Here is a 115,343-nt window from a genome sequence, read left to right on the forward strand (position 1 = left end):
GTAGCCCGACCAGCGCCGGACGCGGGGGGGGGGCCCCCGGGGGGCCCCCGGGGGGGGGGGGGGGCGCCGGGGCGCCGGCCCGCCCCGCGGCGCGGTCCCCGCCGCCCCGCCGCCTCTCGGCCTGAGGGGTCCGCTATGCGGCCGCCGCGAACGCCGAACCGGCTGCGACGGACAATCCGTCCGCTGCGGCATCCACGGTGACGGTGCCGCCGTCGGCCAGCGCACCCGTCACGAACAGGTCCGCGATGCGGTCGTCGACCTCGCGCTGGATGAGCCGGCGCAGCGGGCGCGCGCCGTACTCGGGCTCGTAGCCGTGCTCGGCCAGCCACGCCACGGCGCCGTCGGTGACGATGAGGTCGACCTCGCGCCTGGCCAGACGCGACTCGGATGCCCCCAGCAGCAGGCGGACGATGCGCTCGAGCTGCGGCTTCTCGAGCTTGCGGAACAGCACGATCTCGTCGATGCGGTTGAGGAACTCGGGTCGCATCGCCTCGCGGAGCTTGCCGAACACGCGATCGCGCAGATCCTTCTCCGATCCGAAGCCGGTCGGACCGCCCCCGTCGGGGAGGAATCCGATGGCGCCGCCGCGCGAGGCGAGGAACTCCGAGCCGAGGTTGGACGTCATGACGATCACGGTGTTGCGGAAGTCGATCGTGCGGCCCTGCCCGTCGGTGAGGCGCCCGTCGTCGAGCACCTGCAGGAGCAAGTTGAACACGTCGGGGTGCGCCTTCTCGATCTCGTCGAACAGCACGATCGAGTACGGGTTGCGCCGCACGCGCTCGGTGAGCTGGCCGGCCTCGTCGTAGCCGACGTATCCGGGAGGAGCGCCGACCAGCCGCGACACCGTGTGCCGCTCGCCGAACTCGCTCATGTCGAAGCGGATGACGGCGCCCTCGTCGTCGAAGAGACTCGCCGCGAGCGCCTTGGCGAGCTCCGTCTTGCCGACGCCCGTCGGGCCGAGGAAGAGGAACGACCCGACCGGGCGCCGGGCGTCGCCCATGCCCGTGCGGTTGCGTCGCACCGCCTTGGCGACGGCGGTCACCGCGTCGTCCTGGCCGATCACACGGCCGTGCAGCTCGTCCTCGAGCGCCGCGAGGCGCTCCCGCTCGGTCTCGGTGAGGCGGTTCACCGGAATGCCGGTCGCACGGCTGATCACCGCGGCGATCTCCGGCTCGTCGACGATCGCGTCCGCGCGGGTCGCGGCGCCGGCAGCGGTCGCCCGCTCGATCCGCCCCTGCACGTCGCCGATCTCGTCGCGGATGCGCGACGCCTCCTCGTAGTGCTCGGCCGAGACGGCGGCGTTCTTGTCCGCCTCGAGGGTCGCCAGCCGCTCGATCAGACCGCTCACGTCGACCTGGGCGCCCAAGCGCAGCCGCAGCCGCGCACCGGCCTGGTCGATGAGGTCGATCGCCTTGTCGGGCAGGACGCGCTCGGTGAGATAGCGGTCGCTGAGCTCGACGGCGGCCCGCAGCGCCTCGTCGGTGTACACGATGCCGTGGTGCTCCTCGTACGCGGACTTGAGGCCCCGCAGGATGAGCACGGCGTCCTCGATCGAGGGCTCGCCCACCTTCACCGGCTGGAACCGGCGCTCCAGCGCCGGGTCCTTCTCGATGAGGCGGTACTCCTTGAGCGTGGTCGCACCGACGAGGTGCAGGTCGCCGCGCGCGAGCCGTGGCTTGAGGATGTTCCCCGCGTCCATGCCGCCGTCACCGGCGCCGCCCGCACCGACGACGGTGTGCACCTCGTCGATGAAGACGATCAGCTCGCCCTTGCGGGCGGCGATCTCGTCCATCGTCTTGGTGAGGCGCTCCTCGAAGTCGCCGCGGTAGCGCGTGCCCGCGAGCATCGCGGGCAGGTCGAGCGAGACCACGCGCCGGCCGAGCAGCTGCTCCGGCACCGCGCCGTCGACGATGGCCTGGGCGAGTCCCTCCACGATGGCGGTCTTGCCCACGCCGGCCTCGCCGACGAGCACGGGGTTGTTCTTGGTGCGGCGGCTCAGGATCTCGATCGTCTGCTCGATCTCGTCGGCCCGCCCGATCACCGGGTCGAGTTCGCCGGCCGCGGCGCGAGCCGTCAGGTCGGTGCCGTACGCGGCGAGCATGGGGGTGCCGGATGCCGCGGCATCCGTCTCGTCATCGCCGTCGGGTGCCGCGGACGGCGACACCGTCTCGCGGGCGCCCTGCGTGAGCGCCTCGGCGGTCACGCCGGCCCGTGCCAGCACCTGACCGGCAGGGGTGTCCTGCGCCAGCACCAGCGCGAAGAAGAGGTGCTCGGGGTCGACGTACGTCGAGCCGGATGAGCGCGCCACCTGGAAGGCGTGGAACAGGGCGCGCTGCACCGACGAGGTGACGACGGCCCCGTCGACGTCGGCAGCCGCCGACGCCGCGGGGAGGCGGTCCTCCGCGGCGCGCACGATCGCCGCGACGTCGGCGCCGATGCGACGGACCGCGTCCCGGGCCGGGGGCTCGGAGACGAGGACGCGCAGCACGTGGAGGGCGTCCAGCTCGTGCTGTCCGCGCTCGAGCGCGTACCTGCCGGCGCGCTGGAGGAGCTCCTGCGTGCGGGCGCCGAGGTACCGGCTGAGATCGATGGAGCGCTCTGCGCGCGCACGCTCCCCCGCGAGGTAGCGTGCCAGGAACTCGTCGAACGAGCTCTCCTCGCCGCCGGCCTGTGGGGTGAAGTCTTCGGGCATTCCGTCTCTCCTGAACTTGAGTGGACGAGTATCAAGTCTTGAACTTGATACCTGCGATGTCAACTTCAACGCGAGCTCGGGCGCGGGCTATTCCCGGCGGTGACGGCTCAGTCTCGCCCGCCGGGCGGGCCGAGGATCAGCAGCACCACGAAGAGCGCGATCACCGCGAGCGCGATGAGCGCACCGAGAACCCACGGCCGCCGCAGGAACCAGCGCATCAGCCGGTCGAACCAGCTCGCGTCCCGCGGGTCATCGGTCTCCTCCAGCCGCCACGCTCCTGCCAGCTGTCCGGTGCGCTGCAGCCACAGCTCGGTCGGGATCGTCGCATAGGGGATCACGGCACTGACGAGTGCGACGGCGGTCGGGGCGACCCGCCACCGGTTGTTCAGCGCGACGAGGACGACCGTCGCCGCGTACGACAGGAAGATGAAGCCGTGGATGCCGCCGCCGATGGTGACGCCCGGCGCCCACCCCGTGGCGGCACGGGCGATGAGTCCGGCGATGAGGAGGGTCCAGGAGACGGCTTCCGCGATGGCGAGGAAGCGGAACAGCGAATGCGGGTTGCGAAACACACCTTCAGCGTAGCTGAAACTCCTTCAGGTTCCCTGAAGCCGTGTGGGGCGGTCCAACCCGTAGGGCTCCTCATGGAGTCCCTCGAGCGCGGTGGCGAGTTCCGGCGCGCCCTCCGCGAGGGCGGCGTCGAGACTGGCCAGTCGCTCCTCGGCTGCCCGAAGCACCGCGCCGCCACGGTCGGTGACGCGAAGATCGGACGCCGCTCCGGCATGCGCGGTGGCGTCGGCGACGAGTCCGGCGTCCACGAGGGTCTGCACGGCGGTGTGCGCGGACTGCACCGTGATCTGAGAGCGGCGGGCGAGCTCGCTGAAGGAGATGCCCGGGGTCACGTCGATGTGCGCGAGCAGCCCGTACTTCCTGGTGGTGAGCCCGAGGTCGCGCAGCTGGGCGCCGAGGTGCTGGTCCCACACGCTCGCCACCGTCAGCAGCGCGATGACGGGGCTGAACGGACGCTCGGACACGGGCTAAATGCTAGCCCCCGGCGCGTCCGAGCGCCGCTCATCCGCGGCCGGGCGGCCGATCCATCCCACGCGGCGACCGATACCGTGGGACGGTGACGTTCTCGATCGACGGTCTGCGGCGGTGGCCCGACGTCGAGGCTCCCGATCTCCTGGCGGCGGATGCTGCGGACCGGCTGCTCCTCGACGAATCGGCCGCCGCTCGTCGCAGAGCCGACGCCGGCGAGCTCGTCGTCATCGGCGACGGGTACGGCGCCCTCACGCTGGGCGCAGCGGCCGAGGGGGCGCGCGGCGTCCGCGTCCACCAGGACCCGCTCACCGGCGAGCGGGCACTGGCCGCCAACGCCGCGCGCTGCGGCCTGGGTGACGCCTTCTCGTCGCTGCCGCTGGACCCGGAGCTGGTGCGCGACGCGCGGGTCGTGCTGCTGCGCCTGCCGCGCTCCCTCGACGCCCTGCGCGACATCGCCGGGCTGGTCGCGGCGCACGCGGCCCGCGACGTGGAGGTCTACGCGGGCGGGCGGGTGAAGCACATGTCGCTCGCGATGAACGACGTCCTGCGCGAGCGATTCGCACGGCTGGACGTCAGCCACGCCCGCCAGAAGTCGCGGGTGCTCGTCGCCCGTGAGCCCCGCGGCGGCGCAGACCCAGAGCCCCGGATGCAGGTGCACGACGGCCTCGTCGTGTGCGCGTTCGGCGGCGCGTTCGCCGGCCCCTCGATCGACATCGGCACCCGGTTCCTCCTGGAGCATCTCCCCCTCGTAGACGATCGCGCGTCGCCGGCCATCGACTTCGCCTGCGGCACCGGCGTGATCGCCACCGCGCTCGCCCTGCGCAATCCAGGGCTGCGCGTGCTCGCGACGGACCAGTCCGCCGCCGCCGTGGCATCCGCCCTGGCCACGGCGGCCGCGAACTCCGTCGCGGACCGCGTCGAGGTGGTCCGCGACGACATGCTGCGTTCGCGGGCCGACCGCAGCGCTGCCTTCATCGCCCTCAACCCGCCCTTCCATTCCGGCTCAGCGGTGCACGAGGGCATCGCCCCGCTCATGTTCGCCGAGGCCGCCCGCGTGCTCCAGCCGAGCGGGCGGCTGTGGGCGGTGTGGAACTCCGGCCTGCGGTACCGCTCCGCACTCGAGCGCGTCGTGGGCCCGACGACGCAGATCGGCCGGAACGCCAAGTTCACGGTCACCGCGTCGACGCGACGCTGAGGTCTACTCGTCCGGCGACGGCTCGGGCGCGGGCGTCGGGCCGAACAGCACCCACTCGCCGGCCGCGCACTGGTAGAACTGCACCGTCACGGTGTCGATGAAGACATCTCCGTCCGTCGCGCAGGCGTCCGCGTCGGGTTCCGACGTGCCGAGCAGCACCTGGGTGCCGGGCGCACCCTGCTCCCCCTGCTCCCCCTGCTCCCCCTGCTCGCCCTGCTCGCCTTCCTCGCCCTGCTCGCCCTGCGGGCCGGCGGGGCCCTGGGCGCCCTCCGGGCCCTGCTCGCCGCTGAGGTTCTCAGCCGCCGCGTCCCGCAGGTTCGCCACGAAGGACCAGTCCTCCTGGAACAGATACAGGTCCGCGGTCAGGATGTCGATGTACACGTCGCCTTCATACCCCTTGCCCGACTCCGGCGGTCCCGAGCCCGCCCGCACGGCGGAGCCCGCCGGCAGCACGTCGGCGAGCACCTCGTCGTACTCGGGCGTCGCGACGGTGGCGGAAGGCGACGGGGCGGGGTCCGCCGTGTCGACGCTCCTCGCCAGCCACGACCCGAGGAAGGCGGCGAAGAAGGACAGCAGCACGAACGCGAGGCCGAACCAGATCAGCGTTCCGCGCGTCACCGGCGCGGCGGTGGCCGCATCGCCCTTGGATCCCGAGTCCATCTCCACGGCCCACTCCCCATTCCACCGCGTGCGACACCGGTCCGCAGGCTCCCACAGCCCGCGTCGATGTGACCACTGTAGGAACGCGGACGGCCCCGTGTCACGCGTTCGGCTTAATTCGCCTCCGGGCGCGTGCCGGTGCGGAGCGGGCGCCCCGTCAGCGCACCCCGTTGGCCGGCTCGTAACGCTCCGGCACGATCTCGAGCTCACCTTGGCCGGCGGTGAGCGAGCGCAGGTCGAGCACGTATCGGCGCAGTTCGGAGTCTGGGACCGTCGCCCTGATGCGAGCGCGGCCGTCGTCGCTGCGCTCGGTGGAACCGACGCGAGCCCTGCGGCCGGCGAGGTCGGTGAGAACCGGGCCCTGCAGTGTCGCCGGGACGGTGACGGTCACCCTCGAGACCGGCTCCAGCAGCACGGTGCCCGCCTGCGCCAGTGCCGCCTTCACCCCCAGCGATGCCGCCGTGCGGAACGCCATCTCGGACGAGTCGACCGAGTGCGCCTTGCCGTCGTAGAGCTCCACGCGCACGTCGACCACTGGATGCCCCTGCGGCCCTCCCGTCGCCAGCGCGTCACGGGCACCCCTCTCGACGGCGGGGATGTAGGAGCGGGGTACGGCACCGCCCACGACGGAGTCCTGGAACTCGAACCCGCCGCCGGGCGCCAGCGGCGAGACGCGCAACTGCACGACGGCGAACTGCCCGTGACCGCCCGACTGCTTCTTCAGCTTGCCCTCAGCGCTGGCCGTGCCCGCGATCGTCTCCCGGTAGGCGACCGGCGCCGGCGAGGTCTCGACGTGCACGCCCAGCACGCGGGCCAGTCGCTCGACGGCCACCGCGACGTGCGTGTCGCCGAGGCCCCGGAGGACCGTCGCCCCGCCTGCACGATCGACCACGAGCGTCGGGTCGTCCGATACGAGCCGCGCGAGCGCGGTCGTCAGCTTCGCGTCGTCGGACTGCGAGACCGGCTCCAGGCTCACCGCGTACACCGGATGCCGCTCCGGCAGGCGCCTCGGCCGCGCACCGGTGCGCGGCCTGCTCCACAGCAGCGAGCCCGACGGCGTGCCGGCGAGCTTGGCCACCGCGCCCACGTCGCCGGCGCGGAGAGCGTCGGCAGGGAGGTGCTCGGCGCCGCGCAGCCGGAACAGGGCCGGCATCCGCTCGTCCGCACCGGTCGTCGCGTTGTGCAGCCGGTCGCCCGGCCGGAGCACCCCGGAGAGCACCTTGAGCATCGCGACCTGTCCGACGAACGGATCGGCCAGCGTGCGGAAAACATGCACCAGCGGCTCGCCGGCCGCGTCGATCGCGACCGCCTGCTCGGTACCGCCCTCGCCGTCGTCGTCGACGCCGATGCGGATCGACCCGTCTCTCGTCCCCGGCGCGGGAGCGAGCTCGCAGAGCAGATCCAGCACGCGGTCGACGCCGGCCTCCGAGCCGGCGGAGCACAGCAGCACGGGGACGGCCTCGTTCGCGGCGACCTCCTTCGCGAGGGTGCGGCCGAGCTCGCGGGCGGACGGCTCGTCGCCGTCGAGGTACGCCTCCAGCTGGGCGTCGTCGTGCGACACGATCTCCTCGGTCGCATCCTGGTGGAGCCGGTGCTCCTCGTCGGCGATGTCGGCGGGGATGGGCTCCTCCTGATGACGACCGCCCTCGTCGTACACCAGCAGGTGCTCGCCGAGCACGTCGGCGATGGCATGGAAGCCCTGCTCCTCGCCCACGGGAAGCTCCAGCGGCACGAGCCGCGAGCCGAACGTGCTCCGCAGCTCTCCCAGCACGCGGCGGAAGTCGGCGCGCGCCCGGTCCTCCTGCGTCACGACGACGATGCGCGGGACACCGGCCCCCTCGGCGGCCGCCCACGCCGCCTTCGTGCCCGCCGTCACGCCGTCCACGGCGCTGACGGCGACGACGGCGACGTCGGCGACGGACAGCGCGGCGTCGACCGCGCCGATGAAATCAGGATGCCCCGGCGTGTCGGCCAGCGTCAGCGCGGTGCTGCCGCCCTCGGCCGCCCACACCAGGTACGCCAGCGACAGTCCCAGCGACACGCCTCGCGCGGTCTCCTCGGCCTCGAAGTCGCACACGGTGGTGCCCTGCTCGACGCTCCCCATTCTCGGGATCGCACCGGCGCGGTGCAGCAGGGCCTCGGCGAGTGTCGTCTTGCCGGCGCCGCTGGCCCCGATGAGCGCGACGGTGCGATGTGTGACAGGGGACGCGGCATCCACGAAGACCTCCCGCGACGGTGCGGACTCACGACTAGGTCCATCGTGTCGGGGAAGCCGCGACGGCGCCAGATGGCGATCGGTCGAGGGGAGATATGACCGGGGGGCCGACGCGAGAATGTCGGCACCCCCGGTAGCCGCAAGCTCGGGACTCGCGGCCGGGGCACCGGACCGGGGCTCCGGCGTCATCCCCCATTGAAGAGACACCGCACCGGGGTGTCTATTACGCGACTTCGGGGAGTTCGTCGGCGGGTTCGGAGCGATCCTGTGAAACACCTGTACGGCGCGCCTCGCGCGAGGATCGCGAAAAACGCCGTGTCCACTCGGTATGGTGGCACCGGGTCGATCCCCGCACATGTTCGGCCGCGTTACGAAGGCATCCCCAGTGCCGAGCCCCTCCCCAATGGGCGTGTGACAACGCTGCGGGGACGCCCAGGTCCCTCGGACGCTACAGGCTCTATCTGCAGCGTCCGAGGGACCCTCCTATGCGCCGGGGGGTGCGCACGGGGAAGGTCGGCGGCGTAGCCCCAGAGATTCCCCAGTCGGCCGAGGAGAGGTCATATTCCCAGGACCTCGCTCCCCACCCGGCCGCAACACTACCGTGTCCCCCATTCGGGGGACAATGCGCTGCGCGCGAAACGCCCCGGCATCCCCACCCGAGGGTGAGGAACGCCGGGGCGCTCGTGACTGTCCGGAGGCCGGCCGCACGGCGATTCACCCGCCGCGGCCCGGGGGTGATCTAGAAGTCCCAGTCCTCGTCTTCGGTGGCCTCGGCCTTGCCGATGACGTACGACGAGCCCGACCCCGAGAAGAAGTCGTGGTTCTCGTCGGCGTTCGGCGAGAGAGCCGACAGGATCGCCGGGTTCACGTTCGTGACCGTGGCGGGGAACATCGCCTCGTAGCCCAGGTTCATGAGGGCCTTGTTGGCGTTGTAGTGCAGGAACTTCTTGACGTCCTCGGTGAGACCGACGCCGTCGTAGAGGTCCTGCGTGTACTGCACCTCGTTGTCGTAGAGCTCGTACAGCAGCGAGAACGTGTAGTCCTTGATGTCGTTGCGGGTGGCCTCATCGACCTTCTCGAGCCCGCGCTGGAACTTGTAGCCGATGTAGTAGCCGTGCACGGCCTCGTCGCGGATGATGAGGCGGATGAGGTCGGCGGTGTTGGTGAGCTTGGCGCGGCTCGACCAGTGCATCGGCAGGTAGAAGCCCGAGTAGAACAGGAACGACTCCAGCAGGGTCGAGGCGACCTTGCGCTTGAGGGGCTCGTCGCCTCGGTAGTACTCCATGACGATCTGAGCCTTCTTCTGAAGGTTCTCGTTCTCCACCGACCAGCGGAACGCCTCGTCGATCTCCTTCGTCGAGCACAGCGTCGAGAAGATCGACGAGTACGACTTGGCGTGCACCGACTCCATGAACGCGATGTTCGTGTAGACGGCCTCCTCGTGCGGGGTGAGGGCGTCCGGGATCAGCGAAACGGCGCCGACGGTGCCCTGGATCGTGTCGAGCAGGGTGAGCCCGGTGAACACCCGCATGGTGAGGGTCTGCTCCTCGGGGGTGAGCGTGTTCCACGACTGGATGTCGTTGGACAGCGGCACCTTCTCGGGCAGCCAGAAGTTGTTCACGAGGCGGTTCCACACCTCGAGGTCCTTGTCGTCCTGGATACGGTTCCAGTTGATGGCCTGGACGTGATCCAGGAGCTGGAGCTTCTCGCTCATCTTTCCTTCTTCTCCGAAAGTCTCAGGTCGGATCACAACGTGCACGAGACGCACTCGGACATGTCCGTGCCCTCGAGCGCCATCTGCCGCAGACGGATGTAGTAGATCGTCTTGATGCCCTTGCGCCAGGCGTAGATCTGGGCCTTGTTGATGTCGCGCGTCGTGGCGGTGTCCTTGAAGAACAGCGTCAGCGACAGCCCCTGGTCCACGTGCTGGGTGGCGGCGGCGTACGTGTCGATGACCTTCTCGTAGCCGATCTCGTAGGCGTCCTGGTAGTACTCCAGGTTGTCGTTCGTCATGAACGCGGCCGGGTAGTAGACGCGGCCGAGCTTGCCCTCCTTGCGGATCTCGATCTTGGCCGCGATCGGGTGGATCGACGAGGTGGAGTTGTTGATGTACGAGATCGAGCCGGTGGGCGGCACCGCCTGCAGGTTCTGGTTGTAGATGCCGTGCTGCTGGATCGACGCCTTCAGCTCGCGCCAGTCGTCCTGCGTCGGGATGTGGTGACCGGCGAACATGTCCTTCACCTTGTCGGTCGCCGGGACCCATGCCTGGTCGATGTACTTGTCGAAGAACTCGCCGGTCGCGTACTTGGAATCCCAGAAGCCGTCGAACACCTCGCCGCGCTCGATGGCGATCCTGTTCGACGCGCGCAGCGCGTGGAAGAGCACCGAGTAGAAGTAGATGTTCGTGAAGTCGACGCCCTCTTCCGAGCCGTAGTGCACGTGCTCGCGCGCCAGGTAGCCGTGGAGGTTCATCTGCCCGAGGCCGATCGCGTGCGAACGGTCGTTGCCGTCCTCGATCGAGCGGACGGAGCGGATGTGACTCTGGTCGCTGACGGCGGTGAGGGCGCGGATGCTGGTCTCCACCGTCTTGGCCAGGTTGCCGCCGTCCATCGCGAGGGCGATGTTGAGGGAGCCCAGGTTGCAGGAGATGTCCTTGCCGATCTGCGCGTACGAGAGGTCCTCGTTGTAGGTCGTCGGCGTGTTGACCTGGAGGATCTCGGAGCACAGGTTGGACATGTTGATCCGGCCCTTGATCGGGTTGGCCTTGTTCACCGTGTCCTCGAACATGATGTACGGGTAGCCCGACTCGAACTGGATCTCGGCCAGCGTCTGGAAGAACTCGCGGGCGTTGATCTTCGTCTTCTTGATGCGCGGGTCGTCGACCATCTCGCGGTACTTCTCGGTGACCGAGACGTCGCCGAAGGGCTGGCCGTAGACGCGCTCGACGTCGTACGGCGAGAAGAGGTACATGTCCTCGTCGTTCTTGGCAAGCTCGAAGGTGATGTCCGGCACCACGACGCCGAGCGACAGCGTCTTGATGCGGATCTTCTCGTCGGCGTTCTCGCGCTTGGTGTCGAGGAACCGCATGATGTCGGGGTGGTGGGCGTTGAGGTACACCGCGCCGGCACCCTGACGGGCGCCCAGCTGATTGGCGTAGCTGAAGCTGTCTTCGAGGAGCTTCATCACCGGGATGATGCCCGAGGACTGGTTCTCGATCTGCTTGATCGGAGCACCCGACTCGCGGATGTTCGACAGCAGCAGGGCGACGCCGCCGCCCCGCTTGCTCAGCTGGAGGGCGGAGTTGATGCCGCGCGCGATCGACTCCATGTTGTCTTCGATGCGCAGCAGGAAGCACGAGACGAGCTCGCCGCGCTGCGCCTTGCCGGCGTTGAGGAACGTCGGGGTGGCGGGCTGGAACCGGCCGGAGATGATCTCTTCGACCAGGTCGGTGGCCAGCTTCTGGTCGCCGTCGGCCAGCGCCAGCGCCGTCATGACGACGCGGTCCTCGAAGCGCTCGAGGTACCGCTTGCCGTCGAAGGTCTTCAGCGTGTAGCTCGTGTAGTACTTGAAGGCGCCGAGGAACGTCTCGAAGCGGAACTTCTTGCCGTACGCGAAGTCGTTCAGCTGCTGGATGAACTCGAACGGGTACTTCTCGAGCACCGTCGGCTCGTAGTACTCCTTCTCGACCAGGTAGTCCAGGCGCTCCTTGAGGGAGTGGAAGAACACCGTGTTCTGGTTCACGTGCTGCAGGAAGTACTCCCGTGCGGCGCGCTTGTCGGCGTCGAACTGGATCTTCCCGTCGGCGTCGTACAGGTTGAGCATCGCGTTGAGGGCGTGATAGTCCATGCCCTCGAACCGTGCCTGAGTCTTGAAGTCGCTCTGCGTCAGAGTTTCCACCATCGTTCCAATCCCGCGTTCACGCGTTCCACATCTTCAGGCGTGCCGAATACCTCGAGCCGATACAAGTGCGGCACGTGGCACTTGCGGCTGATGATGTCGCCGGCGAGACAGAAGTGCTCGCCGAAGTTGGCGTTCCCCGCAGAGATCACTCCGCGGATGAGGCGCCGGTTGCGCTCGTCGTTGAGGAACCGGATGACCTGCTTCGGAACGGCGCCCTTCTCGACTCCCCTACCCTGGCCTCCGCCATAGGTGGGAGTCACGAGGACGTACGGCTCGTCGACCACGAGCGACGGATCCGTCGTGTGCAGAGGGATCCGGACCGCCCGGGCGCCGAGCTTCTCGATGAAGCGTGCGGTGTTGCCCGACACGCTGGAGAAGTAGACCAGCAGCGGCGCGTCTGTCGCGACGCGCTGCGTCACGACGGACATCGGTCAGCCCAGTCGCGAAGCGAGCTCGTCGATCTTGTCGGGACGGAAGCCCGACCAGTGGTCCTCATCGGTGATGACGACCGGCGCCTGGAGGTAGCCCAGCGCCTTGACCTGCTCGAGGGCCGCGGGGTCCTCCGAGAGGTCGTGGATCTCGTACTCGATCCCCTTGGAATCGAGAGCCCGATAAGTGGCCGTGCACTGCACGCACGCGGGCTTGGTGTAAACCGTGATCGCCATGTCGATTCCGTCTCCTCAGTGCTTCCCCCGGTGGCATCCGGTGCGATTCCCGGTAGTCCCCCCACCGGGAGTCCAATACTACATATGGGTACCGACATCCGATAGCACCACAAGGGCTAGTAGTTACATCCGTGTGATTTTCCACCGTTCTCCCCATGTACAACACAGGTTGTCCACCGATCCATCCACAGCGGACGAAGCCTGGAAAACGCCTGGATCCCCACGCTTTCCCGGCCCGTGCCGCCCGTTCCTCCACAGCGGCGATGCCGCATCGGCGACCGGCATCGGATTCGCCTGTGGAGAGCCGCCTCGGCGTGTCGTCGGCGTGTCGTCGGCCGGGCCGCGCATGACGTAGCGTTTACAGGTGGCCGGCTACCGGGAACTCCTGCGCACTCCCGGGGTCGCCCGTATCATCGCCGCCCAGCTGACGGCACGATTCCCCAACGGGATGATCAGTCTCGTCATCCTGCTGCACATCGAGGGGATCACCGGTTCCTACGGCGCGGCGGGCGTCGTGCTGGCGGCGGTCTCGATCGGACAGGCCCTCGCCGGTCCCGTCACCAGCCGCTGGATGGGCCGCTGGGGCATGCGGCGGGTACTCACACTGACGACCGCGGTCTGCGCGGCATCCCTCTCCGCAATCGCGTTCCTCGTCGTCCCGGTGCCCGTCTACATCGTGCTCGGATTCCTCGCCGGCGCCTCGACCCCGCCGATCGTCGCCGCGGTGCGCACCATCTACGCCAAGATGGTGAACTCGACGCAGCTGACCGCGCTCTACTCGCTGGACGCGTCGCTGCAGGAGGTCATCTGGATCCTCGCCCCGGTGCTCATCACCTTCGTCGCCACGCAGGCCGGCACCGTCGTCGGGCTGGTGCTGGTCGTGGTGATCCTGGTGTCGGGCGGCACGTGGTTCATCCTCTCCCCCGAGGTCGGACGCGTCCGGATCCCGCGCAGCAAGAGGTCGTTCGGCACGGTGCTCACGCGCCCGGCGATCCTCATCGCCACGGTGATCGGCTTCCTCCTCATCGGCTCGTTCGCCGCCGTGGAAGCCGCCGTGGTCGCGACCTTCGATCACGGCGGACTCCAGGCGGGACTGGTGCTGGCGGTCTTCTCGGTCGGCAGCCTGATCGGCGGCTTCGCGTTCGGCCACCTGCCGATGGGGTCCTGGGCGATGGCCCGGCGGCTGACGGTGGTGACGCTCGGGCTCGCCCTGACGGCGCTGTGGCTGAACGTGTGGTGGATCGGAGCCACGCTCTTCGTCGCGGGCATCGGCATCGCTCCGGCGCTCGCCGTGCTCTCGGCGGTCACGACGGCGAGCGTGAAGTTCAGCGACACGGCCGAGGCGTTCGGGTGGGTCGGCACCGGGCAGCTCATCGGCGCGGCGGTGGGCTCGGCGGTGGCGGGGTTCCTCATCGACGGCCCCGGCGGCGTGGCTGCGGCCTACATCGCCGCGGCGGCGTTCTGCGGCCTCGCGCTCACGGTCGCCATCGCCTTCGTCCGTGGCCTCCCCGATCTGCGCGTGCGGGGCGCGAGCCCGATCCCCGACACCGAGCCGGTCAGCACGATCGGCTGACGTCCAGCCTGCGCACCGGCCGCGTCCGCCCTTCCGTCACGTCGGAGGGCTGACGTCACGCGAGACGGCCCAGAAGCTCCAGGACCGCGAGCGCGTAGGCGTCGGCGGGTTCGGGATGCTCGAACACCCGCCGCTCCCCGCCCAGCACGATCTCCACCTCGTGCGTGTCCGGAAGGCGCCGGAGCGCGCGGAAGGCCCCGCGCAGGAGTTCGCGCAGCTGGTGCTCGTGCGGCAGCCACAGCGCGTCCTCGAGGGCGACGGAGTCCAGCGCCCACTCCGTGGTGCCGTTGAAGGCGAGCAGCTTGCCGGTGGCGTACTCCCTCGGCTCGATCGTCATCTCGCTGACGGTGAAGACGTCGGCCTCGAACTCCGGCTCGTTCAGCTGGAACCGGTCGCCGGAACGCGGATGCCAGATGAGGCCGGCATCGCGCAGCGCCACCGCCAGTTCGGTCGAGATCACCAGTCCATTGTGCGCGTGCCGGGCGTCAGGCGGCGACCGCAGACACCGGGCGGGGCTGCTCCGGGCCCGTCTCGGCGCTCGGTGCGTCCGGCGCTTCGCCGTTCCACTCCAGCACGATCCCCCGGCCCGACATCGCCTCGTCGGCGAGCGTGCGGAGGTACTCGCGATCCAGGCTGTCCGGCTCGGGACCGTCGAAGACGAAGCGGAGCGGGATCGAAGGCTGCATCCACACCGAGGTGCGGCCCTGCGCCGGGTCCTCGCCGTTCGGCCACGTGAGCATGAACGACTCCCCGCGACGCAGCTTGGTCGCCGCCAGCACCTTGATGTGCGCCAGCACATGGTCGGGAATCTCGGCGGGACGGGCCTCTGCTCCGTAGTACAGCTGTGCCATCTCTCAATCCTCCTCACGCCGTCGGTGGCATACAGTCCACCATCTGTCAACACCAGTGAATATGTATCACAGCCGTTGTGTAATTCACTAGACGTCATAACCGCCAAGTGAGTATGCTACGGAGACAAAATGACGATGATCGAACGCGTCGCAGGGCGCATCCGGGAAGATCGCTCGATCGCGACCTGGCACGAAGTCGACAGCGGCTTCTGGGTGGGGAACGCCTCCGGCGGATTCCTCGGCTCCATCGAGCGTCTGGGGCGCGCGCGGTACCTCGCGCGCGACGAGTTCAGTCGGCCCCTGGGCGAGTACGTCGGGCTGAGCTACGCGCGGGACGCCGTCGTCGAGCGCCATACGTGACTCGAGCACCGGGGAGGCCCCATGCCGCAGAATGTGATCCGCCACGAGAGCGAGCATCTCTACGCCGCGCAGCCGCGCTCCGCTGCCGGTCAGCGACTGAGCGCGGCGATCCTGCAGCTGCGCGCCGCCGAGCGCCGCCAGTCCGACCGGGCGCTGCGGGCCTCCGGCCTCTCGAGCCTGGACCTCACAGCACTGCGCCTGCTGGTCCAGGGTGTGCGCGACCACCGCGATCTCGGCCCCAAGGACCTCATCACGATGCTCGACACGTCCAGCGCCACAGTGACGAACGTGGTGGAACGCCTCGTGGGACGCGGCTTCGTCACGCGCGTCCAGCACCCGCGCGACCGGCGGGCCCACTTCCTGGTCCCGACGCCCGACGGCGTGCAGCGGGTGGACGAGGTGTTCGCCGCCCACCACTCGGCCATCGTGAAGGTCATCGACGACCTCCCCGACGACGAGTCCGAATGCGCGGCGACCGTCCTCGGCAAGATCGCCGACGCGCTCGAGCAGGTTCGCTGAGTTCGGCTCGTCCGCCGTGCGCCCGCGCTCCTAGGCTGGGCGCATGCCCACTCCCGTGACGCTGCCCCGCCTCTCGTGGGGTCACCACGCGGCCGAGCGCCGCGCCCTCCTCATCCACGGCCTCGGCTCGAACGGCGCGCTGATGTGGCGCTACGGCGTCGCCCTCGCCGACGCGGGATGGCGGGCCGATGCCGTCGACCTGCGCGGTCACGGATCGGCGCCGCGCGTCCTCGACTACACGCTCCCCGCCTACGCGGCCGACGTCGTCGTCGCCCGCGCCGGCGACCGCCCATGGGATCTCGTCATCGGTCACTCGCTCGGCGGCGCGGCGGCCGTGCTCGCCGCCGCGTCCGACCCCGGCTGGACGCGGCAGCTGGTGCTCATCGACCCGGCGATCGCACTGACCGATCGCGACCGCGGCATCGTCCGCGACAGCCAGACCCGCGCCTTCGACGACCCGTCCCAGGCCGCCGTGCGCGCGGAGCACCCCGACTGGCACCCGCAGGACATCGAGCTGAAGGCGCTGTCGGCGCAGCAGGCGAGCCGGTGGGCGGTGGAGCAGACCAGCGCGCAGAACACGCGCTGGGATGTGACCGAGGCGGCTCTGCGCATCGAGGTGCCGACCCACGTCATCGCCTCGGACCCCCGTGTGTACTCGATCTTCCGCGGCAAGCCCGCCGAGGCGGCGGTCGCGGCGAACCGGCACTTCACGGTCTCGGTGGTGGCGGGCGCCGGCCACTCACCCCATCGGGACCTGCCGGAGGCGACGATGGCGGCGCTGCGGGCCGTGATCGGCTGACGCGCCCGCGGACGCGCATCCTCGCGGAAGAATGACGGGATGGCCCCCTTCGATCCCCGCGACATCCTCGACGACGATCTGCTCGAGCGCATCCGCTCGCGCGCTGCGGTGCACGACCGTGAGAACACCTTCCCCCACGACGATCTCGCCGACCTGAAGGACGCCGGGTACCTGTCGATCCTCGTCCCCCGCGAGCTCGGCGGGGCGGGACTCGGCCTGGGCGAGGCATCCGTCCTCCAGCAGCGCCTCGCCGGGGCGGCGCCCGCGACGGCACTCGCGGTGAACATGCACCTCGTCTGGACCGGCGTGGCGAAGGTGCTCGCCGACCGCGGCGTGGACGCCCTGCGCTTCGTGCAGGAGGGAGCGGTGGCCGGCGAGGTGTTCGCGTTCGGGATCAGCGAGGCCGGGAACGACCTCGTGCTGTTCGGCAGCGCGACGGATGCCGCACCCCTCCCCGACGGCGGCTACGCGTTCACCGGCACGAAGATCTTCACCTCGCTCGCACCCGTGTGGACGCAGCTTGGCCTGCACGGCCTGGACACCTCGACGGAGAACGCGCCGCAGATGGTGTACGCATTCGTGCCCCGCTCGGAGGTGCAGACCGGCCGGGTGGTGGTGCGCGACGACTGGGACACGCTGGGCATGCGGGGCACGCAGTCGCGCACGACGGTGCTCCGCGACGCGGTGGCCCCGGCCGACCGGGTGGTGCGCACGCTGCCCCCGGGGCCGAACGCGGATCCGCTCGTCTTCGGCATCTTCAGCGTGTTCGAGCTGCTGCTGGCCTCGGTGTACACCGGCATCGCCCGCCGTGCGCTGGACCTCGCGGTCGACGCCGCGAACCGGCGCACCTCGAAGCGCACCGGCAAGCCGTACAGTCAGGACCCCGACATCCGCCGGCGCATCGCCGACATGGCACTGGCCTACGACGCCCTGCCGCCGCAGCTCGAGTCGCTCGCTCGCGACGTCGACACGCTCGTCGACCACGGACCGCGCTGGTTCTCGCTGCTGGCCGGCGTCAAGCACCGCGCGGTGACGTCCGCGAAGGCGATCGTCGACGACGCCGTGCTCGTGGCGGGCGGCTCGTCGTACTTCGCGGGCCACGAGCTCAGCCGGCTGTACCGCGATGTGCTCGCCGGGCTCTTCCATCCGTCCGACCCCGAGTCCGCGCACTCGGCCGTCGCGACGGCGTGGCTGGGCCCGACCGAGGACTGAGCGAGAGCAGCCGGTCGGCCGCCGTGTACCTCGTCGGGGACGCTGCCGCAACCACCGACGCGTATCGCGCTCGCGTCACCGGGCGCGTGCGAGGATGACCCCATGGCGAGGACCCCGACCCATCTGCTGAGCCCCGCCGACCAGGAGCGGCGGCGCGGCCTGCGCACCATGAAGGGCGTCGCCCTCGGCGCGCTGGTCTTCATGGCGGTGCTGTTCGCATTCTCCTTCGCGTTCCAGCAGGACGTGCCCGCGCTCGCCTACGTCCGGGCCGCCGCCGAGGGCGGCATGGTCGGGGCGCTGGCCGACTGGTTCGCTGTCACCGCCCTGTTCCGCCATCCCCTCGGGATCCCCATCCCGCACACCGCGATCATCCCCAGCCGCAAGGACGAGATCGGCCAGACGCTCGGCGAGTTCGTCGAGACGGAGTTCCTGCGCGCCGACGTGGTGCGCGCCAAGCTCGAGCAGACGGCGATCTCGGCGCGCCTCGGCGAGTGGCTGAGCGAGCCCGCGCATGCCGAGCGCGTGGCGGCAGAGGCATCCGTCATGGCCGCCAGCGTGGTGCGCGCGCTCAGCGACGAGGACGTCGGCGACCTGCTCGAGGAGCTGGCCCGCGAACACCTCATCGCGCCCGAGTGGGGGCCTCCGCTGGGCGGGTGGCTCGGCCGGATCATCGAGGCGGGCGGCCATCACGCGGCGGTCGACCTCGCCGCGGACACGGTCGCGGCGTGGCTGGCGGCCAATCGCGCCGCCTTCGGCGGGCTCGTCTCGCGCCGCCTTCCGTCGTGGGTGCCGTCGGTCGCGCACCGGTTCGTCGACGACACGGTGTACAACGAGGCGGTGAAGCTGACAGCGGCCGTCCGCGCCGACCCGCAGCATCCCGCGCGCGTCGCCATCGACGGCTACCTCGCGCGGCTCGCCGAGAACCTGCAGCACGACCCCGCGACGATCGGGCGCTTCGAAGACGCCAAGCTCGCGGTGTTCGACAGCCCGCGCGTGCGCGAGCTCGCCTCCGAGGCGTGGACCACGGCGAAGGCGGGGCTGCTGGACTCCCTCGCCGACGCCGACAGCGGGCTGCGTCGCCGGGCGGCGGAGGCGCTCGGCGAGATCGGCGTGCGACTGACGACGGATGCCACGCTCCAGCGCCGCGTCGACGTGTGGGTGACCGACGCCGCCGTGTTCCTCGTCGACCGGTACCGCCATGACATCGCCTCGATCATCACCGACACGGTCGAGCGGTGGGACCCCGCCGAGACCACCGAGAAGATCGAGCTCATGGTGGGCCGCGACCTGCAGTACATCCGGCTCAACGGAACCATCGTGGGATCGCTCGCCGGGCTCGCGATCTTCTCGATCGCGCACGCGCTGCTGGGCTGAGGCGCCGCCACGGCCGCGCCGGGCGTCGGCGGATCCGCCGTGTAAACACTCGATGACAGATCCGCCGTGACGGCTGCGCAACGGGTTGGATGGAGGCGTGTCCGACGACCTGCCCAGCCAGCTCCTCTTCACCTACGGCACCCTGCGGCATCCCGACGTGCAGCTCGACACGTTCGGCAGGCTGCTCGACGGCGACGACGACGCGCTGCCGGGCTACACGGTCGACTACGCCGAGATCGCGGACCCGCGGGTCGTGGACCTGTCGGGTCTGACGGTGCACCCGATCGTGCGCGAGACCGGCAATCCCCTCGACAAGGTCGTGGGGCGGGTGCTGCGCGTCACCGACGACGAGATCGACGCGGCCGACGAGTACGAGGTGGCGCTGTACCGGAGGATCTCGGTCGTGCTGGCCAGCGGCCGGTCCGCCTGGGTCTACGTCGGCATCTGACCGGAGCCGGCGGATCGGCGGCGGTTCCCGCGATGCGTGCGGGGGCTGCGCCCGCGCCCGACCGCCCGGTAGCGTCGGAGCGTGACGCTTCCGCATGACGTCCTGTGGCCGCGCGCGGGTGCGTGGCCGCCGATCGACGAGGGCGACTGGGATGCCGCGCTCCTCGGCGTCCCGGCCTTCCGCACGTCGCTGTCCCCCACCGGCGCGCATGCGACCCCCGCCGCGATCCGGGAGGCGCTGCGCCGCTACAGCCCCACCCTGCTCGGACCGCCGCCGGTCGACCTGGACGACCGCCTGCGCATCGCGGACGTCGGCGACATCGACGAGCCCGACGGGCAGGCCGGCGAGGCATCCGTCCGGCTGGCGGTGGCCGCCCTGCGGGAGCGCGCCGACCTCGTGATCGCGCTCGGGGGCGACAACTCGATCACCTACGCGGTGGCGCAGGGCGCGGATGCCGCGGGACTCATCACGATCGACGCGCACTTCGACCTCCGCGACGGCGTCTCGAACGGCTCGCCGGTGCGCCGGCTCGTCGAGGACGGCCTCGACCCGCGCCGCGTCGTGCAGCTCGGGATCGCCGACTTCGCGAACTCGGTCGCCTACGCGCGGCGCGCCGCCGACCTCGGCATCACCGTCGTCACGATGGACGACCTCCGCCGCCGCGGCACGGCCGACGTCGTCTCGGAGGCGCTCCGGGTCGCCGGCGCGGGCGGTGGGCCGGTCCACCTCGACATCGACGTGGACGTGTGCGACCGGTCGGTGGCACCGGGGTGCCCGGCCTCGGTCCCCGGCGGGCTCGCCGCCTGGGAGCTGCGCACCCTCGTGCGCGCCGTCGCCGCGGACGCCCGCGTGCACAGCGCCGACATCGCCGAGGTCGACGCGACGGCAGACGCCCCCGACGGTCGCACCGTGCGGCTGGCGGCGCTGTGCGTCCTGGAGCTCCTCGCGGGGAAGGCGGTCGGGCCATGATCCGTCTGGCGCTGGTGCGGCACGCGAAATCCGACTGGGGCGACCCGGAGCTGGACGATCACGACCGCCCGCTGAACGACCGCGGCCGGAGGGATGCCCCGCGCATGGCCCGCGGGCTCGCGGAGTCCGGATTCCGGCCCGACATCATCCTGTCCAGCACCGCGGTGCGCGCCCGCAGCACGGCGCGCGCGTTCGCCGAGGCGCTGGACGTCCGCGTCTCGCTCGATCCCGAGCTCTACGGAGCCCCGGCCGGCGTGCTGCTGGCGACGGCGGCCGGCAGCCGCGGCAGGTCGGTGCTCGTCGTGGCGCACGACCCCGGGATGAGCGTGCTGGCCGGACGCCTGTCCGGCGACGCCATCGGCCACATGCCCACCTGCGCCGTGGCGACCTTCACGTGGTACGCGGACGATTGGGACGTCGCGTCGTCGCTCGACCCCGACGAGTGGACCTTCGACACGCCCCGCTGAGATCGTCGGCGACCGGAGCCGCCCGGCCCTGCCCGAGCGACTCCGGCCCGTCACGCGACGGTCCGGCCGCCCACCCATGCGGTGTGGACGAGCGGGACGCCGGGCCGATAGGCCAGGTGCACGCGCGTCGGCGCGTCGAGCATCACCAGATCGGCGCGCATGCCGGGTGCGAGCGCGCCGACGTCGTCGCGCCGGAGCGCTCGTGCCCCGCCCGCCGTCGCCGCCCACAGCGCCTCGGCGGGTGTCATCCCCATCTCGCGCACCGCGAGCGCGATCATGAGCGGCATCGAGCTGGTGAAGCTCGAGCCGGGGTTGCAGTCGCTGGCGAGGGCGACGGTGACGCCGGCGTCGATCAGGCGGCGCGCATCGGGGTACGGCTGGCGGGTCGAGAACTCCACCCCCGGCAGGAGCGTGGCCACGGTCCGGGAGCCGGCCAGTGCCGCCACGTCGGCGTCGTCGAGGTAGGTGCAGTGGTCGACGGATGCCGCGCCCGCCGCCACCGCGATGCGCACGCCCTCGCCGGGGCCGAGCTGGTTGCCGTGCACCCGGGGGGCGAGCCCCTGGGCCACCCCCGCGGCGAGGATCCGACGCGACTGGTCCGGCGTGAACGCGCCGCGCTCGCAGAAGACGTCGATCCAGCGGCTGTGCGGGGCGCACGCCCGCAGCATCTCGCCGCACACCAGCTCGACGTAGTCGTCGGGCCGCTCGGCGTACTCGGCCGGCACCACGTGGGCGCCGAGGAACGTGACCTCCGGCGTCACCTCGGCCGCGAGCCGGGCGAGGCGCTCCTCGTCGGCGACCGTGAGCCCGTACCCCGTCTTGACCTCGAACGTCGTCGTGCCCTGGGCGTGCAGCTCGGCCACGAACGCGCGCAGTCGCGCGCGGAGCACCTCGTCACCGGCGGCGCGGGTCGCGGCGACCGTGCGCCGTATGCCGCCCGCCGCATACGGCGTGCCCGTCATCCGCGCCTCGAACTCGTCCGCGCGGTCCCCGGCGAACACCAGATGCGTGTGGCTGTCGACGAACCCCGGGATGAGCGCTCGGCCGCCGGCGTCGATCACCTCGGCATCCCCGGCGCTCGGGGCCTCCGCGCCCGGGCCGACCCACGCGACGCGGTCCCCCTCGATCAGCAGTGCGGAGTCGTGCAGCGTGCCGCACGGATCCCCGTCCCGCTCGACGTTCGTCGTCAGCTCGCCGATGTTCGTGAGCAGCATCGTGGTCACGGCATCCGTCCGTCCTCCTGCTCGCCGGCAGGCTCACGCATCGAGCATCGGCACCTTCAGGCCACGCTCACGGGCGACCTCCTTGGCGCGGTCGTACCCCGCGTCGACGTGGCGCATGACCCCGGTGCCGGGATCGTTGGTGAGCACGCGCTCGAGCTTCTCGGCGGCGAGCGCCGTGCCGTCGGCGACCGTGACCTGGCCGGCATGGATGCTGCGACCGATGCCGACGCCGCCGCCGTGGTGGATCGACACCCACGCCGCGCCGCTGGCCGTGTTGAGCAGCGCGTTCAGCAGGGGCCAGTCGGCGATCGCGTCGGAGCCGTCGGCCATCGCCTCCGTCTCGCGGTACGGGGAGGCGACGGAGCCCGCGTCGAGGTGGTCCCGGCCGATCACGATCGGGCCCGACAGCTCACCCGACGCCACCATCTCGTTGAACCTCAGCCCGGCGAGGTGGCGCTCCTGGTATCCCAGCCAGCAGATGCGCGCGGGCAGCCCCTCGAAGTGCACCGCGTCCCCGGCCTTCTCGAGCCAGCGGACGAGGCCGGCGTTGTCGGGGAACAGCTCCGCCACCGCGCGGTCGGTCTTGCGGATGTCCTCCGGGTCGCCCGAGAGCGCGACCCAGCGGAAAGGACCGCGACCCTCGGCGAACTGCGGCCTGATGTAGGCAGGCACGAAGCCGGGGAACGCGAAGGCGCGGTCGAAGCCGCCCAGCTGCGCCTCGGCGCGGATCGAGTTGCCGTAGTCGAAGACCTCGGCGCCGGCATCCTGGAATCCCACCATCGCCGCGACGTGCTTGGCCATGCTGCCGCGGGCGCGGGCGGTGAAGCCCTCGGGATCGCGGGATGCCTCGGCCTTCCAGTCCTCGAATGCGATGCCGACCGGCAGGTAGGCCAGCGGGTCGTGGGCGCTCGTCTGGTCGGTGACGATGTCGACGGCGACCTCGCCGGCGCGGTGGCGGAGCAGCATGTCGCCGAAGACCTCGGCGGCGTTGCCGACCACTCCGACCGACAGCGCGCGGCCCGCCTCCTTGGCGGCCACCACGCGGGCGACGGCCGCGTCGAGATCGGTCGTGTACTCGTCGAGGTAGCCGTGCTCGACGCGCCGGGCCAGCCGCGACTCGTCCACGTCGACGATGAGCACCGCTCCCCCGTTGAGCGTCACGGCGAGCGGCTGCGCGCCGCCCATGCCGCCCGCGCCGCCGGTGAGGGTCAGCGTGCCCGACAGGTCGTCACGGCCCATGGACCGCGCCACCGCGGCGAACGTCTCGTAGGTGCCCTGCAGGATGCCCTGCGTGCCGATGTAGATCCACGAGCCGGCGGTCATCTGTCCGTACATCGTGAGCCCGAGCGCCTCGAGGCGGCGGAACTCGGGCCACGTCGCCCAGTCGCCGACGAGGTTCGAGTTCGCGATCAGGACGCGGGGCGCCCATTCGTGCGTCCGGAAGACGCCGACGGGCTTGCCCGACTGCACGAGCAGCGTCTCGTCGGGCTCCAGCTCGTCGAGCGTGCGCACGATCGCGTCAAAGGCCTCCCACGAGCGCGCCGCACGGCCGGTTCCGCCGTACACCACGAGATCCTCGGGGTGCTCGGCGACCTCCGGGTCGAGGTTGTTCATGAGCATGCGCTTGGCGGCTTCCGCGCCCCAGCTCTTCGCGGTGCGCTCCGCACCGCGGGGTGCGCGCACTGGCGGGTGCGCGGTGGCCGCGTGCGTGTCGATCGTGGTCATGAGTCGATTCCACACACCGGCCGCGCTCCGGACAACACCCTGCTCCGGCGGCCTGTCTGGCATGACAGACATGCTGGCGCGGCCATCGGTCGGGATCAGCGGGCCGCGTGCGCGAACGCCGCCGTCGCGACCGCCCCCGACGCGACGAGATCGGTCACGGCCTCGATGTCGGGCGAGAGGAACCGGTCGGGTCCCGGGCCGCCGACGACGGTGCGCACCACGTCTCGCACGGCGGCGGTCGCCGCCGCGGGCTCCAGGGGCGCCCGCAGATCGAGAGCCCGGGACGCCGTGAGCACCTCCACCGCCAGGACCCGCGACAGCCCGTCGATCGCGCGGCGGAGCTTCCGGCCGGCCGCCCAGCCCATCGAGACGTGATCCTCCTGCATCGCCGACGACGGGATCGAGTCGACGGATGCCGGCACCGCGAGCCGCTTGAGCTCCGAGACGATGCCCGCCGCGGCGTACTGCGCGATCATGAGCCCGGAGTCCACGCCCACCTCATGCGCGAGGAACGGGGGCAGGCCGTTGCTGCGGGCCGGGTCCAGCGCCCGATCGATGCGCCGCTCGGCGATGGACGCGACATCCGCGACGGCGATCGCCAGGAAGTCCAGCACGTACGCCACCGGCGCGCCGTGGAAGTTGCCGTTGGACTCGACGCGGCCGTCGTCGGTGATCACCGGGTTGTCCACTGCGGCCGAGAGCTCGCGCGCGGCGATCAGCTGCGCGTGGTCGGCCGTGTCGCGGGCGGCGCCGTGCACCTGCGGCGAGCAGCGCAGCGAGTAGGCGTCCTGCACGCGCGTGCAGACGGCCGGGTCGCGGTGCGATGCGACGATCGGCGAGCCGGTCAGCACCGCACGCAGGTTCGCCGCCGACACCGCTTGGCCTGCCTGCGGGCGCAGCGCCTGCAGGTCGGCCGCGAAGACCGCGTCCGTCCCGAGCTGCGACTCCACCGACATGGCAGCGGCGACGTCGGCCGTGTCGAGCAGGACCGAGAGGTCGTGGAGGGCGAGCAGCAGCATCCCGAGCATGCCGTCGGTGCCGTTGATGAGCGCAAGGCCCTCCTTCTCGCGCAGGACGAGCGGGGCGATGGATGCCGCCGCGAGCGCCTCGGCGGCGTCGGCCGCCGTCCCGTCGGCGGTGCGCACGCGTCCCTCGCCCATCGCGGCGAGGGCGACGTGCGACAGCGGCGCGAGATCGCCGGAGCACCCGAGGGATCCGTATTCGCGCACGATCGGCGTGATGCCGGCGTTGAGCATGGCGGCATACGTCTCGACGACCACCGGCCGGACGCCGGTCCGGCCGGTCGCGAGGGTCTGCAGCCGCAGCAGCATCAGCGCGCGGACGACCTCGCGCTCGACCTCGGGCCCGGTGCCCGCGGCGTGGGAGCGGATGAGGCTGGCCTGCAGCTGCATCCGCCGCTCGGGGGCGATGAAGGTCGTCGCCAGCGCACCGAATCCGGTGGAGATGCCGTAGTGCGGCTCGGGGTCGTCGGCGAGGCCCTCGACGAGAGCCCTGGTCGCCGCGACGCGCTCCAGCGCTCCGGGATCGATCTCCACGCGGGCGTCGTGCCGCGCCACCGCGGCGACGTGCTCCCGGGTCAGCGGTGCGGCGCCGACGGTGACCAGCTGCTCGGTCGTAACGGTCATGGTTCGATTGCACACCCCGGGTGTTCCCCGGCACGGCGGGCCGTGGCATCCTGTGTCTGTCATGGCAGACATCCCCGCTCTCCCGCCCGGCCGTCCGCAGGTGCCGGCGGCGGATCAGACCCTGCGGATCCTGTCGTTCCTCGCACGTCAGCGCGGACCGGTGCCCGCACGCACGGTCGCCACGGGGCTCGGGATCCCCCGGTCGAGCGTGTACCACCTGCTCGCGACGCTGCACGAGCATCAGTTCGTCGTGCATCTCCCGGAGGAGCAGCGCTGGGGACTCGGGATCGCCGCGTTCGAGCTCGCCGGCGGGTACTCCCGGCAGCAGCCGCTCGCGCGCCTGGGCCGTCCCGTCCTGGCCGACCTCGTGGATCGAGCCGGCGAGAGCGCCCACCTCGCGGTGATGCACGGGCGGGACGTGCTCTACATCGTCGAGGAGCGGGCGTCCCGACGGCCGGCGCTCGTCACCGACGTCGGCGTGCGCCTGCCCGCGCACCTGACGGCGACCGGGCGCGCGATGCTGGCGGCGCTTCCCCGGGAGCAGGTGCGCGCCCTGTTCCCGGACGCCGCGTCCTTCTCGGACCGCACGGGTCGGGGTCCGGGCCGGCCCGGCGAGCTGCGGGAGCTGCTGAGAGAGGTGCGGTCGCGGGGCTGGGCCTTCGAGGACGGCGAGGTGACCCTCGGGCTCGCCTCGGTCGGGGTCGCCGTCCTCGACCACGTCGGCTGGCCGATCGCGGCGATCGCGGTGACCTACCCGGCCGACGGCGAGCGGGACCCGGCCGCCGTCGCAGCACTGCTGGCCCCCGCGGCCCGGGAGCTCGAGCGCCGCATCCGGGGCACGAGGCCCGCGCCGCTATGACGCGTCCTCGCGTTGCCGCACGATCAGCTCGGGCTCGATGAGGCGGTGCCAGGCGCCGTCGTGCGTCTCGGTGTCGGCGACCAGCAGGTCGAGCACGGCGTCGGCCACTCGCTCGGGCCGCTGCTCGACGCTCGAGAGCTCGAGCGCCTCGGCGACCGGGGTGTTGTCGAATCCGACCACCAGCATGTCGGGGTGCCCGCCGTGCGATGCTGCGAGGTGTGCACCGACGGCGAGGGTGTCGCTCGCGCACACGATGGCGTCGACGGCGCCGGCGGCCAGCCCCTGCTCCGCCACCGCGCGCGCCGCCGACACCGTGTCCACCGCCGTCCATCGGAGGGCCTGAAGATCTTCGCCGCGGCCCATCGCCTCGCGCCAGCCGCGCTCGCGGTCATCGCCGGTCCCCGACCCGCTCGGCCACCCGAGGAACGCCACCCGCGGACCGTGGGTCAGCGCGTGCACGGTGGCGGCACGGGTTCCCGTGGCACCGTCGACGTCGACCCAGGGCCGCTCGGGGTTCCCCATCGCGGCGCCCTCGCCGGGCTCGCCCCACGGACGGCCGAAGGCGACGAACGGGATGCCGTGCTCGGCGAGCCAGTCGGCGCGGGGATCGCCCGCGTAGGTGCCGGTCAGCACGATGCGGTCGATCTCTCCCCCTTCGCGGAGCTGGCGCACGCGCCTCAGCTCCTCCTCGGCGTCGTCGGCCGCGTACACGAGGATGCGAAGCCCGCGCGGAGTGGCCCGCTCGGTGAGGGCGTGGATGAACCGGTCGAGCACGATGCCCGAGATACCACCCGCATACGGGTCGAGGTGAATGCCGATCGTCGCACTGCGCTGGGTGCGAAGCCGTCGAGCGGCCATCGACGGCGCGTAGCCCAATCGGGTGATCGCGGCACGGACGCGCTCCCGCGTCGCCTCCCGCACGATCTCCGGCGTGTTCAGGACATTAGACACGGTCTGCCGCGACACCCCGGCCGCTCGAGCGACGTCCTCGACCGTCGGCGACTTCGCCATCGCACCTCCCGGGCACCCGACTTGAGCGTTCAAATCGTTATCCTACGGCTCCGTCAAACGGGTTGACAGTCGCGGGAGAGCCGTTCTACCGTGACCCTCGACGGCAGACTTTGATCGTTCAAATTAGAACGACCCCACACGGAGTCGACTCCTCGCCGGCCGTCGCGCCTGACTCATCAAAGGAGAGAGACATGACACGGCACATCGCGCGCGCCGCCCTCGGGGCCGGGGCGCTCCTCGTCACCGGGGCACTGGCCCTTGCGGGCTGCGGTTCCGGATTCGACGACTCCGGCGACACCGGCGGCGGCGCCGCCGACGGCGAGCTCACCAGTTCCGACGAAAGCCTCACCATCCTGTTCGGATCGAGCGGTGACGCCGAGACCGACGCGGTGACGGAGGCGGCCGCGGCCTGGTCGGAGCAGTCGGGCATCGACGTCGAGGTGAAGGTCGCCACCGATCAGGCGCAGGAGCTCTCGCAGGGCTTCGCGGCGGGAGACCCGCCGGACCTGTTCTACCTGGCCCCCGAGTTCCTCGCGGGCTACGCCGACAACGGCTCGCTCATCGCGTACGGCGACCTGCTGGAGAACAAGGACGACTTCTACCCGTCGCTCATCGAGAACTTCACGTACGACGACCAGTTCTACTGCGCTCCGAAGGACTTCTCGACGCTCGCCCTCATCATCAACAAAGGACTGTGGGATGCGGCGGGCCTGACCGAGGACGACATCCCGACGACATGGGACGAGCTGGCGACGGTCGCCCAGACGCTCACGAAGGACGGCGTCGTGGGGCTCGGATTCGGCTGGGAGTGGCAGCGCATCGGGACGTTCATGGCGCAGGCCGGCGGCGGCCTCATCGAGGACGGCGAAGTCATCGCCAACAGCCAGGAGAACGTCGACGCCCTCACCTACGTGCAGGAGCAGATGGCGGCGGGCTCGTTCGCGTACGCGCAGGATCTCGGCGCCGGCTGGGGCGGTGAGGCATTCGGAAAGCAGCTGAGCGCGATGACGATCGAGGGCAACTGGATCACCGGTGCCATGACGAACGACTTCCCCGACGTGGAGTACATCGTCGCGGAGCTGCCGGAGGGACCCGCCGGAAAGGGCACCCTGCAGTTCACGAACTGCTGGGGCATGGCGGCCGACAGCCCGAACCAGGAGGCGGCGCTCGACCTCGTGGAGTTCATGACGAGCGCGGAGCAGCAGCTCGCGTTCTCGGAGGCGTTCGGGCCGATGCCTTCGGCGGAGTCCGCTGCGGACCAATGGACCAGCGACAACCCGGAGCTCGCGGCCTTCCTCGCGGGCGCCGACTACGCGCAGGGCTTCCCGACGTACGACGGGTCCGCCGACGTCATCACCGACTTCAACTCCGCGCTCCAGGGACTGAAGGACGGCGATCCGCAGGAGATCCTCGACACGGTCCAGTCGAACTTCGAGGCGATCGTCGGCTGAGGGCGACTGCGATGACCGCCACCGCTTCAGCGTCTCGCCGTGCACGGGGCTCCCGATCGGGGATCCGTCGCGGCGAGACGCTGGCGGGCTGGGTCTTCACCCTGCCCGTCATCGTCATCCTCGGCGTCTTCCTGCTCGTCCCGGTGCTCATGGCGCTGTGGGTCAGCGTCTCCGACTGGAGCGGGCGCGGAAGCCCGTTCTCGGGCAACGTGAGCTTCGTCGGCCTTCAGAACTACGCCAGCGTCGCGACCGGCGAGGGCCTGACCGCGCGCGACTTCGGCACCGCCATGCGCAACAACGCGTGGTATGTGCTCCTCGTCGTGCCGCTGCAGACGGCCCTGTCGCTGTTCCTCGCCCTGCTCGTGAACGGGGCGGTGCTCCGCGGTCGCGGGTTCTTCCGCACGGCTTTCTACTTCCCGTCGGTGACCGCGAGTGTGGCGATCACGGTGCTGTGGCTGTTCCTGTTCAACCCGCGCGGCGTGGTCAACGCCGTGCTCGCCGTCGTGGGCATCGACGGACCCAACTGGTTCGCCGATCCACGAGGCATCTTCCACGTGCTGCTGTCCGGCCTCGGCGTCCGGGAGGGTCCGACGGTGCTGACCGAGAACGGGTTCATCGCCGTCTCCTGGTGGAATTGGATGGCCGGGCCCTCGGTGGCGATGTCGGCCTTCATCCTCATGGCCATCTTCACCACGAGCGGCACGTTCATGCTGCTCTTCCTCGCCGCACTGCAGAACATCGGCCCGGAGATCCAGGAAGCGGCGATGGTGGACGGGGCGAACGCCTGGCAGCGCTTCTGGCAGGTCACACTCCCGCAGCTGCGTCCTGCGCTGTTCACCGTACTGACCCTCGGGCTCATCGGCTGCTGGCAGGTGTTCGACCAGATCTACACGGGCACCCGCGGTGCACCGGCGAAGACCACCCTGACCCCGGCCTATCTGTCGTACGACGCGAGCTTCCTCGACCAGAACTGGGGTCAGGGCGCGGCGATCGCGTTCATCCTCTTCGCGATCATCGTGGTGTTCACGATGCTGCAGCGCTGGGTGCTGCGCGAGCGTCCGGTCTCCCGCCGGCGCGCCCGCCAGTACGAGCTGCCCACGCGTCCGTCGACGGCGACTCCCGCCACAGTCGCCGCCAACCAGGTCCCCAGTCCGCCCGACCGGGCCCGCGCGTCCGACGCCGGCGACCCCGACCGCACGAACGGAGCCGAGCGATGACCGAGACGACCGTCGGCCGGCCGCAGACCGCGGCGCCCGCAGTGCCCCGACCACGAACCCCGCAGCGACGTCGCACCTCCGGCGTGGGTTGGCAGATCCTGCTGTACACCGTGCTCATCGCCATCGCGCTCGTCTACATCTATCCGTTCCTGGTGCAGCTGTCGACGTCGTTCAAGACGGACGCCGAGGCGGCCGCCAACCCCGTGTCGCTCATCCCCCAGGTCTGGTCGACCGCGGCGTACGAGCGTCTCTTCCTGCGCAGCGACTTCCCGGTGTGGTTCGGCAATTCGGCGATCGTGACCATCACCGTCACGATCCTGCGGGTGTTCTTCGTCTCGCTCGCGGGCTACGCCCTGGCCCGACTCGACTTCCGCGGTCGGGGGATCGTGTTCGCGGCCGTCATCGCCGTCATGGCCGTTCCGAGCGTCGTGCTGCTGATCCCCCGGTTCCTCGTCATCAACCAGCTGGGCATCTACGACTCGTACGCGGGCATGATCCTGCCGCTGCTCGTCGACGCCGCGGGCGTGTTCATCATGAAGAACTTCTTCGAGTCGATCCCGGTGTCGGTCGAGGAGCAGGCGCGTATCGACGGGGCGGGCACCTTCCGCATCTTCTGGTCCGTCGTCCTCCCGATGGCCCGGCCCGCGCTGATCACGATCGTCATCCTGTCGTTCCAGGGCTCGTGGAACGAGCTGTCGCACTTCATCGTCTCGACGCAGTCGCCCGAATTGACGACCCTCACCAAGGGCGTCGCCGGGCTCGCGTCGGGCCAGCTGAGCCAGGGCACGCAGTATCCGCTCAAACTGGCGGCCGCACTGATCATGACGATCCCGGTCGCGGTGCTCTTCTTCATCTTCCAGCGGAGGATCATGAACGCCAGCCAAGGAGCCGTCAAGGAATGAGTCACGTCCCGGGCACCACGCCCCCTACTCCCCTGCAGCCGTTGCTCGACGACGCGACGATCGTCTTCCGCGCCCCGACGCAGACGTGGTCGGGTCCTCACGGCGATCTGGGCGTCGCGCCGATCCACGGGCTCTACCACGGCGACGTGCGCCACGTGCGGGCGCTCTCCCTGTCGTGCGAGGACTCGCCCGTGGAGTGGATCTCCGCCGCGCCGGACGGGCCCGACCGGCTCGTGTTCGGAGGGCTCCTCCGAGGCCTGGACGATCCCACCCCGGATCCGAAGGTGCGGATCGCCCGCGATCGCCGGGTCTCATCCGGTCGCGTCACCGAGACGATCACCGTCGCGTCCCGGCTCCCGACGCCCCTGAGGACGACCCTCACTCTCCGGCTCACGCCGGACTTCGCCCCGCTGCACGACGTGAAGGCCGGCATCCCCGCCCCGCGCGTCGCCGACATCGGGAGCCCGTCGACGGATGCCGCCACCGCGGCCTCGACCGCCGGGCAGCGGCTCTCCGTCCACGCCCCGGGAGCAGCCGTCGCCGTCGACGGCGGTGAGGTCGCCGCGAGCTGGCCGGTGGAGGTGCCGCCCGGCGGTCGTGCCGAGGTGACGTGGTCGCTCGAACTGGAGGACGACGCGCTCGTCGTCCGCGAGGCGCCCTCGCCCGCACCGTGGGACGCCGGCGAGCTCGCCGCCGAGGTCGCCGTCCGCGAGCCGCGGCTCGCACGGTGGCTCGAGACGGCGCTCGGCGACCTGGACGCGCTGCGCCTGAGCCTCCCGGAGCACCCCGACGACGACTTCTTCGCCGCCGGTGCCCCCTGGTTCTTCACGCTGTTCGGACGCGACGCCCTGTGGGCGGCCCGCCTCGTGCTCCCCGTCGACGCGGGGATCGCGGCATCCACTCTCCGCGTCCTCGCGAGGCTGCAGGGGAGCAAGGACGATCCCGACACGGCGCAGGAGCCGGGCAAGATCCTCCACGAGCTTCGCGCGACGACGCTCGAGATGCCGGGCGAAGGCATCGTGCTGCCGCCGCTGTACTACGGGAGCGTCGACTCGACGCCGCTGTGGGTGTGCGTGCTCGCCGACGCCTGGCGCGCCGGGATGCCCGACGCCGAGGTCCGCGACCTCCTCCCCGCGCTCGTGCGGGCTCTCCGGTGGATCCTCGACCACGGCGACAGCGACGGCGACGGATTCCTCGACTACGTCGACCGCACGGGCCGAGGGCTCGCCAACCAGGGATGGAAGGACTCCGGCGATTCGATCCAGTGGCGCGACGGCCGCCTCGCGGAGGGCCCGATCGCGCTCTGCGAGGTGCAGGCGTACGCGTACGAGGCGGTGATGTCGGGCGCCGATCTCCTCGACGCCTTCGGCGATGAGGGGCGGGATGCCTCGCCCGACGCGCCGGCGCCGGACGAGCTGCGCGCATGGGCGGCGCGGCTGCGCGAGCGGTTCGCCGCCGCTTTCTGGGTGGAGACGCCGGAGGGGCGCTATCCCGCGATCGCGCTGGACCGCGAGAAGCGCCCGGTCGACACGCTGACGAGCAACATCGGGCACCTCCTCGGGACGGGCCTGCTCGACCCCCAGGAGGAGGAGCACGTCGCGGAGCTGCTCGTGTCGCCCGCGATGGCCAGCGGCTTCGGCATCCGCACCATGTCGACCGGGGCGGCCGGCTATTGGCCGCTGTCGTACCACGGCGGCAGCGTCTGGACCCACGACAGCGCCATCTGCGCGCACGGCATGGCCCGCGCAGGACTCCGGGAGCCCGCCCGCCGGGTGGTCGACGGTCTCTTGGCCGCGGCCGAGGGGTTCGGCTATCGCGTGCCCGAGCTGCACGCCGGTGACGCCTCCGTCGACACGTCACGGCCCACGCCGTACCCGGCCGCCTGTCGCCCCCAGGCGTGGTCGGCCGCCGCGGCGGTCACGTGCCGCGAGGTCCTCCGCGGCTGAGCCCCACGGCCCGGCTACCCGGCGAAGTGCGCCAGGATCCTCGCCACCACCTCCTCCCGCGCCTGGTCGGACTTCAGCTGCTCCAGGCCGAAGCCGAACAGGAGCGTGTCGGGCGTCGCCGTCGCGCTGTGGAACGGTCCCTCGGCGTCGTACCGGAAGAACTCCGCCGCGTTGCCCGGGCTCGACTCCGGTGCCCCGAGCACCTGCCATGCGCCGGTGCCGGTCTCGAAGCCCTCGACCTCGGTCGCGACGCCGCCGACCACGAGGGCCGTGTCGTCGAGCATCAGCCCGGTCTCGCCGGTGAACGGGTCGGTGACATAGCTGACGACGATCTCGACCTCTTGGCCGGCATACGCCGAGAGGTCGAACGACACCGGGATCCACCCGCCCGAGTTGCCCGTGAACGAGTTCCACTCCCCCGTGGCGGTCGTCGGCAGGCACGGGTCGCCCTGCGTGATGTACTCCGCCAGCTGCGGGTGGATGGCCAGGAAGAAGCCCGCCTCGCACTCGGCGGGCACCTCCGTCGAGGTGGCGCCGTTCTCGTCCGCGAGCGTGGTCCAATGGTCGCCGCCGACGACACGGGCCTCGACGATGACGTGGTCGTAGCCGAGCTCCGTGGAGTACGACATCTTCGCGTCGAAGGTCGCCGTCTCGCCCGCTCCGAGCGACGGCACCGTGTAGGTGCGCCCCAGCCGCTGATAGCCGTCGTCGATGTGCGACGCGAACATCGCCCACTCGCCTCCGACCGGGATGAACGGGCCCGAGGGCGCCACGTACTCGGCCGCCGCCCAGCTCTCGAACTGCGGGAACTGCTCGACCGGGAGCACGTCGCTCGTCGCCGTGAGCAGGCCCGCCTCGTCGATCGGGTTGTCCGCGACGGCCGGTCCGCCGAACAGGGCTTCCAGGTCTGTCAGCGGTTCGGCGATGCCGGTGATCCCGTCGGCGGCGACCGGCGTGCGGTCGTAGGCGCCGAGCCAGTACTGCGTGAAGTCGTCGGCCAGAAGCAGGCAGTCCGCGAAGAAGTCCGACGTCACGACGCAGTCCTCATCCGGCGCACCGTCCAGGCCGTAGTAGATGCCGCCCAGCGCGGCGCCGAGCTGGCCGTAGTACCCGACCGTCTCGCCGGCGAGCGCGAGCTTCCCGCCCTCGTTGAGGAAGTCCCGCACCGCGATCGTCAGGTACTGCTGACGCTCGGCGACCGAGAGGTCGGTGACCTCGCCGAACAGGTAGGTCTCGGTGAGGAGGTCCTCCTCGTCCTGCGTCAGCCGGTTGTCGCCGAGGTACCACAGCACGGCGTCGTAGTGGCTGAGCACGCCGAGGTCGTGCGGCACGCCGTCGACGTCGACGTCCCACACGTCGGCGGCGACGCCGTTGGCCTCGAGCGCGGCCACGTGCGCGTCGGCGTACTTCGGCCCGTCCTCCTGTCGCGGCTCGCCGGCGTTGCGGGCGCCGGAGTAGTCCTCGTTGGCGATGACCAGCACCGCGCTGGAACTGTCCTGCACCACGTCGTACGTGAAGTGCGTGCTCTCCACGCGCTCGTTCGCACCCCGACCCCTGGTGTCGCCCGCCGCGGGTCTGGCAGAGAACCACACCTCCACGCTGTCGCCCGGCCCGGCGCCGGTGACGCTGCCGCGGTACTCCGCGTAGTAGTCGGTGTTCTCGTCGCCGTAGCGCTCGCCGCCGCGCCACTCCTCGACCGGGACCGAGACCGCCGGCCCGCCGTCGATCCGGTAGTTCATCTCCATCTTGCGGAGGTCGCGCTTGGCCCACACCGCGACCGTCTGCGGGTCGCCGTACGAGACCGAGAACGTGTCGACGCGGAAGTCCTCGGCGTCGCGTCCGACCACCGAGACGGGGTCGTCCGGGTCCTTCGCCGACTCGGCGACCGCCAGCGCGAACGGGATGTTCTTCTCGAACTCGGCCTGGATGAGCTCCTCGTCGTCGGGGAAGTGGAACCCGCTCGCGCAGTCCTCCGCCTCCCATTCGTCGTCGGGAACCGAGTCCGAGGCCGACTCGCACGTAGCCATCTCCGGTGTGAAGCCGAGCACGCCGTACGCCTCCTGCGCGTGCGAGTCGGTGTCGCCGTTGGTGGTGTAGAGCTCCGCCGAGAGGTCGGGGTCGTAGCCGGGCACCGCCGGGTCGGCGTCGTCTCCGACCATCGCCTCGTAGACGACGTCGTCGGGAGATGGCGTGGCCACCTGCCAGCCGATGCCGTGGAGCAGCAGCTCCGCCGCCGAGTGGTAGTTGACGAGGAACTCCGGCGTGAGCTCGGCGAAGAGCCCGTCGAGCGCCTGCGTCTCGGGCTCGGAGGCCGGCGACGGGCCGCGGTAGGTCTCGGAGCCCGGTGACGGCGAGGACCCCTCGTTGTCGTAGCCCCAGCGCGTCGGGAAGTTGCGGTTGAGATCGACGCCGTCGCCGGGCGTGATGGCGCCGTCGCCGTTGTTGTCTTTCAGGTTCTTCCGCCACAGGCGCCGGCCGGGCTCGAAGGTGAAGTCGTAGCCGTCGGGGTTCGCCACGGGCACGAACCAGAGCTCCGTGGTGTCCACGAGGTCGGTGATCCGCGGGTCCTCCCCGTACGAGGTGACGATGTGGTCGAGCAGCCGCCGCACCATCTCGGGGGTGATCCACTCGCGGGCGTGCTGCGCCCCGACATAGATCGTCGTCGGCCGTGCGCCGTCGTTCCGGCTGCCGGCAGCCTTGGTGATCCGCACGGCACCGATGTCCTGCCCCTGCGTGGACTGGCCGATGACCCGGAAGTCCGCGATCTTCGGATGCTGCGCCGCGACGTCCTGGAGCTCCTCGAGCAAGCCCCCCGGGCCGCCGTACATGCGGAACACGCCGTCCCCCGCGGCCAGGGAGCGCAGGCCTGCGGTCGGCCGCTTCGGCTCGAGAGCCGTCCCTTCCTCCGCGAGCGCCGCTGCCTGGTCGGGGCTGAGGATGACCTGCACCCCCATCTCGCCGGGTGCGTCGCCCGCGGTGGTCACGACCTCGTGCCGATCCACGCCGAGGCCGACGATCACCGCCAGGCCGTCGGCATCCACCGAGCCGGTGTAGACGGCGAGGGCGTCGTCCGTCGGCGGCGGCTCGGGACCGGCGAAGGCGGGGCTCACCGTGAGACCGGTGAGGACGAGGGCTGCGGCGGCGGCCGCGGCGAGCGTGCGGATCATGAGCTTCCCCTTGTCACGCGTGTGCGGTGACCGGGTCGCGGCGGGTGTCCCCCGGCGCTCGGCGCGACGCGGACGGTCAACTTCTACCCCTCGCGCGATGACGCGTCAAGGGGACGGCGCGCGGGTGCCCGGCGTTCGGCTGCTCAGTCGACCTTGGCGACCGTGCCGCCGGTGAGGCGCACGAGCTCGTCGAAGGTGAGGGGGAACACGGTGTGCGGCGTGCCGCCCGCCGCCCAGATCTCGGGATAACCCGCAAGGTCCTCGTCGACGACGGTGGCGAGCGGTGCCGGGTGCCCTGTCGGTGCGACGCCGCCGATCGCCTGACCGGTCGCCTCGCGCACCTGCTCCGGGGTGGCGCGCCGGATCCTCCCGCGACCCAGGCGCTCGGCCAGCAGCGTCGTGTCGACACGGTGCGCACCGCTCGTCATGACCAGGAGCGGCTCGTCGTCGCTCCAGAAGACCAGGCTGTTGGCGATCGCGCCGACCTCGACACCGAGAGCCGCCGCGGCGAGGGCCGCGGTGGACGCGGCATCCGGAAGCACCACGATGTCACCGGCGATGCCGGCCGCGCGCAGCGCGTCGTGCACGAGCCGACTGCGGGCGGGAAGGGAGTCGGGGATGGTCACCGCATCAGCCTAGGGCGAACGCGCACGCGCAAGGGGCACCGCGGCCGCGCACTCTGCGCCCCACTGCGCGAGAAGCCCCGCGCGCACCGGGCATTGTGCGCAATCGCCGCCGAGACGGTTGAACAATCCGCAGGATCGGTGTGCAATGAGAACGGATGCCGCAACGCCGCGGCATCCGCAGCGCACTGCCCACGAGGCCCGCCGAAGGAAGTATCGCGATGACGCACTCTCTGCCCTCCCTGCCCCTGCCTGACTTCACGCACGAACGGGTGGAGGTGATCACCGGCCGGCGAAGCGGCCTGTTCATCGCCGTGGCGCTGCACTCCTCGGCGCTCGGCTCCGCGCTGGGCGGCGCGCGGCTGTGGTCGTACCCGCACTGGAGCGACGCGCTCGGCGACGCACTGCGGCTGTCGGCGGCCATGACGCTCAAGAACGCCGCGGCCGGCCTCGACGCCGGCGGCGGCAAGTCCGTCATCGCGCTGCCCCCCGGCCTCACGCTCGACGCCGATCGCAGGCGCGCGGCGTTCCTCGATCTCGGCGACGCGGTGGAGTCGCTGCACGGCCTGTACCGCACGGCGGAGGACGTGGGCTCGACGACCGACGACATGCTGGTCGTGAGCGAGCGCACCGAGCACGTCGTCGGCCTCCCCGACGCCGTCGGCGGCTCAGGCGAGCCGGCCGGCCCCACGAGCCTCGGCGTGTACGAGTCCATCCGCGCGACACTCGAGCGCATCGCCGGCTCGGCCGACGTCGCAGGGCGCCGCATCACCATCTCCGGACTCGGTCAGGTCGGCAGCCGCCTCGCCGTGCGGCTGTCCGCCGAGGGCGCGCACCTCACCGTGACGGACGTCAACCCTGCCAAGCGCGACCTCGCCGCCGAGATCGACGCCCGCTGGGCGCTGCCCGGCGAGGAGCACCTCATCCCCGCGGACGTCTTCGTGCCGGCCGGGATCGGCGGCCTCCTCACCGACGAGGTCATCGACGCCTTGGACGCGAAGGCCGTGTGCGGGCCGGCGAACAACCCGCTCGCCGACCACAGCGGCGCCGACCGGCTCGCCGCCCGCGGCATCCTGTACGCACCAGACTTCGTCGTCAACGCCGGCGGCGTCATCTACCTCGACCTCGAGGCGAAGAAGCTCGGCACGCGCGCCGAGATCATGGACCGTGTCGCCCGCATCGGCGACACGGTGCGGCGCATCTTCGACGAGGCCGAGGCACGCGGGGTGACGCCACTCGAGGCCGCAGAGGGGCTCGCCGCCGAGCGCCTGGCCTCCGGCGGGCGCCAGCCCGTGCTCGCGCACTGATCCGGGGGCCGGCCCGTCCGCGCGTCCCGCCGCCGCGGACGGCCGCCACGGCTAGGTTGGCGCCATGGAAGGGCTGTGGCTCGCGGCGCTGAGCGGCCTGATCGGCGGCGGCACGCTCCTGGTCGGCGCGACGGTCGCCTGGTACGTCGACATCCCGCAGCGGGTCGTCGCGGGCATCATGGCGGTCGGCGCGGGCGTGCTGATCTCGACGCTCGCCTTCGAGCTCGTCGAGGAGGCCGCCGAGGACGGCGGCCTCCTCCCGACGACGGTCGGCTTCCTGGGCGGCGCGGTCCTCTACATCGTCGCCGACCAGCTGCTGTCGCGACGGAGCAGACCGGCGCAGGCCCCGACGCCCACGCGGGACGGGACCCCGGCGAACATCGCCGCCCGACGTGCAGGCACCCGCATCGCCGGCGGTGCAGGGCTGGTCATCGCGGTCGGCGCCCTCATCGACGGCATCCCCGAGTCCCTCGTCATGGGCCTGTCGGTGCTGCAGGGCGGAATCAGCATCCCGATCGTCGCGGCGATCGCGATCAGCAACTTCCCCGAGGGACTGGGCTCCACAGCGGCGCTCAAGCGAGGCGGCAGCAGCGGCCGCTTCGTCGCCCTGCTGTGGGGCGGCATCGCGCTCATCACGGTCGTGGCGGCGGTGCTCGGCTACGTCGCGTTCCAATCCGCCACACCGAACCTCATCGCACTGATCACCACCATCGCCGCCGGAGGCCTGCTCGCGATGGTGTGCAACACCATGATCCCCGAGGCGTTCGACGAGCAGCACGCGCTCACCGGCCTGTGGGCGACGATCGGCTTCCTCGCCGCGTTCCTGCTGCACGAGCTGGCGGGCTGAAAGCCGGGGCGGCGGCGGGGTGCGCGTCGATGCCAGAGTGGGTGCCATGAGACTCCTGCGCCGGCTCGCGCGCTACCCGCTGGTGTGGCTCACGCTGGCGGTGCTGATCGCCGTGCTGTCGCTCGGCGCGGCCGGCAGCACCGACGCGGCGAAGTGGCTGGCGATCGTATACGTGGGCGGCGTCATCGCCTGGACGCTCCTCGGCATGATCCGGGACGTGCTCCGCGGCCACGTCGGGCTCGACATCCTCGCCGTCGTCGCGATGATCGCGACGCTCGCCGTCGGCGAGTACGTCGCCTCGCTCGTGATCGTCCTGATGCTCTCGGGCGGCGAGGCGCTGGAGGACTACGCCGGCCGTCGCGCGAGGCGGGAGCTCACCGCCCTCCTGGACCGCTCCCCGCGGATCGCGCACGTGCTGGTCCATCCGGGGTCGGGCAGCGACGAGGCGCAGGACACGGATGCCGACGACGTGCGCATCGGCGACATCCTCCTGATCCGCCCCTCCGAGATCGTCCCGGTCGACGGCACGCTGCTCTCGGGCGAGGCCTCGTTCGACGAGTCGTCGCTCACCGGCGAGAGCCTGCCCGTGCACCGTGCCGTCGGCGACGAGGTGCTGTCGGGGTCGGTCAACGGCTCGCACGCCGTGCACGTCCGCGCGCTGCGGCGCAGCGCCGACAGCCAGTACCAGCAGATCGTGGAGCTCGTGAAGCAGGCGCAGGACGAGCGCGCGCCGACGGTGCGGCTCGCCGACCGCTTCGCCGTCCCGTTCACCGCCGTGTCACTGGTGATCGCCGGCACCGCATGGGCGGTCTCGGGCGATCCCACGCGGTTCGCCGAGGTGCTGGTGCTGGCGACGCCGTGCCCGCTGCTCATCGCGGCGCCGGTCGCGTTCCTCGGCGGGCTCTCGCGCGCCGCGAAGGCCGGCGTCGTGGTGAAGGGCGGCGGCGTCATCGAGCAGCTGGCGCGGGCGCGGTCCGCCGCGTTCGACAAGACGGGCACCCTCACCGAAGGGCGTCCGGACCTCGTCGCTGTCGATGCCGCCGACGGGTTCGACGAGGACGAGCTCCTCGCGCTCGCCGCCTCCGCCGAGCAGTACTCCAGTCACGTGCTGGCCGCCGGCATCCGGCGCGCGGCCGCGGACCGCGGCATCCCCCTTCGCCCCGCCGCCGACGCGCAGGAGGTCGCCACGAACGGCGTGACGGCCGTGATCGACGGCCGCACGGTGGTCGTCGGAAAACCCGCGTACGTGGCCTCCTTGGCGCCGGACACCGTCCGCCGCGACGTCGACACCGGTGAGGCCGCGGCGTATGTGGCCGTGGACGGGCGGTTCGCGGGAACGCTGGTGCTCGCCGACGACCCGCGCCCGGAATCGGCCGCCGTCGTGGCGTGGCTGCGGGAGCAGGGTATGGAGCGCATCGTCATGCTCACGGGAGACACGAAGACGACAGCGGATGCCGTCGCCCGCGCCGTCGGCATCACCGACGTCAACGCCGAGCTCCTCCCCCGCGAGAAGGTGCACCTCGCCGCCGAGATGCGGCCGCGGCCGGTCCTCATGGTGGGCGACGGGGTGAACGACGCCCCGGTCCTGGCCGCCTCCGACATCGGCATCGCGATGGGAGCCAAGGGCGCCACCGCCGCGGGTGAGGCGGCCGACGCGGTCGTGCTGAAGGACTCGCTGCTGGGCGTGGCCGAAGCGATATCGATCGGCCGGCACACCCTGCGCGTCGCCTACGTCGCCATCTGGATCGGCATCGCACTGAGCATCGGGCTGATGCTGGTCGCGACCACGGGTGTGATCCCGGCCGTGGTGGGCGCGCTCATCCAGGAGGTCGTCGACCTGGCGACGATCCTGTACGCCCTGCGGGCCCTGACCGGTCCGCCGACCGGGCTCACGGCCCCCGACGGGCCAGCTCCCGCACACGCGAGCGCCGGTGGGCCCGGCGCGCGCGCAGCCTGAATCGGCACCCTCTGCCGGGCGTCTGCTCAGGCCGTGGCCCAGAGGCCGTCGTCGTCGGCGACGGGTGCCGGGGCGTCGGCCGAGAGGCCGTGCAGCAGCTCGAGCGCGGCGCGCGCGTCGTCGATGCGCCCTTCGACGGCGAGCTCCTTGATGCGCACCGACGGACGGTGCAGCAGCACGCCGGCGAGGTGGCGCAGCGCCGCCTCGACGTCGTCGCCGGCGCCGCGCGAGCGGGCGCGGGCGATCTCGTCGTCGACGATCTTCAGCACGTCGCGGCGGAGCGCGGTGATCGCGGGTCCGGCCTCGCGGTCGGCGTGGAACTCCGTCGCCGCGTCGCCGACGATGGCGCGGGCGTCGGCGTGCGCGTTGAACTGCTCCAGCGGAGCGTGGAGGCGGATGGTCTCGAGGTCGAGCAGCTCGACGGCCTGGACGGCGCCGACGGCCGGGTCGACGTTGCGAGGCAGGCCCAGGTCGATCACGAGCACCCGGTGCCCCGGGACGAACGCATCGGCGTGCACGACCGCGTCGGCGGTGCAGGTGATGACCACGTCGGCCTGCGCGGCCGCCGCGGCGAAGTCCGTCACCGGGATGAGACCGCGCTGCGCGGCGAACGCCTCCGCGCGGCCCGAGGGGGAGAAGACGTGGATGTCGCCGGCACCGCGGGCGCGGAGCGCGTCGACGGTGCGGGCGGCGTAGCGGCCGGTGCCGACGAGCACGACGCGGGCGGTGCCCCAGTCGGGGACGCGGCTCGACGCGAGCTCGAGCGCCAGGCGCACGAGGGACCGGTGCGCGCCGCGCAGCTGCGTGCGGTTGCGCACGCCGCGGCTGGTGTGCGTGGCCTTCTGGAAGAGACGCTCGAGCTCACCGCTGGTGAGTCCGTCGGCCCGCGCGGCATCGAGGGCGCGGCGCACCTGCCCGGAGATCTCGTCCTCGCCGACGACGACCGATTCGAGGCCGCTGGTGACGGCGAAGAGGTGGGCGGCGGCATCCGCCCCGGAATGCACGGCGACCGACGCGCGCAGCAGATCCGCGGAGACGCCGGATGCCTCGGCCATGGCCTCGACCACGGACTCGACCGCGACGGCCTCGCCGCCGGTGAGGGGCTCGTCGATGTCGAGGTACGCCTCGAACCGGTTGCACGTCGCGAGCACGACGGCGCCCGACACGAAGAACTCGTCCTCCACGAGCGCCCGGGTCGCCGTGGGCGCACCCACGGACAGACGCTCCAGGACGTCGAGGCTCGCGTTCCGATGGTTCGCGGTCAGACAGAGGAGCACGAGCCTAATCTTAACGTGTGCTGTTGCATGACTCTCACCCTTCCGTCCTTCAGAGAAACGATCCCCCGCCGCTGATACGCGCGTATCGCGGCGAGCGGCCGACCCCGACCCCGGTGTGGTTCATGCGGCAGGCGGGCCGATCACTGCCCGAGTACCGCGAGCTGCGGGTGGGCACCGACATGCTCGACGCGTGCCTGAACCCGGAGCTCGCCAGCGAGATCACGCTGCAGCCCGTGCGGCGGCACGGTGTCGACGCGGGGATCTTCTTCAGCGACATCGTGATCCCCGTGCGCCTGTCGGGCGTCGACGTGCGCATCGTCGCGGGCCGCGGTCCTGTGCTGGAGAACCCGGTGCGGACGGCTGCGGATGTCGCGAACCTCCCGCCGCTGGACCCCGCAGCGCTCGCTCCGATCCGTGAGGCCGTGGCCCTCACCGTCGCCGAGCTCGGCACGACGCCGCTCATCGGCTTCGCCGGAGCCCCTTACACGCTGGCGTCGTACCTCGTCGAGGGCGGCCCCTCGAAGGAGCAGCTCAGGACGCGCGCGCTCATGCACTCGGATCCCGAGACCTGGGCCGCGCTGCTCGGCTGGTGCGCCGAGATCACCGGCGCTTTCCTCGCGGCCCAGATCGAGGCGGGCGCTTCGGCCGGGCAGCTGTTCGACTCGTGGGCGGGCTCACTGAGCCTCGCCGACTACACGCAGCACGTCGCGCCGTTCTCCGTCCGCGCGCTGGACGCCGTGCGCGACCTGGGCGTGCCCCTGGTGCACTTCGGTGTCGGCACCGGCGAGCTCCTCGCCGCGATGCGCGACGTCGGCGTCGACGCGGTCGGCGTGGACTGGCGCCTGCCGCTGGACGAGGCGGTCCGCCGGCTCGGGACCGGCGTCTCGGTGCAGGGCAACATCGACCCCGCTCTCCTGCGCGCGCCCTGGCCGGTGCTCGAGGCGCACATCGTCGACGTGCTCGAGCGCGGGCGGGCGGCGCGGGCCCACGTGGTGAACCTGGGGCACGGCGTGCCCCCGGACACCGACCCGGCGGTGCTCACACGCATCGTGGAGTTCGTCCACGCGCATGACTGACTTCTCGGTCGTCGGAGGCGGCGTCGCGGGTCTGGTCGTCGCCCGCCGGCTCGCGGCCTCGGGCGCGGCGGTGACCCTGTTCGAGGCATCCGATCGCCTCGGCGGAACCGTGGCGAGGCACGACGTGGCCGGCATCGCGCTGGATGCCGGCGCCGAGAGCTTCGCCGTCCGCGGCGGGGTCGTCGCGGCCCTGCTCGCGGAGTTGGGCCTGGCCGACGACATCGTCGCCCCCGCCCCCTGGCCGGCGTGGCTGCAGCCCGTGGTCGGCGAAGCCGTGCCGCTGCCGGCGACCGCGCTCCTCGGCATCCCGTCCGACCCGCTCGCCGACGACGTGGTGCGGGTGGTCGGCCGCCCCGCCGCAGAGCGCACGGTCGAGCTCGATGCCCGCCCGTGGGGAGCAGCAGTGCCGTCGACACTCGGGGCCCTTGTCCGCGAGCGGTTCGGCGACGACGTGCTCGATCTCCTCGTGGCGCCCGTCGTGCACGGCGTCCACTCGCAGCATCCCGACGAGCTGCCCGTCGCCCGCGCGCATCCCGGGCTGCCCGAGGCCCTCACCAGCGCCGGATCGCTCGGGGGCGCCGTCGCGCGGCTCCGCGCCACCGCAGCGCCGGGTGCGGCGGTGGCGGGCATCCGCGGGGGCATCAACCGCGTCGTGCCGGCCCTCGCCGAGGATGTCGCCCGCCACGGCGGCGACATCCGTCTCTCCACGCCCGTCGGCGATCTCGCGACGCTGGGCGGCACCGTGGTCGTCGCCGCGCCCCGCCTCGCGGCGCCCGCCGCCCCCGGTCGACGCATCGATCTCGTGACGCTCGTCGTGGAGCAGGACCGACTGGATGCCGCGCCCCGCGGCACCGGACTGCTCGTCGCGGCGGGGGCACCGGTGGGCGCACGCGCCCTGACCCACGCCACGGCCAAATGGGAGTGGCTGCGCGAGGCGGCCGCCGGCCGCCACGTGCTGCGCCTGTCGTACGACGCGACCCCGGCCGATCCCGTCGCCGCCGCGCGCGCCGACGCCGAGACGCTCCTCGGCGTGCCGCTGCCGGTCGTCGTCGGCACCGCACACGTCTCGTGGGTGCGGCCTGCGGCGGCGACCCCGCCCGCCGGGCTCACGGTCGTCGGCGAGACGGTCGCCGGGTCGGGCCTGGCGGGCCTCATCGCCCACGCCGAGCGCACCGCCGCCGAGCTGCTCGCCCGCTGAGCCTCGGACGGCGCCACCGGAAACGCTCCCCGCGAGGAGTGGAAGGATAGAGGGTATGACCGATGTCCCGGCGACCACCCCCTCTGAAACCCTCGGCTACACCCTGTGGGCGGTCTTCCGCCGGGACCCCTCCCGGCCCGCGCCGGCCGGCGATCTGACGGCCGCGGTGGCCGAGGTCGAGGCATCCGGAGTCGTCGTCCGCGGGTTCTACGACGTCTCGGGGCTGCGTGCCGACGCCGACATCATGATCTGGCTCACCGGCATCGGGATCGCACCCGAGGCGCTGCAGTCCGCGCTGCGGACACTGCGCCGCGCCGAGCCGCTCGGGTCGCTGCTGCCGGTCTGGAACGCCATGGGCGTGCACCGCGACGCCGAGTTCACCGCCAGCCACCTGCCCGCCTTCATGCGCGACAAGGATCCGGAGGCCTGGCTGACCGTCTACCCGTTCGTGCGCTCGTACGACTGGTACATCCTGCCCGACGAGGAGCGGCGGCAGATGCTCGCCGACCACGGCCGCAAGGGCGCCGCGCACCGCTCCGTGCTGAGCAACACCGTCGCCTCCTTCGCACTCGGCGACTACGAGTGGATCCTCGCGCTCGAGGCGCCGGAGCTGGTCGCGCTGGTCGACCTGATGCGGGACCTCCGCCAGACGGAGGCGCGACGCCACGTGCGCGAAGAGGTGCCGTTCTACACCGGCCGCCGCATCGACCTCGCCGAGATCGCCGAGGTGCTGGCGTGACCTCGCTCCGCATCGGCACGCGGGGCAGTGCGCTGGCGCTCGCCCAGACCGGCATGGTCGCCGACGACCTCGCCGACGCCACCGGCGTCACGACCGAGCTCGTCACGATCACGACCGACGGCGACCGCTCGAACGAGCCGCTGTCACGCGCGGGCGGGACGGGCCTGTTCACCGGCGCGCTCCGTGACGCGCTCCTCGCCGGCCAGTGCGACGTCATCGTTCACTCGCTCAAGGACCTCCCCACCGCACCGCACGACGAGCTCGTCGTCGCCGCGATCCCCGTCCGCGAGGACCCGCGGGACGCGCTGTGCGCCCGCGACGGGCTCACGCTCGAGCAGCTTCCCGCCGGCGCGCGCATCGGGACGGGCTCGCCCCGCCGCATGGCGCAGCTGCGGGCGCGCCGCCCCGATGTGGACGTCGTCGACATCCGCGGCAACGTCGACACGCGCCTCGGAAAGGTGAGCGGCGGAGAGCTGGATGCCGTCATCCTCGCCGCCGCCGGGCTCCGTCGCGTCGGCCGCACCGACGTCGTGACCGAGTACCTCGACGCCGACGCGTGGCCCACCGCGCCCGGCCAGGGGGCCCTCGCGATCGAGGTGCGCCGCGGCCAGGAGCACCTCGTCGACGCCCTCGACCACCGCGAGACCCGCGCCGCCGTCGAGGCGGAGCGCGAGGTGCTCGCCCTCCTCGAGGCCGGCTGCTCGGCGCCCGTCGGCGCGCGCGCCGTCGTCGACGCCGGACTCCTGCTGCTGTCGGCGAGCGTCTACAGCCTCGACGGTGCGACGAGGCTCACGTCGTCGCACGCCACCACGTGGCCCGAGTACGAGGGCGATCCGCCGCGCGAGGTCGCGGCATCCGTCGCCCGTGAGCTGCTCGACGCCGGCGCGGCCGGCCTGACGGGAGAACGCCCGTGACGTACGCACCCGCCGACCGTCCCCGCCGCCTGCGCGCCACCCCGGCGATGCGTCGCCTCGTCGCCGAGACGCGGCTGCACCCGGCCGAGCTGATCCTCCCGATGTTCGTGCGCGAGGGCGCCGGCGAACCGGTCCCCATCTCGTCCATGCCCGGCGTCGTGCAGCACACGACCGAGAGCCTGAGGCAGGCGGTGGCGGATGCCGCGGCCGCCGGCATCGGCGGCATCATGCTGTTCGGCGTGCCCGAGCACAAGGACGCGGTGGGCTCCGGCGCGACCGATCCCGACGGCATCCTGAACGTCGCGACGCGCATCGCGGCCGCCGAGGCGGGCGACGCGCTCGTCGTGCAGACCGATCTCTGCCTCGACGAGTTCACCGACCACGGCCACTGCGGCGTGCTCGACGCCCACGGCTACGTCGACAACGACGCGACCCTCGAGCGATACCGCGAGATGGGTGTGGCCCAGGCCGAGGCCGGGTCGCAGCTGCTGGGCCTGTCGGGCATGATGGACGGCCAGGTCGCCGCGGTGCGCGACGCGCTCGACGACGCCGGTTACGGGAACACCCCGATCCTCGCGTACGCGGCGAAGTACGCCTCGGCGTTCTACGGCCCGTTCCGCGAGGCCGTGCAGTCCTCGCTCGAGGGCGATCGGCGCACCTATCAGCAGGACCCCGCCAACCGCCGCGAGGGTGCCCGCGAGCTCGATCTCGACATCGCCGAGGGCGCCGACATCGTCATGGTGAAGCCCGCGATGAGCTACCTCGACGTGCTGGCCGACGCCGCGGCCGCGAGCCCGGTGCCGGTCTGGGCGTACCAGGTGTCGGGCGAGTACGCCATGATCGAGGCGGCCGCCGCGCACGGCTGGATCGACCGCCGCCGCGCCATCGAGGAGTCGGTGATCGGCATCCGCCGCGCCGGCGCCGACGCCGTGCTGACCTACTGGGCCCTGGAGCTTGCGGAGTGGATCCGATGACGACGAATCAGCAGGAGTTCGCCCGCGCCCGCGGCGCGATGCCCGGCGGCGTGAACTCGCCCGTGCGCGCGTTCGGCTCGGTGCACGAGACACCGCGCTTCTTCGTGTCGGCGTCGGGCCCCTACGTCACCGACGTCGAGGGTCGCGAGTACGTCGACCTCGTCGGCTCGTGGGGGCCGGCGATCCTCGGGCACGCCCACCCCGCCGTCGTGAAGGCGGTGCAGGATGCCGCGGCCCGAGGCCTCGGCTTCGGCGCGTCGACGCCGGGCGAGACCGAGCTGGCCGAGCTCATCGCGGCGCGGGTGCGCCGGGACGGTGCCGCCGCCCCCGTCGAGCGGGTGCGGCTGGTGTCGACCGGCACCGAGGCGACGATGACCGCGATCCGCCTCGCGCGCGGCGCCACCGACCGCGACCTCGTCGTCAAGTTCGCCGGCCACTACCACGGGCACTCCGACGGCCTGCTGGCCGACGCGGGATCGGGTGTCGCGACGCTCGCGCTGCCCGGATCGGCGGGGGTCCCCGCCGCCATCGCCGCGCAGACGCTCGTCATCCCCTACAACGACCTCGACGCCGTGCGCGAGGTGTTCGACGCCCGCGGTGACGACATCGCCGCCGTGATCGTCGAGGCGGCGCCCGCCAACATGGGCATCGTGCCGCCGGCCCACGGGTTCAACGCCGCCCTCGCCGACATCGCGCACGCGCACGGAGCACTGCTGATCCTCGACGAGGTGCTGACCGGCTTCCGCGTCGGCCCGGCCGGGTGGTACGGCATCGACCCGGTGCCGTTCTCCCCCGACCTCATCACGTTCGGCAAGGTGGTCGGCGGCGGCCTCCCGCTCGCCGCGCTGGGCGGCCCGGCCGCGCTGATGGAGCTCCTCGCCCCGCTCGGGCCGGTGTACCAGGCGGGCACGCTGAGCGGCAATCCGCTCGCCGTCGCGGCGGGACGCACGACGCTGGACCACCTCGACGCGGCCGCGTACGCGCGGATCGACGCCGCCGCGGCGACGATCGCGGAGGCCGCGGCATCCGCACTCTCGGACGCGGGCGTCACGCACGTCGTGCAGCGCGCGGGCAGCCTCTTCTCGATCCAGTTCGCCGAGACCCCGCCGACGGACTACGACACCGTCAAGGCGCAGGAGACGTTCCGCTACCCGCCGTTCTTCCGGTCGATGCTGGAGCAGGGCGTGTCACTGCCCCCATCGGTGTTCGAGGCGTGGTTCGTCTCGGCCGCGCACGACGACGCCGCCGTGTCGCGCATCGTCGAGGCGCTCCCCGCGGCTGCCCGGGCTGCGGCCGAGGCGACGCCCGCCTGACGGGTGCGCGTCCGACCGATCTCCTGATCCGGGGACGCGCGAGCCCGGCGGCGCGCATGATGGGAGCATGACGAAGCTCGTCGCGGTGCACGGCGACATCACCACCCAGGACGCCGACGCGATCGTCAACGCCGCGAACAACGCCATGCGCGGCGGTGGCGGCGTGGACGGCGCGATCCACCGTGCCGGCGGACCGGAGATCCTGCGGGAGTGCATCGAGCGTTTCCCCTACGGCCTTGCCACCGGCGACGCGGGGTGGACCCGCGGCGGCGCCCTGCCCGCCCGCTGGGTGGTGCACACCGTGGGGCCGAACTACGGCGCCGGACAGCGCGACCGCGCGCTGCTGGAATCCTGCTATCGCAGGGCGCTCGAGATCGCCGACGAGCTGGACGCGCGCCACGTCGCCTTCCCGCTCATCAGCGCCGGCGTGTACGCCTGGCCCCGGCGCGAGGCCATCACCGCGGCGATCGACACCATCGCCGCGTCGTCGTCCGGAGTCGAGCGGGTGTCGCTCGTCGCGCACGACGCGGGCACGCACCAGGAGATCGCATCGGCGCTCGCCATGGCCGGCTCGGTGCGGATCCTCCAGGGCGTCCGCGAGCTGCACCGGCGGGGCTTCCACAGCCTGCGGGTGCACTCGGGCGTCGCACCGTCGGGCATGCACTGGCGGGTGGTGCTGACGGATGCCGCCGACCCGGCGTCCTCCGTCCGCTACACCTCCGCGGCCGGGACGGCCTTCGCGGACGGGGTGGTCGACGCCACGACGGATGCCGGCGATGTCGCCGACCTCATCCTGCGGGCCCTGCCCGGTCTCTCGGCCGGCGCGGACGCCCCTCGGTACGCCGAGTGGTACGAAGGACTCCTCGCCCGCGTCGAGCCCGAGCACCGGCTTCCCGTGTCGTTCGCCGACTACTTCGACGACCGCACCGGGTGGGAGATCGGCTGGGGCAGCGGGGAGCGGTATCCGGCGCCGCCGGACTGACCGCTCGCGCGCGAGGGGCACCGGAAACGACAAGACCCCCGGCTGTGCGGGGGTCTCTCTCGGTGGACCTGAGGGGATTCGAACCCCTGACCTCTTCATTGCGAACGAAGCGCGCTACCAACTGCGCCACAGGCCCTTGAACCTCAGAAACACTATCACGGTTGCCCACCCGCTCCGAATCTCGAGGGCGCCGCCGAGGGGTCTACTGGCCGGCTGCGCGGCGGGTCAGCAGCTGCCGGACGTGCGCCTCGATCTCGGCGTCGTCGACGTACCCCATCCGACCGTACACGCTGCCCTCCGAGGCGCTCCGAGCGGTGCGGGCCGCCTCGATCGGCGCGGGCTGCGGCGCCTCGGAACGCGCGAGCATCGCCTGCTCCAGCGCCGCCTGCCGCAGCGCCGCACGCGCGGCCTCCGCGTCCAGCACGGCGGCCGCCCGCGAACCCGCCGACGCCGTGAGGGGCCGGGGAAGGTCGCGCGGCTCCCAGGCGCGCTCTGCGCGCTCGAGCTCGACGTCCTGGAGTTCGGCGGCGCGTCGGGGCGCGGCATCCGCCGACCTCGACACGGCGCGTGAGGCGACGCGTGACAGACGCTGAAGCGTGAGGACGGATGCCGCGGCCATGCCGACCCCGGTCCACAGCAGCGCCTGCGCTCCCGCGGTGAGGGTCTCGAACACTCCCCACCCGGCCAGCGCGATGCCGGCGAGGCCGGCGAGCGTCGCGACGAGCCGGAAGCGGCGCCGTGCTCGGGCACGACGCGCGTCGGGAAGCGCGCGCGCCGCGGCGATCTCGGCACGGGCGGCCGCCTCGGCGGCCTCGCGCTCGGCGCGGGCGTGCTCCAGGCTGACGCGGGCGGCGGCTTCGGCGGCGACCCGCTCGGCACGGGTGCGCTCCCGATCGAGCCGGGCGGCCACCTCGGCGGCCTCGCGCTCGGCGCGGGCGCGCTCCAGCTCGACGCGGGCGCCCTCGAGGGCGGCCTGCTCGCGTTCTGCGAGCGCCCGCCTGGCCAGCCGCTGCTGCGCGGCGGCGGTGCGCGCGTTGAGCTCGAGCCGCACCTCTTCCGGAGTCTCACTCGTCTCGGCGAGCACGCGCAGCGCCTGACTCAGGCGCACGGCGTTGCGCTCGGCGGCGTCGTACTGGCGACGGCTGTGCCACGTCGGCAGCAGGTAGATCAGCCAGAGGGCGGCGGCGACGAGGACGATGACGCCCCCGCCCAGCACCTGCCCATCCATAGACCCCACGCTAAGGGACTGGATGCCGATGACCGCGGCATCCGGTCGCGTGTCACGCAAGCCGGTTTTCGCCGGGTCAGCGTCGGGATCCGCCGGGGCGCGCACCCGGCGGGCGACGCGGAGCGCTCAGGCGTGCAGGCGGTCGGCGGGCGGGATCGTCGCGGCGTCCTGCGGGGCGTGGCCCGACACCCACCGCTGCAGCACGCCCTCGGGGACCTCCTCGCGCACGAGGGCGAACGCGTAGTGGTCCCGCCAGTCGCCGTCGATGTGGATGTACCGCCGTCGCAGCCCCTCGTAGCGGAAGCCGAGCTTCTCGACGACCCGCAGGCTTGCCTGGTTCTCGGGCCGGATGCAGATCTCCATGCGATGCAGCCGCAGCTCGGAGAAGCAGATGTCGGTGGCCAGCGCGACGGCGGTCGGCGTGATCCCGCGTCCGGCGAAGCGCTCGCTCACCCAGTAGCCGATCGTGGCGGAGGCCAGCGAGCCGCGCGCGATGCCCCACACGTTCAGCTGGCCGGCGATGTCGCCCGCGTACTCCATCACGAACGGCACCCCGGCGCCGTCGCGATACTGCTGCAGCAGCCGGCGCACACCCATACGCATGTCGAACGACACCGGCCCGTCGGGGCTCGTCGCCTCCCACGGGCGCAGCCACCCGCGATTCGACAGCAGCTCGTTCTGCAGCACGCGCGCGTCGCGCTGACGCACCAGCCGGATCGCCACCGATCCGTGGCTGCGGGGAGCCGTCAGATCCACGTGACCCCCTCGTACGGGCGGCGTCAGAGGCCCGCCGCGAACTCCTTGAACCAGGGACGCAGCGCCGGGCCGAGATCGTCACGATCGGCCGCGAGCTGCACGATGGCCTTGATGTAGTCCACCCTATCGCCGGTGTCGTACCGGCGGCCACGGAAGACGACGCCGTACACACCGGGTCCGTCGGGGTCGGCCGCGAGCTCCTGGAGCGCGTCGGTCAGCTGGATCTCGCCGCCCTTGCCGGGCTCGGTGCGCTCGAGGATCTCGAACACGTTCGGCGAGAGCACGTAGCGGCCGATCACCGCGAGGTTCGACGGGGCGTCCTCGGCCTTGGGCTTCTCGACCAGGCCGTTGACCTTGACCACGCCGTCGCCGTTGGTCGACTCGACCGAGGCGACGCCGTACAGGTGGATCTGCGACGGGTCGACCTCCATGAGGGCGATGATCGCCGCCCCGGTGCGCTCGTGCTCGGCGATCATCGTGGTCAGCAGCTCGTCGCGCTCGTCGATGAGGTCGTCGCCCAGCATGACCGCGAACGACGCGTCGCCGACGTGCGCCTTCGCACGCAGCACCGCGTGCCCCAGACCCTTCGGCTCGCCCTGCCGCACGAAGTGGATGTCGGCGAGGTCGCTCGACTCCAGCACACGGTGCAGGCGATCGACGTCGCCCTTGTCCTTCAGCTTCTCCTCGAGCTCGGGCACCGAGTCGAAGTGGTTGGAGATGGCGTTCTTGTTGCGCCCGATGATCACGAGGATGTCGTCGATCCCGGCCTGCGCGGCCTCTTCCACGACGTACTGGATCGCCGGCTTGTCGACGACGGGGAGCATCTCCTTGGGCATCGCCTTGGTTGCGGGGAGGAAGCGGGTGCCGAGACCGGCGGCCGGGATGACGGCCTTGATCGGAGTATGGGGCATGACCTGAGTCTAGAGGGGCGTCCGACACGGCCCCGCCCGGCGTGCGGACCCGTTACGATTCGCGCCACGTAGAATCGACGTCATGTCCGACGCGATCGCCGACGCGAAACGCGCACTGCGCGCCGAGCTGCGCGAGCGCCGGCAGCTGCTGTCCGACCAGGCCCGCGAAGCGGCCGAGGCCGGCATCCACGCGCAGCTCGACGCCCTCGTCGCCGAGCACGGCGCGCGGTCGATCTCCTGCTTCCTGTCCACCACGGCCGAGCCCGGGACGAGGTCCTTCGTGACGGATGCCGTCGCCCGCGGCATCCGCGTGCTCCTCCCGGTGACCCGTGCCGACGGCCTGCTGGACTGGGCGGTGGCCACCCCCGAGGGCGACATCGCCGAGGGCATGTACGGGCTGCCCGAGCCGGTGGGCGAGCTGCTCGGGCCGATCGCCGTCAACGACGTCGACCTGCTCGTCATCCCGGCCGCCGCCGTCGACGAGTCCGGCATGCGACTCGGCTGGGGACGCGGCTTCTTCGACAAGACGCTCGGCTCGATGGAGCGGTGCCCGCCGGTCTACGCCGTGGTCTACGACTCGGAGGTGCTCGACGAGCTGCCCAGCGACGTCCACGACCAGCCGGTCACCGGCGTGGTGACCCCCACGCGCACCATCACCCTCGCGCCCACCCGGCGCTGACAGAACCCACCGAGAGACACATGCCCACCTACGCCTACGCCTGCAAGCAGTGCGGTCATCGCTTCGACGCGGTGCAGTCCTTCGCCGACCCCACCCTGACGGAGTGCCCGGAATGCGGCGGGCCGCTGCGCAAGGAGTACGGCTCGATCGGCGTGACCTTCAACGGCTCGGGCTTCTACCGCACCGATTCCCGCGCGGGCGCGAAGTCCGGTGGATCCGACGCGTCGGGTGGCGGGGCGGCACCCGCTACGACATCATCGAAGCCTGAGGCGAAGGCCTCGCCCGCGTCGTCCGGATCCTGAACGTCCGGCGCCCGTCGCGGGATCCACGACCCCGGGGGTTCATCGTGATCAAGGGATTCAAGGAGTTCATTCTCCGCGGCAACGTCATCGACCTGGCCGTCGCCGTCGTCATCGGCGCGGCGTTCACGGCGATCGTCAACGCGCTCGTCGAAGGCTTCGTCAACCCGCTCATCGGCGTCATCTTCCAGGTGGGCGACCTGAGCGCGTGGGTGTGGGAGGTGCCGACGCTCTCCGGCGGCACGTCGACCTTCGCCATCGGTGCCATCATCGGCGCGCTCATCAACTTCCTCGCTGTCGCCGTGATCGTCTACTTCGTGTTCGTTATGCCGATGAACCACTGGAAGGAGAAGCAGGCCGCGAAGGCCGGCGCCGGCCAGCCCGACGCTGAGCCGCTGCCCACCGAGCAGGAGCTCCTGGTCCAGATCCGCGACCTCCTCCAGAGCCAGGGCCCGGCGCAGCCGCGCTGAGCCGTCTCGCGCGAGATCTCGATACGCTCGTCCCTCGCTACTCGATCGTGACCCGAGCCGCGTCAACGCTCGTCCCTCGCATCGACCCGTCTCGCGTCAATAGTGCGGGGGCACGTCGCGACGGAGGCGCTCGTCGTTCGGTCCCGGGGAGCCATCGGATGCCGCGTCCGGCCGGGACGCGGCATCCGCCTCCTCGTCCGCGGGGACGGGCTCCGCGGTGGACCCGGGCGCAGGCGTCAGCTTCGCGCGGCGGGCGCCCGCGACCCGCTCGATCCGCTGGCGGTCACTCGAGGACATCGAGCGGCTGGGTCTCGCTGTCGACCCGCGGCGCGTCTGGCGGCACACCGAGCATCGCGGCGATGCGCTGGGCGACGTCGGCCGGGTCCCGATACAGGTCGAAGGAGTGCACGCGGACGTAGTGCCAGCCGAGGCGGCGCAGGATCTGCGGGCGCAGCCGCAGCGACTCGCGCAGCGACTCGCCGATCGTCTCGGGGTCGCTCTCGACCACGACCGCCTTGCCGTCGTACTGGGCGACCAGCGGCAGCAGGCCGCGGTAGTGCACGTCGACCGAGAGTCCGGCGCGCCGCAGCTCGCGAGCCAGGGCGCGTGTGAGGGGGTCGGCGAGGTCCTCGAGGCGCGCCTCGCGCGAGCGGGCGGCGATGCCGCCGAGGATCGACATCAGCGTCGCCGCGCCGTACTCCAGGCGCCCGTCATCGAAGGCCGACGGGCGGATCGACGACACGATCACCATCGAGCGGCGAGCCCGGGTCATCCCGACGGTGAGCAGCCGCTCGCCGTCGGGCGTGGACAGGTCGCCGAAGTCGCTCAGCACACGGCCGTGCTTGGTGAGGCCGTAGCCCAGCGAGAAGACCACGCGGTCGCGGCTCTCGGCCACCGACTCCTCGAGCGTCAGCACCGCGAACGGCTCCGCCGTGTCGCGCGAGACGAAGTCGGCGACGTCGGAGCGGCCGGCGAAGGCGGCTTCGACGGCCGCGCGGATGCGCTCGGCGTGCCGGACGCTGGCGGTGACCACCATGAGCGACTCGCTGCCGCGGTTGACGGCGTGCTCGACGACGAGCGTCACCACCCGCGCGACCTCGGCGTCGGGGCTCTCGACGGCCCCGGTGATCGGGTCGGGCGTGCCGTTGCCGCCCTCGACGTAGTCGACGGCGAGGCTGCCCCGCCCGAGGTACGAGCCGGCCCACGGCAGCGACACGAGCTCGCCGCCGTAGAACGCCTCGTTCACGAGCGCGGCGAGATCCTCTCCCCCGGCGCGGTAGCTGCGGGTGAGGGTCTCGACGGGGAACAGCTCCGCGAGCCGCTCGAAGACGCTCGTCGCATCGAACGGCACCTCGTCGGGGGCGTCGGGCACCGCCACGGGGCCGGTGCCGTTTCCGTTCGTCGAGGTCGCAGCCGCGGGCGCCTGCCCCACGTACACCGACGCGACGCCGAACGGCGTCGGCTTCTGGGTGACGGGATCCCCGAACGCCACGACCTGGCCCGCGCGGCGCAGGGCCGGAGCGGCCTCGGCCAGGCAGAGGGCTCCGGCATCCGCCAGCACCACCACATCGAATCCTGCTGCCTCCGGGATCCGGGGGACCTCGTACGGCGAGGCCAGCCAGACCGGCGCGAGGGTGCGCGAGAGCGCCGGCGCGACGGTCACGAGCTCGTCGGGCGTGATCGTGCCTCGCTTCAGCGCACGCTTGAGCGCGTCGGCCTCGGCGGCGTGATCGACGATGCCGATGCGCCACTGCGTGGCCAGGTGGGCGGCCAGGAGCGGGCCGGATGCCGCGGCGTGGGCCTCGTCCACGAGGCGGAAGTCCCTCTCCAGCCGGTCGACGACGGCTGTGTTGGCGCCGAGCACCGCGCGATCTGTGCGCAGCAGCACCTCGAGCGCGGACTGCCACCACGCGTACTCGAGCTCGGCGGCCACCTGGTCCTCGGGAACATGGCGGACCGAGAGCTCGAGAAGGAGGGGCTCGAGCCCGAGCGCGGCGAGCTCGGTGCGCAGCGTCGCCCGCTCCTTCAGGTTGTCGAACACGTCGGAGTCGGCGGCGAGGCCGGCGAGCGTGCGCACGAGGTTCGTGACGGGGATGGTCGCGAGCCGGTCGGCGCCGTCGCGGCCGAGCGCGGCGTCGAGCTCGCCCAGCTCCGCGTCGACGCGCTGCCACGCGACCTGGACGTCGCCGAGGCCCAGCGGCACCTCGGGGGTGACGCCCGGGTCGACGTAGCGCTGCCATTCGGTGCGCTGCTGCTGGATGCGCACGAGCGCCTCGTACATGTCGGGCACGTGCACGCCCGGGCGCAGGTACTCCCGCGACAGCCGGCGGAGGCGGCGGCGGTTGGCGCCGCTCATCTCCGGCGTGTCGCGGCGGGGCGCGTGGGCCCGGATGAGCTCGCCGAGCGGCCGCTCGAACACGGTGAGGCTGAACTTGTCGAGCGAGTCGCGGATGCCACGGAGCAGCCGGAGGTAGACGCCGAGCTCGGCGACCGTGTGGAACGGGCGCATGCGCGTCTGGCCGATCATCTCGTACCCGCGCTCGAGGAGCGTCGGCACGTCGCTGCGGTGGAGCTTGCCCGCGAGCGCGTGCGTCCCGCGGGCCTGCTCGACGGTGTCGAAGCTCACTCCGTACCACGGCGAGTCATCGGGGCCGAAGCGGAACTCGCCGAGTCGCGCCGCCGCGGCCAGCTTGGCGGCGGCCTCGGCGCGCTTGTCGGCGAGGTTCGCGAGTGCCTCCGCGTCGAACCGGGCCTCGGTGGCCGGCGCGACGCCCCGCTCGGCGAGGGCGGCGAGTTCGCGCAGGATCTCCAGCACCGACACCCCGAACGACGGATGCCGCGCCGTCACGGCCGCGCGGTAGTCGCGGAGCACCCCCCGCAGCCGCACGAGGGCGTCGTCGATGTCGGCGACCTTCGGCGCCTGCGCCTTCTCGTTGCGGCCGATGGCGCGGATGAGATCGCGCTGGAGCCGGTCGGGCGACACGGCGAGGCCGGAGAGCCCGATGCCGGCGAGCCGGTGCCGCACGCCGTCGAGGGTCGACCGCCGGGCGCTCACGACGAGCACGCGCTTGCCGTCGCGGACGAGGGCGCCGACGGCGTTGATGACCGTCTGCGTGCCGCCCGTGCCCGGAAGGGTGTGGACGACGAGCGACTGGCCGTCGGCGATGCGCGCGAGCACCCGCTCCTGCTCGGAGTCGGCGTCCAGCAGCAGCGTGTCGGCGGCGGGCGGACGCTCGTCCGGGTTGGTCGGCTCGAGGCCGCCGCGGCGGGCGGTGATGGTCTCGCGGTCGGCGACGTGCCCGGCCAGGGCGTTGAGCACCCGGTGGTCGAGGTCGGCCGCGTCGGACGCCATCGCACCGCCGACGTCGGCGAAGGTGGACACGAGCAGCCGGGGCTTCACCGCATAGCTGTCGATCGAGGCGGTCAGCGCACGGAGGTGGTCGATCACCGGCTGCGGCTTGAAGACGCCGCCGTCGTGCGCGAGCGCGGCGAGCGCGCCCGCGTCGATCGCGATGCCGAAGTGCGTGCGCATGGCGCGCACCAGCTCGGGGTTGACCGAGAACGATCCGTGCAGCTTGAGCTCGAAGTCGCCGTGGTGCCGCCGGATGGCGAGCGGCCGCAGCAGCACGGGGGCGCTGCAGGAGAGGCCGCCGATCCGCCAGTTCGCGAGCCCGACGGCCAGCCGCACCGCGTCCAGGCCGCGCGTCGTGCGCAGCTCCTGGTCCTTCGCGGTGATGCGCTCGGCCGCGAGCCGCGCGTTACGCAGAGCGACCTCGTCCCGGAACAGGTTCGACAGCAGCGTCGAGCGCCCCGTGATGAACTGCGGAAGGCTCCCCGGGTGCGCCTTGGTGATCTCGATGGCGGCGTCGTGGCCGTCGGTGAAATGCAGGAGCGTCGACCTGCCGCCCAGGGTCGCGGCCTGAAGACGCAGCCGGTCGCGCTCGGGATCGGCGACGTGCGCGACCGTGACGCCCGGCTCGGCGAGGCCGAGGTCGCCGGGGGTCACGTCGTGCCCGCGCTCGGCGTTCTCCGCGCCCAGCACGGCGCTCCGTTCTCCTCGCCACACACGAGACACCCTAAGCGCGCGGCTCGCCCGGCTCTTGCAATGGACCTGAGTTTCGCGGTATTGAACCGGGCCACGCAGGCACCGCTCCTCCACAGGCGCCCGCTCGGGGCGATTCCCCCCATGCCGCCAGGCGTCCCGCCGCCGCGTCCGTCGCGAGGACCAGGATGATCACATGACCCCCTCGGATCCGCCGCGCTACCGCGTACACCCCTCGCCCGTGGGCGACATCCTCATCGTCGCCGCCGACGACGGCATCGTGACACTGCACCCGTTCGACGGCCCGCTGGGCGGCGAGCTGGAGCGGGTGGGGCTGCGCCTGCGCGCGCACCCCGTCCCGGACGACGGGCCGGCGCTGGACGACGTCGCGCTGCAGCTCGACGAGTACTTCGAGGGACGGCGACGGGAGTTCGACCTCCCGCTGGACTGGCGGCTCGTGCGCGGCTTCACGCGTGCGGCCCTCCAGGCGGTGCGCGACATCCCGTACGGCGAGACGGCGAGCTACGGCGAGGTGGCCATCGCGGCGGGCGTTCCCCGAGCGGCCAGGGCGGTGGGAACGGCGTGCGCGACCACGCCGTTCTCGGTGGTCGTCCCGGTGCACCGTGTCGTGCGGGCCGACGGGTCCCTCGGCGAGTACGGCGGGCGCCCGGAGGTGAAGCGGTACCTCGTCGAACTCGAGCAGGGCCTCGCGATCCCGCCTGCTCCGGTAGCGGGCGTGTAGGCCGCCCGCACGCCGCGGGGTCCGGGCGGATTCCGCCCGGACCCGCGGTCGCCGGTCAGTGGTGCGTGGCCTTCTCGGCGCCGAAGCCCGTCAGCGACCGCACCTCCATCTCGGCCGCCTTGGTGCGGCTCTCCGCCGTGCGGGAGGTGACCGAGCCGAGCCAGCCGAGGAAGAACCCGAGCGGGATCGACACGATGCCCGGGTTGTTCAGCGGCCAGATGGGCGTGCCCGTCTTGAACACGCTGGTCTCGCCTCCCCAGAACACCGGCGACAGGAAGATGAGGATCACGGCGGCGGCGAGGCCGCCGTACATGCTCCACACCGCGCCGCGCGTCGTGAACCCCCGCCAGAACAGCGAGTAGAGGATCGTCGGGAGGTTGGCCGATGCCGCGACGGCGAAGGCGAGCGCCACCAGGAACGCGACGTTCTGCCCCTGCACGCCGATGCCGCCGAGGATCGCCAGGACGCCGATGACGATCACCGTGCGACGGGCGACCTTGACCTCGCCGTCCGGGGGCACGTCGCCCTTCTTCACCACGTTGGCGTAGATGTCGTGAGCGAACGACGCCGCGGCGGTGATGGTGAGGCCCGCGACCACCGCGAGGATCGTCGCGAAGGCGACCGCCGAGATGAAGCCGAGCAGGATCGGGCCGCCCAGCTGCAGTGCCAGCAGCGGTGCCGCCGAGTTCACACCGCCGGGTGCCGCAGCGATCTGCTCCGGCCCGACGAGCGCGCCGGCGCCGTAGCCGAGCACGAGCGTCAGCAGGTAGAACAGGCCGATCAGCCAGATCGCCCAGACCACTGAGCGCCGCGCCTCCTTGGCGGTGGGCACCGTGTAGAAGCGCATGAGCACGTGCGGCAGGCCCGCGGTGCCGAGCACCAGCGCGATCGCGAGCGAGATGAAGTCCCACGGGTTCGCGCCGTACTGCAGGCCCGGTCCGAGGATGGCCTCGCCCTTGGGCGACGCGGCGACCGCGCTCTCGAGCAGGGCGTTGAAGCTGAAGCCGTTGATCGCGAGCACCCAGATCGTCATGACGAGCGCGCCGCCGATGAGCAGGAACGCCTTGACGATCTGCACCCACGTGGTGCCCTTCATGCCGCCCACGAGCACGTAGACGATCATGAGGACGCCGACGACCGCCACGACGATCGACTGGCCGAGCTGCTCGGTGATGCCCAGCAGCAGCGAGACCAGCCCGCCCGCCCCCGCCATCTGGGCGAGCAGGTAGAAGAAGCACACCGCCAGGGTCGTCACGGCAGCCGCCATCCGGACCGGGCCCTGCTTCAGGCGGAACGACAGCACGTCGGCCATCGTGAACTTGCCGGTGTTGCGCATGAGCTCGGCGACGAGCAGCAATGCCACGAGCCAGGCCACGAGGAAGCCGATGGAGTAGAGGAACCCGTCGTAGCCGTTGATCGCGATCGCGCCGCAGATGCCGAGGAACGAGGCCGCCGAGAGGTAGTCCCCCGAGATCGCGAAGCCGTTCTGCGGCCCGGTGAACGAGCGGCCCGCGGCGTAGTAGTCCGCGGCGGTGCTGTTGTTGCGGCTGGCGCGGATCACGATGAAGAGGGTCACCGCGACGAACGCGCCGAAGATCGAGATGTTGAGGATGGGGTTGTTCTCCACCGTCTGCACGGCGGCGTGGACGGCACCGAGGACGTCGTTCATGCGCGGGCCTCCTGCTCCTGCAGCTCGAGGTCCTCGCGGATCTCCTCGGCGATCGGGTCGAGCTTGCGGTTGGCGTACCAGACGTACGTCATGGTGATGGCGAACGTCGTCACGAACTGCCCGAGCCCGAACAGCAGCCCGACCGTGATGTCGCCCCACACGCGCTGCGACATGAAGTCGCGGGCGAAGGACGAGAGCAGGACGTACGCGAAGTACCAGACGAGGAACGCGATCGCGAGCGGGAAGACGAACCCGCGCTGACGCCGCTTCAGCTCGACGAATCGCGGTGACCCCTCCACCGCGATGTAGTCGATGTCGCCCGGCGGAGCGGTCTCGGTCGTCGGTTCGGACATGTGGCCTCCTTGCCTCATGGATGTGCGCGGCATCGCGCCTGATCGGGGGGAACCCGGCCCACGTGAGCCCGTGCGCCCGGTGGTAGGGTCGACGCTACGAAAAACGGCGAGGACGCCGTCACCCCCGGAAGTAGGTAGTCGTGGGCGCGTCTCTTCCACACCGCGCAGCCACCCCCGATCGCACGCGCACGGGGGCGCTCGGCGCTGACGCCGGCGATGCGAGCGCGCTCGACCACGCCGTCGCCGAGCTCGTGCGCCGCACCCGCTTCCCCGTCGCCTTCGGCGGCTTCGCCGTGGGCGATGCGGTCCACATCTCCGCCATCCACGGCGCGCGCACGCCGAGCCTGCAGGGACTGGTCGTGCAGGCCACGCGCGGGCTGGGCGGTCGCGCGCTGGTCGAGAAGCGTCCGCGGCTCGCGCTGGACTACGGGTCTTCCAAGAGCATCACCCACGACTACGACCGCGCCGTTCTCGGCGAGGGCATCGCGACGCTCTTCGCGGTCCCCGTCATGGTGGGCGACCGTGCGCGTGGCGTGATCTACTGCGGTTCCCGGGCGGAGTCGCCCGTCGGCGACGTCGTCGCGCGGCCCGCCTTCGCCGTCGCCGAAGAGCTCTCGAGTGAACTCCGCATCCGCGAAGAGGTGCAGCGCCGACTGGCCCTCTCCCCCGCGCGCACCGAACCCGTCGCCCTGGCGGCCTCGGCCCGTGAGGAGCTGCGCGAGACGTACGCCGAGCTGCGCAGCATCGCGGCGATCGTCGACGACCCGCAGCTGCGCGTCCGCCTCGCCCGGCTCGAGACCCGCCTCGCCGCTCTGTCGCACGACGCGTCGGAGCCTGCGATCGACCTCGATGTGCGACTCTCGCCGCGCGAGGTCGACGTGCTGGCGTGCGCCGCGCTGGGCTCCACCAACGCCGAGATCGCAGCGACCCTCGAGCTCAAGGAGGGCACGGTCAAGTCGTACCTGCAGTCGGCGATGGCGAAGCTGGATGCCTCGACCCGGCACGCGGCGGTGGTGACGGCTCGCCGGGCCGGACTCCTGCCGTAAGCCGGTTCCTCATCCCGACTCTTTGAATTCGCATCCCATCGACGCCATGAATTCGAGCGGGAAATGGTGCGCAATTCGCGGTGCCCGCATAATTCCTCGCGCAGTTGTCCACCGACGACGGCCGGCGAGATAGTCGCGCAACACGAATGCGCGTATCGTGCCTTCCATGGCCCGCAGAATCGTGCATCAGCTCGTCGACGACCTCGACGGATCACTTCTTGAAGTCGGCGAAGGCGAGACCGTTCTGTTCTCGCTGGACGGTGTCGCCTACGAGATCGACCTCACCGACGAGAATGCCGCCGCGCTGCGCGGCGCCCTCGAACGCTATATCAACGCTGCGAGGACCGTGTCCTCCGCGCGCGCCGCGTCCGGAGCGGCGTCGAGCGGGGGGCGCAGGCGTCGCCGCACCGGGCAGCAGGATTACAGCCAGGTGCGCGAATGGGCGAAGAAGAACGGCTATCAGGTCTCGGATCGGGGCCGGGTTCCGGCATCCGTTCTCGAGGCTTATGAAGCGGCGCACTGACGCACGCCTGCCGACGGAATTCAGCGGCTGATCCGCACCTCTTTCACGTGCGCGAAAGCTGCACGAGGATTTCGTCGACTTTCTCCTTGGCATCGCCGAAGAGCATCTGCGCGTTCTCGCGATAGAACAGCGGATTCTGCACGCCCGCATATCCGGACGCCATCGAGCGTTTGAAGACGATCACGTTCGCGGCCTCCCATACCCGCAGCACCGGCATGCCGGCGATCGGGCTGCCGGGATCCTCGGCTGCGGCGGGATTGACGGTGTCGTTCGCGCCGATCACGAGGACGACGTCCACCCGCGAGAGGTCGTCGTTGATCTCGTCCATCTCCAGCACGATGTCGTACGGCACCTTCGCCTCGGCCAGGAGCACGTTCATGTGCCCCGGAAGCCGCCCGGCGACGGGGTGGATGCCGAACCGCACGTCCACGCCGCGCTCGCGCAGCCGGTGCACCAGGTCGGCGACCCCGTGCTGCGCCTGTGCGACGGCCATGCCGTAGCCCGGCGTGATGACGACCGACGATGCCCCGGCGAGCAGGTCGGCGGCCGTCTCGGCGTCGATCTCGCGGTGCTCGCCGTGGTCCTGCTCGCCGGAGCGCGGCGCCTCGATGCCGAAGCCGCCGGCGATGACCGAGAGGAACGAGCGGTTCATCGCCTTGCACATGATGTAGCTGAGGTAGGCACCGGACGAGCCGACGAGGGCGCCGGTGACGATGAGCAGGTCGTTGTTCAGCAGGAAGCCGGCGGCGGCGGCCGCCCACCCCGAGTAGCTGTTGAGCATCGAGACGACGACGGGCATGTCGCCGCCGCCGATCGAGGCCACGAGGTGCCAGCCGAGGGCGAGGGCGAGCGCGGTGACCGCCACGAGGAGCCACAGCTCCGGCGTGATCACGTACCAGACGGTCAGGGCGAGGAAGAGGACCAGCGCCCCCACATTGAGGACGTTCTTGCCCGGCAGCATCAGCGGCGTGGACGAGATGCGCGCCGACAGCTTCAGGAAGGCGACGATGGATCCGGTGAAAGTCACACCGCCGATGAAGACGCCGATGAAGACCTCGGCGTGATGGATGTCGGCGAGCGCCCCCTCGAGGCCCGCGTCGTACAGCGCGCCGTTCCACCCGACCAGGACGGCGGCGAGGCCGACGAAGGAGTGCAGCAGCGCGATGAGCTCCGGCATCCCGGTCATCTCGACCCGGCGCGCCCGCCACAGCCCGATGGCGCCGCCGACCGCCACGGCGGCCACGAGCAGCACGAGCCCGGTGGTCGCCGACGCGTCGCCCCACGCGCCGGCCGCGGTCGCCCACACCGTGGCGGCCAGGGCGACGGTCATGCCGACGATGCCGTACGTCACGCCTCGGCGGGACGTCTCGTGCTTGCTGAGACCCGCGAGGCTGAGGATGAACAGCAGGGCGGCGACGATGTAGGCGGCGCCGGCGACCGCTCCCGCGACGCCGATCATCGGGCCTGGTCCTTCTGGAACATCGCCAGCATGCGCCGCGTCACGGCGAACCCGCCGAAGATGTTGATGCTGGCCAGCAGCACGGCGACGGCCGCCAGGATCTGGACGGTGAGATCGGGCAGCGTGATCTGCACCATCGCCCCGACGACGATGATGCCCGAGATCGCGTTGGTGACGCTCATGAGCGGCGTGTGCAGCGCGTGGGCGACGTGACCGATGACGTAGAAGCCGACGACGATCGCGAGCGTGAGCACGAGGAAGTGCTGCGGCAGGGGCGGTGGCGCGAACGCGCAGACCGCGAACAGCGCGGCGATGCCCGCGACGATCAGCCCCGTCCGCCTGGCACGTGACATCGGCGGCTTCGGCGCGACCGCCGACCCGGCGGTGACGGGCTTGGCGGCGGGGGCGGCCGAGACCTGGACGGGAGGCGGCGGCCACGTCACGGCGCCGTCGCGCACGACGGTGACCCCGCGCTGCACGACGTCGTCGAAGTCCAGGACGAGTCTGCCGTCCTTGCCGGGTGTGAGGAGCTTGACCAGATTGACGAGGTTGGTGGCGAACAGCTGCGACGCCTGCTGGGGCAGGCGCCCCGGCAGGTCGGTGTAGCCGAGGATCACGACGCCGTTCTCGGTCACCACCCGCTCCCCCGCCACCGAGCCCTCGACGTTGCCGCCCTGCGCCGCCGCCATGTCGACGATGACGCTCCCGGGCTTCATCGTCGCGACATCCGCGGCCGTGATGAGGCGAGGCGCGGGCCTGCCCGGGATCAGCGCGGTGGTGACGATGATGTCGACATCGGCGGCCTGCTCGGAGTAGATCTCCGCCGCCCGCCGGTCATAGGCCTCGCTCGTCGCCTTGGCGTAGCCGTCTGCCGACGCCTGCGCGGCCTCGTCGGGCACGATGACCGCGAGATACTCCCCGCCGATCGACGCGACCTGGTCGGCGACCTCCGGCCGCGGGTCGGTCGCCCGCACGATCGCGCCCAGGCTCGACGCGGCGCCGATCGCCGCGAGCCCCGCGACACCGGCGCCCGCCACGAGCACCTTCGCCGGCGGCACCTTGCCCGCCGCGGTCACCTGGCCGGTGAAGAAGCGGCCGAACTCGTGGGCGGCCTCGACGACGGCGCGATACCCCGAGATGTTCGCCATCGAGCTCAGCACGTCCATCGACTGCGCCCGCGAGATGCGCGGCACCGCATCGAGCGCGATCGCGGTGATCCCCCGCGTCGCGAGGGACTCCACGAGGTCCGGGCGCAGTCCCGGGCTGAGCATCGCGACCAGCGTCGCACCGTCGGCCAGCCGGCCGATCTCGGCCGGGGTCGGCGCGTCCACCTTCAGCACGATCGGCGACGCCCACGCGGTGCGGTCGTCGACGATCGTCGCGCCGGCCTCGGCGTACGCGGCGTCGGGAAACGACGACGCGGCGCCGGCGCCGGCTTCGACGACGACGTCGTAGCCGAGGCCGATGAGCTTCGGGACAGTGGTCGGGGTCGCGGCCACCCGGTTCTCGCCGGGCGCTTCGGCGACGATGCCAATGCGGGTCATGCGTTCCTCTGGATCTGGTGCGACGCGGATCGGACGAGCGCTTCGGTGTGCGCGCGTCGACGCCTCCACCCTTGCAGACGCCGGGGAGGATGCGCCCCTCATTGCGCCCGACACGGTGTCAAGAACCGGCCATCTTGCTCCACCGGCACGCGGCGGTGCTCCCGAGCGCGAGGGCGCCGTGACTCAGCGTCGGCCTCGCGGTCGTGCCGAACTCATCTCCTCGCCAGACGCGGGGCATAGGAACCGCATAGTCGCGCCGACTCGGATGGAGGCGAACGAACACCCCATCGGGAGGAATCCATGACCACCAGCGCGCTGATCCTGATCGGCATCGATCTCGCCGCCGCCCTCGTGCTGAGCCTCGGGCTCTACTACCGCCGGCACCGCCGTCGCGACCTCGTCGTCGCCTTCCTCGGCGTCAACGTCGGTGTGATGGCGGTGGCCGCGGTGCTCGGGACCGCCGAGGTCGCGCTGGGACTGGGACTGGGCCTGTTCGGCGTGCTGTCGATCATCCGGCTCCGCTCGTCCGAGATCTCGCAGCGCGAGGTGGCGTACTACTTCGCGGCGCTCGCGATCGGGCTCGTCACCGGACTCCCGCAGACGGATCCGTGGCCGGTCGCCGCGCTGGTGGTGCTGATCCTCGGCGTCCTCTGGGCCGCCGATCACCCGGTGCTGCTCTCGCGCAGCCGGCATCAGGTGGTGCGACTCGACCGGGCTCTGAGCGAGGAAGCCGAACTGCGGGCGGAGCTCGGCGAGCGGCTCGGCGGGACGGTGACAGCCCTCACCGTCCAGGAGCTCGACCTCGTCAACGACACGACGCTCGTGGACGTGCGCTTCCGCGTGCCACACGCCGCCGCCGGCGCTCGCGACGACCTCAGCACGCGGCCGGCGGAGGCTGCCCCGGTGCGGGAAGGAGCGGTGCGGTGACCGCCCTCGACCGCTTCGCACCGGTGCGGCTCGACGAGCTCGTGGCGGAGGCATCCCTCCTCACTCGCGTCGACCGCAAGTACGTGGTGCCCCGCGAAGACCTCGCCGCGGTGATCGCCGCCCTCGACCCGAGCACGCGGGTGCTCGAGATCGACGGCGCCCGCGACTTCGCGTATGAGTCGGTGTACTTCGACACTCCCGACCTGCTGAGCTTCCGCATGGCCGCGCAGCCGCGGCGACGCCGCTTCAAGCTGCGCACCCGCACGTACCTCGACACGGGCACCGCCTACCTCGAGATCAAGACGCGCGGCGCCCGCGGCACGACGGTCAAGGACCGTGACGAGTACGACCTCCGCACGCGCGACCGGCTCACCGACGACGCGCGCGGCGACGTCGCGGACGCGTTCGACGCCATCGGTCTCGCGGCGGAGCGCGCACACGAGCTCGATGCGACCCTGGTGACGCGATACCGCCGCGCGACGCTGCTGGCCCCCGACGGCGCGGGGCGCGCCACGATCGACACCGCGCTGGAGTGGGTCGAGCCCGACGCGGGGGGCTTCGCCCTCCCCGAGACCGCGATCGTCGAGACGAAGTCCGGAGCGCGCCCGTCAGACGTCGACCGAGCCCTGTGGCGCGCCGGTCATCGCCCCGCCACCGTCAGCAAGTACGCGACCGGCCTCGCCGCCCTGCACCCCGGGCTCCCCCGCAATCGCTGGGCGCGCCTCCTGCGGGGGCCCTTCGCTCCGAGCCGTCGAGCGGCTCCGCACCCTCCCCCCTCCGCTGTCACCCCGACCCCCGACCCGACCGTCCCCAAGGAGGACACATCATGCTCCGTCGCCGCCTGATCCTGGCCGCCGCCCCTCTCACCCTCGCCGGCCTGGTGCTCGCCGGCTGCGCCACCCAGGCCGCCGCGCCGTCCGGCGCCGTAAGCCTGAGCACCGACGACACGTCGACGCCCGAGGCGACGGTCGTCGTCGACTCCGATCTCAGCGCCGCCGCCGTGCTCGCCGCGAACGCCGATGTGACGGTCGTCCGGGACGACGAGTGGAGCGACGCGGATGCCGCCGACATCGCGCTCGACGGCGATTCGGCGTCGAGTGACTCCGACGCCGTGACCGTCGACGGCGCCACCGTCACGATCACCGGCGCCGGCGTGTTCCGGCTGTCGGGCTCGCTCGACGGGCAGGTCGTCGTCGCTGCGCCGGAGGACGCGCAGGTCGTGCTGATCCTCGACGACGCCGAGATCTCGGCATCCGATTCGCCTGCCATCACCGTGATGACCGCCGACGACGTGGCCCTCCAGCTGGCGGACGGGAGCCAGAACGCGGTGTCGGACGCGTCGTCGTACGCCGACGACGCCGGGGCGAACGCGGCGATCTACGCCGACGCCGACCTGACCGTCTCGGGCACCGGCTCATTGACCGTATCGGGCAACGGGAACGACGGCATCGCGAGCACCGACGACCTCGTCGTGCTCTCGGGCGAGATCACGGTCGAGGCAGTCGACGACGCGCTGCGCGGCAAGGACTCGCTGACCGTCGAGGGCGGGACCGTCGTGCTCGAGGCGGGCGGCGACGCCCTGAAGAGCGACCAGACGGACGACGCCACGCAGGGCTTCGTCGCCATCACCGGAGGTGACGTGGTCGCCACGAGCGGCGACGATGCCATCGCCGCCGCCACCGACGCCGTCATCACCGGCGGGACGATCGCGCTGACCGCCGGGACGGCGGCGACCGGATCGGACGACTCGCCCAAGGGCGTGTCGGCCGGCGCGGTCGTCGCGATCGACGGCGGCGACGTGTCGGTCGAGGCGGCCGATGACGGCGTCCACTCCGACGGGTCGGTCGGGATCGGCGGCGGCACGCTGACCGTGACCTCCGGCGACGACGGGATCCACGCCGAGCAGCGACTCGAGATCCGCGACGGCGCGGTCACCGTCGCCGAGTCGGTGGAGGGCCTGGAGGCGACCGACATCGCGATCTCCGGCGGCACCGTCGACGTCACCTCGAGCGACGACGGCATCAACGCGGCCGGGGCGACGGCGTCGACCGCCGCGCAGGGTGGCGGAATGGGCGGCGGCGAGCAGGACACCGGTGAGACGCTCACGATCTCGGGCGGCACCGTGCGCCTCGCCGCGACGGGCGACGGCCTCGACTCCAACGGCTCGATCGCGATCACCGGAGGCACCACCGTCGTCAGCGGTCCGAGCTCGGCGGGCGGCCAGGGAGCGGTCGACGCGAACGGCTCGGTCGCGGTGGACGGCGGGGAACTGTTCGTCGCGGGCTCCGTGCTCGTCACGCCGACCGGCGCACAGCAGTGGGTCGCGGCGACCGTGTCGGGCTCGGCCGGCGACACGGTGGAGGTGACGGATGCCGCGGGCGCTGCGATCGCCTCGTTCGAGGCCGATCAGAGCTTCGGCGCCGTCTTCTACAGCGGTCCGGGTCTCACGGACGGCGGCGCCTACACCGTCACCGTCAACGGGGTCTCGGCGACCACGGTCACCGAGGGAGTCGCCGTGTCGGGCGGCGCCGGCGGTGGTCCGGGAAGCGGGCGGCGTCCGTGACGGCGTGGGCCGCCGGCGATGCCACGATCCCGCCGCCGGTCAACATGGGAGAACCCTCCGAATGCCCGGTGAACGGCGCGCTGAGGTTGCATCCGTAGGCCGTTCTCGGAATCGTGGCCCGTCCGGAACCGCAAACGGAAAGGAAGAGCATGCTTACTCTCACCCAGACCGCCGCCGACGCCGTCAAGGAGATCGTGGCCCGCGTGCCGCAGGCCGAAGACGGAGGCGTCAGGATCCGCGACACCGGAGGTACGGGCGGGTTCGAACTGAGCGTCGCTCCCGACCCTCAGCCGCACGACACGATCGTCGTCACCGACGGCGCCCGCGTCTTCCTCGACGAGACCGCGGCGGTCGCCCTCGACGACCGCGTGCTCGACGCCGAGGTGAGCGAAGAGGGCGCCGTGCGCTTCGCCCTGGCGACCCAGGGCTGACGTGGACTTCGGGCCCCGGCATCCTTCGCGGATGCCGGGGCCTTCGCGTGTCCGGCGGGTCTTCCGGCGCGCGGGCACGCGCGGGAGGATGGCGGCGAGCGCGGGGGGCGCCGTCGGTCGTCGAGCGGAGGTGGGGGGATGCTGCTCGCTGAGCCTGCCACGACCGCGACGGTCGCCGAGCCCTTCGTGCCGATCGTCGTCGCTCTCGTCACCGCCACGGCGGCCGTCCTCGCGCCGCGGGTCGCGGCACGCGCCGACGACCTCAAGCGCGCGGAGCGCCTCACCGCACTGCTGGGTGACATGCCGCCGTCGCCGCAGCGGGACCTGCTGGCGGAACTGCGCGACGACTACGCGACCGTGTGGGCGCTGCGGCAGGCCGCGCCGACGGCATCACCGTTGCGCACCGCCAGTCGCATCGCGTACTACGCCGGCGTACTGATTCTGATCATCGGAGCGGTCTCGCTGCTGCTCACGCCGGGCATGCAGTGGTGGTACTGGGCGTGGTACCTCGGCGCACTGGGACTGCTGCTCGTCGGCGTCCTGCTGCATCGACGGATGGTCGCGCACCAACGCGGATGGATGGTCGGCGAACTGCGGCGGCGTGGCCTGCGCGCGCCGCTCGACGGGCGACTGAGCGGCGGCTCCGTCACGGCATCCGCGCCGGACCGGCCCGGGCAACAGTCCCGACGGAGCCGAGGGCGTTGACCGCATAGACTTGATGCCGCCAGCCTCTGTAGCTCAATGGAAGAGCAGTTCCGTCCTAAGGAAACGGTTGGGGGTTCGAGTCCCTCCAGGGGCACAGTCTCTTTTTGTTCCTGACCAGGCATTTCTTCTATAGTCAGACCGCCGAAAGCACGTTTTTGGCCGCTTTTTGGCCGCATTCTGAAAATCTCGAGACCGCTCGGAGGGCGCCGACAAGCTCCTCCAGGGCGCTCCGTTGGACGTCGCCGAACGACGAAATTGACCGTTTCGGGCGTCTCGGGCCTCGTCGAAAAACTGAGCAATCTGCTCTGCGGCTACTGCGGTCGGGCGTAGCGGGTCTGCGGACCTGACGGCAGCGCCACGAGCGGCATCGCGTCGTTGAGGCGCGATGCGACGGCATCCAGATCGTCGTCGAAGAGGTCGGCGTAGGTGTCCAGCGTCATCGCGGCCGAGGCGTGGCCGAGCATCCGCTGCACGGCCTTCACGTTTGCGCCCGAGCTGATCGCGAGCGATGCGGCGGTGTGGCGGAGGTCGTGAGGCGTCAGCCTCGGGATCGATGGGTCGACAGCCTGCGCACGGCGGACCGCGTTCGCAAACCATCCCTGTGCGCCTGAGTTGCGCATGTGGTTGATGCCGTCGCCAAACAGCAGCCCTTCCGGTCCCTTGCCGGCGCACGCCTGCTCGATCATCGGAGCGAGCCGCGCGGGGTAGGGCACCGAGCGCTTCTCGTGCGTCTTTGGGGTGCCGACGTGGATCTCGTACGCGATCATCACCGCGTTCTCCTCGATCACGAAGCGCCGTCGGAGGCGGTTCACACTCCGCACGCGCAGCCCCGTCGCCTCGCCCCAGCGCAGGCCGGTGTAGGCCAAGGTCAGGACCATCGTCGGATACGCCGAGCATGCCGCCAACGTCGCCACCTGGTCGTGCGAGAGATAGACGCGGCGCTTGCCTGGTCCGCTCCGGGGCAGATTGCGGATGTGTCGTGCCGGGTTGTTCGCAAGGCGACGATCATCGATGGCAACATCGAGAATGCCGGCGAGGACTCCCAGCGCGCGAAGCACGACCGTGCGCGACTTCTGCGTCGCGAGCTCTGACACCCAGTCTTGAACTTCGGACCGCCGGATCGACCAGATCTCCCTGTCTGCCCAGACTGGAGCGACGTGGTTCTTCCACGCCCGCTCGAGCGTCATGTAGTACGAAGGCTTCGACATCGGCGGCTGCTTCGACCGGAGCCAGCTGTCGGCGAACATCCGCACCGGCACCCGCGACGCTACGGGATCGATGTACTCGCCCTTCGACTTGGACACGGTGACCATGGACAGGTAGAGCTTCGCCTCGCGCATCGTCGTGAAGCCGCGCTTCTGCGTTTCGGTGCTATCAGGCTTGCGGTAGCGCACGCGGTAGCGGCGGCCCTTCGCCGTTTCGTACGGGGTGATGGTGCCCATCTCGGACCTCCGCTTGTGCCGGCTCGACGGCCAGTATCGGCCCAGTGTCCGCCACTGGTCGGGCGCCGTCAATGCGGCCGACGACAGATGTGGATGGATGTCGGAAGACGTCGTCAACTGCGTTGGAGTAGAGGGGCGCTTCCCTCCGACGCGGAGAGTGTAGCGATCGGTCGCACCTCCGTTCTCGCCGCTCACTTCTTGCAGACTCCGGGGCTGGCGCGCGTCGCTTAGCAGCCGTGCGACGACGAGCACTGCGCCGCGCCCGAACGCTGGGTGGCTGTATGTCGGAGGAGGACGGAGTCCGAGATCAAACGGTGAGCGACGTCTCACCGCACGGATTGGCATAGACGGCATTTCTGCGGCTTGGACTAGAAAGGAAGGCGTGGTCAAGGCAAAAGAGACCGACCTCGAGGGCGTACTCGAAGGCAAGAAGCAATATCAGGTTCCGCTGTATCAACGCGTTTACTCGTGGCGCAACAGGCAACTCGATCAGCTCTGGGACGACATCGTCGCGATTGCAGAGACCCGCAGGACCGACCCGACAGCGACACACTTCATCGGCTCGCTGGTTCTCGCAGCCAGTCCCGACAACGCCGCGGTCGGACTGCAGAAGTTCCTCGTCGTTGATGGGCAACAGCGACTAACGACATTGACCTTGCTCCTCGCAGCCTTGCGAGATCACCTCATCGAGTCCGAAGGGGTCGAGCATCGCGACCGCATCGACGCCCAGTACCTCGTCAACAAGTACGAGAGCGGTGCTCCGGCCAAACTCTTACCCACCCAGGCTGACCGATCCGCATATCTCGCGGTTGTGCGATCCGCCGCGCGTGCAGGCGAACAGGACTCGATCGGCGATGCCTACCGGCGGTTCCGATCGAAGATCGCCGAGGCAGACGATCCCGACGACCCGCACGACATCGCAGCCATCGAGAATGCGGTCCTGCGCGGACTTGCTGTGGTGGCTGTCACGGCGGAGCCCGGCGACAACGCGCATCGAATCTTCGAGTCGCTGAACAACACTGGCCTGAAGCTCACTCAAAGCGACCTCCTCAAGAACTACATCTTCATGCGGCTCGGCCACCGCGCAGAGCCCGTGTACGACAGTGTCTGGCTACCGCTGGAGAAGAAACTCAATGCCGACAACCTGGAACTGCTGTTCTGGCTCGATCTCGTACAAACGGACGAGCGAGCCAAGCAGTCCGACACCTACATCGGCCAGCAGCGCCGGATGTCCAAGTTGGCGACGATTGCGGAGGTAGAAGCCGAGGTCGCTCGGGTCGCAAAGCTCGGGGACGTGCTGGCGAAGATCGTCGACCCAAGTCGCGAGGGCCACCCTGAGGTACGCCGGCGGCTTGAGCGCATACAAGCATGGGGCTCGACCACGGCTTATCCGGTCGTAATGCGCATCCTTGCGCGCGGGGTGGACGGAACTGCGACCGCAGATCAGATTGCCGCCGCACTCACCTACCTGGAGTCCTACTTCGTTCGCCGCATCGTCATCGGTCGCGCCACTGCGGGCCTCAATCGAAGTCTGCTTCAGGCTGTCGGTGCGATCACCGACGCAGAGGATGTCGATAAGGCCTTACGGCGCTACTTGTCGACTGGCCGCAAGCACTTTGCGACGAACGCTGAGGTCAGGGAGGCGGTCGGCACCGTGGCCTTCTATTGGCAGGGACGCGGACCGCAGAAGAAGCTCATCCTGCAGTGGCTCGAAGAGTCATATCGGCACAAGGAGGTCGTCGCCACTGCGGACCTCACCATCGAGCATGTCCTCCCTCAAACGCTGAGCGACGAGGTGCGAGAGGAGCTGGCGGAGCTACTGGACGAAGGCGCTGATATCGCGTACGAGCACGAACGCATTGTGCATACGCTAGGCAACTTGACTCTGTCCGGTTACAACAGCGAAATGAGCAACAGTCCGTTCGAGAAGAAGAAGGCATGGCTCGCGACGAGCGGGCTCCGGATGAATCAGATCATCGCCGGACATTCACAATGGGGTCCCGAGGAGATCACCTCCCGGGCTGACGAATTGGCCGAGCGGATCATCGAGCTATGGCCGGGGCCGGACGAGAGTCTTGCAGGTATTCAAGACACGCCCTCTGAACTGCGAAGAGCGGTGGCAGCAGTCGTGCCAGAGATCCCCGCGGGACGGTGGACCTCATATGGCGAAGTGGCGCTCATCGTCGGCACACATCCGCAGCCCCTCGCCGCAGTGTTGGCGGCGAATCCGATTCCGAACGCCTGGCGTGTTCTCCAAGCGGGTGGCACGCTGTCACCCGGGTTTCATTGGCACGAGCCCGACCGCATGGATGACCCGCGCGCCGTGCTCGAGGCGGAAGGGGTGGCCTTTGACGAGGGAGGGAGGGCACTGCCGGAGCAGTTCATCGGCGCACTCGAATTGGCGGGGATCGCCGGGTACGACGTCGACGAGGACGAGATCAGTCAGCGCCGCGGTGCTGGCGGGCGAGCGAGTGTCTCGGTTCTGAGCCATCAGCAATTGGAGTTCTGGAAGCGAGTGGTCGTCCGCGGGCCGGGGAACTCGCCGCATGTTCGGTCTTGGAACAAACCTCTGCCCCAGATGTGGTTCAACGTCGCTGTCGGCACACCCGGTGCACACGTAGAGCTCGTTGTGAACTCTTCCGACAAGCGGGTCCTCGTCGACTTCCGGATCCCGGACAACAAGGCGCTCTTCCATCGCCTGCGAAGTCACCAACAAGACATCGAGGCCGACCTTGGGTACGCACTCGAATGGCGCGAGAGGCCCGAGCGCAAGGTGAGTCGCATCCTGATCATTCGCGACGGCGACTTTCGTGACGAGTCAGTGGCGGAGGAACTCGCGGATTGGCTAGTCGCCAGAGCCGACGACTTCGCCCGCGTATTCCCGAAGTATGTGTAGTACCTGGTCTCGTTTCGAGCCGCCGTCGGGTCACCCGGCGTGGACGTCCGGAATCACGCGATGAATGGATGGGGGGAACCTTGAGCAATCCACTCTTCTCGACCTACCGCGGCGGAGAGAATCGCGTCACATCATCGACTATCGCGGTCTTCCAGCGCATCGATCTCGGGGTCGTGAAGGAGCTTCTCCAGAATGCGGCAGGGATGGGAGAAGAGCTCCGAGCGGTGTCTTTTGAGAACCAGGTCGTCGGCGACGGCTCGGTGCCAGACGCCCGAATCTCGGCGCACTTCACGTGGTGGTTCGAGACGAAGACCGTTTCGCAGGCTTACCAGGCCGAGGGTCATGATCGCACCCAGGTGCGTGCGCATGCAGCGCGCCTCGTCGGCGACGCCGATGCCTACTTGTTCGTGCTGACCCCGGACGCCACCCAGCCCGCATGGCTCAGCGCGCCAGACGGGATCGACGCGACCGTTCGGGATCGGATCGTTTGGCTCTCGTTTGCGGCGCTCGCGGCCGCAATCCGAGAGATCATCGGTGATGCCACTCGGCGCATCGGCGAGCAGACGAGATTCCTGCTAAATGAGCTCGTCAGCCTGTACGAAGCCGACGGCCTGCTGAGCTCTGACGACACAGTGATCGTCGCCGCTCGTACTGCATGGGGTGAATATCAGCGCCATGGCGTCTACATCTGTCAGCCCGACCGCGCATTTCGAAACGATCTCACCCATTTCGGCTTCTATGCTCACGGTCAGATCAAACCCGCCATCGCTCGCATCCGGCGCAGGGTGCCCGCCATCGTTTTCTCTTCCGAGAGTGCCGCGGCGTGTCGCGACCGAGGTGACGAGCACCTTGCCACAGTGATCGAGGATTTCCTCAGCCGCGGTGCCCGCGACGAGGGTGCCAGTTACGGGGTGTTCCTCCTCTCGTCTCCTGATGACGCGGACACCGTGACGCTTTCGGCGCCGATTGTCAACGACACGGTCGCCTCGACAGGCCGCTCGTGGGCGTGGACAATGGGCCAGCGGTACACAAGCCTTGCAAAGCTCACTAGCGGGGTTACCCGCACCTCCCAGCTATGAGCTCGCGCCGTCTCGGCGGTGAGTACTGGCGCGTGTCGGACATGGCTTGGGTGTGCCGTCAACGCGGCCGACAGCAGATGTAGATAGATGAAGGTAGACGTCGTCAACTGGCGTGGGCGCACAGGGTGGCGCCTCCCCCGACGCCGAGAGTGGTGCGATAGTCACGCCTCCGCTTTCGCAGTTACCGGGCAATCTGGGGTTGATGAACAGCCTGAGTCCAAGATCCTACTTCTGCGCGAGTTGCGCGAGGCCTTCCCGGATGAGCGTCTTGAGCACCAGGTCGCGGCCCGAGTGGCTGGCGCCCCAAACCATCGACATCCTATTTAGCGCGCGAGACGTTGCCGTCGAGTACCAAGGGGAACAACATTCGCAGCCTGGGCAGCTCTCCGGCGGCTCTCACATATTTCCGAGCCCGCAGGAACGCGCCGCCAACAAGCGAATGCTATGCAGGGAGAACGGGATCCACCTCATCGAAGTTCATCCACGCTACGTGCTCGCGGACGTCATAGATGTCATGCGTGAGGCGCTGTCCGCAAGCACGTCGGCTCGCTGAGGCGGATGGGCGTTAGCAACTTGCAGTAGCTTCCTGCCGCCGCACGGCTGAGCACTCTCAAGCAGTCCCGGCGAAGCACGGCCGCAGTGATGATCTCTGGTCACCCTCGCCGACGAGCTCGTCGTCTGGTGTCGAGATCGAGGGGCGCCTACCCTCCGAGGTCGGGAGTGAGGCTATCGCCCGCGCCTTCGTTCTCGGCACTGAATCCCTCGATACAGGCACGCATCGGCAAGCTCCCTCCCCTGCAGACGGCCGGCAGTGAACTCGGGCGTCAACGTTTGGCGTCAGTTTCTTGCGGGCTAGTGCGCGGGCGCGCCGACTCTGCGAATTCGCGAAAACCTGCGAAGTCAGGGAACAGGACGGACGCAGATCTGTTGTACGAGTTCTTCAGTATGTCGAGAATGCGCTGCTTGGCCGAGGCTCGTACGTGGAACGCCATGAACGGAATGGCGAGCAGGCCCTTCTCTTGAAACCGGGGTGGCAGCTCGTCTCGGTCGAGGGCGCCTTGAACGTGGGCGAGCGCCATGGTCGCAAGTGATCCGGTTGTATGCGGGAGCTCGAGCGGGATGCTGCGGAATGGCGTCCGGGGATCCTGTTCGGGCAAGGTAGCGGAAATGAAAAAACCTTCTTGAGCGCGAAGTCGATCGTTCGGGTAATGAGCATCGACGACGAACGGCCGCCGTGATGCCAGTGCCTCCGTCAATTCCCACGACAATGGTCGCGCGCCAGCCAAGAGGCTCGTCGGCGGCGTGCGACCGAACCGCGGCCACTCGGCCACGTTGATCGCGAGGAGTACACCGTCGTCATCGAACCCGGTGCGTCGTTCCTCGTCAGACAGTTGCTGTGCGGCAAACCACAGCGCGGTCATCGGATTCGACGTGACATCGAGCAGGCGAGTGCTGGTACCGAAATGTTGGAGGTCGGCGAGGAGCTGTAAATCGCTCGACCATCCGCTGGAACTGCTACCGAGTCCCCACTGCCTGGCCTCCGCCAGCGTGCGCTTTTCCTCCGCCCGGAGTTGCGCCTCATCGGCGTGCGGGATGAACCGGTGAAGAGATGAGACGAGTGCGTAATCGATGCTGCGCATGCCCCGCCATGCCATGCGGGCGCCGCTGCTGAAAGCGCCGACGAGTGCGATGTCCGACATCAATTGCCCGACGCTACGCGGCTTTCGATACCAGCCGATCTGATGCCACCCGACTCGCGACATAGCGCTCTCCTTTCGCCAGGGCCCGATCGTCGGCTCGTTTCTCCAACTAGATCAGCGCGCGCTGCAGGTGTTCTGCGATCGCCTTCCCGAGGGGCACAGGAACGGCGTTGCCGATCTGTCTTGCGATCGCCGTCTTCGAACCGACGAACAGGTGCGTGTCGGGGAAGCCTTGCAGAACTGCAGCCTCGTAGTGCGTGATCGCGCGATGCTCGGTCGGGTGCAGGTACCGGCCCTTCTCGGGCTTGAAGAACTCGGTGCGGACCGTCACCGAGGGCTTGTCCAAATGCAGTCGGCCCATCACGTCGCCGGATCCGGTCGTGTGTCCGAGCCAGCACGGCGCCTTCAGCCGATCGGGGAGATCGAACCTGTTGCCACCCTCTGGAATCGCCCGGAAGCGAAGCTTGGAGATCTCCGCGTAGTCGCGCCCGACATGAAGTTCGTACGGGCGGAACACGCCCGGGAGTTCGATGCCGAAGAAGGTCTTGACGCGCGCGTCGAGTCTTGTTTCCGTGACTGTCGGCACGATGTTCATGAATGCTTGCCGCACCGTGCGGTGCCGCCCGACGTGCGTCGGCTTCGGCATCCCTACCGGCGGAAGATCGCGATGGCGACCGATCAGGATCGCCCGCTTGCGGGCCTGGAACGCGCCGTAGTCGGCAGCATTCAGGATGTCCCATTCGAACGTGTAGTCACGCAGGATCCCGTCCGACTGCGTCGACTCAGTGAAGTCGCGGAACTGCTGGGACTTCGCGAATGCCGCGACATTCTCGACGACGAAGTACTTCGGCTGCGCTCGTAGAATCGTGGCGGCGTACTCCTGCCACAAGTAGTTACGTTTGTCGGTGGTGTCTCGCTTGCCCAGCATCGAGAACCCCTGGCACGGGGGCCCGCCGACGATGACGTCGACGACAGGCGGGATTTCATCCTTCAGCCAGTCTTCGATGCCCCCCCGGTAGACCACGTCTTCGCCGAACGTCGCGGCGTACGTGGCGGCGGCGGCAGTGTCGAGCTCGACGGCGCGCTCCACCCGGAAACGTTCGGACGCTGCATGAAATCCCGCGGTGAGCCCGCCGGCGCCCGCGAAGAGATCCAGCATCGTGATGGTCTGCGTTGCGCGATCGGGGGCGAGGGTCGCATCGACCTCGGCCGGGAGCTGCAGAGTCATCGGGTCCAATCTACTGTTGAGCTGGAGGGATGCAGGGATGGCAGCCGGCGAGTCGACGGCGCCCCGACGGCGCGACGTGTCGTGGGCGAGCACGCCGGGCTCGCGCGCCTCCATGCAATCCAATCGAGGCCGCGATACGTCTCCTGAACTCGCCGTCCGTCGTCGCCTTCATGCCCTCGGCCTGCGCTACCGCGTCTCTGTCCGGCCGATCAAGAATGTACGCCGTACTGCGGACATCGTGTTCCCACGTGCCCAGATCGCAGTCTTCATTGACGGATGCTTCTGGCACGGATGCGCCGAGCACTATCAGGCACCCGCACGCAACGCTGAGTTCTGGCTCGCGAAGCGCATCCGCAATCAGGAACGGGATGCCGACACAGACAGAACCCTCGAAGCCCACGGCTGGCGTCCCCTCCGCATCTGGGAGCACGAGGTGCGCGCCGACCCCGACGCGGTCGCGGCACGCATCGCAGGGGTGGTCAGATCAATCTGATCGACGCGGGGCTGCTCGGTGGGCTTCGTACTCGACCTCGAACCCGAACCGCCCGAGTCGATTCAAGAGGAGCAGCAGTTCGATCGGCATCTTGGTGAGGTAGGCCTGGCGCGCCCGCATCTCGGTCGGCCGATAGTCCTGGAACGGGTAGTACTTGAAGCCCCGGTACCGAGCCTTCAGATCATCCTCTAGTCGCACCACCTCGCTGTGGATCGTCTCGACCTGCTCGCGCGTGATCGGCCTGGGAAGCGGCGTGTAGTCCTTGAGTGGCACGACCCAATGCGGCCGACGCTCGGCGATCGACGGATCGATGTGGGTGCGGGTCCGCGGCACCCAGACGTGCGACTCCACAACGGGAGCCGACGCCGCCCGTGACCATCCGACGATCCCGGTGGCCCCAGCCGGAGTGGTGAACCAGTGGACGATCACATCTCCGGGCTGCACGAGGCGCACCAGATCCCAATGCCAGACCGGCTTCTCGCCGGGTGTCGTGATCGGCGCCCGCAAGTCGATCCCCGGCTCTTTCGCCCCGGCGATCTCCATCCAGAACCGCTGCTCGCCGTGTCCTTGCCACCAGCACTCCGGCGGGACATCGATTGACTCCTCGACCATTGCGTGCCTCACCCGAGCAGTAGCTCGCTCGGGGCCCCCTTCCACGTGACCACGAGCTCATCACGAGCGCGGCTCGCGGCGACGTAGAGCAGCGAACGGAACTGCTTGTCCTTGTCGGGCTTGTCCTCCTCGGGCACGCCCTTGTAAGCCCACGGGGGCGGGAACGAACCGTCCGACACGTCGAACAGCACGACCCGCGAGAACTCCATGCCCTTCGCGGTATGCATCGTCATAGCCACAGCTTGTCCGCCGGTCACGCGGGGCTGAGTGATCAGAGCCACCGAGATGTCGCGCTGAGCGAGGCCCTGCTGCACCTTCTTGGCGGCGTTGTTCGACGAGGCGAGCACGGCAATCGTCTCGGGGCGCACGCCCTCGTCGCGCCACCGGTTGATGTCCGCCGCGATCTGGTCAAGTTGCTCGGCGTCCGATTTCGTCGCGCGCTTCCGCGGCTTGGGCCCGCTCCGCGCGGAGCGATAGCCCTCGGTCGACACCTCCAGCCCCTCGGCGTCGTCGTACTCTTCGCCGGCGAGGACACCGAGAGCGAACCGCAGGTTCTCGAGCGTGGTGCGATAGTTCAGCGTCAGTCGCCGTGAGCGACCCTGGATCTGGATGCCGTAGTGCTTGAGTACCGTCGGCCGACCGTAGATCCGTTGATGTGTGTCATCGGCGATGAAGAGGTCGTTCGGGCCCTCCGCGACGATCGCCCGGAGCAGCTTCCACTTCGCGGGTTCGAGATCTTGACCTTCATCGACGAGCACGTGGTCGGCGAACGTCGTACCGCTCGACGTCAGCCATGTCGCGCCGATCGCTGCGATCTCGCCGTACCCGAGCTGGTTCGCGATCCGCTGATCCTTGCGCATCTGCTCGATGACGGCCCATGCCGAAGCCCGCTTGCCGCGGTCGAGGGCGACGCCACGTCCCGGTCGTCGAACGGTGAAGTATGCGTCCGCTTCGAGGATGCCCGCCGGCAGCACCACCTGCGCGTACTCGTCATCGAAGAAGGATGTCGACTGCAGCGAGATGGGGAGTGCAGATCCGGCTTGCGTGATCGCCGACGACCAGTCCGGTTCCGCGGGCGATGCGGTCTTCTCGCGCGTCGAACCGATCGTCGCGAGCGCGGCCGCACCGAAGTCATCTCCCGCGCGGAGGCGCACCTCGGCTGCGAGTTGGTCGACACCCTTCACGAGCACGCCCGCGTCCCCGAGCCTCTCGGCGATCGGCACCGAAGCATCGAGGCGTTCCAGGTCGCGGCGCAGGTTGTCGGCCAGCGCTCGCGTGAATGTGGTCAGGATGACGCGCGCTTTCGGGTTCGCGAGCGCGAGACGTCGTGCCCGGTGCAACAACACGACAGTCTTGCCTGTGCCGGCTCCTCCGCTGAGGCGGAACGATCCTGAGTAGTCCTTGTCGACGTATGCGCGCTGTTCGGGATGGAGGAAGATCCGCCAGGCACCGAAGTCGCCGTCCTCGATGATCCGACGGAGCTCTTCGCTGTTCTCGACGTAGGTGAACTGCATACGGGATGCAGGGTGCTCGAGCGCCTTGAGGACCTTCGTGGCCTCATCGTCGTGCGCTTCCACCTCGACAGGATTGTCGAGCCCGAGCTGCTCGCGGATGACGTGCAAGGCTTCCCGAGCCGCCATCGATAGAAGAACCTCCTGCTGCCACGGGGTATGCAGGCCTTCGGCGAACTCGAGTAGAGAATCCTCGTCGGGGAGCGCGAATGCGGCTTCAGCCACGTCCTGCGAGAATCCGAACTCGGAGGTGAGGTCCGTGATGAAGTACCCCAGCTCGCTCAGCAACGGCGCTGACGTGGGTGTCCCCGCAGTGGATACCGGCGCGGTCTCGCCCGCATCCGCGGCCACCTCTTGTGCGGCGACCGCCTCGTGGAGTTCGAGCACACCGTTGACGTGATTGACGTGCAGAGTGAGCTTCTTCGCCTTCTCCGTTCCCTCGTCGTGCGGCCACGTACCCGCGTACACGTAGTGGGTCTCTCCACTCGGCGGATCGATCCGGAACAGCACCGCACGCCAGAACTCATTGACACGGCCGGTACGGGCCCGCGGGTCGACCGAACCGTTGATGGGCTCTATGTGAAGGCCCGGGGTGGCGTCGCTCTGGCTCAGCTTGTCGATGAAGGTGAAGATCAGCGCCTTGAGGTCTTTGTCATGCTTGGGCTGCTTGACGGTGGCGTAGGTGACGGCCGGCATGTCAGTCTCCTCCGGTCAGTGCCGCGACCTGTGCGGCGAGGTCGTCGGATTGCGGGTCGATGAGCTTCCAGCCGTCGGCCTCCAGCGATTCGGGTTCGCCGTCCTGCAGATCGAGGGCGACGGCGACGCGCGGAACTGCCCACGCGAACGAGATCGGGATGCCGCCGCCGACCTCGACGCCCATCTCGGGGAGCGGGACGGATGCCGCAGCCAGGCGCTCGATCACGACTCGCTCGGCGGCGGTGGCGTACTCCGCGAGCGCTGCCCACTCGACGGGGAGCTCGACGGTCGGTGCTGAGACTGCAGCTTCTGCGGTGGCGCTCGCGGCGATCCTCGACAGGGTGGTGATGTCGACGCCCGACATGTCGGAGCGCCAGCCCACGATGTTCGACAGGTGCAACCATAGGCGCCATGCCCGATCGAATCCGGCGGTGGCGAGGGCCTCGTCGCGGTCGTCGAGGACGAGCGCGAATTCCGTCACGCCGCCCTGCTTCAGTCGCGTCGTCGACACCAGGGGGCCGTCGGCAACGATCCAATCCGGCGCCTGCACGCCGGCGCTCGGCAGCCCTTCCGTGAACACCCGCGCAGCACGCTCGATGGCCGACTCCGCTCCGAACGGCGTCGTCATCGCACTCTGCCGCAGGATCATCGGAAGCACCTTGCCCAGTGTGTCCCGACGTTTGGCCTCGTCGACGGGCTTCTGCATCCACTCCATGAGCAGCGTGATCGGATCGACCGTGAGCTTCGCCAGCTGCGTGAGCGGCAGTTGCGCCTGCGCGGCGACCTTCTCGGCCCAGGCGGGAACGAACCACGACGCATCGATCTTGTCGCCCGTCAGGTCGGCCCACGTCACCGCGATCACGCGGTGTCCGAGCCCGCGTGCGGCATCCCGCTTCTTGGCATCGTCTGCGAGCCGGTTGCGCCCGACCACCGCGTGGAACGCCTTGCCGTCGGTGTAGATCGCGATCGGCTCGGCGCCGCCGCCGAATTGCTCGAGCACGAAGTCGGGCTGCGTAGGGCCGAGGGACACCTGGGGGCGCAGCATCCAGATCCGAGAATCTCCCGGGAACGAGACCTGCACCTTGTTTCCCCAGTCGCCGGGGATTTCTTTGACTCGTCCGCCGAGCGCCTGCGCGCGTTCGATGAAGGTCTTGCGGAAGAGCTGCTCGATCACGGACTCGCTGAGCGGTACTCCGGGGTCGTCGTCGGTGACGTCGAATTCAGCCGAGGGCACGCCTGACGACGACACATCCAGCAGCTTGGCGAGCGCCTGCTCGGCGGACACGCGTGAGAGGTTCGCGTTGCCGGGCGCGAACGGCAGCAGGCAGCGGTGGCATGCGGTGCGCTGCTCGCCTTGGCAGGGGCAGTCCTTCAGGACCGACCATGCCCTAGCCAAGATGCCGTGGAGCCGTGCCGGATCAGCGAGCTCAGCCAGGTAGCCGGTGCCCCCCGGCACGGTGTCGTGGATCAACAGCGCCTGGGCTGTGCCGCCCTCATCACCTCCGAGCGGTTCCGTCACCGGGACGATCCGCAGGTGGTCGGGGTCGCCGCCCATCGACTCTCGAAGACCGAGGAGAACGGCCGCAGAGAGACTGGGAACGACGACCCCGTCGCCGAGCGTGAGCGCGGGAGGCAGACGGAGGAAGATTCCCTGTGTCACAAGGGTGCGTGTGAGGGCGAGCGTGACCGTCTTCTCAACGGTCTGATCGCGACGCGGACACCATGGCCGGTGGTCGCGACGGTTGTTGCCACCCGCCTGCGAATCGAGTTGCCCGCACGTGTCGCAGACGCGGAACAGAGGGCCGGTGACTTCGGATCCGGCGAGGAGGCGGCTGAGGCCGGATCCCGAGCGTTTGCCGACGTTGATCCACCGGATCGTGAGGTCGCGCGCGTAGGTGACGCCGAAGCTCGTGCCCTTGTCGTACCAGCGCCGCACGATGCCGGCAGGGTCGAGGTCGGCGCCGACCTTCACGGTGAATGCGGTGCGGCGGCGGTCGTCGCTTCGGTCGCCGATCACGGCCTCATCGCGCCGGGCGACTGCTGAGACGGTCTTGAGCTCGGCGACCGGCATGCGCTGCGCGGCGTCTCCGATGCCTTTCGAACGGCAGCGGGGACACTCGGTGAGGGGGCCTTCGGAGGTGCGGCGGGCGAATCCACACTCCGGGCAGAACGTCCAGTCCTCGACCGCCTCACCACCGGGCCCGAGATCGACAGCGTCGACCGGGATCTCCAGGCCCTGCGCATAGAAGTACGAACCGGGGGCCAGCTCGTGGATGGCCACGGCCGCACCGCGCTCGTATGCGTACGTGTCGTCGTGCCACTCCGAGGTGTCGGGGTCGATCCAGGACACCGCGGCATCGAGGCGCACCGAGTCGTCGAGCAGTGTGTAGTTCGGCAGCAGTCCGAAGCGCTCCAGAGCACTGATCCAGTACCCGTCCGTGAGGGCGATCTGTTGGGCGCGCAGCATCCGATCCGCCGCCTGCGCGGCGCGGAATGCATCCTTCGCGTCGCTCTCGACCCCCAGTTCCGCGGCCTTCTCGAGGTCGGGGAGGGCGTCGCCGATCTCGGTACGTCGGCGCGTGATGGTCTGCAGCTCGACGTTCCAGCGGAGCACGGCATCGCGAACGGATGCGGCGAGCGCCGAGGTCCCAGGCTCTCCCGACGGAGTGACCCACTTGCGCAGTCGGTCGGCGGCCGCCGAACCGAGGCTCGGGAAGGTTCCGAGGAACGACTCGACAAGCTCGCCGGCGTTCTCGTCGGCGAAGGCGACGGCTTCGCCGAGGAATGAGCCTGCCTCACTCGTCTTGAGCACGTCCTGCGCCTTCTGCACCGTCTGGGCTTCCGCGGACCGGCGATCGAGAATCGATGCGAAGTACTGGCGCCGCAGAATCTCCTGGGCGTCCACGAATGTCGCGGGTGGCCGGACGGCACCGTTGATCACCGACAGCGGATCTCCCATGCGCGGCAACTGATCCCCCCGGCCGGTGACCGTGGCGACCGACAGGGCGTTCCCGGTCAGACGCCCGGCACGACCGACGCGCTGCAGGTAGGAAGCGACACTGCGGGGCAGTCCTGCGAGCATCACAGTAGACAGGTCGCCGATGTCGATGCCCATCTCGAGCGTCGGCGTGGCGACGAGCACGTTCGGAGCCGACGGGTCGTCGGACGACGATTTGAACCCGTTCTCGTAGTCGAGTCGCACCTTCGTGTCGAGCAGGCTCGTGTGTTCGCGGGCGACGACGCGTCGTATCGAACCCTTGTCGTAGAGCGTGCGGTAGTAATTGTCGTCCTCGATGTGGAGAAGCGTGAGGCGACCCGGGCATCGAGCCGACACGCACGGAGCCTCGTTGAGCTGGAGCACCGCGTCCGTGGTGCCGGTCACCGGGTTGCGGCACACGTCGCACTCGAGGCGAACCGGTCCCGCTCCGCGTCCGTTGGACCCGACGGGCTGCACCACGATCGCCGATGGCGGCAACATGTACGCCGTCGCCGCGCCGCCCGATACCGGATGTGAGCGCAGGACGCCCATCCGTTCGAGCTCGACGAGAAGTGCGGACGTGAGTCGCACGCCGTCGGTCGCCGTCGAGCCGAGCACCTTCCTCGCCCAGATCGCGTACCAGCTCTGAGCGGATGACACGACGTCGAGATTCGTGCGCCTCGCGTCGTCGCCGGTCGGGGCGTGCGGGCCGACGCGCGGGTAGCCCGGCGCGTCGCGGCCGGGCGGGAACGCCGGCATCCCGACTCCGCGTGGGCGCCCGCCCCAAATCGGCCAGCGTTTGCCGTCTTCCTCGATGTAGCGGGTGAACCACTCGTGCCCGATCGCTCCGCGATCGCGCATCCGCTCGAGAACTCCTCGCACCCAGCGCACCACGCCCTCGTCAGAGATCGATGCGGGATCGAGGCCGTCGATCACACCGTCGGCGGGAGTCTCGTCGAGCACCTTGCGACCCGCGGCGCGAATCGAGGCCTCGGTCGCCGAGACCGATGCCGCGAGGCTGCCCGTGAGCTCGAGCGTGCGACCGACGCGCGACTGCAGGCCGAACTCCATCGCGAGGTCGAACTGCAACCGCCGTTTGACGCGCGTGAGCACGGCCGCCGGCACGCTGCGCAGCGTCGGCGCCTTCCAGAACTCGACGAACTCGTCGCGCTCGACCAGGTCGGGCGGCAACAGGCGGTACCGCGCGTCGGGTTCGTCTCCGGCATCCTGCACCAACAGGTTGGCGATCTCGTCGAGCGGTGCCGAATCGTCGGCCACCGCGTGACGAATGGCGTTGCGCAGCGCGAAGACGTGCGCGCGACTCTGCACGAAGCCGGCGCGATGCGCGGCGTCCTGCACGCTGTCGGTGAAGACCAGCGCCTTCTTCTCAGCCCGGTCGAGGTCGGCGTCACCGAACAATGTCGTCACGACGACCGAGAGCATGGTCGCCATCGCGCTGCCGAGGAATCGGATGCCGTCACGCCGACCGCACGCCGGACACATGTCATCGCGCGAGTCGTCATCGACTTCGCCGGTGGTCAGCGCGAGCACCGCCAGCGCGGTGCTCTCTTCACCGTCCGGAGGCGGCGCCGTCAGAAGTGCCCGACGCTCGTGGTCGAACCAGGCGAGGCCTGGTACTGGTTCGCCAGCGAGGAAGGCGTCGGCCTCGACCGGAGCATGGAGGAGCGCACGGAACCGGCTCTTGGTGTCGCGCGCCGCGTGGTCGCGGCGGATGTCGTCGTCGGTCGCTGAGAGCTCGTTGCCGACCGGTGCGAGCTGGACACCCCAGCCGCTGCGCCCGCAGTGCCTGCAGTAGATCGCAGGAAACCAGGTGGTCTCGATGCGATCGTCGAGTCCCGGTGCGACGGGGCCGTCGTCGGCCCAGTGGAACCGCGCCGCAGGTGTCGCCGCGCGGTCGATGCGTGTCAGTTCGCGGATCCACAGGTGCAGGTCTATCGACAGCGCGCTTCGACCGACTCGGGCGCGCACATGGCTCAGCGCTGCGAGCACACGCGTGATGAAGATGCGTCGCGCAGCGCTGCGTTCCTCGAAGGACTCGGTGATGCCGAGTCCGGCGGGGAGCAGCTCATCGGCGAGGGCATCCACGTCGATCGCAGTTTCTGCGCGCTGCGCGATCGCCTGGACGAGTGGATGGGATGCCACCGACGCCAGAAGATCCTCGTCGGAGGTGTTCGACCAGTCGACCGCCGCACCGTCCTCGAAGAGGGTGATCAACACTCGTTCGGCAAGGGCCCGCGATGCGATCTCTTCACCCTCGGTGTGGAGCGCGACGACCTGTGCCACCAGTGAGTTGTCGAGCGCGCGCGGACGGCCACCCAGCGGGGATCCGCCTTCGCGAGCGCCGATGACCCACTGGCGCATCGACTGCCGGGTCTCGCGCACGACGCTGTCGGCGGGGAACGGGATCCCGAACACGGTCTCGGCGAACTCGAGCATCCGGCCCGGGTCGCCGTCGTCACCGAGTGTCGCGCTCGTCGCGACCGGGGTCACGTCGCCGAGCGGCCCTGTCCCGGTTGGTTCCGGCGATCCGGCCGGCCGCAGCCGCCGCAGGGTCAGCCCAAGACGGCGGAGGAGCATGGCGACGTCGGTGCCCTGGGCGCCGTCATAGGTGTGGAACTCGTCGAGTACGAGGTACTGCAAGCTCGTCGCCGCGGCCGCGAGCAGCTGCTGGTCGGCGCTGCGCAGCAGCAGCTGATCCAGCATCTTGTAGTTGGTGAGCAGGATGTCGGGCGGCTCCGACCGGATCGTGTTCCGGTCGTTGATCAGACCCTCGGCGGTGACCCGCGTGCGGCTCCGCCCCGCCGTCTCACCCGTATAGATCGCGGCGCGGACGCCCTTGAGCGCGTCGTGCCCGCGGATCAGCTCGGCCAGGCGACGCGACTGGTCGTTCGCGAGGGCATTCATCGGGTAGAGGATGAGGGCCTTGAGCCCGGTGTCGCCCGCGGCCTTCGCGCGGATGACGTGATCGAGGATCGGGTAGAGGAACGCCTCCGTCTTGCCCGACCCGGTACCGGTCACGACGAGGGTCGGCAACGGGGCGGCCTTGATCGATCCGTCGGGCTGCTCGCCGAGGTTCGCCGAGCTCAGGCGCCGGAACGCCTCGGCCTGGTGGCCGTACGGCGTGTGTCCCTCGTACCAGCCGAGCGCGTCACGCCACCCGTCGTCGGCCGCGCGGAATGGCACCCGGGCGCGGACGTAGGGGCCTCGGAAGATCCCGTTGTCGGGGTCGTCGAGGAAGGCGCGGAGCGCGCTCCGCGCTTCTTCGTCGGAGAGCGCGAACGTCGTCGTGAGGTAGTCGACGAGACTGGATCGGATCTGCGCCGCCTGGCGCGAGGGCAGCAGTTCGCTCACGAGCGCTCCTGCAGGATCCGCTCGAAATGAGCGTACGCCTGCCGCATGTCGGCCTCCCGGTCGAGCGTGACGAAGGGGAGCTCGTACTCGTACGTGTTGCCGGACGCGTTCGTCGCGGTGCGCTCGTCTTGGGTGATCGCGTCGCCCTTCTGACGCCAGACCTTGAGGACCTCGTTCGGGACGAGACGACCGTTCGCGTCGTAGAAGTAGACGTTGCGGTCGTAGCCGTAGAGCACGGGGAACTGAGTGCGGTAGATCGTGCACAGCTCGTCCGCCGTGATGCCGAGCGAAAGGGCGACGATCGCATCGATCTCGACCTGGGCCTGTCGCCGATCTGAGGCGCGACGAAGCGGAGTGTGCGTGGACCACTGGCCATTGGGGAGTCCCAGTGCGGGTCGACCCTGATAGTCGATGCCCCCGACCCACCGGGCATTCGCCATGTCCGGATGGAAGGCGAGCCCGACCAGAGCCGAGTAGGCCGACGTGAGGGCGAGGAGACGCGAGGAACGCACCCGCGCCTCCGTAATCAGGTGCGGATGGATCGTACGCGGAAGCCGCCGTATGGCGCCAATCGGGATGCCGCTCTTGGGCGCGACCCGCACAGCCGCGTCCGAGATTAGCGATGAGGTGATCGTTGCCGCGTCGAGAACATCGACGTCGTTGATCCGGGATCCGGCGGCGGATACACCGTGGATGTGAGTGGCGCCTGGGGGAATTACCGAGCTGATCAGTGTTCGTTCGCCCGTGTTCGCGGCCATTCCTCTCCACACGAGTCGATACCGCGAGCGGGCGGGGACACGGTCCTCGCCCCAGTGAGCGTAGGCGGCGTCGTACTCGGCCTTTGATTTGGCGGGCTTGTAAGAGGTCACCGGCATGGCGTCGGGCGAAAGGGTCTCCAGATCGATCGGCGACCAGTCCTGGTTGTGAAGCATGGTCGGGTTGGGTGACTTGTAGAACGTGTTCCCCGTGAAGATATGCGGCCCCTGCAGAATGGCGTACTCCCACGATTCAACTGGCCCCCAGGCCACCTCGAAGGTGCCGTTCTTGCGGTCGCGGCTCTCATCCCAGCCGCGAGAAAACTCGAGTCCGAGTTCCCCGAGTCGTGGTGCGTGGCTGAGTTTGGCGAGCACATCGGCCGTCGCTTGATTGACGGCGTAGACCATCCGGGTGCGCGTCGCTGGTGTCGCCTCGTCTTCGAGAAGCGCGTGCCACGAGGCGAGCCGATCGAGATCAACGTGTGTGATGCGGCTCCGGTGGGGTCGGAGATCCCAGGTGCCTTCCTCGGTCTTCAGCCCGGGCTCTTGGCCCGAGCCATCATGACGCAGCGAACCGACGACCGTCTCGGGGTGATAGAGGTTGGTCGCCATGAGAAAGTCAGGCGTTCGGGGTGATCCGTACACGTGGATGCCGTAGCTCACCAGGTGGTGGATCTCGAAGAGTGACAACTCGTTGACGAACTGCCAATGTCGCCGAAGGCGCGAGTATGTGGCTTCGCGGAGCAAACCAGCCTTCTCGTCGGTGAAATGCGTCTCAGGGTGGATGAGCGCGACCGCTCCGCGAGGTGAGAGGTGCCTCCATGTCTGTTCCATGAAGCAGCGGTACAAGTCGGGCTGCAGTCCTATTAGCAATGGATAGTTGAGGTCTGACCCAAGAAACTCCATGGTCGCCGCGATGTCACCGGTCGTCTGTATTACGAGTTCCTTGACACCGTCGACTCGAAGTGTCTCGACTTGTTTCCGTCTGACGTCGACCTGCGCGGGCTTGGAAGTGAGTTGCCACCAAGGGTCCCCTTCTGCGAGGAGCGACTGAACATCCACCCGGGGACGCACCCAAGGAGGGTTCCCGACCTGCAGGTCGAAACCTCCCCGGGAAAGGACCCCTGCAAAGTCGAGCTCCCAGTGGAAGAAACCGTTCGCCGCGCTCACCTCGCGCGCCACCCGCAGCCAGGGACAGTGGGCTTCGAGTTGGTCACTCGATACGGCACCGGCGTAGCCGAGATCAATGTCCTCGGCATCCGCGAGGTTCCCCCATGTCGTCGGGAAGCCGAGCGTCTGCGCGCCGGCCCCGCCTCGGCGGGGCGTCGCCTCGCTGTGGCGGCCCAGGGTCGCCTCCAGACCCTCGATCCATTCGTCTAGCGTCGGCGGTTTGACGCCGCGCGTGACAGTGTCGGTGAGCGGCCAGAACCACAGTGCACACCAGGCGTCCATCACCCGACGCAATCGCTGGTATGCGCCGTCCGGGTTCTGAAGGAACGCCTCGATGTCGGCACGGGAGACGACCGCGCCTACGTCGTCTGTCGCTGTGCGCGGATCGTGCCAGAGCGTGATGTCGCGACTGACCTGTGTCTCGGCGATCTCAAGCCGCCGGAGGGTGAACTGCCAGAGTGTTTCGACTCGATAGGCAAGGCCGGTCAGGCGCTTGAGCTGAGAACTTGTGGGCCTGCGACGGATCGTACTCCGCCATTGCCGAAGCTCGTTGTACTCATTCCGCGCCAGTTCCGCCACCTCCTTGGCCTCCTTGAGTTCTACCGCGGAGCCCCACCCCGAACTCGGGACGAGGAAGTGATGGATCTTGCCTGAGGTCGCACTCCCCACACGTCCCTCGTTCATGTCGTCCACGAGCGTCGAGACCGGCACGTCGGTCGGGGTGTCATTGAGCCAGGCCTTGTCGGTGACCTGCTTCTGCGTGTACACCGCGCGGCGCGCCCCGATGAGTGAGTTGCCGCGGCGCAGTCGCAAGCCGAACCACGGCGCCTTGAGACCGTCCACCATCGTGTCGAGCCACAGCGAGATCTCCGCGAGCTCGACCGCGGTCGCATTGAGGTCGACGCCGTAGACCTGGTGCAGCGCGATCGCGGCTTTGGCCTGCTGCAGTTCGCGCGGCCGCTCGTCGGGGTCGACGCGTTCGCCCGTCTCTTCTTCGCGACGGTCGAGGTACTGCTCGGCAAGCTGGCGAACGGCCTCGATCGCGAACGCGCCCGACCCCAGCGCCGGCTCACACACCGACAGGCTGAGGATCTCTTCGGCTGTCGTGCGGTGTCCGTCCTGATCGAGAAGCTCTTCGAGCGCCTGCGACACGACGAACTTCGTCAGAACTTCCGGGGAGTAGTAGGACGCGGACGTCTGCCGCTCACGGCCGGAGAGGCGGAACACGAACTCCCCGTCGCTGTAGCGGCGCGGCTCGCGCCGTCCGAGATCGTCGGGCGGGCCGAGGACGAAGTCCTTCGTCGCGATGCCGTCGGCGCGTGAGACGGGGACCACCCACGAGCCCTTCGACCCGTCACCGCCCGGCGCGACTTCAAGGAGAGGCTCCTTCGCGAAGAAGCCCGTGTACGACATCAGTCCCTCGTACACCGCGCCGAGCTGGTTAATGCCGAGGTCGGCGTACGAGATGAACCCGCGGTCGCGGCCCTTCTTCACCTGGTTCTCGCGGGTGAGGAGCAGCAGCTGCAGAACCCGCTGGAGTGCGCCGTCGCCGAGGCCGACCTCGTCGATCAGTGACGTGGCCCGCTTCGCGAACAGATCCGCGTTGAGTGGGTTGAACGTGAGTCCTTCGCGCAGGGTCTCGTCGGCATCGTGCTGAACGCCGGCGTCATGTCCGGCATCCACGAGTCGGAAGAGGGTCGCGAGCGACGAGTGCAGGTGCGTGCGGTGGCGCGACTCTTCGCCCAGTTCGACGAGGACGAGTTCGCGCAGGCGATCGAGGCCGTAGCCGAGCGCGTACTCAGGGGCGCCGACCGGCAGCACCTTCATCTCGGGCGACGCCTCGGCATACAGGAGGAAGAGGATTCGGTAGAGGTAGCGAAGCGACTGGCGCGCGAGTACGTTTGCGTCGCTGTCGGGCAGCGGGTCGAGCCCCGCGGCCTTGCGGCGGCGGACGACCTCATTGGCGATGATCTCGATGGACTCCCGCACGCCTTCGCGTAGGTCCTTCGAGACGCCGACCGTGTGCTTCACCGAGTCGTCGAGCGTCTCGGCCCACCACGTGGTGCCGTCGACGTGGGGCAGCACGGTCTCGCTGCTGAGCACCGCGAGGGCGCGGTCGAACTCTCCGGCCTTCTTGGTGTCGTTGCGGTCGAGGACAAGCTGAAGGTCAACGGCCAGGTAGCGCCCTTCCGCCCATCGGTCGCGCTCGGTGAGGAGCGCCCATGTGCCCGACAGCACGACGGCGAATGCCGGGGAGTCGTCGCCGCTGAAGAGATACGAGAGGCAGCGAGCGACCGACGTGACCGAGTCGGCGTCCTCAGTGATGAACGGTTCGACGAGCGTCGCCGCGTCCTTGGCGAGCAGATCGGAGAGGTCATCCACCCGTTGTGCGTGCACGACCGCACCCGCGGGGGACTCCGGGGTGTCCGCGGGCATGACGATCGTCACCGGGCCGGCTACCCTGCGATGCCATCGGGCGTCTCCGTAGCCGAGCGCGGCGACGAGTGGCGTGAGCACCGCGGAGTCGTAGGTCGCGGCATCCGTCGTCTCGCTCGCGAGTGCGCCGAGCAGGTCGCGTCGTACGGCAGCGAGGCGTGTAGACGGCGTCTGCTCACCGTCCTTCGCTCGCTCGTCCCACGCCTTGCGGAGCGCTGCAACCCGCGATTGGAACGACTGCTTCGTCGACTCGGTGTTGAAGTAGTGCTCGCTGATCCAGTCTTCGCCGACGACGAAGGCATCCGACGCCATTCTCAGTTCTCCTCAGGGACGATCACTAGCAAGGGTCGGGCGAGGCGGCGCGCGGGCAGCATCGACCGTGCGATCTCTGCCTCTTCGCGGACGCGGCGGGTGCGCTCGCGGACCTCGGCGCGCTGAACCAGGTCGCCCGAAGCATCCACCCACTCCTGCACACGATCGGACCACTCGCTCACCCGGCGACGGACGTCCTCCGCCGCGGCCTCTGACGTCAGGAGCAGATGCTCGTCAGCCGCGTCAACGGCTGCGGGGATCAGTTTCTGCAGCTCGTCGACGTCGGCGACCGGGGAGGGGTTGCTGCGGTCGTGCGTGACACCGAGCTCGTCGAACGCCTCGGAGGCATCGGCGAATGGCTGGACCGAGGTTCCCGAGACCGCGACCAGGTTCGTGGCGATGACCTGGCCGCGCTCGTTCGTGAGCGACCCCAGGACGAGGACGGTCGGCGCGAACACATCGCCGCGGACGACGAACACCTCGTCGCGGCCGAGCCGGGCGAGGGTGCGATCACCCGCCCAATCGAGCACGGGATGCAGCGGGCCGAGGTAGTGCGCTTCGGGCCACAGACCCTTCTGGTTCGAACGGTCGTCGCGCGCTTCCTTGAGTGAGGCCTGCGCCAGCGTCGGCGTGATCGCGAGCTTCATGTCGTCGACGACCCGGCGTTCCGCGAGGTACGACTGCGGGAGCACCGAGAGACGCTGGCGGAGATCGTCGGTGGGACTGAGTTCGACCAGTCCGTATCCGGTGTGCTCGCGCCAGTCGACGCCGCCTGCGGCCTGCGATGCAGCGGGGGTCTCGAAGACCTCCTCGAGCGCGGCGGCCAGGTAGGCGGCATCCGACGGAAAGAGCCCCGTCGAGATGCGCTCCGGCAGCGTGACCTCAGTGGTGGTGTCGACGTGATGGTCCGCCTCGTCGAGGATGAAGCTCAGCCACGGATCGGTGTCGTCAGCGGCAACCGCGTCAGGTGTGGGGATGACGTCTTCGAGCGACTTGCCCTTCACCAGCGCGTCTTCGACCGCCTTCTCTTCGGCGGCCACACTGTACGTGCCCATGAGTGCCCCTGCGTCGCCGAGTGCCCCGTGTGCCTCGTTCTCGCGCTTGACGAGCGCCGTGAGCACCCGCACGTCGCCCGCGAACTTCTCGTGACTCGGACGGAGCAGAAGCGTCGTGATCTGCGGAGCGTGCCGTTGCCCGTAGCGATCGATGCGACCGTTGCGCTGCTCGATGCGGATGAGGCTCCACGGGATGTCGAAGTGTATGAGCTCGTGGCACTGGGCGTGGAGGTTGACTCCCTCTGAAGCAATGTCGCCCGTCACGAGGATGCGGATCGGGCTCGACGACAGCTTGAACGACTCGACGACCTCCTGCTGCTCGACATCGGAGAGACCGCCGTGGAGGACGGCGACCTGCTCGGGATTGAGGGCGAGGTGCGCCTGGAGTTCGCGTTGCAGCCAGAGGAGCGTCGGTACGCGCTCGGAGAAGACGACCGCTCGCATGTCTGAGGTCTTGGAGGTGCCGATGCTCTTCAGGTACCTGACGAGTTCGCCGAGCTTTGCGGAGCGGGCATCGGCGCTCGCCCGAGCGAGGGTGAGGAGCCGGTCGAGGGCGTCGCGCTCGCGCTGCTGCGCGTCGGTACGCTCGTCGCCGAGGGTGCGGATGCGGTTGCGCACCGACTCCACGAGCGCGGGCGGGCTGGACAGGTAGGCCTTCGCGAGCGTCCACGGGAAGAGGCCCTTGTTCTCGCCCGAGTAGGGGCTCGTGCCCGTAGTCGGATAGAGCCAGACGTCCGCGAGCTCCTGGGCGACGGCATCCTCTTCCGGTGACGCGTCGACGAGGAGATGCTGCAGCTCCTTCCGTTCGACCCAGTCGTCACCCACTTCGCGTGCGACCTCGGAGGAGTGGCGGTGACGACGCACGACGAGCCGGTCGAGCGCCGTGCGATCGATGTCGCCGTCCGGGCCGACCGCCGTCGGCTCGAGCAGGCGGACGAGCTCGGCGAACGACTCCTTGCTGCCGTTGTGGGGAGTCGCCGACGCGAGGATCAACGCTTCGGTGTTCGGAGCGAGCACACGAGCGAGCGCGTTGTTCTGGGTGCCTGAGCCGGTGAGGTTGTGCGACTCGTCGATGACGACGGCATCCCACTGATGCTTACGAAGGTGGTTGAGGTAGCGGTCCTGCTTGAGCGTGTCCATCGAGATGATGACACGCTTGTAGAGGCTGAACGGATTGCGGGTCGCCGGCAGCTTCTGGCGCACGCGCTGGATGCCGACCGAGTCGAGCCGGACGAACGGAAGAGCGAACCGCGTCCACATTTCGAACTGCATCTGCTCGAGCACGTGCTTCGGCGTGACGATGAGGATGCGCTCGCCGCGACCGCGACGGACGAGCTCGGACAGGATCATCCCGATCTCGATCGTTTTGCCGAGGCCGACGGTGTCGGCGAGGAGGATACGTGGCCGGAGGTTGTCGGCGCTCAGAGCCTTCCGGACTGCCGAGCGCTGGTAGCCGAGCGCATCGGTGAGCATCTGCGTCGAGACCGAGAGTCGCCCCTCGCCGAGCGGGATCGCGGTGCGACGGAGGGTCGACTCGAGCCAGAGTCGACTCCGTCGGTACTTCGGCGAGTCGTCGGCGCGGACCTTCGTCGCGCGGGGATCGTAGGGAACGATTTCGTCGAGGTGCTCGTAGAACGCAGCGCGGGTGTCGCGGACGAGCTCGGAAAGGCCGGTGACCTCGACCAGCAGGCCGTCCTGGGTCGGCGAAGCGTTGGTGACGAGCCAATCGGCATCCCGCACACGGACCAATGAGCCAGGGGCGACGTTGAGGGGCACGCGCGGCTCAGAAACGGTGCTCGTCGTCGTCACGTCGCGACTCCTCTCCCGGGCGCGACAGAATGGCGCGCGATCCCCACTTCGTCATCGTAGCCACCGACTTGGAAGCCGCTTGCTCAGCATCGGCTCAATCCCGTCGCAACGGCGTCGCCGAATAGATGAAGGGGTTCTCATCTCCTCGTATGCTCTCGCATGGAATGGGCATTCCGAATGGATGTCGGTGGTCTTCCGTAACGTCGCTCGGCTGAGCACAGCAGCTCGGCGTGGCTTGCGCCACACATTCGAGGGGAAAGACAAGATGAGCTGGCCGGAGCTTATGGACCCTGCGTTGCAGGAGTACATCGAAGAGCGACAGGCGACCGCGCTGCGGACGTACGAGAACGATCCCGATCTGTTGATCGAGCACGTGCGTCAGGAAGACAGCTTCCGCACCGGTGGTTACGGCACACGCCAGATCAGCGAACTGCTGCAGAACGCTGTGGACGCGCTCGGCGCGGGTGGTGGCACCGGCATGGTGGAGCTCCGAATCGCCGACGGATCGCTCTATTGTGCCAACGAAGGGGCGGGATTCGACCGGGATGGGGTGCGCGCTGTCACCTACGCCTTCCTCAGCACGAAACGGGGTGACGAGATCGGGCGGTTCGGTCTCGGCTTCAAGAGCATCCTCGGAATCACGGATCATCCGCAGATCTTCAGCCGGACCGTGAGCTTCGAGTTCAACGCGCCGGATACCGCTGAGCTTTTCGCGGGCATCCCGAATGAGGGTGGTCGCCTTCCGCTGTTGCGGATCCCGACGTTGACCGATCCGGTTCGGGCCGCGGCTGAGGATCCCAACCTGGCCGAGTTGTTCTCGTGGGCGTCGACCGTCGTCAAGCTTCCGCTCACCCGCGAGGGCGAGCGGTTGCGGAAAGAGCTCCTCAGCTTCGACGTCGAGGCTCTTCTCTTCTTCAAGCCGCTCGAGCGGCTGCGCATCACGGTGCAGGAGTCGCCCGATTCCGCGCCTCAATCCCGCGACTACGCCCGCGAAGGTCACCCTGATGATGGCGAGGTCCATCTGATCGCCCCGGGCCAGGAAGGCGAACGCTGGCTGTACGCCGAGCGCGAGTACCGACCGACGATCGACGTCGCGTCGACGCTTCCCGCGACCGCTCTGCGCGAGTCAATGACCGTGTCGTACGCAGTCCGACCGGAAGGGCGTGCCACCGTCGGGCGCCTGTGGGCTTGGTTCCCGCTCAAGGACGAGACGACGGCCAGCGGAGTATTCAACGCTCCATGGCAGGTGAACGATGACCGGACGTCCCTTGTCCCCGGCTCAATGCTGAACCGCGCGATGCTAGGCGTCGCTGCCGACCTCTTCTTGGACGTCGTCGCGCGGGCCTCGTCCTCGTCCGACACCGGGGCGCACCTTGATCTGTTCCCCGCACGTGGCCGCGAAGCCCGCAGCAACGCCGACAAGTTCCTCTCAGATGAAATCCCTCGCCGGGCGACGGTTAGACCGATGATCCCCGACACCACGGGCGAGCTCAAAGTGCCCGACTACTTCCAGCGTGTGCCCGATCTGCAGAAGACGCCGATCCCCGCGAGCGCTGCGCGGGCCTGGCAGGAGCGTGCGCCTCGGACGACCATGCCGCACTGGCAGTGCTTCACGTCACCTACTCGGCGCTCGCGCCTACGAGCATTGCTCGGTGGCTCCGATGATGAGCGCTCGTCTCACGAGGCCACGGTTGCAGGCTGGTTGGAGGAACTCGCCCACAAACGCCGGCCGGAGGATGTCGAAGCGGCGATCTCCATCGCTGCCGCGATCTCGCCTCTGTCCGCGGAGATGAAGGAAGCGGTCAATTCGGCACCGATCATCCCGCTCGAAGGTGGAGGATGGGCTCGAGTGGGATCGGCTGGATCGGTGCTGCTGCCGCTAGAGGGGACGGCGGCTCCGGACGGTGTGAAGACCGTTGACCGAGAGCTTGCGGCATTCGGCACGATCGCAGATGACCTTCGGCTGCTCGGGTATCGCATAGTGTCGCCCGACGAGACAGCGGCCGCGCTCGCGCACGAAGCGTCTGACCGCTGGTCGCCGCAAGAGTGGCAGCGGTTCTGGACCGTCGTGAGCGCGGCGACGCAGCATGCCGCGATCACCGCCCTCGATGGCATCCGAGCGCGCGGTGTCGACGTGCTCCTACCGACCAAAGCAGGGACGTGGCGACCGGCCCGCGAGATCGTCGCTGACCCAACCTTCGCGCCGGCGATCCTCGCCCGGCACGTCGATTCTCAGCAGGTGCCCAGCACGGCGCTCGTCGCTGCGGCGGGTGCGATCCAGGCACCTGTGCGCGGCTACCCGCTTGCCCGCGACGCCCTCCGTCCGCAGTACGTGTCGGCGATCGAGAAGATGGCGCGTGCCTACCTCGCTCGGGCAGGCTATGAAGGAGTTCGGGTCGTCGTCCCCGACACGGATGGTGTCGGACCCCTCGAGCTTCTGCAGGAGGAACTCACCGACACCGAGCGCATCTTCTGGACGCGAGCCGTGATCCGGGCCATGCCGAGCCGAGACATCGTCCTCAAGGCCCCGCTGGGCGGCGGCAAAGTCGCCGAGATTCCCGCGTCATCGTTCGAGTGGTGGGCCGTGCGAAACCTCGGGCGAATCATCACGACCCGTGGAGCACGTCCGATCACCGATGCTGTGTCTTCACGCCTCTCGCAGTTCGGCGCGTACCTGCCGGTCGCGGCCGACGGCGAGTTGAGCTCCAGCGTCGGCCTGCCGTCTGACCTCACGTCCGTTCCCGACACGCAGCTTCGCGAGTTCCTCGGTCGCGACGGATACGACGTCAACGCAACAGGCGTCGACCCGTTCGTCCAATTGCTCAAGCTCAGCGCAGGCCGGGCGTCCATCGCCCCTCCAGACCTCATCCCGGCCATCGTGAAGGGCACCGTCACCCTCACCCCTCCGGGCGAGGCGGCCGCCACGGAGAAGCCGTCCGATATCGCCGCGCTTGACGAAGCCGGCGTGGCGTACGTGCCCACGCATGGCGAGTTCGGGGATCTCGTCGCGAGGTGGGGCCTCCTGCTCCCAGGAGACGCCCTCCAGCAGTCGCTCGAGGTGATCGGACTCGGAGACGCGACACCGGTGCTCGATCTCTATCCGAGTCTGCAAGGACGGGTCATCCCGCGTCTCGGCAAGCAGCGTATCGCCATGGCCGAGTCGATCTCGCGTGTGCTGCAGAGCATTCACGGCGTGACGAAGCGACGTCTCCTCGCGGCCAAGCAGGATGGCGTCGTCGTGGTGGACGCATCCCTCGACCACCAAGGAGTGCTTGAGCAGGTATCGCGGGCTCTAGACCTTGGACTGTCGACCGACGACGTGCGCGGCGTCCTGCGCGACGACGAGGCGATGCGCCGCAGCGAGCTCATCGAGCGCGCGCAGGTCGCGCGGAACAACGAAGAGCGGCTGCTGATCTTGGTTGGCGCTGACATCTTGCGACAGCGTTTACCGAAGGGACTGCTGCCGGCGGTCGAGTCCCGCACGGGAGAGTTGAATGATCGCGAGATCGCAGAGCTCTTCCTGCAGGTGCAGGGTCAGGATGCCGTGCGCGCGCTCCGCGATGATCTCGCGTGCGTAGGGGTGCCGGTTCCGAAACAGTGGGACGGCTCGCCGAATGCCCAGAGCGCGGTCAAACGGCTGGGCTTCGACACCTCGTACGCGGGAAATCGGGAGGCGCGTCGAGCATCCGTGACACAGGTGCAAGGGCAGATCTTCCTCAACGAGCTGCACGACTATCAGCAGTCGTTGGCGCATCAGATCAACGAGTTGGCGACCGCGAAAGACCCGGCCAAACAGCGCGGCCTCCTCTACCTCCCGACGGGGGCTGGAAAGACGCGCGTCACGGTGGAGGCGATCCTTCGCCTCCTCAAGGACGGTGCGATCGAAGCTCCCGTTCTCTGGATCGCGCAAAGCGAGGAATTGTGCGAGCAAGCGATCACGTCGTTCGCCGAAGTGTGGCGTTGGATGGGCGACGAGCGCCCGCTCGACGTCAGCCGGTTCTGGTCCGGGTATGAGCTGGACGAATCCAACGAGGAGCTACAGGTCGTCGTCGCCATCGATGACACCCTCGCGAGTCGACTCAATGAGCCGCAGTACGGCTGGCTGACACGACCGGGACTGGTCGTCATCGATGAAGCCCACACCGCGGGAACGAAGACCTACACAGAGATCCTGCGATATCTCGGGCTCACCGCGAGCCGGACTGATCGCCCGTTGCTCGGTCTGACCGCGACCCCCTTCCGTGGTCGCAACGAGGAACTCAATCGGCGCTTCGTCGAGAGATTCGGATCGAACCGACTCGAGTCGCTGGATCCTGACGACCCGATCGGCGAGCTCCGTCGGCGAGAAGTGCTGTCCGAAGTCGATTACGACATCCTGTCCGGCGTATCCGTCTCCATCGCCGACCAGGACGCGGAGTTCCGCCGGATGAAGGAGGTCACCAAGAACATGCTGACCCTCATCGGTCAGGACATGGGACGCACGCAGACCGTGGTCGACCACATTCAGCGCCTATTGACGAGGAACCCAGACTGGCCGGTTCTCGTGTTCGCAGCATCCGTCGCTTCGGCGCACACGATCGCGGCGCTCCTTCGCCTGCAGAATGTGCGCGCGGACTCGGTCGACGGTGGTGTGCGTAAGCACCAACGTCGACGGGTCGTTGAGCGGTTCAAGTCGGGTGAGTCGCAGGTGCTGGTCAATTGCGATCTGCTCACGCAGGGTTTCGACGCTCCCAAGGTGCGGGCGCTGTATATCGCCCGCCCCACGTTCAGCCCGAACCGCTATCTACAGATGGTCGGCCGTGGCTTGCGTGGACCGGCTAACGGCGGCACCGACCGTTGCCTGATCGTCAACGTGGCGGACACCTTCGAGCAGTTCGGTGAACAGCTGGCCTACAACGAATTCGACTACCTCTGGAGCAAGCAGTGACTGACATCATCGAGGTGCTGGCAGCGCCGATCTCGGATCCCCGCGAAGGGCGGGATGCCGTCACCGCCGAGCTTCGCAGGCGCTGGCTCGGGCCGCTCGGTGGGGATGACGAGGTGCTCGAGAGGAGCCCCGTCTACGCCTACCTTGTGGGGACGCTGTATCCGGTCGAGCGCGGGATCGCACCTGCACCGGTCGTGGAGGACGTCGAGGTTGAGGACACGGACGAGACGCCACTCGACGTGCCGGAGCTGGACACCGAGGACGGCGATGTCGATGCCGGTAACGGAGATGCCGACGAAGAGGACACCGGGATCAACATCACCGGCGCATTCGGCTGGGCCCCGCAGTCCCTGGGTATGTCGTTTGTGCACTCGAGCGATGTCATCGCCGTGGACATCGCCGCAGGCGTTTACGTGAGGGTCGACCTGTCGGGCGAGGACGGCGCGGCCACCGATCAGCAGCGCGATGAGAAGGAACAGAAGCGCGAGGCGTGGAAGCGTCGCCCACTCTCAGAGCGTCAGATGATCACGGTGACCGGGTCGGGATCCGTCACCGTACTCGACGGGCGCGCCAAGCTGTCGTGGCGGTCGCGGATCCACAGCGGAAAGCGGCTGACCACCGTGTCGCTGTCGAACGCCGAGGAAGTCGCGACGGGCGAGGCGAAGAAGCACGCGGACCTTTGCCTGTTCCAGGTGTCCATGGAGTGCGCGGACGACGCAGAGCTCTCGCCATATCCGCAAGGCGATGTTTATGCGACAGATGAAGACCGTGAGCTGGCGTTCCGATACCGCGCCAAGCCGCCGTTCGCGATCGGCCACGGCGTCGCCGTCGAGTGGTCGCCGGTGGAAGCCCCGACTGCCGTCAAGACGACGGTTCTTCCCGAGGTGGAGGTGGCGGCGATCCGCGCGAAAGTCGGATCGGGTGATGTCTACTCGATGCGCTGGCTGTCCGACGACGGCGTCGACGGGGAGGATTTCGCTACGGCGCTCACGCAGGTCGTCACCGACTATCGCCTGTGGATCGACGGTCAGCGGACGGTGGCGGATTCTGAGACGGGTCACTTCCAGGGCGTCGCGGCAGACATCGTCGCCCGTCAGGAGCGCGCTGCAAACCGTATCGAGGAGGGCATCGCGCTCCTGGCAAGCGACCTCCAGGTGCGCACCGCTTTCCGGATGGCCAACCGGGCGATGCGCTGGCAGATGCTTCGGCAGCGTGACCTCGTCGAGAAGGACGTGCGCTATGGCACAGCGTTGGACGCCGATCGGGGGAAGGACGAGCCACAGTGGCGGCCGTTCCAGCTCGCCTTCATCCTCAGTGCCCTGGCATCCACGGTCGACGACGAACACGAAGACCGCGAACTGGTCGATCTCATCTGGTTCCCGACAGGCGGCGGCAAGACGGAGGCTTACCTCGGCCTGGCGGCTGTCGAGATGATCCGTAGACGGATCGTCGATGGGCTCAAGGGTGGCGGGCTGGCTGTCCTCACCCGCTACACCATGCGTCTGCTCACCGCGCAACAGTTCCAGCGCGCCGCGACACTCATCTGTGCGCTCGAGCTGATGCGTTCCGACGATGAACGACTCGATGAAGCTCCCGCGTTCTCGATCGGGATGTGGCTGGGAAACTCGACCACACCCGGGACCTATAAGGCCGCCGAAAAGCAGATGCGTCAGGTCCGCTCGCAGGCTCGACCGGAAAACCCCTTTCAGTTGCTCCAGTGCCCGTGGTGCGGAGCGTCGATCATGCCGCCCCGATCCACATCGGACGACCGGGCATACGGTGTGCGCGCGTCGGCACACGGATTCGAGTTCTTCTGTCCTGACGATGAGTGTCCGTTCAGCGATGAGCTTCCGGTGCAGGTGGTCGATGAGGGGCTGTACGACAACCCGCCGACCATGCTCGTCGCCACGGTGGACAAGCTCGCGCGCCTCGCGTGGATCCCTCAGGGGTCGAAGTTGTTCGGGGTCAAGAGTGTCTCGGCGCCGCCGTCGCTTGTCATCCAGGATGAGTTGCACCTGCTCTCGGGTCCGCTCGGCACGATCGTCGGCATCTACGAGGCCGCAGTCGGCGGACTGCTCCGTTGGAATGGAACGGCTCCAAAGATCGTCGCGTCCACCGCGACGACGCGCGCCTCGATCGAACAGGTGCGCGGGCTCATGGCGAAGGACGTCGAGTCGTTCCCGCCCGCCGGTGTCGACGCCGACGACAACTACTTCTCAGAACCCGACCCCGAAGCGGCGGGACGCCGATACCTCGGAATCATGCCGCAAGCGCACACGCCCTCGTGGGCAGTGGGTCAGCTGTCGGCAGAGATCCTCAACGCGCCCCATGCGGTGAATCTGTCGGGCGCGGCACAGGACGCGTACTGGACCCTTGTGGTCTATCACAACAGCCTGCGCGAGCTGGGGCGCACGGTCACGATCCTCCGTGACGACGTGCCGTCCAACCTGATCCGCCGCGAGAAGGCCGAGGGGTCTGCCCGCGAGCTCGGATCAGACGGCGTGCACGAACTGAACGGCAACGTGGATTCGGCCGAGCTGATCGCTCTGTTGCAGAGACTGGAGAAGGGACCTGAGGACTCGCAGGTCATCGATGCGCTCGCGACCACCAACATCATGTCGGTGGGCATCGACGTCAGTCGCCTCGGCGTGATGCTCGTGAACGGGCACACCAAGACCACGTCCGAGTACATCCAGGCCACATCCCGCGTCGGCCGCGGCAAGACGCCTGGCCTGGTCGTGACGATGTTCCGATCCGGAAAGCCCCGTGACCGTTCCGTCTTCGAGTCGTTCGGCGCTTACCACCGCGCGTTTTATCGATTCGTCGAGCCTTCGAGCGTGACTCCATGGTCCCTGCAGGCGCGCAAACGCGCTATCCGTGCGGCCCTCGTGATCCTCGTGCGTCACGGGGTCGGTCTCTCGGATAACGGTGACGCCGCCCTGTTCGATCCGGACTCGGCGGCCGTGAAGAAGGCCGTCGGCCTGTTGAAGGAACATGTGGCGTTCGCCGACAAGGACGAGGCATCCGTCGTCGCCGGTGAGATCGATGACGCCGTTCTCGAGTGGGTAGATGCGCGAAACCGTGTGCAGCAAGAGGGGAAGAAGCTTGTCTACTCGTCTCGCGACCAGGACGAGCGCCTGATGCGGCAGTTCACCGATCCGGGAAAGGGTTGGCCAGTCATGAACTCGATGAGAAACGTGGATGAGGTGGTCCGAGTGCGGGCGAATGGAGAGCGCCGTGGCTGAAGCGCAGGTGAAGACGGTCCGCGCGTCGGAGACGGTGTCGCCATATGGACCGGGCGCGATCGTGGACATCCTCGGCCAATCGTTCATGGTTCCGACCGGTGACAAGTGGCCGCCGAGCAAGCTGCGCCGGTCGGTGCGGTCGGACCGCCTGGCGGAGGCGCTCGGGGTGGACGAACTCTGGGCGGCGCCGACAACGCACACCCCGGAAGACCAGAAGACCCCGGGACTCGAGTTCGAGCGGTTCCCCGCTTGGCTGTTCTGCCAGGGATGCCGTCGCATGGTGAAGTGGACCCGTGCGCTCGAGACGGGGGTTGTTCCCCACTGCCAGGAAGTCGCCTGTGATGGGCGGCTCGTGCCGATGCGATTCGTCGCCGTATGCACCTCGAACAGCCACATCGCGGACGTGCCATGGGTCGAGTGGATGCACCGGTCTGCGGATGGCGACTGCAAAGCAGACGACAAGCTCAAGTTCGAGTCCGCGGAAGGGCGCGCAGAGGGTCTCAGCAGCCTTCAGGTTCGATGTGAGCGCTGCGGTCACCGGCGCACGCTCGGAGATCTTCGGCGGGATGTGCTCTCGGTCGAGGGATTCACCTGTCGGGGGAAGCAGCCGTGGGAGCGCGACTGGGGTTCATGCGGCAAGCCGATCGACCCCCAGCAGCGCGGTGCCACCAGCTTGCACTTCTCCGACACGATGAGTGCCATCGACATCCCCGCTGTGGAGAGCCGATCCGAACAGGATCTCGAGGCCATGCGCAGTCATGTCTTCTTCACCGCTCTCCGCGGCGCGACCGATCCGGCTCAGCGCGACATGCTCGCTGGTCAGATCTCGCTCGACACAGGAATCCCGGTGGCAGACGTGATCGCGGCTGCGCAGCCCCTGGTGGCGCCCGGCGACGTCGACGTCCGCGCCACGCGGAGCGGACTTCAAGCAGACGAGTACGAGGCGTTCATCGCTGCGATCGCCGGCACCGCGCCGGTCGAAGGCTTCCACACGCGTCCGACGCGGCTTCCGCGTGGGCGGGGTGATGCGGGCGACGGACTCGCGGCGCTGATCTCGGACATCGTGCTGGTAGATCGGCTTCGCGACGTCCGAGCGGTGCTCGGATTCCGGCGGTACACCCCGGATGCCGAGTTGAAGCCTGCTGTGCCGTTCACCCCGCACGAACGCAAGTGGTTGCCGGCGGTCGAAGGCTACGGGGAGGGCGTCTTCCTCCGCTTCGACCCGCAGGCTGTTGCCGCGTGGGCGAAACAGGAGGAGGTGCAGCGGCGCGGCGACGCGCTACTCACGCATCAGAACGCGTCGAACCTCGGTAACCGCCTCCACATCGTCTCGCCCGAGTATGTGCTCCTCCACACCTTCGCGCATCTGTTGATGCGAGAGCTGGCATTCGGAAGCGGTTACACCGCGGCATCCATCCGGGAACGCATCTACTGCGAGTCGGACGGCGACTACGGCGTCTTCATCTACACGACGTCGTCCGATGTCGAGGGAACTCTCGGCGGCCTCGTCCGGCAGGGCGAGCCTCGACACCTCGGGCCGGCGATCGTCCGCGCGCTCGAGCAGGCAGCGTGGTGTCCGAACGATCCGGTGTGCATCGAGTCTGAGCCTCAGAGCATCGACGGCCTGAACCTGGCTGCGTGTCATGCGTGCAGCCTGGCGTCGGAGACGTCGTGTGAGTCGCAAAATCTGCTGCTCGATCGTGCGTTGATCGTCGGGAGCGAGTCGGTGCGCGGATACTTCGAGGACGTGCTCGCGGCGGTCCTTGGGCAGCGGAGCTGAACATGGGCGGTGAATACGCGGCGGATAAACCGGTGCTGTTGTTCCTTCATGGCGTGGGCACCGGAGATCCTAAGGGCGCTTGGAAGGCGGCGCTCTCCAAGTCTCTCGCGCGTGTCGGATATCCCGGTCTGGAGTCTGCGAGTGTGATCGCCCCGCGATACGCAGGCGCCCTCAAGTTCGACGAGGAAGATCTGCCGCTTCCGCCGTTGACGACGAAGCAACCTACCGGAGATGCCGCGAAGCAGAATCGCCGTGACTTCGAGCGGCGCATGGCGGCGATCGAGTTCCGGCTGGGGACGCACGACCCCGGGCCGGGGATGGTAGGCGCGGACGCTCTGATGGATGTCGCGTTGGGGATTCCATTCTTCGTGCAAGCACGGCATTACCTCCAGGAACCGAACATCCGGGCGCATGTGCTCACCCGCATACTGCGAAAACTGCCTGAGTCTGGTCGCATCGTGATCGTGGGGCACAGCCTCGGGTCGGTCATCGCGGCAGATCTCGTCCGACGACTGCCCGCCAGCATCGAGGTGGCGGGAATGGTGACGATCGGCAGCCCACTCGCCAGTGACGTCTTCGGCGTCGACAAACTACGGGAGACGCTGAGCGAGCCTCCCGGGCACCTAGGGTGGTGGGTCTCCTTCTGGGACGGCAATGATCTCGTCGCTGCACGCCGAGGCGTGTCGTCGGCGTTCCCCTGGATGATGGATCTGCGAGTGCATACGAAGTCGCTCGGGCCGATGGCCGCTCACGAAGCGGTCGAGTACCTATCTCACGACGTCGTCGCCGAAGCCGTCGGGTTCGCCTTGTATGGGTCGCTGTCGAAGGAACTTGCGGTTGCGGAAAGGGGTGTCGATGTCCCCATCGACACAGCTGAGAACTTCGCGCTGCTGGGGCTGCGATATGCGCACCTCATCGCGTCCCGGCTCAAGGGCGATCAGCGAGATCGGTACGTCGGCGCTTTGCGGCACGTGCAGGCGACGCTCGCCGGCGTTCTCATGGCGCAGAGGAAGCGGACCGGCAGGCCCGTACCTGCCGTCGTCGCCCGTCTCGCGCTCGACCTATCCGATCCGCGCGCCGCTGCTCCCGAACCGCAACCGGCACGGCATCTCTCTAAGCACGACGCCGTCGTTCCTCTCACTGTATTGCTCGCCGAGAACGTCATCGCGCCCTACGAGATCGAGGTCAACCCGGAAGTCAAACGTGAAGCGATGAAGGATCTGACTGCTGAGATGGGGCTCAGCGGAACATTCGGCGTCGACGTCTTCTCTGCGGCTGCAAGCGCGCAGTCCGCGCTGGGCGGGGGAAGCAGCTTCAACTGGCTCAAATGGGGGGCGCTTGGAGCAGGGGCTGTGGCCATCGTCCTGGCTACGGGTGGGTTGGCACTCGCGGCCGGTGCAGGGCTCGCGGGCGCAGCCGCAATCACGAGCGCGCTGGCGGCGTTCGGACCCGGTGGGATGATCGGGGGCCTACTCACGGCCGGCACGCTGGTTACTGCGGGTGGCGGAGGAATCGCCCTCGGACTCGCGAGCCCAGCTACCAGCGCCGACGCGGTTGAAGCGGTGCTCGCGGGTCAGCTGACAGTCGAGATCGTGCGGAAGCGGCACGGACTCTCATCTGATCCTGCAGTGTGGCGGAACCTGATCGAGATGGAGATGGAACTCCGACGCGAGCATGAGCGTCTCGACGAGTTCTCCGATCGAGCCGCCGCGTCGATCAAGGAGCTGAAGCGCAAGCTCGTCGCGGTCGAGCGCGCGCTTGCCTTTTTGGACGCGGCGGGGTTGGCGCCGAGGTCAGATGCCAGGGACGCAGAGGATATCGCTCCGACGCGCGAAGGGAAGGCCAGCGGGAACTTCGTCGAAGGGCTCGTCGACCGGGCCAGAAGAATGCGCGTCGGCGGTGAAAAGTGACCGCGATTGTGCGGATCGCGCAAGAGCGACTGCGTCCGTTGCGAACATGGCGCCCGACGAAGTTGATAGGCACCGGCGCACATCACCCCGCAGGTCGGAAGGTCTCGTGGCGGGTTGGCGAGGTGGCGTCCCAGACCTCGAGCGACGGTCGTTCGCCGACCTCTTCTCGATCGCTTGCTGAGTCCGACCGAGCCTGAGTGTCGCGAATCCACGGAAGGACCTGCGTGTCGAGATGGAACCGCTGCGCAGCCGCAACGCCGCTAGAGCGAGGCGGGTCATTACCACATGCGAGCGGGCGACCGCTGGCAAGCCCTCGTTCCCCTAGAACGGCAGTTGTGGCAACCGAGGGTCGCCAGTGCCACTGACCGCGTCGGGTTCGTCGCCAATCTCGGAATTCTCGTCGTCCTGCCATTCGGTTCGAACTGCGACAATCAGTTCCCTATCTTTCGCATGCAGTAGCTTCTTGAACCTCTTGGATCTCGCGCCGGATGTGCCCACGAAGCCTCTGGAGACCAGCTCCGTGAATACCCTCCTATCCACGTACTTGGCATTGCCGTAGGTGAGGCGGAAGCCGCCGCGCGGCCCCACTTTGAATGTGTCCTCGTCGACTGCAAGGCGAAGCCAGTCGGCGGGAACGTACATGCCCTTGAGGGTCTTGCCATCGAGTTTGGCGCCCGCATCGCCGCGAACGAACTTGAACCAGAAGGGTGTGCCGAATGCTCTCCAGTCCGCGGCCAGCTTGGCCATTTGGCGACCGACCGGCATAAGCGCGAGCTGCTTCGTGATCTCGCCCCTGCGGCCGTACGCCCATTCCTCGCCTCCGTGCGGGCCGGTGGACTTGACCTTCTCGAGTCGCTTGTACTGAATGAAAGTGAATGCGTCGTGCACCTGATCCCAGTAGAGAAGGTCCACCCCAAGCTCGAGCTCGATCGGCTTCTTGTTTACCGACATCACCATCAACTTGTCATTGCCAGTCTCGTCGACGAATACGGCCACGCTCGCTGCGCGCTGTTTTCCCGTGAGCTTCCCGTCGAAAAGCTGGAGGTCGAGAGGTAACAGCTCTTCTTCGAGGTCCTGCTCGTAACCAGCGTTGAGGATGGTCTGGAGGAGCGTTTCGTTTTCCGACTGAGCAGGCGGAGACGCGAAGGTATCGGCTGGTAGATCGATCCCCGCCATTTGCGCTGCGAGTTCCACTGCGTCCCTCGCCTCGACTCGAGACTGCTCCACGTCTGCGGGAAACTCGCGTGGTTCACCGAGCACCGAGCCGATCCAGGCCTTGACTCCAGGATCCAGCGTCTCAAGGTGGTCGATGAGTGCATTAGCCGTCGTGATTGGTAAGAGCCGAGCGTGGAAGTCGTCCGGAACTATGCCGAGCGCCACTGGCTTCTTCTGCAGGTCTGCCACCGGGACCGGCCCTGCCAGCAAATAGATCGGCGTGAGTGTGGCTCTCACAAGTCCACTGGCGACCCCAGCGATGCCGCGCACCACGGCAAGCGCCACTATCGAATCGCCCTCACCGTTGTCGTCTTCGTCCTGTGACGGGTCGTGAACTAGAACCCCGATGGAACCGACGGTCGGCGCCGCATTCTTGTCGAAGCCTTCCGATATTCGTGTCGCCCTCAGGTACGTGATCCGCCTCGCTCCCTTTGCGCGAAACATGTGAATCTGTGCCGATCGGACATGGGCAGGGGGAACAGCGTCTGGCATGGCCACATTCAAGCAGAACGCCCCCGGGTTGAGTTCGTGAGGTCTCCAGGAGGGAGATAGGTCGATCTGCGGTGACGTGACATTCACGTCTCCAGCTCGCGAGCACGGGGCACCAGATGTGGCCGCGCTCGATCGCATCCTTTACCGGCGGCGTCAAGCGTCTCAAACAGGACGAAGACCCGACAACACGGACCCAAGCAAGGTCGATCCAAGCAAGGTCGATCCAAGCAAGGTTGATGCACGCAGGCACCGTGGGTGAGCGACACCATTTAGAAGCACTCCCCAACACGTAACTGCACACCACAAAAATCCCTGGATAACGGGCAAAAGACGCCCTATCCTGGCGTCATGCGAGGAGGCCTCGAGCGATGGAAGCGAGGTGTCGAATCCAGAGGGGTTCGACAGGCGATCGGCTACGCACTCAAGGGCATCTGCGATGCCCACTTGCACCACTCCCCCGGCGTTGACGCGCTCGAGGCGTACAGTGCCGCCTCCGACTCCACCGTCTCACGATTCATCGTGGCGAACGGCGTCATCACCTCCGACGAGCTCACCGCCGGCGGCCTGCGCGTTTGGCTCACCGGACACGACCCGGTTACCGGGGAAGAGCGTGGCCATCAGCGGCTGAGCCCCGACGCCGACCTTCTGCTCGACGGAACACTCAACCACCCCAAGTCGTACAGCATCGCCGCGCTGCTGCATCCCGAACTCGCGACCGAGTTCGAAGCGCTCCAGGACCGGCTACGCGCACGCATCTTGCTCATGTGGCAGTCGGAGCTCAACGCGCGGCGTGGGCACGGAGGGCTCATTCGCGAGGAGATTATCCGCATCGAGGTCGTCGAGCTGCAGCATCGGCGCTCGCGCGCGCTCGACCCGCACATCCACCGTCACCTCTGGCTGAACATCAAGGTGCTCGGCGCGGACGGCAAGTGGTCGAACCTGGACTCGCGCGTCGCGATGAAACTGCACACCGTCGTCAACGCCGAGGGCGAGCTCGCCGCCCGCACCGACCCCGCCTGGATCGCCGCGCTCGCCCGGCACGGATACGCCCTCGACGACACCGGGGAGATCGCCGAACTCGCCGGCGCCGTCCGACCCGTCTCCCGTCGGTCGGCTCAAATCGAGAGCAACCGGGCGTGCCTGATCGCGGAGTGGTCAGTGGTGCACGGCGGATCTGCGCCGAGCGTGGAGGTGCTGCAGCACATCGATCGGCGCGCGTGGGCGGTAGCGCGTCCGAATAAGCCGGCCGATCTCGATGAGTTGTCTTGGGAGGCGCGTGTCCGCGACGAGATCACAGCGATCGATCGGAGTCTGACCACCCCGCGCGCACCCATTCCATTTGCCGCGACAGACCTGCATACCCTCGACCTCGATCTGCTCGCTGCGCAAGCGGTCGCCGACGCGGACGAACGGTCCACCTCATGCGGCGGGAGGTTCAGCAGCTTCGATATCCGTGCGGGAGCGATACGCGCGCTCTCGCGCACGGGCATCGTTTCGGAACGCGACCGACTCGACGGCGTGATCGGCGAGATCACGGAGCGTGCCAGCGGTGCCGTCTATCGGCTGGTTGCGGATGATCCGCCTGCGCACGTCAAAGCATTCATGGCGACCGAGACGGTATGCGCCAAGGTGCGTCTCGCCGGCCGACTGGATGTACTCGCCCGACCCGGGCGCTCCCTGCTGCCGGGTGAGTTGCAGCGGCTCGCACCGAACCCGGAATGGTCTGCGCTGGATGCGTCGCAACGCGTGGCGGCGTGCGCCATCGCCGGCACGGACGGGCTCGTGACGGTGACCGGCCCCGCCGGCACGGGCAAGACGACGATGCTGCGCGCCGCGTTCGCGGCGCTCACTTTGCAACGGCGGCGGCTGCTCGTTGTTGCTCCCACGCGAAAGGCGGCATCGGTGGCGTCTCGCGAGGTCGGGGCCGCAGCATCCAGTGTTCATGCTCTGCTTTCGGACCATGGCTACCGATGGGGCACCGACGCGGCCGGCGCGAAGGTGTGGACCAGGCTTCGAGTGGGAGACGTCGATCCCAGCACGGGGGTCGTCTACGGCGGACCAACTCAGTACGTGATGCGTTCTCGCGATCGGATCGTCGTCGACGAAGCCGGCATGGTCGACCTGCAGACGGCGAACGTCCTCGTCGAGCTCGCAATCGAGCAGGGTGTCGGGCTGGCGTTCGTGGGTGACACGCATCAGGCGTTGCCGGTCGGACATGCGGGTGCGATGGGCTCTGCGATCCGGCACGCGAACGCTGCGGTCGAACTCGACACGGTGCACCGGTTCCACGATCCCGACTACGCCGCGCTGACACTGCGCCTCCGGGATGCGGGTGATCGCGAACGTGCGCTGGTGGTTGCGGCCGAGCTTGCCGAACGCGGTCACGTCCACCGGGTCGAACATCACGACGCGGCGCGTGAACGGATGATCGACGCCTACTTCGAATGGCACGCACGCGGCAAGCGGGTGACGCTGGTATCCAGCACGAATGCTGAGGCGGATGCGATCAATGACGCCATCCAGCAGCGGCGAGTCGATCAGGGCGAGCTCGACGTCCGCGTCGCCGCGTGGGGAATCGGGCAGCAGCGCATCCTCGTCGGCGACGCCGTCCAGACTCGTCGCAACGACCGGCTCACAGGGGTCGAGAATCGCGCGCAGTGGATCGTGCGCGGCATCCGCGACGAGTACGTGTCTCTCGTCTCGGTGAGCGACAGCGGGGAGGTGGCGCGGGTTTCCACTGAGTACGCGCGTGAGCACCTGCAGCTCGCCTATGCGTCCACCGTGCACGGTGTTCAGGGCGACACCGCCGATGCGTCGGTGGTCGGGCCGGATGTCGATGCCGCAGGGGTCTACGTGGGCCTTACGCGCGGTCGGCTGAGCAATGACGCGATAGTCGTGGCGCGGACGGATGCTGCGGCCCGCGATTGCCTCGCCGAGTCGATGCAGCGCGGAACCCCGGAGTTGACGATGCAGGACGCCGTGCGCGCAGCACAGGCAGAGGTGCGGCGCGCGGCGAGGAACCGGGAGGCGGCGATGGGTAGGGGCCGGTTGTCGGGGCGCCGAGTGCGGGGCGCGGGATCCGAATGTAGAGCCCACCTACCTGCGATGGAGAAATCCTCAATCGTTCGGTCGCACGCCGCCTATCCCGCTCTCGCCAGTGCCCTCATTTCGTAACACGTAGCAACAGCAGTGTTGGCATCACGTTCGCTGCCCCCGCTTCCTGCGGCGTCGTCCCGCACCACCGATCGACGCCGTGCGGGCGCCGCGTCCCTCTGGTGGGTGGAAAGCCGGCGCGCTCAGCGGCCGGCTTCCTTGCCCCCGACTCAGTTCAGCCCGATCATCGCGATCGCTCGTCCGCGCTGATGGATTGTCGCCAGCCGCCGAGGTCAGGAAGGGCTCTTGTTCGACTTGGAGAGCGCGGCATACGAAAAGTGCCGAAGTTCGCCTTCTTCGGTTAGCACGGCGTAGATGAGCACGATTTCCCGCTCGTCACTGCGCGTGTACTGCTGGCTGCCCGCCGACCCACCATTTGTCGCGGGCTTGACGATCTCGCCGATCTGTCCATCAGGCGTCCTTACGGTCTGCCCAAGGTTGAACACCATAGGGCGAGCGTAGTGGCTGGTATCGATCGGGAGGAGTGCTAACCGGGGAAACCTAGGTTGGTCTGCCGCGATGCTGGCGATTCGGTCGATCATTCGTCCAAGCCGGTGCATCGACGACGACCGGGCGATTCGCACTTCGTGTCGATTGAGAACACGAAGCCTTCGGGACATCGTATTCACGCCGGACGCCGATGATGCCGAATAGTGTTTCGACATGACCGACCCCGACCTGCCCTCGACGGGCGTACCGGAGGGCGCGGGCGAAACCGAGCGAAATGGTCTCGGTGCCGCGCAGGCAGGGCCAGACGGACGCGATGGCATAGTGTCGATTTCTCAGGTAGAGGATCCGGCGGCAGTGACGCCGCGAGGCTGGTATGTCACCGCCTACTCCGTCGTTCGCCGGCTCGCTAAAGGCTGGCTGCGCGAGCCGCTAACGCCTCTGCTCACCTGGCTCCAGTCCGTAATGATGGCTCATCAGCATCTTGCGTTCGAGCGCGGCGAGGACCATACCAACCCGCAGACAAATGTGGTTGTACCCGATGGAGAGCGCGTGACGGTTGCCGCCTTCTGGGTCGTCGACTACTTCTCACCCAGCTACGCAGCTCAACTGGAGGAGCGGCTCCGGCGGCCCGAGTGGCAGCGGCCCCTCGGCTCGTCCGACCGCACAAGCCCCGTAACCGCCACCCGACTTAGCCGGGAGCATGCCTCACCAGTCAATGTGCGTGAGCTTGGAAGCTTCATCCGCAAGACGTCTGATGGATTTGCGCTCTGGTCTACGCGGCGTGAACTGCCCACCGGAATTCGAGCGGTAACAGTCAAGCTTGTCCCGATGGGCCCCGCACTCAGTGCAGTCGTGGCGACGTTCTACCCCGACGAGGAGTTGTCTCACGCGCTCAATGATGCCTTGAAGGCTGACCACGAGCCGCGGCTTAGGCGGGAAGCGGGGACGTTACAAGTCTCTCAGCGCCTGTTCACGGGCATCGAGACCGTCCGCTTAGCGCGCGAAAGCCTGCACAAAATCGGGCGTGACTGGCTCAGTGCGGAACTCCCCGGCATCTTCGCCACGGAGGCGGGTCGACGGCACCCCGTGCTCGATCTGATTCTGACGGAAGACTTCGACCCAATGAAGAACCTTGACGACGCCGCGAACCGAAACATGCTGCGCGCTCTCGGCTGCGGCATGGGTTGGACCCGTCACACATCGTTCATGCCAGCGGCGGAGAATGTCCGGCTATTCGAGGTTGAGACCGAGCAGTCGTATCGGACTATCGGCGAGCCGGAATGGATGCTCTGGGCTAAAACGTCGAGCGCTTTCGGAAACGACGACTTCGTGGGCTACTACGGCGGGCGCTCTCCTGAAACCATCGCCAGACGGCTTGCTGACCCGGGTGTGGGGCTTGTCTCGCGGCTAGGGCTGTTCGAGCTCGCGCAACTCAAGACACGCAGTGCGGCTCGGGCTCGCGACTCCGCGCACAGAGTCCATTCAGGTCGACCGGTCGCAACTGCAAAGCGGCTGCGCACGTCGCTTCTGACAACGGGGCTGGACATGTCAACCATCGCGGACAGCGTCACGGCTTTCACCCAGGACACGCAACGGTATGAGTGGCAGGTGCCGCGGGTTGTCTTGCGCCACTCGCACGCGCCAGAAGCAGAACGTGAGCCGGACACGACCGTGATTCTCCAACAATGGGCAACCGCTCAGCGTAAGGCGTTCAAGAGGCTCCGCGACGAGGAGCAGGCCATGCTGCCCATCTTGAGCACGGTTGCATCCTTGAGCGCAGCAATCAGTGGCACTCGCACGCAGCGATGGGCTCTCGGCGTCGCGATACTCTCCCTGGTCGCCTCGGGAGTCGCGGTCTACTTCGCATACTTGGCCATCGTCGTCGCGCAAGCTTCCCAGGTCAATTAGCGCCCGCTCCGACGGGTCGATGGGGGTGTTTTCTCGTGACGCTCGCAACGAGGATCATTCGAAAGCGATCTCAATTGTCATCTCGTCGCGTGCCAAAGGGACCGTCATCCGACGAAGTGAAGGGCTAAGCGGTTCCACCATTCGTTTCCTCGAGCACCGGCTCGAGCTCGAATACCCAGAGCGGCAACTCGCTGGATGTGAGATCTTCCGGGATTAGCCGTTTGACTGCACCAGGTTCTGGCATTGCATCGAGTGCCACCGGGCCTTCCGGCGTCGCCGTTAGGCCCTCGAAGCGACGCGAGAACATGCGTGCAAGGGACCCGACAAACTCGAAGTGCTCCCGCTCATTCCGTCGTTCGGTTGGCGCCGCGCGCCAAGTCATGGAAACGAGCCGCGAGTCGTCGACGGTGGCGTGTTCGCTCATTTCCCAGTCTCCGAACTGGAGCAGGAATAGCGCGAGCGACTGCGACGCGGGCGTCTCGAGCGTCTTGCCGCCCGCGCGAATCTCCAACGATCCAACAGCGAACTCCGCTTTCCCCTCATTATCGACGTGATTGGCGGATGCCATGTCGGGAATGACCACTATTTCGAGCAAGGGCACCGTACCGATGAGGCGGTCACCGAGGAGGCCGAGATGACTGGCCTTCATCGCTTCCGCGACGCCAATCCGGTAGCCGCCTCCGGGTCCAAGAGTCAAAGCGTCGAGGGGCAACAAGGTCCAGTTGCCGCCTTCGAAGTGGACAGCTAGGAACACGTCCGCGCCGTAGAGCACACCAAAACGCCGCAGCGCGTCGATCTCGCTCTGAGAAAACTTGACGAGGTACGGGTCCTGCGCCGCGGGTCGGGATCGATGGCTCTTGACGTCGACCAGGATCCGCTGACCGTCTCGAAGATGGAGGAAGAAGTCGGGCGCCTTGACCGGGTCCCCTTCAAAGAAGATCTCTCCTTTGTCGATGAAGGTCATCAAACAACATCCATCGAGAGCGACGACAAGCGACCGAAACAGCGACTGCATCCGCCAACCTTGGACTCGCGATGCGTTGGCAAGGCTGGAGTCGAGCGCCTCAGCGAACTGGCGG

At 69.3% G+C, this 115,343-nt stretch carries 83 protein-coding genes and 2 tRNA genes (1 of these 85 cut by a window edge); 46 read left to right on the plus strand and 39 right to left on the minus strand.

Annotation, left to right across the window (positions count from 1 at the left end; translation table 11 throughout):
- Nucleotides 1-133: 133 nt before the first annotated feature.
- The 3 genes from ACFRAL_RS08260 to ACFRAL_RS08270 all read right to left on the minus strand — a co-directional run bounded on the left by ACFRAL_RS08260 (nucleotide 134) and on the right by ACFRAL_RS08270 (nucleotide 3,726).
- Nucleotides 134-2,692, minus strand: coding sequence for an ATP-dependent Clp protease ATP-binding subunit (locus ACFRAL_RS08260; RefSeq protein ID WP_378881619.1), 2,559 nt, complete (start codon nucleotides 2,690-2,692; stop codon nucleotides 134-136).
- 107 nt (nucleotides 2,693-2,799) lie between these two features.
- The gene (locus tag ACFRAL_RS08265) at nucleotides 2,800-3,264 is read right to left on the minus strand and encodes a DUF3817 domain-containing protein (RefSeq protein ID WP_378881622.1); all 465 of its coding nucleotides are present in this window, start codon (nucleotides 3,262-3,264) and stop codon (nucleotides 2,800-2,802) included.
- A gap of 24 nt (nucleotides 3,265-3,288) precedes the next feature.
- Nucleotides 3,289-3,726 carry a helix-turn-helix domain-containing protein gene (locus tag ACFRAL_RS08270; RefSeq protein WP_336396533.1) on the minus strand — a complete coding sequence of 146 codons (438 nt, stop codon included), beginning with the start codon at nucleotides 3,724-3,726 and terminating at the stop codon, nucleotides 3,289-3,291.
- Between the two features lie 92 nt (nucleotides 3,727-3,818).
- Between ACFRAL_RS08270 and ACFRAL_RS08275 the strand changes: the two genes are divergently transcribed.
- Nucleotides 3,819-4,928: a class I SAM-dependent methyltransferase gene (locus ACFRAL_RS08275; protein WP_378881625.1), complete on the plus strand. Its 1,110-nt coding sequence runs from the start codon at nucleotides 3,819-3,821 to the stop codon at nucleotides 4,926-4,928.
- Between the two features lie 3 nt (nucleotides 4,929-4,931).
- Here ACFRAL_RS08275 and ACFRAL_RS08280 read toward each other — a convergent pair whose 3' ends face one another.
- The 6 genes from ACFRAL_RS08280 to nrdH form a co-directional block, all read right to left on the minus strand.
- Nucleotides 4,932-5,594, minus strand: a complete 663-nt coding sequence (locus tag ACFRAL_RS08280) for a hypothetical protein (RefSeq protein ID WP_378881628.1) — start codon at nucleotides 5,592-5,594, stop codon at nucleotides 4,932-4,934.
- Between the two features lie 151 nt (nucleotides 5,595-5,745).
- Complete coding sequence (locus ACFRAL_RS08285; RefSeq protein WP_378881631.1) at nucleotides 5,746-7,806, minus strand: elongation factor G; 2,061 nt, start codon at nucleotides 7,804-7,806, stop codon at nucleotides 5,746-5,748.
- Nucleotides 7,807-8,542: 736 nt separating this feature from the next.
- Entirely contained in the window at nucleotides 8,543-9,517 is a 975-nt protein-coding gene (gene nrdF / locus ACFRAL_RS08290; RefSeq protein WP_378881634.1) for a class 1b ribonucleoside-diphosphate reductase subunit beta, read from the minus strand.
- Between the two features lie 32 nt (nucleotides 9,518-9,549).
- Nucleotides 9,550-11,703 carry a class 1b ribonucleoside-diphosphate reductase subunit alpha gene (gene nrdE, locus ACFRAL_RS08295; protein ID WP_336396538.1) on the minus strand — a complete coding sequence of 718 codons (2,154 nt, stop codon included), beginning with the start codon at nucleotides 11,701-11,703 and terminating at the stop codon, nucleotides 9,550-9,552.
- Nucleotides 11,688-12,131 carry a class Ib ribonucleoside-diphosphate reductase assembly flavoprotein NrdI gene (gene nrdI, locus ACFRAL_RS08300; protein WP_378881637.1) on the minus strand — a complete coding sequence of 148 codons (444 nt, stop codon included), beginning with the start codon at nucleotides 12,129-12,131 and terminating at the stop codon, nucleotides 11,688-11,690. The genes nrdE and nrdI overlap by 16 nt, the downstream gene beginning before the upstream one ends.
- Before the next feature lie 3 nt (nucleotides 12,132-12,134).
- A complete protein-coding gene (nrdH, locus tag ACFRAL_RS08305) occupies nucleotides 12,135-12,368 on the minus strand; it encodes a glutaredoxin-like protein NrdH (RefSeq protein WP_336396540.1) in 234 nt (77 codons plus the stop codon).
- A gap of 364 nt (nucleotides 12,369-12,732) precedes the next feature.
- On the opposite strand from nrdH, the gene ACFRAL_RS08310 reads away from it, so the two are divergent.
- Nucleotides 12,733-13,941 carry an MFS transporter gene (locus tag ACFRAL_RS08310; RefSeq protein WP_336396541.1) on the plus strand — a complete coding sequence of 403 codons (1,209 nt, stop codon included), beginning with the start codon at nucleotides 12,733-12,735 and terminating at the stop codon, nucleotides 13,939-13,941.
- A 55-nt stretch (nucleotides 13,942-13,996) separates the two neighbouring features.
- Here ACFRAL_RS08310 and ACFRAL_RS08315 read toward each other — a convergent pair whose 3' ends face one another.
- Complete coding sequence (locus ACFRAL_RS08315; protein ID WP_336396542.1) at nucleotides 13,997-14,401, minus strand: pilus assembly protein CpaE; 405 nt, start codon at nucleotides 14,399-14,401, stop codon at nucleotides 13,997-13,999.
- 25 nt (nucleotides 14,402-14,426) lie between these two features.
- Nucleotides 14,427-14,792: a hypothetical protein gene (locus ACFRAL_RS08320; protein WP_336396543.1), complete on the minus strand. Its 366-nt coding sequence runs from the start codon at nucleotides 14,790-14,792 to the stop codon at nucleotides 14,427-14,429.
- A 129-nt stretch (nucleotides 14,793-14,921) separates the two neighbouring features.
- Here ACFRAL_RS08320 and ACFRAL_RS08325 point away from each other — a divergent pair, with 129 nt between their 5' ends.
- The 8 genes from ACFRAL_RS08325 (at nucleotide 14,922) to ACFRAL_RS08360 (ending at nucleotide 20,940) form a co-directional block, all read left to right on the plus strand.
- Nucleotides 14,922-15,152 carry a hypothetical protein gene (locus tag ACFRAL_RS08325; RefSeq protein ID WP_378881641.1) on the plus strand — a complete coding sequence of 77 codons (231 nt, stop codon included), beginning with the start codon at nucleotides 14,922-14,924 and terminating at the stop codon, nucleotides 15,150-15,152.
- Between the two features lie 21 nt (nucleotides 15,153-15,173).
- Entirely contained in the window at nucleotides 15,174-15,671 is a 498-nt protein-coding gene (locus ACFRAL_RS08330; RefSeq protein WP_336396545.1) for a MarR family transcriptional regulator, read from the plus strand.
- A gap of 43 nt (nucleotides 15,672-15,714) precedes the next feature.
- The gene (locus ACFRAL_RS08335; protein WP_336396546.1) at nucleotides 15,715-16,470 is read left to right on the plus strand and encodes an alpha/beta hydrolase; all 756 of its coding nucleotides are present in this window, start codon (nucleotides 15,715-15,717) and stop codon (nucleotides 16,468-16,470) included.
- 39 nt (nucleotides 16,471-16,509) lie between these two features.
- The gene (locus ACFRAL_RS08340; RefSeq protein ID WP_378881645.1) at nucleotides 16,510-17,682 is read left to right on the plus strand and encodes an acyl-CoA dehydrogenase family protein; all 1,173 of its coding nucleotides are present in this window, start codon (nucleotides 16,510-16,512) and stop codon (nucleotides 17,680-17,682) included.
- A 102-nt stretch (nucleotides 17,683-17,784) separates the two neighbouring features.
- The gene (locus ACFRAL_RS08345; protein ID WP_336396548.1) at nucleotides 17,785-19,056 is read left to right on the plus strand and encodes a DUF445 domain-containing protein; all 1,272 of its coding nucleotides are present in this window, start codon (nucleotides 17,785-17,787) and stop codon (nucleotides 19,054-19,056) included.
- Between the two features lie 97 nt (nucleotides 19,057-19,153).
- Nucleotides 19,154-19,504, plus strand: coding sequence for a gamma-glutamylcyclotransferase family protein (locus ACFRAL_RS08350; protein ID WP_378881647.1), 351 nt, complete (start codon nucleotides 19,154-19,156; stop codon nucleotides 19,502-19,504).
- Nucleotides 19,505-19,585: 81 nt separating this feature from the next.
- Nucleotides 19,586-20,473 carry an agmatinase family protein gene (locus tag ACFRAL_RS08355; RefSeq protein ID WP_378881649.1) on the plus strand — a complete coding sequence of 296 codons (888 nt, stop codon included), beginning with the start codon at nucleotides 19,586-19,588 and terminating at the stop codon, nucleotides 20,471-20,473.
- On the plus strand, nucleotides 20,470-20,940 hold the full coding sequence (locus ACFRAL_RS08360) for a histidine phosphatase family protein (protein ID WP_336396551.1): 471 nt from the start codon (nucleotides 20,470-20,472) through the stop codon (nucleotides 20,938-20,940). The genes ACFRAL_RS08355 and ACFRAL_RS08360 overlap by 4 nt, the downstream gene beginning before the upstream one ends.
- A gap of 50 nt (nucleotides 20,941-20,990) precedes the next feature.
- Here ACFRAL_RS08360 and hutI read toward each other — a convergent pair whose 3' ends face one another.
- The 3 genes from hutI to hutH all read right to left on the minus strand — a co-directional run bounded on the left by hutI (nucleotide 20,991) and on the right by hutH (nucleotide 25,534).
- A complete protein-coding gene (gene hutI / locus ACFRAL_RS08365) occupies nucleotides 20,991-22,163 on the minus strand; it encodes an imidazolonepropionase (RefSeq protein WP_378881651.1) in 1,173 nt (390 codons plus the stop codon).
- Between the two features lie 33 nt (nucleotides 22,164-22,196).
- Nucleotides 22,197-23,888: a urocanate hydratase gene (gene hutU / locus ACFRAL_RS08370; protein ID WP_378881653.1), complete on the minus strand. Its 1,692-nt coding sequence runs from the start codon at nucleotides 23,886-23,888 to the stop codon at nucleotides 22,197-22,199.
- Nucleotides 23,889-23,983: 95 nt separating this feature from the next.
- Nucleotides 23,984-25,534 (minus strand): histidine ammonia-lyase, encoded by a 1,551-nt coding sequence (gene hutH, locus ACFRAL_RS08375; protein WP_378881656.1) that lies wholly within the window; start codon nucleotides 25,532-25,534, stop codon nucleotides 23,984-23,986.
- A 61-nt stretch (nucleotides 25,535-25,595) separates the two neighbouring features.
- On the opposite strand from hutH, the gene ACFRAL_RS08380 reads away from it, so the two are divergent.
- Nucleotides 25,596-26,393 (plus strand): IclR family transcriptional regulator, encoded by a 798-nt coding sequence (locus ACFRAL_RS08380; RefSeq protein ID WP_378881658.1) that lies wholly within the window; start codon nucleotides 25,596-25,598, stop codon nucleotides 26,391-26,393.
- Here the strand turns inward: ACFRAL_RS08380 and ACFRAL_RS08385 are convergent.
- On the minus strand, nucleotides 26,388-27,404 hold the full coding sequence (locus ACFRAL_RS08385) for a LacI family DNA-binding transcriptional regulator (RefSeq protein ID WP_378881661.1): 1,017 nt from the start codon (nucleotides 27,402-27,404) through the stop codon (nucleotides 26,388-26,390). The two genes, ACFRAL_RS08380 and ACFRAL_RS08385, sit on opposite strands and share 6 nt — an antisense overlap.
- A gap of 191 nt (nucleotides 27,405-27,595) precedes the next feature.
- On the opposite strand from ACFRAL_RS08385, the gene ACFRAL_RS08390 reads away from it, so the two are divergent.
- The 4 genes from ACFRAL_RS08390 to ACFRAL_RS08405 are packed head-to-tail and all read left to right on the plus strand — an operon-like array spanning nucleotide 27,596 to nucleotide 32,920.
- A complete protein-coding gene (locus ACFRAL_RS08390; RefSeq protein ID WP_378881664.1) occupies nucleotides 27,596-28,855 on the plus strand; it encodes an extracellular solute-binding protein in 1,260 nt (419 codons plus the stop codon).
- Nucleotides 28,856-28,866: 11 nt separating this feature from the next.
- Nucleotides 28,867-30,072 carry a carbohydrate ABC transporter permease gene (locus tag ACFRAL_RS08395; RefSeq protein ID WP_378881667.1) on the plus strand — a complete coding sequence of 402 codons (1,206 nt, stop codon included), beginning with the start codon at nucleotides 28,867-28,869 and terminating at the stop codon, nucleotides 30,070-30,072.
- Complete coding sequence (locus ACFRAL_RS08400; protein ID WP_378881670.1) at nucleotides 30,069-30,974, plus strand: carbohydrate ABC transporter permease; 906 nt, start codon at nucleotides 30,069-30,071, stop codon at nucleotides 30,972-30,974. The genes ACFRAL_RS08395 and ACFRAL_RS08400 overlap by 4 nt, the downstream gene beginning before the upstream one ends.
- Nucleotides 30,971-32,920 (plus strand): glycogen debranching N-terminal domain-containing protein, encoded by a 1,950-nt coding sequence (locus ACFRAL_RS08405; protein ID WP_378881673.1) that lies wholly within the window; start codon nucleotides 30,971-30,973, stop codon nucleotides 32,918-32,920. The genes ACFRAL_RS08400 and ACFRAL_RS08405 overlap by 4 nt, the downstream gene beginning before the upstream one ends.
- Before the next feature lie 14 nt (nucleotides 32,921-32,934).
- On the opposite strand, the gene ACFRAL_RS08410 is transcribed toward ACFRAL_RS08405, so the two are convergent.
- Nucleotides 32,935-36,087 (minus strand): M14 family zinc carboxypeptidase, encoded by a 3,153-nt coding sequence (locus ACFRAL_RS08410; protein WP_378881676.1) that lies wholly within the window; start codon nucleotides 36,085-36,087, stop codon nucleotides 32,935-32,937.
- A gap of 143 nt (nucleotides 36,088-36,230) precedes the next feature.
- On the minus strand, nucleotides 36,231-36,707 hold the full coding sequence (locus tag ACFRAL_RS08415; RefSeq protein ID WP_336396769.1) for a YbaK/EbsC family protein: 477 nt from the start codon (nucleotides 36,705-36,707) through the stop codon (nucleotides 36,231-36,233).
- A 224-nt stretch (nucleotides 36,708-36,931) separates the two neighbouring features.
- Between ACFRAL_RS08415 and ACFRAL_RS08420 the strand changes: the two genes are divergently transcribed.
- The 3 genes from ACFRAL_RS08420 to ACFRAL_RS08430 all read left to right on the plus strand — a co-directional run bounded on the left by ACFRAL_RS08420 (nucleotide 36,932) and on the right by ACFRAL_RS08430 (nucleotide 40,821).
- On the plus strand, nucleotides 36,932-38,017 hold the full coding sequence (locus ACFRAL_RS08420) for a Glu/Leu/Phe/Val dehydrogenase dimerization domain-containing protein (RefSeq protein WP_378881679.1): 1,086 nt from the start codon (nucleotides 36,932-36,934) through the stop codon (nucleotides 38,015-38,017).
- A gap of 64 nt (nucleotides 38,018-38,081) precedes the next feature.
- On the plus strand, nucleotides 38,082-38,864 hold the full coding sequence (locus tag ACFRAL_RS08425) for a ZIP family metal transporter (protein ID WP_378881682.1): 783 nt from the start codon (nucleotides 38,082-38,084) through the stop codon (nucleotides 38,862-38,864).
- A 46-nt stretch (nucleotides 38,865-38,910) separates the two neighbouring features.
- A complete protein-coding gene (locus tag ACFRAL_RS08430; protein WP_378881685.1) occupies nucleotides 38,911-40,821 on the plus strand; it encodes a heavy metal translocating P-type ATPase in 1,911 nt (636 codons plus the stop codon).
- 26 nt (nucleotides 40,822-40,847) lie between these two features.
- Here the strand turns inward: ACFRAL_RS08430 and ACFRAL_RS08435 are convergent, their stop codons facing one another.
- A complete protein-coding gene (locus ACFRAL_RS08435; protein ID WP_378881687.1) occupies nucleotides 40,848-42,098 on the minus strand; it encodes a glutamyl-tRNA reductase in 1,251 nt (416 codons plus the stop codon).
- Nucleotides 42,099-42,115: 17 nt separating this feature from the next.
- Here ACFRAL_RS08435 and hemE point away from each other — a divergent pair, with 17 nt between their 5' ends.
- From hemE to ACFRAL_RS08470, 7 genes are all read left to right on the plus strand, one after another.
- Nucleotides 42,116-43,174, plus strand: a complete 1,059-nt coding sequence (gene hemE / locus ACFRAL_RS08440) for a uroporphyrinogen decarboxylase (RefSeq protein WP_378881688.1) — start codon at nucleotides 42,116-42,118, stop codon at nucleotides 43,172-43,174.
- Entirely contained in the window at nucleotides 43,167-44,372 is a 1,206-nt protein-coding gene (locus ACFRAL_RS08445) for a protoporphyrinogen/coproporphyrinogen oxidase (protein ID WP_378881691.1), read from the plus strand. Before hemE ends, ACFRAL_RS08445 begins: the two co-directional genes overlap by 8 nt.
- A gap of 55 nt (nucleotides 44,373-44,427) precedes the next feature.
- A complete protein-coding gene (hemQ, locus tag ACFRAL_RS08450) occupies nucleotides 44,428-45,111 on the plus strand; it encodes a hydrogen peroxide-dependent heme synthase (protein ID WP_378881694.1) in 684 nt (227 codons plus the stop codon).
- Nucleotides 45,108-46,025, plus strand: a complete 918-nt coding sequence (hemC, locus tag ACFRAL_RS08455) for a hydroxymethylbilane synthase (RefSeq protein ID WP_378881696.1) — start codon at nucleotides 45,108-45,110, stop codon at nucleotides 46,023-46,025. The genes hemQ and hemC overlap by 4 nt, the downstream gene beginning before the upstream one ends.
- Complete coding sequence (gene hemB / locus ACFRAL_RS08460; RefSeq protein ID WP_378881699.1) at nucleotides 46,022-46,999, plus strand: porphobilinogen synthase; 978 nt, start codon at nucleotides 46,022-46,024, stop codon at nucleotides 46,997-46,999. The genes hemC and hemB overlap by 4 nt, the downstream gene beginning before the upstream one ends.
- Entirely contained in the window at nucleotides 46,996-48,312 is a 1,317-nt protein-coding gene (hemL, locus tag ACFRAL_RS08465; RefSeq protein WP_336396569.1) for a glutamate-1-semialdehyde 2,1-aminomutase, read from the plus strand. The genes hemB and hemL overlap by 4 nt, the downstream gene beginning before the upstream one ends.
- Nucleotides 48,313-48,379: 67 nt before the next feature.
- The gene (locus ACFRAL_RS08470; protein WP_378881702.1) at nucleotides 48,380-49,294 is read left to right on the plus strand and encodes a macro domain-containing protein; all 915 of its coding nucleotides are present in this window, start codon (nucleotides 48,380-48,382) and stop codon (nucleotides 49,292-49,294) included.
- A gap of 63 nt (nucleotides 49,295-49,357) precedes the next feature.
- On the opposite strand, the gene ACFRAL_RS08475 is transcribed toward ACFRAL_RS08470, so the two are convergent.
- The 4 genes from ACFRAL_RS08475 to galU all read right to left on the minus strand — a co-directional run bounded on the left by ACFRAL_RS08475 (nucleotide 49,358) and on the right by galU (nucleotide 52,189).
- Nucleotides 49,358-49,430: transfer RNA gene (locus ACFRAL_RS08475), tRNA-Ala, on the minus strand.
- Nucleotides 49,431-49,496: 66 nt separating this feature from the next.
- The gene (locus tag ACFRAL_RS08480; protein WP_378881705.1) at nucleotides 49,497-50,522 is read right to left on the minus strand and encodes a large exoprotein; all 1,026 of its coding nucleotides are present in this window, start codon (nucleotides 50,520-50,522) and stop codon (nucleotides 49,497-49,499) included.
- 126 nt (nucleotides 50,523-50,648) lie between these two features.
- A complete protein-coding gene (locus tag ACFRAL_RS08485) occupies nucleotides 50,649-51,278 on the minus strand; it encodes a GNAT family protein (protein ID WP_336396572.1) in 630 nt (209 codons plus the stop codon).
- A 23-nt stretch (nucleotides 51,279-51,301) separates the two neighbouring features.
- The gene (gene galU / locus ACFRAL_RS08490; RefSeq protein WP_336396573.1) at nucleotides 51,302-52,189 is read right to left on the minus strand and encodes a UTP--glucose-1-phosphate uridylyltransferase GalU; all 888 of its coding nucleotides are present in this window, start codon (nucleotides 52,187-52,189) and stop codon (nucleotides 51,302-51,304) included.
- Between the two features lie 82 nt (nucleotides 52,190-52,271).
- On the opposite strand from galU, the gene ACFRAL_RS08495 reads away from it, so the two are divergent.
- From ACFRAL_RS08495 to mscL, 3 genes are read left to right on the plus strand one after another with little or no spacing between them, the layout of a single operon-like run.
- A complete protein-coding gene (locus ACFRAL_RS08495; protein ID WP_378881709.1) occupies nucleotides 52,272-52,868 on the plus strand; it encodes a 5-formyltetrahydrofolate cyclo-ligase in 597 nt (198 codons plus the stop codon).
- A 20-nt stretch (nucleotides 52,869-52,888) separates the two neighbouring features.
- Entirely contained in the window at nucleotides 52,889-53,170 is a 282-nt protein-coding gene (locus tag ACFRAL_RS08500) for an FmdB family zinc ribbon protein (protein ID WP_336396575.1), read from the plus strand.
- Nucleotides 53,171-53,214: 44 nt separating this feature from the next.
- Nucleotides 53,215-53,637: a large conductance mechanosensitive channel protein MscL gene (gene mscL, locus ACFRAL_RS08505; protein ID WP_336396576.1), complete on the plus strand. Its 423-nt coding sequence runs from the start codon at nucleotides 53,215-53,217 to the stop codon at nucleotides 53,635-53,637.
- 96 nt (nucleotides 53,638-53,733) lie between these two features.
- Here mscL and ACFRAL_RS08510 read toward each other — a convergent pair whose 3' ends face one another.
- Nucleotides 53,734-53,934 (minus strand): hypothetical protein, encoded by a 201-nt coding sequence (locus ACFRAL_RS08510; protein WP_378881713.1) that lies wholly within the window; start codon nucleotides 53,932-53,934, stop codon nucleotides 53,734-53,736.
- Entirely contained in the window at nucleotides 53,921-57,712 is a 3,792-nt protein-coding gene (locus tag ACFRAL_RS08515) for an AAA family ATPase (protein WP_378881716.1), read from the minus strand. Before ACFRAL_RS08515 ends, ACFRAL_RS08510 begins: the two co-directional genes overlap by 14 nt.
- 163 nt (nucleotides 57,713-57,875) lie before the next feature.
- Between ACFRAL_RS08515 and ACFRAL_RS08520 the strand changes: the two genes are divergently transcribed.
- Nucleotides 57,876-58,421: a methylated-DNA--[protein]-cysteine S-methyltransferase gene (locus tag ACFRAL_RS08520; protein ID WP_378881719.1), complete on the plus strand. Its 546-nt coding sequence runs from the start codon at nucleotides 57,876-57,878 to the stop codon at nucleotides 58,419-58,421.
- A 55-nt stretch (nucleotides 58,422-58,476) separates the two neighbouring features.
- Here the strand turns inward: ACFRAL_RS08520 and ACFRAL_RS08525 are convergent, their stop codons facing one another.
- Entirely contained in the window at nucleotides 58,477-60,090 is a 1,614-nt protein-coding gene (locus ACFRAL_RS08525) for a cation acetate symporter (protein WP_336396580.1), read from the minus strand.
- A complete protein-coding gene (locus ACFRAL_RS08530) occupies nucleotides 60,087-60,443 on the minus strand; it encodes a DUF485 domain-containing protein (RefSeq protein WP_378881724.1) in 357 nt (118 codons plus the stop codon). Before ACFRAL_RS08530 ends, ACFRAL_RS08525 begins: the two co-directional genes overlap by 4 nt.
- Before the next feature lie 140 nt (nucleotides 60,444-60,583).
- On the opposite strand from ACFRAL_RS08530, the gene ACFRAL_RS08535 reads away from it, so the two are divergent.
- Nucleotides 60,584-61,489, plus strand: coding sequence for a response regulator transcription factor (locus ACFRAL_RS08535; protein ID WP_378881727.1), 906 nt, complete (start codon nucleotides 60,584-60,586; stop codon nucleotides 61,487-61,489).
- 166 nt (nucleotides 61,490-61,655) lie between these two features.
- Complete coding sequence (locus ACFRAL_RS08540; RefSeq protein WP_336396582.1) at nucleotides 61,656-62,012, plus strand: Lsr2 family protein; 357 nt, start codon at nucleotides 61,656-61,658, stop codon at nucleotides 62,010-62,012.
- Between the two features lie 43 nt (nucleotides 62,013-62,055).
- Here ACFRAL_RS08540 and pntB read toward each other — a convergent pair whose 3' ends face one another.
- The gene (gene pntB / locus ACFRAL_RS08545; protein ID WP_378881730.1) at nucleotides 62,056-63,471 is read right to left on the minus strand and encodes a Re/Si-specific NAD(P)(+) transhydrogenase subunit beta; all 1,416 of its coding nucleotides are present in this window, start codon (nucleotides 63,469-63,471) and stop codon (nucleotides 62,056-62,058) included.
- Nucleotides 63,468-65,015: a Re/Si-specific NAD(P)(+) transhydrogenase subunit alpha gene (locus ACFRAL_RS08550; protein ID WP_378881733.1), complete on the minus strand. Its 1,548-nt coding sequence runs from the start codon at nucleotides 65,013-65,015 to the stop codon at nucleotides 63,468-63,470. Before ACFRAL_RS08550 ends, pntB begins: the two co-directional genes overlap by 4 nt.
- A gap of 300 nt (nucleotides 65,016-65,315) precedes the next feature.
- Here ACFRAL_RS08550 and ACFRAL_RS08555 point away from each other — a divergent pair, with 300 nt between their 5' ends.
- The 6 genes from ACFRAL_RS08555 (at nucleotide 65,316) to ACFRAL_RS08580 (ending at nucleotide 69,735) form a co-directional block, all read left to right on the plus strand.
- Nucleotides 65,316-65,942, plus strand: a complete 627-nt coding sequence (locus tag ACFRAL_RS08555; protein ID WP_378881736.1) for a DUF4956 domain-containing protein — start codon at nucleotides 65,316-65,318, stop codon at nucleotides 65,940-65,942.
- On the plus strand, nucleotides 65,939-66,787 hold the full coding sequence (locus ACFRAL_RS08560) for a polyphosphate polymerase domain-containing protein (protein ID WP_378881739.1): 849 nt from the start codon (nucleotides 65,939-65,941) through the stop codon (nucleotides 66,785-66,787). Before ACFRAL_RS08555 ends, ACFRAL_RS08560 begins: the two co-directional genes overlap by 4 nt.
- A complete protein-coding gene (locus ACFRAL_RS08565; RefSeq protein WP_378881742.1) occupies nucleotides 66,769-68,505 on the plus strand; it encodes a carbohydrate-binding domain-containing protein in 1,737 nt (578 codons plus the stop codon). Before ACFRAL_RS08560 ends, ACFRAL_RS08565 begins: the two co-directional genes overlap by 19 nt.
- A gap of 149 nt (nucleotides 68,506-68,654) precedes the next feature.
- Entirely contained in the window at nucleotides 68,655-68,936 is a 282-nt protein-coding gene (locus ACFRAL_RS08570) for a Fe-S cluster assembly protein HesB (RefSeq protein ID WP_378881745.1), read from the plus strand.
- A gap of 138 nt (nucleotides 68,937-69,074) precedes the next feature.
- Entirely contained in the window at nucleotides 69,075-69,641 is a 567-nt protein-coding gene (locus ACFRAL_RS08575) for a hypothetical protein (protein WP_378881748.1), read from the plus strand.
- Nucleotides 69,642-69,663: 22 nt separating this feature from the next.
- A tRNA-Arg gene (locus tag ACFRAL_RS08580) sits at nucleotides 69,664-69,735 on the plus strand.
- A gap of 217 nt (nucleotides 69,736-69,952) precedes the next feature.
- Here the strand turns inward: ACFRAL_RS08580 and ACFRAL_RS08585 are convergent.
- On the minus strand, nucleotides 69,953-71,083 hold the full coding sequence (locus ACFRAL_RS08585; protein WP_378881751.1) for a tyrosine-type recombinase/integrase: 1,131 nt from the start codon (nucleotides 71,081-71,083) through the stop codon (nucleotides 69,953-69,955).
- A gap of 382 nt (nucleotides 71,084-71,465) precedes the next feature.
- Here ACFRAL_RS08585 and ACFRAL_RS08590 point away from each other — a divergent pair, with 382 nt between their 5' ends.
- Together ACFRAL_RS08590 and ACFRAL_RS08595 are read left to right on the plus strand one after the other, a co-directional pair.
- The gene (locus ACFRAL_RS08590) at nucleotides 71,466-73,979 is read left to right on the plus strand and encodes a DUF4268 domain-containing protein (protein WP_378881754.1); all 2,514 of its coding nucleotides are present in this window, start codon (nucleotides 71,466-71,468) and stop codon (nucleotides 73,977-73,979) included.
- Between the two features lie 80 nt (nucleotides 73,980-74,059).
- The gene (locus ACFRAL_RS08595; protein ID WP_378881756.1) at nucleotides 74,060-75,058 is read left to right on the plus strand and encodes a hypothetical protein; all 999 of its coding nucleotides are present in this window, start codon (nucleotides 74,060-74,062) and stop codon (nucleotides 75,056-75,058) included.
- A gap of 824 nt (nucleotides 75,059-75,882) precedes the next feature.
- On the opposite strand, the gene ACFRAL_RS08600 is transcribed toward ACFRAL_RS08595, so the two are convergent.
- Both ACFRAL_RS08600 and ACFRAL_RS08605 read right to left on the minus strand, forming a co-directional pair.
- The gene (locus ACFRAL_RS08600) at nucleotides 75,883-76,758 is read right to left on the minus strand and encodes an FRG domain-containing protein (RefSeq protein ID WP_378881758.1); all 876 of its coding nucleotides are present in this window, start codon (nucleotides 76,756-76,758) and stop codon (nucleotides 75,883-75,885) included.
- A gap of 109 nt (nucleotides 76,759-76,867) precedes the next feature.
- A complete protein-coding gene (locus tag ACFRAL_RS08605) occupies nucleotides 76,868-77,986 on the minus strand; it encodes a DNA cytosine methyltransferase (protein ID WP_378881761.1) in 1,119 nt (372 codons plus the stop codon).
- 37 nt (nucleotides 77,987-78,023) lie between these two features.
- Between ACFRAL_RS08605 and ACFRAL_RS08610 the strand changes: the two genes are divergently transcribed.
- A complete protein-coding gene (locus tag ACFRAL_RS08610; protein WP_378881764.1) occupies nucleotides 78,024-78,479 on the plus strand; it encodes a very short patch repair endonuclease in 456 nt (151 codons plus the stop codon).
- Here the strand turns inward: ACFRAL_RS08610 and ACFRAL_RS08615 are convergent.
- The 5 genes from ACFRAL_RS08615 to ACFRAL_RS08635 form a co-directional block, all read right to left on the minus strand.
- Complete coding sequence (locus ACFRAL_RS08615) at nucleotides 78,471-79,022, minus strand: hypothetical protein (RefSeq protein WP_378881767.1); 552 nt, start codon at nucleotides 79,020-79,022, stop codon at nucleotides 78,471-78,473. The genes ACFRAL_RS08610 and ACFRAL_RS08615 overlap by 9 nt on opposite strands.
- Before the next feature lie 77 nt (nucleotides 79,023-79,099).
- A complete protein-coding gene (locus ACFRAL_RS08620) occupies nucleotides 79,100-81,298 on the minus strand; it encodes a 3'-5' exonuclease (protein WP_378881770.1) in 2,199 nt (732 codons plus the stop codon).
- Nucleotide 81,299: 1 nt separating this feature from the next.
- A complete protein-coding gene (locus ACFRAL_RS08625) occupies nucleotides 81,300-87,647 on the minus strand; it encodes a DEAD/DEAH box helicase (RefSeq protein ID WP_378881773.1) in 6,348 nt (2,115 codons plus the stop codon).
- Nucleotides 87,644-92,320: a DNA methyltransferase gene (locus tag ACFRAL_RS08630; RefSeq protein ID WP_378881776.1), complete on the minus strand. Its 4,677-nt coding sequence runs from the start codon at nucleotides 92,318-92,320 to the stop codon at nucleotides 87,644-87,646. Before ACFRAL_RS08630 ends, ACFRAL_RS08625 begins: the two co-directional genes overlap by 4 nt.
- Before the next feature lie 2 nt (nucleotides 92,321-92,322).
- The gene (locus tag ACFRAL_RS08635; protein WP_378881778.1) at nucleotides 92,323-95,184 is read right to left on the minus strand and encodes a helicase-related protein; all 2,862 of its coding nucleotides are present in this window, start codon (nucleotides 95,182-95,184) and stop codon (nucleotides 92,323-92,325) included.
- 265 nt (nucleotides 95,185-95,449) lie between these two features.
- On the opposite strand from ACFRAL_RS08635, the gene ACFRAL_RS08640 reads away from it, so the two are divergent.
- The 4 genes from ACFRAL_RS08640 to ACFRAL_RS08655 are packed head-to-tail and all read left to right on the plus strand — an operon-like array spanning nucleotide 95,450 to nucleotide 107,046.
- Nucleotides 95,450-100,111: a DEAD/DEAH box helicase family protein gene (locus ACFRAL_RS08640; RefSeq protein WP_378881781.1), complete on the plus strand. Its 4,662-nt coding sequence runs from the start codon at nucleotides 95,450-95,452 to the stop codon at nucleotides 100,109-100,111.
- Nucleotides 100,108-103,356 carry a helicase-related protein gene (locus tag ACFRAL_RS08645; RefSeq protein WP_378881784.1) on the plus strand — a complete coding sequence of 1,083 codons (3,249 nt, stop codon included), beginning with the start codon at nucleotides 100,108-100,110 and terminating at the stop codon, nucleotides 103,354-103,356. Before ACFRAL_RS08640 ends, ACFRAL_RS08645 begins: the two co-directional genes overlap by 4 nt.
- A complete protein-coding gene (gene drmB / locus ACFRAL_RS08650; protein ID WP_378881787.1) occupies nucleotides 103,349-105,136 on the plus strand; it encodes a DrmB family protein in 1,788 nt (595 codons plus the stop codon). The genes ACFRAL_RS08645 and drmB overlap by 8 nt, the downstream gene beginning before the upstream one ends.
- Before the next feature lie 2 nt (nucleotides 105,137-105,138).
- The gene (locus ACFRAL_RS08655; protein ID WP_378881790.1) at nucleotides 105,139-107,046 is read left to right on the plus strand and encodes a hypothetical protein; all 1,908 of its coding nucleotides are present in this window, start codon (nucleotides 105,139-105,141) and stop codon (nucleotides 107,044-107,046) included.
- A gap of 321 nt (nucleotides 107,047-107,367) precedes the next feature.
- On the opposite strand, the gene ACFRAL_RS08660 is transcribed toward ACFRAL_RS08655, so the two are convergent.
- Nucleotides 107,368-108,753: a hypothetical protein gene (locus ACFRAL_RS08660; RefSeq protein ID WP_378881792.1), complete on the minus strand. Its 1,386-nt coding sequence runs from the start codon at nucleotides 108,751-108,753 to the stop codon at nucleotides 107,368-107,370.
- A 348-nt stretch (nucleotides 108,754-109,101) separates the two neighbouring features.
- On the opposite strand from ACFRAL_RS08660, the gene ACFRAL_RS08665 reads away from it, so the two are divergent.
- Nucleotides 109,102-111,927, plus strand: a complete 2,826-nt coding sequence (locus ACFRAL_RS08665) for an AAA family ATPase (RefSeq protein WP_378881795.1) — start codon at nucleotides 109,102-109,104, stop codon at nucleotides 111,925-111,927.
- Nucleotides 111,928-112,139: 212 nt separating this feature from the next.
- Here ACFRAL_RS08665 and ACFRAL_RS08670 read toward each other — a convergent pair whose 3' ends face one another.
- A complete protein-coding gene (locus tag ACFRAL_RS08670; protein ID WP_378881798.1) occupies nucleotides 112,140-112,355 on the minus strand; it encodes a hypothetical protein in 216 nt (71 codons plus the stop codon).
- A gap of 214 nt (nucleotides 112,356-112,569) precedes the next feature.
- Between ACFRAL_RS08670 and ACFRAL_RS08675 the strand changes: the two genes are divergently transcribed.
- Complete coding sequence (locus ACFRAL_RS08675; RefSeq protein ID WP_378881801.1) at nucleotides 112,570-114,264, plus strand: hypothetical protein; 1,695 nt, start codon at nucleotides 112,570-112,572, stop codon at nucleotides 114,262-114,264.
- Nucleotides 114,265-114,388: 124 nt separating this feature from the next.
- On the opposite strand, the gene ACFRAL_RS08680 is transcribed toward ACFRAL_RS08675, so the two are convergent.
- Nucleotides 114,389-115,343: the 3' portion of a hypothetical protein gene (locus tag ACFRAL_RS08680; RefSeq protein WP_378881804.1), read on the minus strand. The gene runs 113 nt beyond the window's last position; 955 of the gene's 1,068 nt are visible here — the last part of the coding sequence; its start codon lies beyond the right edge, outside the window; it ends in the stop codon at nucleotides 114,389-114,391.

This window comes from Microbacterium sp. NPDC056736 (assembly GCF_042790415.1).
GTDB lineage: Bacteria > Actinomycetota > Actinomycetes > Actinomycetales > Microbacteriaceae > Microbacterium.

Coding starts and splice junctions, on each gene's coding strand:
- ACFRAL_RS08555 (WP_378881736.1), top strand. CDS start 65,316: ATGACCACCAGCGCGCTGATCCTGATCGGCATCGATCTCGCCGCCGCC.
- pntB (WP_378881730.1), bottom strand. CDS start 63,471: ATGATCGGCGTCGCGGGAGCGGTCGCCGGCGCCGCCTACATCGTCGCC.
- ACFRAL_RS08510 (WP_378881713.1), bottom strand. CDS start 53,934: ATGTCCTCGAGTGACCGCCAGCGGATCGAGCGGGTCGCGGGCGCCCGC.
- ACFRAL_RS08335 (WP_336396546.1), top strand. CDS start 15,715: ATGCCCACTCCCGTGACGCTGCCCCGCCTCTCGTGGGGTCACCACGCG.
- ACFRAL_RS08675 (WP_378881801.1), top strand. CDS start 112,570: ATGACCGACCCCGACCTGCCCTCGACGGGCGTACCGGAGGGCGCGGGC.
- ACFRAL_RS08670 (WP_378881798.1), bottom strand. CDS start 112,355: ATGGTGTTCAACCTTGGGCAGACCGTAAGGACGCCTGATGGACAGATC.
- ACFRAL_RS08385 (WP_378881661.1), bottom strand. CDS start 27,404: ATGGCGAAGTCGCCGACGGTCGAGGACGTCGCTCGAGCGGCCGGGGTG.
- ACFRAL_RS08565 (WP_378881742.1), top strand. CDS start 66,769: ATGCTCCGTCGCCGCCTGATCCTGGCCGCCGCCCCTCTCACCCTCGCC.
- ACFRAL_RS08615 (WP_378881767.1), bottom strand. CDS start 79,022: ATGGAGATCGCCGGGGCGAAAGAGCCGGGGATCGACTTGCGGGCGCCG.
- ACFRAL_RS08325 (WP_378881641.1), top strand. CDS start 14,922: ATGACGATGATCGAACGCGTCGCAGGGCGCATCCGGGAAGATCGCTCG.
- ACFRAL_RS08410 (WP_378881676.1), bottom strand. CDS start 36,087: ATGATCCGCACGCTCGCCGCGGCCGCCGCCGCAGCCCTCGTCCTCACC.
- ACFRAL_RS08390 (WP_378881664.1), top strand. CDS start 27,596: ATGACACGGCACATCGCGCGCGCCGCCCTCGGGGCCGGGGCGCTCCTC.
- hemL (WP_336396569.1), top strand. CDS start 46,996: ATGACGACGAATCAGCAGGAGTTCGCCCGCGCCCGCGGCGCGATGCCC.
- galU (WP_336396573.1), bottom strand. CDS start 52,189: ATGCCCCATACTCCGATCAAGGCCGTCATCCCGGCCGCCGGTCTCGGC.
- nrdH (WP_336396540.1), bottom strand. CDS start 12,368: ATGGCGATCACGGTTTACACCAAGCCCGCGTGCGTGCAGTGCACGGCC.
- ACFRAL_RS08420 (WP_378881679.1), top strand. CDS start 36,932: ATGACGCACTCTCTGCCCTCCCTGCCCCTGCCTGACTTCACGCACGAA.
- ACFRAL_RS08320 (WP_336396543.1), bottom strand. CDS start 14,792: ATGGCACAGCTGTACTACGGAGCAGAGGCCCGTCCCGCCGAGATTCCC.
- ACFRAL_RS08585 (WP_378881751.1), bottom strand. CDS start 71,083: ATGGGCACCATCACCCCGTACGAAACGGCGAAGGGCCGCCGCTACCGC.
- ACFRAL_RS08630 (WP_378881776.1), bottom strand. CDS start 92,320: ATGGCGTCGGATGCCTTCGTCGTCGGCGAAGACTGGATCAGCGAGCAC.
- hemQ (WP_378881694.1), top strand. CDS start 44,428: ATGACCGATGTCCCGGCGACCACCCCCTCTGAAACCCTCGGCTACACC.
- ACFRAL_RS08425 (WP_378881682.1), top strand. CDS start 38,082: ATGGAAGGGCTGTGGCTCGCGGCGCTGAGCGGCCTGATCGGCGGCGGC.
- ACFRAL_RS08530 (WP_378881724.1), bottom strand. CDS start 60,443: ATGTCCGAACCGACGACCGAGACCGCTCCGCCGGGCGACATCGACTAC.
- ACFRAL_RS08665 (WP_378881795.1), top strand. CDS start 109,102: ATGCGAGGAGGCCTCGAGCGATGGAAGCGAGGTGTCGAATCCAGAGGG.
- ACFRAL_RS08620 (WP_378881770.1), bottom strand. CDS start 81,298: ATGCCGGCCGTCACCTACGCCACCGTCAAGCAGCCCAAGCATGACAAA.
- ACFRAL_RS08640 (WP_378881781.1), top strand. CDS start 95,450: ATGAGCTGGCCGGAGCTTATGGACCCTGCGTTGCAGGAGTACATCGAA.
- hutH (WP_378881656.1), bottom strand. CDS start 25,534: ATGACCGTTACGACCGAGCAGCTGGTCACCGTCGGCGCCGCACCGCTG.
- ACFRAL_RS08605 (WP_378881761.1), bottom strand. CDS start 77,986: ATGACTCTGCAGCTCCCGGCCGAGGTCGATGCGACCCTCGCCCCCGAT.
- ACFRAL_RS08480 (WP_378881705.1), bottom strand. CDS start 50,522: ATGGATGGGCAGGTGCTGGGCGGGGGCGTCATCGTCCTCGTCGCCGCC.
- nrdF (WP_378881634.1), bottom strand. CDS start 9,517: ATGAGCGAGAAGCTCCAGCTCCTGGATCACGTCCAGGCCATCAACTGG.
- ACFRAL_RS08495 (WP_378881709.1), top strand. CDS start 52,272: ATGTCCGACGCGATCGCCGACGCGAAACGCGCACTGCGCGCCGAGCTG.
- ACFRAL_RS08520 (WP_378881719.1), top strand. CDS start 57,876: ATGACCCCCTCGGATCCGCCGCGCTACCGCGTACACCCCTCGCCCGTG.
- ACFRAL_RS08430 (WP_378881685.1), top strand. CDS start 38,911: ATGAGACTCCTGCGCCGGCTCGCGCGCTACCCGCTGGTGTGGCTCACG.
- ACFRAL_RS08655 (WP_378881790.1), top strand. CDS start 105,139: ATGGGCGGTGAATACGCGGCGGATAAACCGGTGCTGTTGTTCCTTCAT.
- ACFRAL_RS08380 (WP_378881658.1), top strand. CDS start 25,596: ATGGCAGACATCCCCGCTCTCCCGCCCGGCCGTCCGCAGGTGCCGGCG.
- ACFRAL_RS08550 (WP_378881733.1), bottom strand. CDS start 65,015: ATGACCCGCATTGGCATCGTCGCCGAAGCGCCCGGCGAGAACCGGGTG.
- ACFRAL_RS08405 (WP_378881673.1), top strand. CDS start 30,971: ATGAGTCACGTCCCGGGCACCACGCCCCCTACTCCCCTGCAGCCGTTG.
- ACFRAL_RS08345 (WP_336396548.1), top strand. CDS start 17,785: ATGGCGAGGACCCCGACCCATCTGCTGAGCCCCGCCGACCAGGAGCGG.
- ACFRAL_RS08575 (WP_378881748.1), top strand. CDS start 69,075: ATGCTGCTCGCTGAGCCTGCCACGACCGCGACGGTCGCCGAGCCCTTC.
- ACFRAL_RS08660 (WP_378881792.1), bottom strand. CDS start 108,753: ATGCCAGACGCTGTTCCCCCTGCCCATGTCCGATCGGCACAGATTCAC.
- ACFRAL_RS08340 (WP_378881645.1), top strand. CDS start 16,510: ATGGCCCCCTTCGATCCCCGCGACATCCTCGACGACGATCTGCTCGAG.
- nrdI (WP_378881637.1), bottom strand. CDS start 12,131: ATGTCCGTCGTGACGCAGCGCGTCGCGACAGACGCGCCGCTGCTGGTC.
- ACFRAL_RS08395 (WP_378881667.1), top strand. CDS start 28,867: ATGACCGCCACCGCTTCAGCGTCTCGCCGTGCACGGGGCTCCCGATCG.
- ACFRAL_RS08445 (WP_378881691.1), top strand. CDS start 43,167: ATGACTGACTTCTCGGTCGTCGGAGGCGGCGTCGCGGGTCTGGTCGTC.
- ACFRAL_RS08330 (WP_336396545.1), top strand. CDS start 15,174: ATGCCGCAGAATGTGATCCGCCACGAGAGCGAGCATCTCTACGCCGCG.
- ACFRAL_RS08360 (WP_336396551.1), top strand. CDS start 20,470: ATGATCCGTCTGGCGCTGGTGCGGCACGCGAAATCCGACTGGGGCGAC.
- ACFRAL_RS08570 (WP_378881745.1), top strand. CDS start 68,655: ATGCTTACTCTCACCCAGACCGCCGCCGACGCCGTCAAGGAGATCGTG.
- ACFRAL_RS08400 (WP_378881670.1), top strand. CDS start 30,069: ATGACCGAGACGACCGTCGGCCGGCCGCAGACCGCGGCGCCCGCAGTG.
- ACFRAL_RS08260 (WP_378881619.1), bottom strand. CDS start 2,692: ATGCCCGAAGACTTCACCCCACAGGCCGGCGGCGAGGAGAGCTCGTTC.
- nrdE (WP_336396538.1), bottom strand. CDS start 11,703: ATGGTGGAAACTCTGACGCAGAGCGACTTCAAGACTCAGGCACGGTTC.
- ACFRAL_RS08525 (WP_336396580.1), bottom strand. CDS start 60,090: ATGAACGACGTCCTCGGTGCCGTCCACGCCGCCGTGCAGACGGTGGAG.
- ACFRAL_RS08610 (WP_378881764.1), top strand. CDS start 78,024: ATGGCAGCCGGCGAGTCGACGGCGCCCCGACGGCGCGACGTGTCGTGG.
- ACFRAL_RS08500 (WP_336396575.1), top strand. CDS start 52,889: ATGCCCACCTACGCCTACGCCTGCAAGCAGTGCGGTCATCGCTTCGAC.
- ACFRAL_RS08540 (WP_336396582.1), top strand. CDS start 61,656: ATGGCCCGCAGAATCGTGCATCAGCTCGTCGACGACCTCGACGGATCA.
- ACFRAL_RS08470 (WP_378881702.1), top strand. CDS start 48,380: ATGACGAAGCTCGTCGCGGTGCACGGCGACATCACCACCCAGGACGCC.
- ACFRAL_RS08600 (WP_378881758.1), bottom strand. CDS start 76,758: ATGTCGGACATCGCACTCGTCGGCGCTTTCAGCAGCGGCGCCCGCATG.
- hutU (WP_378881653.1), bottom strand. CDS start 23,888: ATGACCACGATCGACACGCACGCGGCCACCGCGCACCCGCCAGTGCGC.